Below are 115,343 nucleotides of genomic sequence, written 5' to 3'. Positions count from 1 at the left end.
AATGGAGGCGGCCTTCTGCGTCGAAGCGGTCCAGGAGGCGTTGGCGAAGCACGGCAGGCCCGAGATTTTCAACACGGATCAGGGCAGCCAGTTCACCAGCCTCGAGTTCACCGATGTGCTGCTGGACGCGAAGATCGCCATCAGCATGGACGGCAAGGGCGCCTGGCGCGACAACGTGTTTGTCGAGCGGCTCTGGCGCACGGTCAAATACGAAGAAGTATATCTCCGCGCCTACGACAGCGTGTCCGAGGCGCGAGCGTCAATTGCCAAGTATCTGGCCTTCTACAATCAGGGACGCCCTCACTCGAGCCTTGACGGGCGCACGCCCGACGAGGCTTACTTCGGCACGCAAGCTATGGTGATGGCCGCATGACCGTCGCCGACGGTTTTGTCGTCGCTCTGGTCGGGCTACGCCCTCCCGACGCAACGACAAAACCGTAAAGCCCCGCGTTCAGCATAACCCGGCAGGAATCCACTTAAATCCAGCGGGGCGCTGTCCAAACAACCGGGGCCAGCTCTATAACCCGCATTGAAGTCAGAGATGCTTTTCCGTGGATCGCCAACGAAATCACCGCGTGCAATGATGTTTATCTGGTTAACTGTACCCGCCGTCACCGTACTGATAATTGGGGGTCTCGGCGCATTGAACGTCGTGACATTAGCAATTCCTGGCACCTGTTGAGCAGCATACGCGGCCAGACCTCCTCCAAGGGAATGGCCTGTTACGGATATAGTCGAGTGCGGAAACTTCTGCTTTACGAGGATAGCTAACTGCTTTGCGAACTCGTATTGGTAAGGGGTCTCCCCCTTCGCCGCTGAAAAATTGGCTCCAGTAAAATCAGAAAGCGTATCTGACGAGCGGTACGCAATCGTTATGCCCGGGGCCCTTGTAAATGGCCGCGTAAAAACCGGCCGGGGCCCTCTTATTGATTTCAACCTGCCAATCTTCCGCTCGCTTCCAGCCAGGGATCGTCAACGTCGCCTTGTGATACCAGACATCCTGCGCCATCTGCGCGGCAGGCATAATTCCGGCTGCGGTCGAGGCGCCAATTGGTCCTGCGTCCTCTGCGTAGGCGGGCGCACACGCGATGGAGGCTAGGGCCGCAATTAGTAACGAGCCAATATTCCCAAAACGCGTCCTCATGAGATGGGCCCCAAGAATTGCGGCGCCGATTCCTATTCAGACGAAACATGGTCATTGAAACCGTGGCGATTGTGCGCTTCGGAGGACGTCTCCGCAAGTGCTGCCACTGGTCTCACAGCGCCTCTGAAAGGCGCGGCTTGAGCGTGGTAATATTCTAAGATGATCGAAAATACCTCAATCTACTCAATGCCGGCGTCTATATTGAGAATGCTTTTCGCGACAACCGGTATAGTGTTTGCCACGTTGCTGTTCGCATCACTTTGGATGCTTTCGATTATCGAAGCTGGTGGAGCCGCACATCCGTACGATGTATTGTTTGTACTTGAATGGGGAGCGTTCACAGTTGTCTCCTTCTATCTTACGTTGCGGCTTCCGCAGTTCCAGTCGTTACTAGGCTGGACAATCTTTCTAGCTTTTTACCTCGGCATTCTACACGCAAACCTGCTCCTATTATTTTACCGCGTCTTCTAAGATTCCGTGCGATTGATCATCTTCCTACCGACTGAAAGAACATCCAAGCCAGCGCTGCTGCATCGAACAGGCCCATTCGGCGATCTTCACTCATCCACGGTTTGCGGGGTGGCGGGACGTATTGCTCGAAAGCCGGAATGTGTTTCGCGATTACCTCGGCGAGGCCTTGCTTGTTCGAGCACCCGTAGCACTCGAATGCGCGTCGCACCTGATCGCGCGAGTAGGCAAAAGCGGGAATGGCGCGATCTTTTGCGACGCCAGCGATCGAGCCGTTGAGCTTGCTGATCCATCGCGCTCGTCGCGTACCCTGCTCGGAGGTATCTTGAATGACGAGCGCATCGGGAGCGTAACGATCGATGATTTGGGCGATACGCAGAAGGCATCCCTTGCCCTTTCGAGGTCCGCGCATCTCGCGTATTCCCCAGTCGTACGGTGATAAGCGGCCTTCGAACACGATGAACGCAAAGCCGCGCGTGTTTAGATAGACAGAGAGGACGAGTGCGGACCGGTTGTCATTCGTCATATGGTTGCATCAGCGCGCTTCCCTTGTACTCGCTCCAGCAGCCGTTCGAGGAAATCAAGCTTCAGGCGCGTTGCCTTGGATGGGTCGCCCTGAAGCACTTCATAGAGTTCGCTGGCACGCCGAAGGATAGCCTCCTGTAGCTCTGACATGAGGCCAGGAAACAGCTCCAATGGGGGCGTATTGAAGATCATCTCGCATATGAACACGGCATCGAGACTGGGCCTGCGCTTTGAGCCTTCCATTCGAGAGACTGCGGTCCTGCTCTTTACGCCGATTAAGAATGCCAGCTCCTGCTGGGTAAGCCCCCAGCGTCGTCGATGCGGACGAAGGTATGATTGATGACGGTGACGCATAGGTCGTGCAGCCGGCCAGCAAGATGACAGGCACGCACGCCATGGTCGCCCGGAACACAGTTTCGTTCGAGACGTGAAAAGGTGCCCACGTGGCACTCAAATGACAAACTGCGGCCTTCCATTGTATCTATTGTGCGGTCCGATGATGCCTGGCCGCAGATGAATATCTTGTGGAGATGGGGACTTGGGGATGTGGAAAGCCGACCCGGCAAGCCGAATATTGCCGTTCGGTCACTTATACGTTGAGCATTGAGGTGCCTCTAGCCCGTCCTATTCGTGAGAGTGCGTTTTTCTAGTCCGATTGATGTGGCCGCACATCTGCTCTGACGAGGCGCACAGGATTGCCTTCGGCTTTTCGCCGCCTGACGACCGGTACTTTGCAACGCGCTTGAGGGATGGGTTGGGCGAACGGGGGCGGACGCCCCGCCGGTCAAGGACCGAGCGGCAGCAGCGCGCCGGGCAAGCCGCAGATCAGGTCGGCTTCGGGACATGCCGCGGCAAACGCAAGGCGAATGCGGCTCGTGGTCTCGACGACACGGGCGGCGATTTTCAAGAGCCGAAGACGCAGCGTCGCGAACTCGGCAGCGGCCAATTCCCGGACTTTGGGAATGGCGTCGCGCACGGTCAGCATCAGCCAATAAGCGGCCGTATGGAGCACGAGACGGACCTGGTTGGCGAGCGCCGAACGGCAGCTGGTGCGGTCGGAGGCGAGCTGCGTCTTATGCAGCTTGATCAGATTCTCGGCTTGGCCGCGCGCGCAATACAGGCTGTCGTAGATCCACTCGGCCGAGCCGACATCGAGGCTGGTGACGACGAAGCGGATGTCGAGGCCGAGCATCGTCGCCTCAATACGGGCGACGGTGCGCCGTTCGCGATCCCAGGACTTTGCCTTGTGGCGCGTCTCGGTATAGCCACGCAGAACCGGCAGGTTCTCGATGGCGCGTCGGGTGCGGATGTCGTCGGCGACCTCGTCGACTTTTCTGGCGAGAGGCTTGGTGCCGGACAGACCGAAGATGTAGTCGATGCCGTTGGTCTCGCACCACGCCATTGCCTCCGGCCGGGCATAGTGCCCGTCGCCACGGAACGTAATTTGCGTGTTGTGCCATCGCGTCCGGATATGCCGTACCAGGCGGCGCAGATGGGCACGCACCTCGACGCCGCCCGGCGTCTTGCCGGGCCGCAGCACGACGGCCACGGGCCGGCTCTTCTCCGTGTCGTAGACGTGGATCGGCAGGAAGCAGCGTTCGTCATAATGAGCGTTGAACAGCGAGAGCTGCTGATGGCCGTGGACGACATCGCAGGTATCATCGATGTCGAGCGTGACGGATGCCGGCTCGCGCGGGTAGCTATCCATCCATGCGTCGACCAAAATGTAGGTCAGTCGGATCACGTCGCGCAGGCGCGGAGCATTCTCCAGCCGCGACAGCGTCGGTTGGGAACACAGATCGCGGCCCGTGTCCGGCAGCCGTCCGCAGGCCAGCTTGAATGCGGGATCGGACCGCAGATGATCGAGGTCGTCGGCGTCCTCGTAGCCGCAGCAGATCGCGAACATGCGCGCGCGGAACATATCGACAAGGCTGTGCACGACCCGCGTCGGATCGCGCCGATCCGGGAACACCCGGGCCAGATTGTTGGCCAAACCGAGACGCCGCTCGGCCATCGCCAGAAGCATCACGCCCCCGTTCGAGGTTAGGCGCCCACCATCGAAGGCAGCTGTGACTTTCTTGGCGTGAACGGCTGGAAACGAGAAGGGCGGAATCGTATCGTCGGTCATGGCGGGCGTGGCGTTCGCGGTTGGAGGTGATGGGGTTGGCTTCGCAACCGAATCCTACGCCGCATCAGCGCTTTACCCCTCAGACGCACTCTTACGAATAAGACGGGTTAAGTTGAAGAAAGATTGAGTGACTCCCGATCATTTCTGTGCCGAAACGTGGAGTCGCGGTCGTGCCGCGTCCAAAGAAACCGGCGCGAGCGGCCTATTAGACGCGGTAGGTGATCAGCCTCCGAAACGAGACTATCAAGCATGAAGAGATCGAGCGCGAGGCAGAGGTTTTATTTGTGTTGAATTCTTGCTTCTCGATAGTGGTCTGAAATCGTATCATCGGTCATGGCGGGCGTGGCGTTCGCGGTTGAGGTGATGGGGTTGGCTTCACAACCGAATCCTACGCCGCATCAGCGCTTTACACCACGCTCGCCAGCCTCTCAGGCGCCCTCTCGCGAATAAGACGGGCTAGAACTTCTCGGAAGTCCCCACGTCCCCTTTACGCTCTGCCGGCGGCGGATCGGTGACAATATTCACTCCATATCTCCGGCACAACATCTCGACTTTTCCCCTCTCGGTCATAGGAACGACGTACACCCAGTGAGCTGCTCGTTCGGAGGTTCCGACGCGGGCCAAGAAAGACCGACTCAACGAACGAGTGAATGAGACATACTACTGCTTCCATCAAAGTCCGCCGTGAAGAACGCGGACGAGCGCTGATTTAAGCGATCTTTTGTGGCAGGACGGTTTCAGCCAACGCCCGGATGATGACGCGCAAAAGCTCTGCGAGCCATCGTAGGAGCAGGCCGAAGTTGTAGCCGGCAGCGGCGAGGACGGCGTTGATGCGGTCGCCGAGGCGTCCCTTGAGATAGTTTCGATCCATGCGGTGCTCGGCCTTGATGTGGCCGATGACGGGCTCGACAGCCGCGCGACGCTTCATCTCGCGACGGATGGAAGCCGTGACGCGACGAACCTGACCAGAGATCCAGACCCTGAACCGATGCGGGTGGTTGTGACCGCGGTACCCTTTGTCGACGTGGATGCGACGAGCCCCACGCCGGTCAGCTTCTCCATGTCGGCGATCACGGGGCCGAGCGTGTGGCCGTCGAAGGGATTGCCGTGCAGCGCTTTGGCATGGAGCACGAACTGTCCGCCCTTCGGAGACGTCACGGGGGTGGCGATACTGATCTTGCAGCCGAACTCGTAAGGCGCGCGGGCTTTGCCTTTGCCGATGCACTCGACCTGAGCCGCTGGCGCCAGCGTGTCATCGACGATCGATCGAACGGCAAACGGTGGCAGAAGCTCAACTCGCCACAGAAGTATTGGTAGTAGGGATTCTCAATCCACCGGGCGCACAGCGCCTCATCTGACAGATTGTGCATGTGCTTCAGGATGAACAGGCCGGCGACAAGCCGCGTCGGCAGGCCTGGCTGCCCCGGACCGGCCTGGCACACCGAACCAAAGCGGTCATCCAGAAACTTCCAGTCGATCAGCGCCGCCAACCGCACCAGCGGGTGGCCCATGTCGAGGATTTGATCAAGCGCCGGAAGCAACAGGTCCTTCTGGCGATCGTCCCGCGGTTTGCTCATCGCCGTTCCCAATGCCGATGACCCGCGGTCAGGGAATCACGAATCGCGCGAAAGCAAAATCCCAAAACGCAAGAATGCGCGGCCCGACACCCGGCTTTCCTGCAAAATCGAATACTTTATCGAGACAACTTCTGCCTATCTCTCAGGCCGATCTGCATTCTTCACGAACGACATCAAACTATGCCGCGGCATCATCAATAAATGGGGGCCTGGTGAAGCTAGTAGCTCGTCCCAGTGATTTTGACTCTTTGGGGGTGCCTGGATAGGCGCGGCCAAGTTTGGCGCGTGCTTTGTTTGTTGTGAACATCCAGTTGATCCGGGCGCGAGCTTTGTTTCGCTGCCGCTCCCATGCTGCGATCTCATTTTTAAGGCATTTTGGATCGTCGATCCGGCGGCCGAGACACTGCCCTTGAAGGACGCCGATCTCGATCTCGACCATGTTGAGCCAACTGGCGTGTTTCGGGGTGTAGTGGAACTCGAGGCGGCGCAGGATGCGGCGGACCTCGGTAGGGGCAAAGGCCTGGTAGAGGGCGCCGGGGGCATGGATCGACAGGTTGTCCTGAACAACACGGATGCAGGCGGCCTTGGGGTAATGGACATCGACGAGTTCGCGCATGCAGTGAGCATAGTCCACGGCGGTGCGCCGTTCGGTGACTTTGACCTTGCGCCAGGCCCGATGCGGGTCGAGGGCGACGAAGAGATTGACGGTGCCGTTGCGACGGTACTCGTAATCGTAGCGCTCGCGCTTTCCCGGCTCGGACGGGATCGGCTGGCGCACCTCGCCGATGAGCTGGACGGGGGTTTCGTCGAAGCAGACCAGCGGTCGCTCGGGATCGGGCGCTTCAGCGTAGAGATCGAGCACATCTTCCATGCGGGCGACGTATTCGCCATCGACATGGGGAATGCACCACATGTCCCTGCGCCACGGCTTGAGATCATTATCGGCCAGCCGGCGGCGCACAGTCTCGCCCGACAAGCTGTCATGATCGGTGAGCTTGACCATCGCGTCGGCCAGCAGCGCCAGCGTCCAGCGCCTCCGGCCGGCAGGCGGCTTGGCACATGCAGTCGCCACCAGCAGGGCTTCTTCCTTGCCGGTCAGCTTGCGCTCTGCACCGGGACGCAGCTCCTCACTCAAGGCCCGATCGAGATTGCCCTCCACGAAGCGGCGCTTGGTCCGATAGATGGTGGAGGTGCTTACTCTGACGGTCCGGGCAATCTCCTCGTCGCGGCTGCCGATATCGGCCGCCAGCAAAATCTGGGCCCGCTTGAGTTTGCGAGCGGCATGCTTGCCGCCGCGCAGCATCGCCGTTAGTTCCTCTCGCTCGGCTTGGCTCAATTCGACCCGGTACCGTACATTCATCGTTCGCCTCCCTGTCGGAGGCTCCGGACGAATCGATCCATGAGTCAAAAATCAGGCGCGCGCTTCACCGAGAAGCAGGGCCACTATCTGGCTTTCATCTATACCTACTCGCACATGTTCGGACGGCCCCCCGCCGAAACCGACATGCAGCGCCACTTCGGCGTCAGCCCGCCCTCAGTCCATCAGATGATCGTCACGCTCGAACGTAACGGCCTCATTCGCCGTCAAGCCGGCGCCGCCAGAAGCATCGAAATCCTCGTACCCAGAAAACTTGCCGATCCTAAGCTGGCTCGGTATCAAACCGTCAAAATCACTGTGACGAGCTACTAGGCCGGATGCGCTGATCCGCGTATGCGGGCTCTTTTCCGCAGGGCAGAAACCCCACCAGTTTTAGGAGGTGATCAGCCTCCCAGGTGGGCATACGATAGTGAATGCGCATCTATACGCGCGCCGGTGGCAATGATGCCAAATTACACCAGACAACCAAGGGAATGATGGCTATGGCCGAACCTATCATCAAACTGGGGTCGAAAGGTGAAGCAGTAAAGAACGCGCAAAAGGCGTTGATTGAGCGACGTTATCTTCCCCCCGGAACGGATGACGGCGTCTTCGGACCTGTAACCCAAAACGCGGTCATAAGATATCAAACCGATCGATCTCCAGGGCATTCCTGGGCGTTCTCGTTTCCCCTAAAAGTTGACGGCATCGTGGGGCCGGCGACTTGGTTCAGGCTAACACCAGAGACGGTCAAGAGGGGTTCGAAGGGCGGCGGTGTGAGGCTTCTCCAGGAGATCCTCAAGCACTACGCGGATCCTCAACTTGATCCTGGGGCCATAGACGGCGATTTTGGCCCGCACACTGAGACCGCGGTGAGAGCATTCCAGGCATCCCACGTTGATTTTAATGGTAACCCGTTGAAGGCTGATGGAATTGTCGGCCCCAAGACGTGGGCCGCTCTCTGGAGCTAATCAAGCATGTTTCACACTTCGACACGACGCAAAGGGAGCTCAGCGTCACAACGACCGATGTGCGCGAAACAACTTTAGGATCAAAACTCCCCTTGGGGATGAGGGAAGGTCCTCGGGCCTCGCCCTCGTTCTCGCGCGCCCGCAACGAGCGCTTCCGCGAGAGAAATGTTTTCCGTCACATGCTCGAGCGGATCGTCGAAGCGTGGATTGCGGCTGGCCTGGTTGCGGCGAAGGCTTTGCGGTCGTTGCGAGCTTGATTGCGGCTGACGCCAACAAGCAGCGCTCGATCACGGGGCGGGACTGGCATAGGGATCGCGATCCGAGGAGGTTCAGTCGCGCCGTGAAGGAGTATCTGGCGACTCTCGAAGAGTAAGCGCGATTTTCCCCGCACGTTGACGCCTGCGCTTTTGACGGCGACTTCGTATCGGTACACCCGGGCGACTTCGTCGGAATCCGCAGACGGATGGTCTTCGTATTGGGGCGACGTCTGGCCTGTTCAGGCAGTGGCGGTTTTGGGGAAGTTGAAGGGCAGCAGGTCGGTGATATCGGCGGCGCCCGCGCGCTGAGGCAATTCGGTGAGGACGTGGCGCAACCAGGCTAACGGCTCGACGCGTGAGGCGCGGCAGCTCAGCATCAGGCTGTAGACGACGGCGCTGGCCCTGGCGCCCTCGACGGTGTCGCTGAACAGCCAGCTCTTTCTGCCAGTGGCAAAGATTCTGATATCACACTCCAGAAGATTGTTGTCGATCGGCATCCTGCCGTCCTCGGCGTAGCGCGTCAGATATTCCCATTGGTTTCGGGTGTAGGATATGGCGTCGCCAAGCTTGCTGTCCGGCAAGACCTTCGAGGCGATTTGATCGAGCCATTCCTTGAGGGCGTTCAGGACGGGAATGCTGTGTTGCTGGCGGAAGCGGCGAATGCATTGATCTGACGTTTCGCCTCTGTCTGGTTTTTCGTCCCGCGCCTGCCTTTCAACCCGGTAAAGCTGTTCGAAGAACCGCAGCGCCTGCTCGGGCGGACCGCCGCCTTTCTTCCTCGCCTTGAGGGCATCGACAAAGCGTCGCCTGGAGTGGGCCATGCATCCAATGTGGGTTGCCCCTTGTATGGGGCTTCTTTTGTCAAGAAGTTCGGCAGTGCAACGCATGTCTTGTCCTTCGTCAGTTTCTTTGTTCGATCTGAAAGCCCGTTTCTTCGTCCCGAGCCGCGGCAGCGCCAGGCCGTCGCGCGCAGGGGCTGTCAAGGTTGGCCGGCGGACCAACCTTTCGAGATGCTTCGCTCTTGCGAGGCCATACCTTGACAGCTTCGAGCACGCCGGCACGGTGGGTGCGGTCGGGATGACGATCAGAGGGGAGCCCGCTTTCGGGCGCGGATCAGTCGCGCCACAACCTTGTATCCGGTGGGTCCAGGGACCCGAACCATGATGCAGTCATGCGCATCGGCAGCGAAGCTCCGAGGCGGCGGACCCATTCTTCCTCTCGGCATGACAGCCATGGGGCAACTCGGGACCCCGCCACCTCGAACCGTCATCGGCGGCCCGTCACAAGCGGACGGACTGGGCCGAAACTGTCGGGTGCCTTCAGTGACCTCCGTTCATTGCGCCGGGCGCAGAACGACGCCGTCCGGTACCACGCCCTCGCGCACCAGCCGCCACAGGGCGATCAGAAGCTTGCGCGCCAAGGCCACGATCATGGTCTTGCGAGTGCCGCGGGCGCTCTCAGTGCGGCCTCGAAACCACTGCGCCAAGGTGCTGTCCTTCTGGAACATGAGAAATCGCCACGCCAATTGGATCATGCCGCGTCGAACCCGAGCGTTGCCGGAACGGGCGAGCCCTTTCTCTCGCCGTTTTATGCCACTCTCGTCGGGCGAACCCGTGAGGCCGGCATAACGTGCGACGGCCCGTCGATCGCGCATGTTTCGCGCCAGCACCTCCTGCACCAGCATGGCGGCCGTCTCGATGCCAACCCCGATCACCCGCGCCAGTAGGAGCACCATGGCGTTTGGTCCATCACCGGGCGCTTGCTCGATGCGTTCCAGGCGAGCATCCTCGATTTGGCGGATCTGATCATTGATCAGCTGGCGGCGCTCCATGTCGCGACGCAGCTCAGCCAACATGTTGGGCAGTATTGGCTCTCCCTCAGGAGTGCGCAAATCTTCAAGGCGTCCGGCTGCCTTCTTTAGCTTGGGATTGAAGCCGCGGATGCCGAGCCGAATTAACGCTGCTTTCATTCGGTTGACGATCCGACTCCGCTCTCCAACGAGGCTCTCGTGCTCGCGGTTGGGCCGCTTGGCGTCTTCGTCCTTGATTGTCGGGATCGCCACCATCTTGCAGTGATCACGCTCGCCGCGCAGCCAGCCGAGAAAAGAGCGTTTGAGCAAGCTGGTGTCGAGCCGATCGGTCTTGGCGCGCCGGTGCTCGCGCGATACCGCGACGCTCGATGCGTGAATGACGTGGACCTCAATATCATGTGCGCTGAGCCAGCGCGCCAGCCAGAAGCCGTCACGGCCGGCCTCGAAAGCGACAGCGATGCGTTTGATGTCATGCCCAGCCTTCGCCGCTTCATCTCGCCATCGATGCAGCAATTTCAGCAATGCGCTCTCATCGACCGCGAGCTTCTTCAATGGCTGGCGCTCGACACCAGGCACAATGCCGGCGACGAGCCAGCTCGACAGGCTCAGTTCGATAACGGCGATCAGCGTGCCGTCCGGATCGAGTGGGCTCGGCGATCGGCTCAGATCGTTCAACTTTTGCATGGGGCGCTCCATCGGTTCACATTAGCAACGATAGATGCAATATCCTCGCCACCGCCCCATAGCATCTTCCAGCGTGCGCCAGGCGGTATAGCCGTTCACTCATCACGATGCCACGGTAATCGCCGAGAAAGGCCTGCGGGTGGATTTGGCCGCGGCCTGGCTGATAATCGAGAAGCACGATCGGCTGGTCGCTGTCCTCGCCGCTGCGATAGGCCCACATATACGATGTGCTGGTGGCCTCTCTGTCCTTTTCCTTGAGGACCTGAACCGTCGTCTCGTCGCCATGGATGAGGGGCTGCGATCTGAGCCGCAGCTTCAGGGCGTCATAGATGCGGGAGAGATGCTTCTCGCTTGAGCCGATCACCCAGTGGCCCAGAGCGCCGCGGCTGACAGCAACACCGGCGCGTTCGAATGCCTGCGCCAGGCGGTAGAGCGGCGTGCCATCGACATATTTATGAACCAGCGCGAACGCCAGCGTTGAGGCCGTGGCAACGCTGCCCGGCAAGGGCTGCGTCGGCATCGGCGCCGTCACGAAAGGTGCGTTGATCCCGGTGCGATCGCAATGGCGGCACGCATATTTGAAGCGCACATTCTGTAAAACCTTCGCCTTCACCTCGATATGAAGTTGCTCGGTGACAGCCTCGCCCATGCGATGCATCTGGCCACGGCAGCAAGGACACGCCTTCTGATCGTCGGGCAGGTCATACTCGACGCGCTCACGCGGCAGGTTCGTCGGCAGCGGTCTGCGGCCGCGCTTTTTTCCTGTCGTGCTTTCGACGGGTGGCAAACCTGTGTCGGGAAGTTCGGCGATATTGTTCGTTTCACTGCCGGCGTCATCCTCATCGGCGGCCTGCTCGGCTTCATTGAAGAGACGATCGACGTGCTTTTCGCTGCGTGGCGCAAAACGATGCAGGCGTGCCAGCGCCAGTTCTTCCTCGAGTTTGACGACGCGGTCGGCGAGTTGATGGTTCTCCGCCTGCAGCGCAGCAATGCGCGCCAACAGCACTTCAACACTCGGATCGCCGGTTCGATTCATCGGATTCTTGAATCTGAACCGTACCGACGCGTCAACCGCTCAACTCGAGAGCTCAGCCGGCAACCTGATATTGCCGCACCGGATGGCGGACCATCGCATCGATATCGATGCCGTCAAGGATCCAGTGCAATTGCTCGGTCGTCAGCGTGACGACCGCCTCCTGGCGGCGCGGCCATCGGAACTTGTCCTCGGTCAGCCGCTTCAGGACCAGCACAGCCGGACCGGTCGAAGAACAGCAACTTCATCCGGTCGCAACTGCGATTGCAGAACGCAAAAACCGCCGGAGTGAATGGATCGAGCGCCATCGTCTCCTGGACTAGGACCGCAAGGCTGTTGATGCCAGCCCGGAAGTCGATCGGCTCACGGTGCAGATAGACCTGCAGGTCACCGCCCAGCCTGAACATGGCTCAGTGCTCCGATGATCGCCGTCAATGCATCTACATCGCCGCATTCCAGCCCGAGCTTCACGCCGTTCGGCAGGGACGCGCTCACTTTGGCCGGAGAGCAAAAAACTGCAGTCCTTTTGGATTCCGAATCACGCACTTCATCGCAAGTAGCCGGCAAATCCACCGTCGCCACGCTGCTCTGCCGCGACAGGGCCCGATCGGCAGTCCTCTCAAGCTGAACCGGGATGAACGCCGGTGGTGAAGACGGCGGCAGCGACCTGGTCGCCGTCCACTTCTTGATCCACTTCCGAAGAAGGTTCGCATTGACCCCATGTTCGAGCCCAAGCCTCGATACCGAAACCCCACGTTCAAGGCAGGCCGCGACAAGACGGTCCTTCGATGCGGGGTCGTATCGCCGGCGCCCATTCCGGCCAACAAGCCTGACCCGCAGTTTCTGATCATCGTCTGCCATCACAAGGTGTCCACCTAATTTGGTGGACACCTCATGCATCACAGCACTCAACCGCAAAAGGTGCGGGGAAATTCGCGCTTACACTGAAATTGCTGTCCGCGAATTACCGGAATCCGTGTCCGGTAATTGCCGAAACACGCATTCGACATTGTCGGCGGCAAGGAGGCGGCGGTGAAATTTCTCAATGCGCTGCAAATTCTCAAGCTGGCGGTGAGCCTCGGCGGCACCGAGTCGCTTGCGAGCCTGCCCGCGACCATGACCCATTCCGGCGTTCCCGCCGACATTCGCCAAAAGATCGGCGTGCTCGATTCCACCATCCGGCTGTCGATCGGGATCGAGAACCCGTCGGATCTGATCGCGGACCTCGCGCAGGCGCTGAACGCGGCTTGAGCGAGGGGATCAAAGCGGATTGGACGCGCGGCACGCTGCCATGATCGCCGCGGCGGCCTCGTTGCTCTGCGCGCCCGAGAGCTGCCGCACGACGCAGACGTAATAGCCCTTGCTGGATGCGTTCAGCAGGGAATCGCCGGCAGGCCGTCAATCTCACTCGATTTCGAGCCATTCGGAGACGGCGCGACCGGTGGGCCAACGAACGAAACCAACTCGCAATTGCCGCCCGATCCCGTGCCGGACCGCGATCACGGTGCTCCTGCTTTGTGACGCGGCTCCGAATATTGCCCCTTCGCGACGCTTCTCCTTCAGCTTGAACGACGGCTGGAAGAAGTTGACGTAGAGCCGTGCCGCAGCATAAAGGCGGCCCATCATACGCGCCGTCTCGACGCCATCGAAGCGGCCATAGCCCATGAGGCGGCGGACGACGGCACCATTCTTCTGCTCGACGAACGCCTGATCGTTCTTCTTATAGGCACGCGAGCGCGTCACCTCGAGCTTCTGTTGGCGGCACCATGGCACGACGACATCGTTCATGAAGGCGCTGTCGTTGTCGAAGTCCACGCCGCGCAAGAGCCAGGGGAACAGGCTCTGTGCGCGGTTGATCGCCTCGGCAACCAGCGAGCCATCCCGCGTCAGCAACGGCAGGCACTCCGTCCAGCCCGTGGCGATATCGACCATCGTCAGGGTCTGGATGAACGAGCCAGCCACCGACGTGCCGCCATGGGCGACCATGTCGACCTCGCAGAAGCCCGGCGGCGGGCTGTTCCAGTCATTGAAGGTGCGGATCGGGACCTCGCGCCGGATTGCCGAATGGAACCCGGCACGGCGCCGCCTGCCGCCGCTCGCCGCGATCTTCACATCGACGAGCAGGCGATCGATGGTGGCGGCGCTGATAGCCAGAACACGGTCACGGTCCGACTGGCCAAGCTGCAATCGGCCATGTCGCTCAAGGGCAGGCAGCAAGGTCGGGATCATCACCTTGAGCCGCTTGCCGCACACCCGATCTGACGCCTCCCACAGCGCAGTCAGCGCGTCCTTGATCGTCGCGCCATATCTGCGTCTTCGCTTTCTTGTTGCCTCGACCTCGCCCGGTCCAACCGCCTCGCGTCGCCTGAGCGCGCGCACCGCATGCTTGCGATGCCAGCCAGTCGTCGCGCACAGCTCGTCGAGGATCCGTCCCTTCTCCGCTCGTTTGGCCGATCGGTAACGCTCCGTTACCACCGACACCACCTCGCGCCGCGCGCCCATGCTGATCTTTCCCGCCATAGACGCCACCGAACCAATTCGATGGCACCGACCCAATCATCGGCGAGAAGTTGTCCAGTAACATTCTGGGTGAGGCAATGCGCCCTTTCGGCTCCCAACATTGACCTCGGCTCACTGCTCCAATTCGAAATGCATCCGGGCGCTTACCGCATTTTAGGCGGGGTCAATGTTGGGCCCCGGTCGGGGGTCAAAAAGCCGCGCCGATCCACAGTACTCTGCCGCCATGTTGTCGGGCAAGGCGTCACCGCACGAACGTCGAACCCGTTCGGACCATTTCTGGTCGTTGGTCTACTCGTCATGCTTGCTGTGCAGAGAGATGTTGCAGGTATCCTTTTCTAGACTAGCTCGGCGGCACCTGCGATTGCCGCCGACGGTCTGGTGAATTGGTCAAGGCCATCGAAAGGCATCGAGCCAGAACTCGGCGGTTTTCTGGGATGTCCAACTCCGTCATGTGGGGCGCATACCACCCCCTCGAGAATGCAGTTAGGCCAATCGCCGCCACGCGCAAGATGTTCATGTTGTCGCGTTTATGCGCGTCGGACTTAAGACGTTTGGCGGCAAGCTGCCACAAACGGCCGCGATTTCAGGATCGGGTCACGAAGAAACTAGTTTCGCTCTCGACGCGCGGCTCGCAAAGCGTGGCACGCCAATTGCTCGGCCTACGACACCGCCTCCCCGGGCTTAGTAATGTGGTCCTCCCTGATGGGCACACTGAGTCGGCTGCTCGCAACGACCCGCAAGCTCAACCCTAATCGCAACAAAGCGATGGCTAGGCGCGCCATGCTGCGGCGCAGCTTTGGCACCGGAGACCTCAATGACAAGTTTGTCTGATATCGTGCGGCTTCGAGCTGGTCCGGGCACCGCTTCGCTGCCGAAGTGGGGCTGGGTTTTCGCCCTCGGCGTAGTTTATCTGATCACTGGCTTCGTGGCGCTTGGTAGCGTTGCGCTCGCGACGGTGGCGAGTGTGGTGCTAGTTGGCGTGATGATGATCGTCGCCGGCGTTGCCGAAATGATCAATGCTTTCCAGGTTAAGACCTGGGGCAGGCTCTTGCTATGCGCTCTTTTGGGTGCGCTCTACATCGTCGCGGGGCTTCTGACATTTGATAATCCTACGCTCGCCGCTGTGCTGCTTACGCTGGCGCTCGGCGCATCGCTGGTCGCCGCCGGTATCATGCGCCTGATCCTGGCGTTCAGCATGAAACGCGCAACGCCCCGGTCCTGGCTGGCGATAGCCGGTGTCATTACTCTGCTGATTGGATCGTTGATCTTAGCGCGTTGGCCGATAAACAGTGTTTATATTCTGGGCCTGTTTCTCGGCGTCGATCTAATCGTGGCGGGCGCGAGCTGGATTGGAGTCAGCTTCGGCCTACGCCGCAGTCCCATCGTGAAGGCACGATCGTCGACGTAATTGCCGGGCGCCCTTGGTTTCGAAGGAGAAAGACATGCAGAAAAATAACAGCTTGGAGCGTGCAGCCTCAGCCGCTGAGACTGCATTTGCGAAACATCATCGCACAAGGCATCTTCAACTTAATCGACCGCCGAGCCGAAGGAGGCCATTCTCAAAGGTTCGAGATTCGGCGATAGCGCTTGTCGTGGAGATGTCGCGCCAAGTCGCGAAGGCTCGCTCGCGCGAAGCGCGACGGAAGTCGGCAGTGACGGCTCCGGGATAGGGGATGTGGAAAAGGTTCGCGACCTGATCGTGAACTGACAGAAACCGTTGAGCCTGATCGGACGATTTGAAACGCTTCATGATCCGCTCGCGTCGCCGCGTCGGCTGATGAGAATTCTCGGCCCGATTGTTGAGAGCTTTGTGCTGGCGATGTTCGACGTGAAAGCCCATCTTCGCCCTCGCAGCGCCGTACGAACGGAGCTTGTCCGTGATCATCACGCGCGGCGGCGTGCCGGCGGATTTCAAGAGCTTCTTCATGAGCCGCTGGGCAGCGCGCGAGTCTCTTCGGCGCTGGATCAAGACGTCGAGAACGAAGCCATTCTGGCTGGTCGACAGCGCGCCAGAGCCAATGTTGTTCGCCCGCGATCGAGATAACGACTTCGTCCAGATGCCATTTGTCACCGCGAGCGGGTGCACGCTGGCGGATCCGATCGGAGAACGGCTTGCCGAATTTCCGTCCCCACTGGCGCACGGTTTCATAGGTCACGCCAATGCCACGCGCCGCCAGCATTTCCTCGACCATGCGCAAGCTTAAGGGAAACCGGAAATACAACCAAACGGCATAGCTGATCACTTCCGGCGGGAAGCGATGGCGGCGATAAAGAGGGTCCTTGGCAGTCCGCATGCCGCTCGTCTACCCCCTCCGCCGCTCCAATTCGTTAACTTGACGGTACCGCTGTGACTATTCTCCAGCCATCATGGCCGATACGACCACCACCCCCCGGATGGGCCACTCATCATGCAGGCGCCTGGTGCGAGCATGCCTGTTACATATGGCACACGCGGCAGGCGAGGCGTCGTCCCTGCTTTGCGATGTCATGCAGTGAGTCAAGGACTTTAGCTCACATTGCAATAACCGCCCGTGAGCCGGCAAACCGACAGCCCTGGCAGCAATTTAGGATTGGATGAATTCTTCAAGCTCGTCGATCATCTGTTTACCGGGTTTGATTCCTCCGAAAGGATATCAATGGCCTCGAGCCTTGCGTCATACTCCTCGTATGTGCCGAGCAGGGCTTGGCCAACTGTCAAGTTGTGCACGGGATCGATAATCGAGGGGGAGTCGTAAGTTAGGGAGGTTGGTCCAGTAAATAGAACTTCTTCGCCACGCTCGTCGCGTCGCAACGTTCGGTCCGTACACCATTTGACGAGTTGCGTGACCTCTCCCTTCCCGGACTCAATGATGGGCGGCAGCTGCCGAACCGAGTAGAAATTCGTCCGCGCAGAATACATCTGCCGCGAATCCGAGCTCATGCGCTCGTCTGGTTGAGCGGTAAGGGTCAGCAGGCGCTTGCCTTTCGGACGCTCGAGCGTACCCTGAATTAGACCGCCTTCTCTGATCAGTCTAATGTGCGCCAGCTTTTTTGGAGCACCAAGAACCTCTCGTCCCGAGGCGAGAGCTGCATCATTTACCGTCACGTAAATGTAAGGGATGTAGTAGCCAGTCTCGCCGTCGGGATCACGAACTTGAATTCCTGAATAGCACTCCAAGTATGGCCCGACAGTGCTTGAGCGATAGCTCGCGACCCCCACAATGGCGATTGCAGGGTTTGCTGCAGGTGCTAGTTCCTTCGGCAATAAACAATTCGCCTCGTGCCCCACGCTGAACATAAGGTTTATGGCTTGGCAGCCGAGAAACGCACCGCCACGATTTTTGCCCCCATGGTAAAGCGGCGCATCAAGCGGAATGCCTTTGACGTCGGGCATCGCATCCTCCTCGATCTCAGAACAATTTCGCGCGGTTGGAGATTGAGCTATTCATCTCACCTCGCCTCTCCGGTTGTTGAAGCGCCCCTGAAGCGACTGTACTGCGCTGGCAGCGATGTGGGTTCGGTAGAGAGCTGGCCCCGCAAATTCGGACAGTAGCTTGAGTGGATTTTCTGCCTGACAGCGGCGAGGATTCTTGCTGCGAATCAGGAGCGAAGATGACGAAGAAGAGCCGCCGGACGCATTCTCCGGCATTCAAGGCGAAGGTTGCTTTGGCTGCGGTCAAAGGCGACAAGACACTGGCGGAGCTGGCGCAACTGTTTGATGTTCATCCGAACCAGATCACGATCTGGAAAAACCAGCTCCTGGAAGGCGCCGCCGGCGTGTTTGGGCATGACAAGACATCGGCCGAGACGCCGGTCGATTTGAAGGCGTTACATGCCAAGATCGGCGAGCTGGCGTTGGAAAACGATTTTTTGTCCGGCGCGCTCACCAAGGCGGGCCTGCTGAGCGCAAAGCGATGATCGACCGCGATCATGATCTTTCTATCGTGCGCCAGGCGAAGGTCCTGAAGCTGGCTCGCAGCACGGTCTACTATGAACCTCGGCCAGTTTCGGCCGAGGACCTTGCCTTGATGCGTCGGCTCGATGAGCTGCATCTCGATTATCCCTTCGCGGGAGCGCGTATGCTGCGATCGTTGCTGCGGCGGGAGGGCGTATACGCCGGTCGCCGCCACATCGCGACGCTGATGAAGCGCATGGGGATCGAGGCGGTCTATCGTCGCCCGAACACGAGCAAGCCGGCTCCGGGTCACAAGATCTACCCGTACCTGTTGCGCGGATTGAAGATCGAGCGGCCCGACCATGCGTGGGCAATGGACATCACCTACATTCCGATGCGGCGTGGCTTCGTCTATCTCGCGGCGGTCGTCGATGTGTTCAGCCGACGGGTCCTGGCCCATCGCGTCTCGATCACAATGGAGGCGGCCTTCTGCGTCGAAGCGGTCCGGGAGGCGTTGGCGAAGCACGGCAGGCCCGAGATTTTCAACACGGATCAGGGCAGCCAGTTCACCAGCCTCGAGTTCACCGATGTGCTGCTGGACGCGAAGATCGCCATCAGCATGGACGGCAAGGGCGCCTGGCGCGACAACGTGTTTGTCGAGCGGCTCTGGCGCACGGTCAAATACGAAGAAGTTTATCTCCGCGCCTACGACAGCGTGTCCGAGGCGCGAGCGTCAATTGCCAAGTATCTGGCCTTCTACAATCAGGGACGCCCTCACTCGAGCCTTGACGGGCGCACGCCCGACGAGGCTTACTTCGGCACGCAAGCTATGGTGATGGCCGCATGACCGTCGCCGACGGTTTTGTCGTCGCTCTGGTCGGGCTACGCCCTCCCGACGCAACGACAAAACCGTAAAGCCCCGCGTTCAGCATAACCCGGCAGGAATCCACTTAAATCCAGCGGGGCGCTGTCCCAACAACCGGGGCCAGCTCTGTAGTCCGTACGGCACATCGATCCGGTGATAGCGATCTTCGCTACGCGAGGCCGCAGTGCCGTTTCTGCGCCTTGCACCTCAATCCGCCGGATTAAACGATCCGAAAACATCCAACACGCTTGACCTTTTCCATTCTAGAAGCCGGCAGCTGTCCTGTGCTGCCGAATGCGCCTGATTGTCCATCCATTCCGGCGGAGCGTGCTCACCGATGATGACGTCAAGGCGAGTGGGTGATTCCTATTTGTCTATCAGTCGTTATGCAACGTCGATGCCAGGCACCTCGTGCGGTTATACGGCTCACCGGCTGACGTCAAATTGGGTACGAGTGACCCGACAACTTTCGACTCTTGTTCTGTTGTCTTCCTCGCTTGTCCGATTGACGACGCGATGTCGAAAGCCCGACATGATCAAGTATCCGGACAGAAAGTTGATGAGGCTCTCTCACGAGTTTTCGCAACAGCATGGCTATCGCCATTGTGTCTCGATTAAACCAGATCAGCGTAACATTATCGCTGCGGATGGTAGAAAACGCAGGCCCTGACATCACCGTCTCGGTAGAGAGTCGGAAGACCTCCAGCGCCTGTGCAAGAGTCACGTGAGGCTGACTTCCCATCAGAGTCTCGGCGCGCCGATTGCACGGAATGGATACTCCAATTCGCAAGACTTAGGAGAACCTCATGCGTTCTGCGCCCCACTTTTCGATCCACAAGGAGCTCAGCACCGTTCGGCACCGGTATCGCTCCGCTCGCGGGTACCGATCCTATCTCCGAAACCGGAGGAAATTCGGTCGCAAATTGTCGGCGTCTAGAAGGTGGGGTAGTCGGCAAAGCCAATGCAACAATCCGAAGGATGGCTAACGCCTGAGCGGCGGAAGCACGTTCGCGATGTGAAATCGTTATCGAAGTGCTTTAGCGCCAATTTACACGGGTACTGCGCACAGGCTTTGGGCATCAAAGATGATGCGTAGCAGAGGGCAGATCGGCAAGAGTCCGGGGCGTGGTGCAGACCGCAACTCTTGGCTTGCCCGACTTTCAACGCTCGTTCTCAACCATTTTGATCAACATGCCCGTCATCCTTTTTGATGCTGAAAAACCCTGCACCGCCACTGATCGAGGGAACCAAGAGTTATGGGACGCGTGAGCGAAAAAGTCATTTTGGTAACCGGCGGGGCTCGAGGGATGGGGGCCGCTCATGCGCGCCTGCTGGTAGCCGAGGGCGCGAAAGTCGTGATCACCGATATTCTTGACAATGAAGGAGCGACTTTCGCGGCCGAACTTGGCCCATCCGCGATGTATGTGCATCAAGACGTCGCTCAGCCAGAGGAATGGTGCCAGGCGATCGCGGCTGTTGAGAGCAAGTTCGGCGCGCTGCACGGCCTCGTCAACAATGCAGGCATAGCCAGCATGGCTCCCATCGAGCTGTTTCCGCTCGAGCAGTGGGAGAAGACCCTGGCTGTCAATCTCACTGGTGTGTTCTTGGGAATGCAGACTGCCCTACCTGCCATGCGCCGCGCGGGCGGAGGGTCGATCGTCAACATCTCGTCGGTCGAGGGGCTGAGGGGTAGTGCTGGGCTTCACGCCTATGTTGCTTCCAAGTTCGGCGTGCGTGGCATAACGAAGTCCGCTGCCTTGGAGGCCGCCGCGTCCGGCGTTCGCATAAACTCTATCCATCCGGGCTTCATCAACACTCGGATGACAGAGAACATCGATCTTTCCAGTTTTCCAATTCCGCTCGGGCGGCCGGCCGAGCCGCAGGAAGTTTCACAGGCAGTCTTGTTCCTGCTTAGCGACGAGTCCTCTTATTTTACGGGCTCCGAAATCGTCGTCGATGGCGGTCTGACGATCGGCGTCCCGCAAAAGTGTCAGGCGGTCGAAAACATCTTCTGACTATCAGCGGACGGATTGTCACATCAAACGAGATGGAATGTCGCGATGTATTACACCAGTGGAAATTACGAAGCTTTTGCTCGGCCCCGCAAACCCGCCGGCGTGGATAGCAAGACAGCTTGGTTCGTTGGTTCGGGGTTGGCTGCGCTCTCCGGCGCGGCCTTCTTGATCCGCGACGGGCAGATGCGTGGCGACCGTATCACCATCCTCGAACGACACACGGTTCCGGGGGCGCGTTGGACGGTAGTCAGGATCCGGAAAGGGGATTCGTGATTCGAGGTGGTAGAGAGATGGAGGATCATTTCGAGTGTCTCTGGGGGCATCGTCAACTTAATCGACCGCCGAGCCGAAGGAGGCGATTCTCAAAGGTTCGAGATTCGGCGATAGCGCTTGTCGTGGAGATTTCGCGCCAAGTCGCAAAGGCTCGCTCGCGCGAGGCACGACGGAAGTCGGCGGTGACAGCTCCGGGATAGGGGATGTGGAAAAGGTTCGCGACCTGATCGTGAACTGACAGAAACCGTTGAGCCTGACGGGACGATTTGAAACGCTTCATGATCCGCTCGCGTCGCCGCGTCGGCTGATGAGAGTTCTCGGCCCGATTGTTGAGAGCTTTGTGCTGGCGATGTTCGACGTGAAAGCCCATCTTCGCCCTCGCAGCGCCGTACGAACGCAGCTTATCCGTGATCATCACGCGCCGCGGCGTGCCGGCGGATTTCAAGAGCTTCTTCATGAGCCGCTGCGCAGCGCGCGAGTCTCTTCGGCGCTGGATCAAGACGTCGAGAACGAAGCCATTCTGGTCAACAGCGCGCCAGAGCCAATGTTGTTCGCCCGCGATCGAGATGACGACCTCGTCCAGATGCCATTTGTCACCGCGGGCGGAAGCGCGCTGGCGGATCCGATCGGAGAACGGCTTGCCGAATTTCCGTCCCCACTGGCGCACGGTTTCATAGGTCACGCCAATGCCACGCGCCGCCAGCATTTCCTCGACCATCCGCAAGCTTAAGGGAAACCGGAAATACAACCAAACGGCATAGCTGATCACTTCCGGCGGGAAGCGATGGCGGCGATAAAGAGGGTCCTTGGCAGTCCGCATGCCGCTCGTCTACCCGCTCCGCCGCTCCAATTCGTTAACTTGACGGTACCGTTCCGGGGGCATCATGCAGCGTCGTCACCTAGCACGCGTCACCAATGCTAGGGTCCAGACTCAATTGAGCCGATATGCGACGAGAGCGGCGAGATGAACAGCGGCCAAGAAATTCCGGGCGAGCTTGTCATATCGCGTGGCGATGCGCCGGAAGTCCTTGAGCCTGCAAAAGCAGCGTTCGATGACATTTCGGCCTTTGTAGGCGCGTTTGTTGAAGCGATGGATGACGACACGGTTAGATTTATTGGGGATTACGGGCTTGGCGCCGCGACGAACGATTTCGCTGCGAAAGTTGTCGCCGTCATACCCTTTGTCGGCGAGGAGTGCGCTCATGGGTGGCGCGAGCGCGAGGACATCGGGCGCCGCCGCGATATCTGCATCCTGGCCTGGGGTCAGATGCAGGACGACCGGCCGACAGAGCGGATCGCTCAGCGCATGGATTTTTGTAGTGCGGCCGCCGCGCGAGCGGCCGATTGCTTGATTGTGCTCCCCCCTTTTCCGCCGGAGGCACAACGATGAGCTTTGATCGAGGTCGAATCGAGCGACAGCACAACGCCGTCTTCGCCAGGCTTGGCCAGCGCTTCGAAGATTGCGCACCATCGTCCTCGCTTGGCCCAGCGATTGAAGCGATTGTAGATCGTCGTGTAAGGGCCGTATTCACCCGGACAATCGCGCCATCGTGCACCCGATTGCAGCATGTGAATGATGCCGCTGATGATGCGCCGGTCGTCGTCCCGATCCGGCCCCGTCAGTCCCGTCGGCAGATGCGGTTCGATACGCGCCCATTGCCTGTCATTCAGCCAAAACAAACTAGCGCGCATTCTCTCGCCCCCGAATCAAGAACACGTAGGCAAGAGAATCACGCGGCGCTATTCAGGTACAGACCCTAGAAAGCACTGAAGTTCTTTGCCCGCTTTCTCGCCGATAGCGGCAGGGGTCAGGCGCCGGCCGATTTGACGACCGAATTGTTCGGCCAATACATCTTATGGCTGGACGCCTTGCCTTCCCGAATCGGCAAACCCTGTGCTCAGCTTTCGCGCTTACTGGCGGCAGGCTAACGGCAATCCATCGCTGCGTCCGTTTCTTGACCTGCGTCGTGAACGCTATACCGAGGTGCGAGCTGAGTGGCATTTCGCCGTGCTTTCGCGAAGGCGCGGTCGGTCGCCGTGCGACGCTCGATCATCGGCGCAATCAGTTTAGGCTCGGTCCGCGTCATCAGACCTACGCTATGCGTCAGGATCTCGGCGTAGCTTCTGAGATCCCTAAAGACCGCCGCCGGCAGCTCGATCGTGAGCTTGACTGGCTTGTCGTCTTCAAGCGGCTCAAGCTTGAGCTTCGTCATGGCGTTCCTCCATTGCTGTAGGGCGCCAGCACCAAATCGCGCGTGCCGATCACGCGGACCGGGAAACCTGGCCGGATGGTCAGCGTCGGCTGGATGTTGAGCTGACGCTGCACGACCAATTGGCCGGTCTGGCTGATGCTGTTGGACGCACCGCTACGAATCGCTTGAACGAGGTTGTTCTCATTTGGCTCGTGCCGCCTCCGCTCCGACGCTGAGCATGGTCGAGAGAACGGCGGCCTTGAATAGCATGCCCCAGTGGTTGTCGACATCGTCCTCGAGTCCGGCATAACCACCAGCGTCGGCGCCCGGCTGGCGCTCCAGCACGATCGAGTTGCCGTCCGGTATGATGATGCGAGTCCAGACCAAGAGGATTCGACTCTGGCCGTCCGCACGGCCGCTTTTCAGGCGATGATCTGACTGGCGTGGGCGCGCTCTCGGTGCAGTTTGGGCTTTGCTTGAACTAGAACATGTCTCCGCGCAAAGCGCTCGATGGAGTCGAGCGGGTTCGCTCAAACGGCGCAATTGCCTTTCCCTCGAAGGTTTCGATCGACTAGGAATTGTTTTCAGACTCGAAGACGGCGTTCGATCATACTGGCCAGCCCGGTCAACGCGTAGCAGATCACAAAGAATATGCTCAGCACGCCCAGATAGATCTCGATGGCGTGTGAGTCTCCGGTTCCGACATACGCTAGTCTTTCTATCATTTGACGCGCCGATCCCAAGAGATCCGACACGCCGACAACGGACGTCAGTGCACTCGCCTGGACGAGGACGGTGAGCTGCCCGACGTAGGGCGGCAACGCACGCCGAAATGCTTGTGGCAAAATGACGAACACAAGCGCTTCCGTTGCGCTCAAGCCAAGCGCTCGGGCGCCCTGCTCTTGGCGATGTGGAATTGAATCCAAGGCGCCTCGAAAGACCTCACCGATGTTCGCCCCACCCCAGAGCCCCAATCCGATTATTGCGGCCGTGAGTGGGCCCGTGCGGAGACCAATTTGCGGAAGTGCAAAGAACACGAAGAGGAGTATCATAAGCGACGGCACGCCGCGGAACAACTCGACGTAAAGCCGTCCGACAAAGCGCGCGAACGTGAGCGTGCTTTGCGACAGCGCCGCGATCAGGAGACCAAGCATTGTCGCCAAAATGACGGTGAGCAGCGAGATCCACAAAGTGACCAAAAGGCCCTTACCAAGGTAAAGGGTGACAGGCCAAACCCAGTTGCTCATTTAACTACTCCCAGCCCCGGAATCGCGAGCCTGCGCTCGAACGTACGAGACAAAGCGCTGAGGATGCTGCACACCAGCAGGTACATGAGACAAGCGATACCGAAGGTCTCAAACACTTTAAACGTATCTGACACGATCCGGTTGGCGACATAGGTCAATTCCTGATAGCCGACGACGATCATGAAGGAGGACGATCTGAACTGCGTGATCGCCGTGGTCGTTGTTCCGGTGATCGCCATGCGCAACGCGATCGGGAGTGTGACGTCAAGAAAGGTCTGGAATGCCGGCAAGCCGAGAGCGCGAGCTGCCGTCACTTCGCCTTTCGGCACAGCTTCGAATGCGGCCCTGAAGACCTCCGTTTGATAAGCACCGCCCCACAATGCGAGCGCTAGCCAGGAAGTCTCGAATGGCGTCAGACGGATGCCTATGTCGGGTAGCGCGTAGAACAGAAGGAATATCTGTACGAGGAGCGGCGTGCAGCGGAATGCATTTACGAATCCAACGATTGCAATGTTGGCGATGGGGATCCGTGCATAGCGTATTGCCCCGAGTACGAGCCCGATCCCAATTCCGAGCGCGATGCCGATCGCGCTGATGAGGAGGCTGTTGCCGAGCCCCGCCAGCAGCTCAGTTGCCTCTTTCATGAGATCGTTCTGCACGATCCGCACCTCCGCTCAAGCCGAATTGGGACGCTATCGCGCTGCCGGGACCCTCAAGATTTGCACTCCATGGGATCGACGCCGGCATAGTCGAGCTTGACATTCGGCCCCGGGACGACATTGCGATACTTCGCGACCATCGTCGGATCCTTGACTTCTTCGGCGAAGGCTTTGTAGAAGGCATCTTCTTCGCGCATCTTGGCGATCACTGCGTTGATCCAGGCAAGCATGGCCGCATTGCCCTTCTTGACACCAATACCCTGGATCGCAGGTGAAGCGAGCTCGCCAACGACTTTGAAGTTTTTGTTGTTCTGCACGAAGTTGTAGTCGTAGACGTCGATATAGGCGAAGGCGTCAGCACGCCCCTGGATCAGCATCGTGGAGGAATCGGCCGGGCTTTGGGCCGTGATCAGGTTCGCCTTCGGATGACACTTCTGTAACCAGGTCTGGTAGGTGCTCCCTGTCGGCGTCACGACCGTGCGACCGGCGAGGTCGGCGTAGTTGTTGATGGGAGAATCCTTCTTCACAACAAGCTGGAGATTGCTCAACCAGATCGGATCCGAGAAGTCGATTTGCTCGGCGCGCGCCGGAGTTCTGGCAAGCGAGGCGAGCACGAGGTCGACCTTGCTGGACTGCAAGAACGGGATACGGTTGCTGTCGTTCATACATTGGGTCTGGAGACCCGCTTCGGTGCCGAAGGCAAATTCGGCGATGCGCTTTACGAGCCCATACTCAAAGCCGGCGGGCTTTCCATCGAGCCCGACATAGCCGGCGGGCGGATACTGGCAATTGATGCCGATCGTCAGCACCTTTGGCGTGGCGAGGTCCGTGGGCAGCGGCACGTCCACCTTCGACTGCGCGATGGCCGGCAACGCCACTATCGAAAATGACAGGGCCGCGATCGCGGCTAGGCATTTCAGCATGTTCATATCTCCGCTTTCCTGTTGATCTTGGTATGGCGAAAAAAGTAGGTCAGACGTCAGTGTGTGACAGGAACTGGCGCGTGCGGTCGTGACCAGGTCGATCGAGGACGTCGGCCGGATGTCCTTTCTCAACGACCACACCGTCGGCCATAAATACGAGTGTGTCGCCGACCTCTCGCGCGAAACTCATTTCGTGCGTCACGACGAGCATAGTCATGCCGGAACTCGCGAGATCCTTCATGACGTTCAAGACCTCGCGTACGAGCTGAGGATCGAGCGCCGATGTGACCTCATCGAACAACATCACGTGAGGACGCATCATCAGGGCTCGGGCGATCGCGACACGCTGCTGCTGACCTCCCGAAAGCTGGTCGGGATAACTGCTCTCCTTGTCTGCCAAACCGACCTTCGCGAGCAACTCTCGGGCGCGCGCTTCCGATTCCGCTGTCGGCTCCTTCAAGACGCGCCGCGGAACCAAGGTGAGATTCTTCAAAACGGTAAGATGCGGAAACAGGTTGTAGTGCTGGAACACCATTCCCACGCGCTGGCGGACCTTATTCACGTCCTGCTTGCCGGAGAGCAAGTCCTGGCCTTCCAGCACGATCTCACCGCCGACGACCGGCTGAAGCATGTTAACCGTTCGCAGGAGCGAGCTCTTGCCGCTGCCGCTCGGGCCAATGATGACGACGACCTCGCCTTGACGAACCGAGAGATCGACGCCCTTCAGAACCTCGTTTGATCCGTACGAAACGCGTATGCCACGCAGATCGAGGAAGGGTGCAATCGGTTCGGTTGACACTGGGCGCCTCTCTGTTTTCAGCGCAACGCTGGTCGAACGACCGCGGAGATCAGGTCGGTCATCGCGACATGCGTCTGGAGAGGAATCCCATCGACGTCAGCATCGACGACGTTGCCGACCGAGTTGATCAAGCCGATGTCGACACCGCGACGCAGCAGGTGTTCTTCCATTTTTGGCGCATGGAGGAGGTCGGGCCTCTTCAGACGGGCCGCAAGCGCCCCCAGGATGGCGTAGCAACCCCAGTTCGAGCAGGCTGCGGTGACTAGGACATCGGTGCCAGTCACCGCTCCGATGCCGGCACCGCCTTCCGGCCGCGCGTCGCCGAACTTCACATGGCGCCGCACGGCGTCGGCGACGACCCCCATGCCTATCTCATTGCCCCCGTCGCCCACGCAGACGCTAGGAATCCCGCGGGCGAGCGCCTCGTCGAACAAGTAGTCAATCCGGGCCCGCCCCATGCCGTAGTCGATACCGCGCATCGAGCAATAGATGCCGTCGGCGTTACGGCCAACCCGCTCCGTTGAGAAGACCAAGGCAGGCTTTAATTCATCGAGCAAGGCGGCGGAGGCGGCCTTCGCCTCGGCGTCCGTCACGGGAAAGGAGCGCGTGCTGGCGACCGCGAGGCTTCCGTCGCCGCTCGCAATCCGCGCCTGCTCGTAGGGGAGCACCGACAGGCCGGCGCTGGTGAGGATCTTGGCGGTGCCGTCGAGCAGGGTCTCCTCCGCGACAACGACACAGGTCGCTCGCTTGGATAGGGCAAGCGCTCGCACGACCGCGGCGGCGCCGGCAGGCCCGTCGTTCTCGCCGATAGTGGGCGAAATCCAGGCCCGCGAGACGGAGCCCGTCGTCACCACGACTGTCGCCCCCACCGGGATAGCGGCGAGCGCCTCGGCGGCCGCGCCGCACAGGGCACCGCCTTGCCGCGCGCGAGCCGCCTCGTAAAGATGTTCGACGCCTCGGCCCCCGAGATCGAGATTGACCAGTCGGTCGAGCCGGTCATCCATGCCCGCAAAGGCAGTGTTGGCGTTGCTCATGCCTGCTCTCCGAGAACGAGCTGTGAGATTGCGGAGACATCGTCGATCCGCGAGGCGAGATGATCGAGTGCAGTATCAACGGCGGCGACGACGGCATCCTGGCCGCCAACTCTCCCGATCGCGTCGAGTGTCGGCTTCAGGCGCAGCGACACACGCGCCCCAGGCTGTCCGTGGGTGTTGACCGTGAGGATTCCAGCGTCGCGCAGGAGGACCATGCCGAGCGCAGAGGAGACCTCGCAGGGAACGAGCCCGAGGCCTTCGGCGGAACGGCCGGCGCGCCGCAGGACAACGGCGAGCACATCTTGCTCGTCGACCATTGGTCCGAGATCGCTGACAACCACGAGGTCGCGACCCAGCTTCTCGGCGAGTGCGACAGCGAGCGCCTGTCCGGAGCGAGCCTCCTCCCGCAGGTCTTCAGGCCGAAACGCCTGGAGAGACCGCATGGCGCCAGCGGCGATCGGCGCGCGTGCCTCCATCCCAAATTCAGCGCCCTTCGCTGACGCCGCCGTGACAAGATTGGGGCGGCCGGCAAGGACGCCTGCGCGCGGTCCGGCGAGACCCGCCTTGTCGCAATTGGTAATCGCGAGATCGGCGCCGAGGGCGAGGCCCGGCTTACCGCCGTGGAGCACAGGACGCAGACGGGCGCCATAAGCGTCGTCCACGAACGCAATAGCGCCGACCGCGTGGGAGGCTTTGACGACAGCCGAGGTCACGGTGTCATCCAGAAGCTCGAGGGCGCTCGTTACGGTGGTGACGACGACGAGGTTGGGTTTCGCCTTGGTCAGAGCTGCCTGCCAGTCGCGATCGCCCCCGATTTCGACGAGTTCCACCCGGGCGATGGAACAGCCTCGGATCACCGAAGCGTGCGATCGCCCGCCCGGAGGGACGACCGAAATCACGGGGCTGCCGGCGGCATGAGCGACGATGGTGGCAATGATTCCCGCGCTGGTGCGATTGAATACAGCGACGCCATCCCCGTCCTCGCCACCGAGGTGAGTGATCGCGGCCACTCTGAGGTCTTCGGCGAAGAGGCCCGGGCCGACCCATTCCTCGCACAGTGTCGTAAGATCCTCCGGCTTAAGCGGAAAGTCTCGCTGATTTCCCGTGAACACACCGATGGAATGCGGGCCGAGCTTGCGGACACGATCGGCCGCTACGGCCTGTCCCTGCCGAAGGCGACGCGCTTCGTCGACACTGGATCGGATGATGGTACCACGCGCAAAGCCGACAATGGGATCGATGGGATTGCCGAAGCGATCTGTGGGCTTCGGGGATTGCGTTTTCGACTCCGAGGCGACGGCTGTCATCATCTTCTCCTAGAACCGGTGTGACTTGGCGATGCGGACAACCAGGGAGCCAAGGTGACCGGCGATGCGCGATGAAATGGGCGTTCTTGTCAGGAGCATTCGGCGAAAGCGTCTTGCCGCGCGAATACGCCACGCGAGACATTCCCGATGCTTCAAGCCCGGTACGAGACCGATGAAGTCGGGCCCAACAGCGAAGTCGTAGCTCGGCGTCACGACGTCACCTCACGAGATCGCTGACGCGATGATGAATCCGGACCAGGTTCGCTTGACGAACTTGCAACGATGCTTTGGAGCAGACTGACAAAGCCCCGATGACCGCTCTCAGGGACACCGTCAACGAGGGGTTCGGTGCTTGCCGTAGCGCCATCACGAGCGCCCGCGCTAACGCAGGCTCTGATCAGATCCCCTTCGAGAGTATCGTTATGTAGCAGGTCGGGACTGCCTATTCCGACAGCAAGTCCGGCGCAAACGGCGTACGCGCCCCAGTTCGATATCGCAGCGCTGACGACCACGTCTGTCTCGACTGCCGTGACAACGAAGCTGTTGGGATGGAACGCGGCAAGTGCGGTCCGCACCGCGCCGAAGCCGACCTCGTTACCGCCGTCGCCAATTCCTATCGTCAAGCGCTTCGCCGCGCGTCCGGCCTCCGCGAGCAAATGAAGATGCGCCATCGTGCCTGCAGGGCGACGGTCGCCCCGGACACCGTGGAAAAGACCATCGGGGTTGGGGCCGTCGAGCTCGACGAAGACGATTGCCGATGGCTGGTATCGCGCCATCAGCGCCTCGACGGCCTTGGGCCCATACTTAGAATGAGGCGGGATAGTCTCCACCTTGATTGGCCTTGCGGTAGAGGATCCAACGAGCGCGGCGCAGGCCTCCACCGGCTTAAAATGAGCCTCCTCCGAAACAATTGTGACCTGGGCGCCAAGACCGAGAGCTATGGCCCGTGCAAGGACAGCGGCGCCTGGCGGTCCGTCGGTTTCGCCCTGCGGGAGTTTGGGCGGAACGCCGGCACCTGTCGCCACGATGACGTTGTCACCGTAGACGACGCGCGACATGAGTGCTCTGGCTGCCAACGTGGACAACGGCTCGCCGTGATGACGACGGCAGATCTCGTACATCGGAACGACGAGACCCGGTGGAAGCCCGCCCGAAAGAGGACGGGATTCAATCGTCATCAGACGATCGAACCGCTCGCCCGCCATGGCCAGAAGAGGGTCCGGACCGGTGGAGTCTTCGGTTAAGAGCATAACCATGGAGACCTCTTGGCCTGTCTGTCGGCTCACACCGTGACGGTCACGCTCTTGCGATAGGTGTAGCTCTCGAGGGCTCCTTCGATGGAATATTCGGCGCCGATGCCGCTCTGTTTGGCGCCGCCGTAGGACATGCCCGGGATCTGCCCGCCGGCACGGTTGATCTGGAGCCAGCCAGCATCGATTCGCTCCGCTGCGCGCAGGGCGGTGGTGATGTCGTTCGTGAAGATGTAGGCGGCGAGACCGTAATGGGTGTCGTTCGCCCAGCCGATCATCTCGTCTTCGTTCGTCCAGGGGATCGCAACCAGGACAGGCCCGAAGACCTCCTCGCGCACAACCCGCCAGCTATTGTCGACGCCCGTCAGCACGACGGGGCCCGGCATGAAGCCGTCGGTGTCGTTGGCGGGAGCTGGGACCTGGCCAATCTCCACCTTCGCGCCACGATCGACGGCCTCGCGGATAAAAGCGCAAACCTCTCCGTAGCGTTCGGCGTTGATGATCGCGCCGATGTCAGAGGCCTCGTCGAGCGCGTCGCCGACTTTCATGGCCTTCAGCTTCTCGACAACCTTTGCAACCACCGGCGCGAACACGTCCCGGTGGATGAAGAGCCGCGAGCCCGCCGTGCAGGACTGCCCTTGGCGCGCGAAGCGCATGGCATTGATGACGTTTGTCGCGCAGGTATCGAGTTGCTCGGGCGTCGCCGCATCTGGATAGACGACGCAGGGACTCTTGCCGCCGAGCTCAAGGGTGACCTTCGCAATGCGGTCGGCGGCGGCATGCGCCACGAGCTTTCCCACCTCGACCGAGCCTGTGAACGAGATCTTCGACACGTCGGGATGGTTCGAAAGCGGAGCACCGGCCTCGATGCCCGTTCCGGTGACGACATTGAAGACGCCGGCTGGGAAGATGTCGGCTGCAAGTTCCGCGACCTTGATGACCGCTAGCGGCGCGTCCTCGGCAGGCTTCAGAACCAGCGTGTTACCGGTGCCGAGCGCCATGCCGATCTTCACGGCCGCGAGTACGAGAGGCGAATTCCAGGGGATGATCGCGCCGACGACGCCAAGCGGCTCTCGCGTAGTGTAGCTGAATATCCCCGGGCCGAGCGGCAACGTCTCGCCCTTCTGCTCGGATACCACGCCGCCGTAGTAGCGCAGGACCTCGGCAGTGCTCGCGACCTCAGGTCGGCTTTGCGTGCGCAGCGCGTTACCCGTTTCGGCCGCGAGGATCTTGGCGATCTCTTCGGCATGCGCCGATACGCGATTGCCGAGTTCAGTCAATAACGCACCGCGGGCTCGTGCCGCCATGCGGCGCCAGTTCGGAAAGGCCGCCTTGGCCGCCGCGACTGCGGCATCGACGTCTTGCTTGTCCGCAGCCCCGACCATGGCGATGGTGTCGCGTCGGCAGGGATTCTCGACTGCCATCGTGCGGCCCGAGACCGGCTTGATCCACTTTCCTCCGATGAAGTTGCCAAGCAGCCCGGAGCGCGGCAACGTCAGTTCGGAATCGTAGCTGGTGGTGGCGCGTTGCGCTCTCATTTGTTCGTTCCTGTTCTTCGAAATCATGCTGCGGGGTGACGGAGATTGACCTTGAGCAGTCGCTCGTAGACCTCCGAGACGCTAGTGGAATCCTTTCCGCCCAGACCATCCGCGCGGGCCGTATTGTAGATCTGGCGAACGAGCTGCCCGAGATACATCGGTGAAGCCGTGAACTCGTCGAGTGCGAGCGAGATGTCCTTGTGCATCAGGTCGAGCGCGAAGAAGGCTGGCCGCTCCTGCGTAAAGAGCGTCTTGCCAAGCCAATCCAGCATCTTGCTGCCGGCGAGACCTCCGCCGAGAACCTCGAGCAACACGTCGAGCTTCGCGCCGGACTTCACGCTAGCTGCCAGCACCTCGCCGAGTGCTACCGTGTTGATCGCGGTCAACAGGTTGTGGCTCAACTTCATAAGTTGTCCGGAACCGACCGGGCCGCAATGAATGATCTTGCCAGCCAGCGTCTCAAGCACAGGGCGCGTCGCATCCAGCACGGTCTGGTCGCCCCCGATCATGATCAGGAGCTTGCCATTTTCTGCGCCGGCGACGCCGCCGCTGACGGGCGCATCGAGATAGTTGATCCCAGCTTTGTCGCAGACTGCAGCGACCGCCTTGGTGGTCTCGGGGTCTACCGTACTGAAATCGACCACAGTCGCGCCCTTCTTCGCAGCGGCGAGGATCCCGTCCTCACCGGTTACGGCCGCCGTCAGGGCCACTGGAGAAGGGAGGCTCGCCAGAATAAAATCGGCTCCAGCGGCAGCGGCCTTGGGGCTTGCGGCAGCTTCCACGCCAGCCGGGGCAAGCTTGGCGACGGCCGGCGCGTTGGGATCGAAGGCCCGCACCTTATGTCCGGCTTCGGCAAGCCGACGCGCCATATGTGAACCCATGCGGCCAACACCCAAGAAGGCGATCGTCGGCATCGATAAATCCTCGCGATATTGGCCGATAGGCCGGTCAAAACTCGGCGATCGCAGCCTCATCTTCGCGATGATCGCGATCACAAGGGTGATGCCGGCGGTTTTGGGCCGGTTCGACCGGCCCCGGAAGACCAGTCCAATTGACGCGAGGCGAAAGAAATTCTTACTCTCGGGTTCTTTGGAGATATGCCAGTTTGGCCCTCAGTCTTTCACGACTACGTCTCTTTCATGAGCTTTCCGAGCTCGGCACGATCTCGGCGGTGGCACGAGCGCTCGGCCAGACACGGCCAGCCGTGTCGCAACAGTTGGCGCTGCTCGAACGCGAGGCGGGAGCGGTACTTTTCGAGCGTTCGGCAGGAGGGCTGCGCCTGACAACCAAAGGGCAGCAACTCCTGGATCGCGTCACGCCGCTGCTGCAACTGGCAGAGCGCATCGAAGCCGAGCTCGACGAGAAGGACGGACCTCCTGCGGGCGAACTACGACTTGCCGCATTCGGGAGTGTCGCGACCAGCATCGTTCCAAGAGCCTTGGGCTATCTCCACAAGACACACCCCCTGATCGATGCAATCTTCGTCGAACTCGAGCCGACCGAAGGCCTCAAGGCAACCGTCGCCAAGCAGGTCGATATCGCAATTGTCGACGATTATGCCGATGCAAGTGCGTACCAACAGGCCCTCGAATTCCACCCCCTCTATGTCGACGCCTTGAGTGCGATCCTTTCGTCAGACCACCGCTTCGCGAAGGCCGACTTGACAAGCATAGAGCTCAAGGATCTCTCGAACGAGAAGTGGGCGATCAACCAAACGGCGGTCGCCTATCAGCAGAACTTGACTAACGCGTGCTTGGCTGCCGGATTCGAAATGAAGATTGGCTGCAGCGCTCGTAATATTTCTGCCACCCTTGAGATGGTACGCACCGGACAATTCGTAACAGTCCTGCCCGGTCTTGCGGTGCAGCCCCTCGACAAGGATCCCGACTTTCGCGTTCTTCCCATTGCGCCCGCCTTACACAGACACATATTCAGCGCCGTTCCCAAGGGCACATCCCGGCGCCCTATCGTTGCCGCTGCATTGGCGGCCCTGGAGCGAGCGGCCCTCAATTGCCGCCTCTAAAACGTTGGCAGCGTAACTATTTCTAACGTGCTCCGTCAGGAACCGTGTTCTTTCGCCGCGGCAAGACGAGCGCTAGTCGTTGAGCAAAGGCCACACTTCTATCTTTCCAACAACCAATGGAGCATGGACATGCGAAGCTATGGACTGCGGTTCGTCACCGATCTGGTTGCGGCATTCTGCGGGTTCGCGCTCGCGGCCGGGGCGAGCCACGCTCAGGAGAAGTCCAGGCTGGATGAAATCCTGGCGCGGGGCAAGCTGGTCGTCGGCGTGTCGAGCGAGTCACCTCCTTTCGGCTTCGTCGACGAGAAGGGGGAGCTGGTGGGCTTCGACATCGATGTTGCCCGGCTGATCGCCAAAGCGACTTTCGGTGATCCCAACAAGGTCGAGTTCATTCGCCAGAGCGCAGCCCAGCGCTGGCCCAATGCCCAGAACGGCACGATCGACTTTGGCGCGCAGACGACAACCATCTACGCCGACCGCGCGCAGCGGGTCGCGTTCACCCGCAACTATATCGATGGCGGCATCGTCCTCATCGTCCGCAAAGATGCGCCCTTCAAGACGCTCGACGATTTGAACAAGCCGAACGTCACCATCGCCAATCTGACCACGCCGACCCAGGAGGAGCGCGCCAAGCGCCTCTTCCCGCAGGCCAAGCTCCAGACCTTTGACGGCATCGCCTCGCAATTCAACTCTGTGAAGCTTGGCCGAGCCCAGGCCGCTCAGCTCGATGCTCCCGTAGCCGCATGGTATGTCAAGTCCAACCCGGACATGCGCGTGATGGAAACTCGCCTGACGGATGTCGTCAACACGGGTATCTTCATGAAGCCGGGCGACTTCCGGCTCTGGCAATACCTCGATCTCGTCGTGTCCGAGATGACCGGCGGGTATCTCTTCGCCGAGTACAGCGCGATCTACGAGAAGTGGTTCGGCGAAAAGCCGAAGAATGCGAAGTGGTATCTCAACAATAACTGATCGACTGCGCAGAGAGGGCGGGTGATGGATTGGTCACAGTTTGGCAACTTCGCCGTCCGCTACCTTCCGCAACTCTGGAACGGGATGCTCGTTACCATCGCTGTCGCGGCGCTCGCGGCGCCGACGGCTCTCGCAATCGGCGTGCTTCTCACTGTGCCGCGCGTTGCCGGCTGGCGGCTACCCAGCGCTCTTGTACGAGCCTATGTCGAGGTGATGAGGAATACACCGCTCCTCGTCCAGATGTACCTCCTCTTCTTCGGCCTGCCACTCGTGGGAATCTTCTGGGGTGAGATCACCTGCGGTGTCCTCGCCGTCGCGCTTCAGCACGCAGCCTTTTTGTCTGAGCTCTTGCGCAGCGGCATCGCGGCCGTGGGCGCCAAGCAGTGGGAGGCGGGACAGGCGATCGGCATGCGCCGCTGGGCGATTTTTCGCCAGATCGTTCTTCCACAGGCCGCTATCAAGGTCATGGCACCCGTCTCGAACCAACTGATCGTCCTTGTGAAGGACACGTCTCTCGTATCGGCGATCGGTGTGCTTGACCTGACACTGTCCGGCAAGGTCATCATCGAAAGATCAGGAGCGTCCTTTGAGGTCTTCATCCTCGTTGCGGCGCTCTATCTAATCCTGACTTCCGTCATCGGCGCCGGGTTTCGAGTCAGCGAGATGCGCTTCTCGCGGAGGCTCGGATGAGCATATCCGTCCTTATCGCAAACCTGCCCTACCTGTTGCAGGGTGCGCTTGTCACGCTATGGCTCGCCTTCGTCGTCGTCATAGCCGGCACGCTTCTTGGCGCGGTCGTCGGAACGATCTCGAGCGGAGGTGGACCGATCCTTCGGTCCCTCGTCACGGCTTACGTCTTCGTGTTTCGGGGCATTCCGGTATTGGTCGTGATGTTTCTCGGCTTCTACACTTTCCCGGCATTTGGAATCCGTCTCAGCGCCTACGCCGCAGTCATGATATCGATGGTCTTCTATGTCGGCGCCTTCGTCACCGAGGCAGTGCGCGGCGCCATCGCAGCCGTGCCGACCGGCCAGATCGCAGCAGCTAAGAGCCTTGGCATGCGGCCGCTGACGATGCTCCGTGAGGTCGTCCTCCCTCAGGCAGCCCGTCTCTCGATTGCGCCGATCCTCAACATCTCGCTTATGGCGATCAAGCAGACCTCTTACGCCTCGGTCGTCGGAGCCTGGGAACTCTCCTTTGCTGCTCGCGAGGTCGTGGAGAGAACACTCGCGGCTTTCCAAATCTTCCTGGGTGTCATGCTGATCTACTTTTTGATCTGCTACCCCATTTCGCTGCTCGCGAACTATTGCGAGCGGAAACTCTCCTTCGATCACTGAGGGTGCCCATGACCATCTCCGCCGGATCGCCCATTATCGTATCAGTGAATGGCCTCGTGAAATCCTTCGGGGCGCATCGTGTCCTGAACGGGGTTTCTTTCGATGTCCGGCGCGGTGAAGTCGTTGTCGTTCTGGGCCCGAGCGGATCAGGCAAGTCCACGATGCTGCGCTGCGTCAACTTCCTTGAGACATTCGAGGACGGCACAATCACGGTCAATGGGGCACCGGTCGGCTATCAGAGCGACAGCGCAGGCCGTCGCCGCATGCTCGATGAGAAGGTAGTTGCGAAGAACCGTGAGCATGTCGGAATGGTCTTTCAAAGCTTCAATCTGTTCCCGCATCGGACCGTCCTTCAGAACGTCATGATGGGGCCCGTGTCGGTCCAGCACCGAGACAGGACTGAGGCGAGGAAGCACGCGCTGGAGTTGCTAGAGAAGGTCGGCTTGACCGACAAGGCCGACCAATATCCCGCCCGCCTCTCCGGCGGCCAGCAGCAGCGCGTGGCAATCGCCCGCGCGCTCGCGATGCGACCCGCTGTCATGCTCTTTGACGAAGCGACGTCGGCCCTCGACCCCGAGCTCGTCGGCGAAGTGCTCCGCGTCATGCGGGAACTGGCCAACGAGGGCATGACGATGATCGTCGTCACGCATGAGATGGGCTTCGCCCGGGAGGTTGCCGATCGCGTTATTTTCATGGACGGCGGCGTGATCATGGAGCACGGCGCGCCGCACGACATCATGGCCAATCCTCAAACTGAGAGGTTTCGGTCGTTTCTCGGAATGGATCGATCCGTCAACGAAGTTCAAGACACCTAGCGACCATTCTTTACGGGAGCCACTGGCGCTGGTGCGGAGGACGGAGAGATGAGGAATCACCGCGCCAGTTTCACGCCAGAAACACCCCAACCAGAGCGCAACGAACGCAATCGAATTTCAAACAAGACCGCCCTGCCCCTGATCCCACCGCGTATAGCGAACCGGTTGCGGATACGAGTCTCGTGCGCCGACAAATAGTGCCAAGGTGGCCGTGAAGCGGGGTAGACGAGCGGCATGCGGACTGCCAAGGACCCTCTTTATCGCCGCCATCGCTTCCCGCCGGAAGTGATCAGCTATGCCGTTTGGTTGTATTTCCGGTTTCCCTTAAGCTTGCGCATGGTCGAGGAAATGCTGGCGGCGCGTGGCATTGGCGTGACCTATGAAACCGTGCGCCAGTGGGGACGGAAATTCGGCAAGCCGTTCTCCGATCGGATCCGCCAGCGCGCACCCGCTCGCGGTGACAAATGGCATCTGGACGAAGTCGTTATCTTGATCGCGGGCGAACAACATTGGCTCTGGCGCGCTGTCGACCAGAATGGCTTCGTTCTCGACGTCTTGATCCAGCGCCGAAGAGACTCGCGCGCTGCCCAGCGGCTCATGAAGAAGCTCTTGAAATCCGCCGGCACGCCGCCGCGCGTGATAATCACGGACAAGCTCCGTTCGTACGGCGCTGCGAGGGCGAAGATGGGCTTTCACGTCGAACATCGCCAGCACAAAGCTCTCAACAATCGGGCCGAGAATTCTCATCAGCCGACGCGGCGACGCGAGCGGATCATGAAGCGTTTCAAATCGTCCCGTCAGGCTCAACAGTTTCTGTCAGTTCACGATCAGGTCGCGAACCTTTTCCACATCCCCTATCCCGGAGCTGTCACCGCCGACTTCCGTCGTGCTTCGCGCGAGCGAGCCTTTGCGACTTGGCGCGACATCTCCACGACGAGCGCTATCGCCGAATCTCGAACCTTTGAGAATCGCCTCCTTCGGCTCGGCGGTCGATTAAGTTGACGATGCCGCGCGGAGGGCTTCTCTTGACATAAGTATTTTCGAAACGATACGTGTAATAACTATAAAAGCCTGCTACGGGCCTATTGGGAGGAAAAGGATGGACGGCGAAATCAGCTCGCGACGCGAGCTTTGGCGGGGCCGGAATCTGATTGTGGGTTGCCTGCTCGGCATGATGATGAGCGTCTCATCGATCTAATTCTATACTTCGGGCCTGTTCTTGAAGCCGCTTGCCGCCGAGTACGGCTGGACGCGCGGGATGGCGTCTCTCGGTCCACTGATCGGAATACTGACCATCGGTGTGGCTAGTCCCTTTGCGGGGCGGTTGGTGGACAGGTTCGGTGCATTTCGAATGGCGCTCTTGTCGGGAGGCGCGTTAGCGCTTTCGTTCCTTTTATTGGGTCTGGTAACCGGCGGGCTCGTCAGCTTCCTTCTTCTCACGTTCGTTCTGGCTGTTCTTGGTAGCGCGACGACTCCCGTCTCTTACGGCCGCATGATCGTCGGCAATTTTCCGCGACGCTTGGGGCTTGTCTACGGGATCGTGTATTGCGGGCCTGGCCTCGCTGCTCTGACGTTTCCATCGCTGGTCGGGCGGTTACTCGACGCTTACGGATGGAGGGGAGCCTATATCGGGCTGGCTATACTGACTTTCGGCATGATTCCGATCATCGCGCTGCTGTTGAAGAGCCAGGCTGGGCACGAAAGATCCAAGCCCGGCGCGGCACGGCAGAACTGGGGTCTGTACGCCGATCGACGCTTTCTGCTGCTCGCCATCATCTTCCTGCTGGCATCGACGGGAATCTTCGGCACGATCGTCCATTTCGTCCCGATGCTGACTGACCGCGGTACTCCGGCTGCAGCCGCTGCGGGACTAGCGGGTTTGATAGGCTTTGCTGTTATCGCGGGGCGACTGATTACAGGATTCCTGCTGGATATCATCGAAACCAACCTGCTTGCGGCCGCGATTTTTCTGTTGTCTGCCTGCGGTGTGCTCATGTTGGCGTCGGGCAACTCGGAGCTGATCGTGCCGGGAACGCTGGCCATGGGTTTCACCATTGGCTCGGAGTTTGATCTCGCTCTTTTCCTGGTCGGAAGACGCTTCCCGCCAGCTCACTTCAGCACGCTGTTTGGCGGCATTTATCTCGCGGTGTCGGTCGGTGGCGGCGGTGGGCCGATCCTGGCCGGGATGCTCTATGATCGGGCCGGCAACTACCTGCCATGGTTTGTTGTCGCCGCTACCTGCCTGCTGGTCTCGTCCATTCTTTGCCTGATTGGTCGATCTTCGGTCTTCCGCGACAGTTCGATCGCGCCGAGCGTGGCATGACTCGATAGCGATTTGGAATCAGCAATGAACCTGGATCAAAAGCTTCTGCGTCAATACCAGTCGGGGGAGGGGTTGCCGGTTGCTGTCAAATCGAGCTCCCTTGCCGAATCATTGAAAATCAACCTCGAAAAAATCGACCTCGCGGGGCCACGCATCGAGCTGTCCTTTATTGTCGGTCAGCAATTTTTGCAGGCCGAGGACGTCGTTCACGGGGGCGCGGTCGCGATGATGCTCGACTTCGCCATGGCCTATGCGGCGCTGTTGGCAATTGCTGATGGACTTTCCGTTGCAACGATCAACATGAACGTCTCGTATCTCAGGTCGGCTAAGCCGGGCCAATACAGAGCAGTCGCCGAAGTCGAACGCTGCGGAAAGGCCGTCGTGTTCACGCGTGCACAGCTTCTGGATCGCGAAAGCAAGGCAGTGGTCACCTCTGTGTCCTCGCTGGCCGTCGTGGCGCCGCGCCGCAAGTCGGGCATCGAGCCATTTGCTGGCGCCGAGACCGCGTGAGATTGTGAAGTCCAGCGAGAGTTATGCTTTTGATTTCTGTCGCGACGTCTTGGACTTGACATCCGTGGAAAACATAGAGTCGACGCTCCCGCAAAGGAGCTCGATGAACTCTGCATCCAGCGGCTGGCCGAAGATCAAGCGCCGGTAGATCGGCGAGTACAGCATCTCGACAGCCCAGGCTGCATCGATGCCGGGCCTGAATAGTCCCTCCTGCTGTCCACGCTCAAAGGTTTCCTGAACGAGACGCCGACGGTTCTTCGCGAACCGTTCATTGAACTCTGCCAAAAGCGCATCGTTGTCGTGGCCTTCGCACAGGATTTGAACGACCAGCTTCCCGGCGCGGCCGCTGAAATATTGCGCGAGGGAGGTGAGGTGCCGCTTGATAGCGGTCCGCGGGTCGACCGCCGTTGGCATCGGAGTATTGCTGAAATGGGACTCCATGAACGCGTCGATGACCAGCGCGCCCTTGCTGTCCCACCAGCGATAGATCGTGGCTTTTGAAACCCTGGCGTTGCGCGCCACTGTTTCGATCGCGAGATCGGCGACCGAGACCGTTTGCAGAAGGCCCATTGTGGCCGACAAAATCGACCGCTTGGAGGCGAGATCGCGCGGTCTTCCGATCGGCCTTGAATCCGATGGTTCGGTATCTTGAGAACTCATCGGTCCGCCTGCAGTAGCGCGTTTGGTTGATGCCATAGCCAGTGTCGAGCAATTCAATGGATATCGAGCCAGTGCGTTTCCGTAGCACGGCGTCACGTCCTTCGACAAACGAGTTCCATTAAGGCCGGTCGGAAAGACGGCAGCGGCCCGCTTGACTCCCCGCAGCAGAAAAGATACGAAACGTATCGTATAATAAATAAGGAGGACGACGTGAAGCTCGGACGAATTTCAGTCGGAACGCCGTTCGGATCGGTCGCGCGCCTCGTCGCGGTGGATACCGCGAAGAGCAGGGTCATCGACCTCGCGACCGCGGAGATCCTGCGACGGCAAGCGAAGGGGGCCACGCAGGAGGGCGCCCAGCGGTTGGCGTCGGCGATCTTCCCAGGGAGCATGTCGGCTGCGATCGGTCTTGGCGACATTTTCCTGGAGGCTGCTCATGAGGCCGTACAGGCGCGCGCCGATGATGCCTCTACCGCAATCTCAAGCGTGAACTGGCTGAGCGCGATCGATCCGCCGGTCATCCGGGATGGCCTCACCTTCGTCAAGCACATCAAGCAATTCCACGAGCGCATTGGGGCCGAGCCGACCGAGGCGCTGCTTGAGATTCCGGGCTACTTCAAGGGTACCCCGTTCACCGCCGTCGGGCACGATGCCGAAGTGCCCAAGCCGTTCTATACCGATTATTTCGACTACGAATTGGAGCTTGGCTACATCGTCGGACGCGTCTGCCACAACCTGACGCCCGACGAGGCGCAGCGGGCGATCTTCGGCGTGACGATCTTCAACGATTTCAGCGCGCGCGACATCCAGAAGCTCGAGATGAAGATCGGCATGGGCCCCGGAAAGGGCAAGGATTGTGCCTTCGGTATCGGTCCGTGGATCGTAACGATGGATGAGATCGGCCGTCTCGATGATCTTGAGATGGCGGTTCGCATCAACGGCAAGGAATGCTCGCGCGGAGATAGTGCCGAGACTATTTGGACGCCGGGTGAGTCGCTGGCTTACATGTCGATCTCGGAATACGTGCAGCCGGGAGACCTGTTTGCTTCGGGCACCGTCGGCAACGGATCCGGCCTGGAGATCGGCCGGAAACTTGAAGCCGGTGACGTCCTTGAACTCGAGGTCTCTCGGATCGGTACGCTCCGCACCAAGATCGGCCCTCCGGAAGAAAAGCGCTGGTGGCCCGAGAGGCGCCAGAAGTTCTGGTGATCCGCTTGGGACAGCCCAGTCAGGGCAGGAGCGCCCGAACCCAACCCGCTCAGATCCAATCGAGAATTACATCATCATGGCAAAACCCGTTCGCCGTATCGTGACCGGCCATCGCGCCGATGGCCGGTCAGTCATTGTCTCGGATGGTGCAGCACCCAACGTGCATGTTGTGCCGGGGACACCGGGGTTGGCAGGAACCGTAATCTGGGTTGCCGACAAAACTCCCGCGGACATCGTGCAGCAGGAGGAACCCGCTCCAGGGGATCGCAAGCTCGCCATCGAGCCTCCAGCCGGAGGGAACGTTCTGCGTATCGCCGAATTCCCGCCGGACAGCCTCTACTCTCGCGACGAGCTCGAGAAGTTCAGGGCGGGGATCGGCAGCCCCGAAGCCTTCGACACCAAGGCGCGGCACTTCTTCTTCCACAAGACGCATACGCTCGACTACGCGATCGTGCTGGAAGGAGAGATCTGGGCCTTGCTCGACGAGGGCGAGACGCTGATGCGGCCCGGCGATGTATTGATCCAGCGCGGCACCAACCATGCGTGGTCCAATCGTTCCGACCGGATCTCCAGGGTCGCGTTCGTGCTGATCGATGCCGAGCACCAATAGAAAGCTGGGAGCCGCGCAATTCGATGTCCAATCCGACCATCATTACCTGTGCCCTGACCGGTGCGGGGGACACCGTCGGCAGGAGTCCGGCGGTCCCCGTCACGCCAAAGCAGATCGCCGATCAAGCCATTGACGCGGCGAATGCTGGAGCTGCGGTCGTCCACATTCATGTGCGCGACCCCGCGACGGGCGCACCGTCGGTCGAATTCGAACTTTACGCGGAGGTCGTGGAGCGCATCAGGGGGGCATCGACGGACGTCATCATCAACCTGACCAGCGGACCCGGCTCCCTATATGCCCCAGATGGTTTGCGGCTGCAGCCAGCCCCCGGAGTCAATCCACCCATGACGCCGCAGCAGCGGCTCGACCATATCCTCAAGCTCAAGCCGGAAATCTGCAGCCTCGACGTGGCGACGTTGAACTTCGGACGAATAGCAATGGTCAACCTTGTGAGCGATCTCGAGTTCATGGGGCGAACGATATCCGACGCCGGCATCAAGCCGGAGATTGAGGTCTTCGATCTCGGCCACATACGATTGGCCAAACATCTGCTGGAAATTGGGGTGCTGAAAGCACCCACCTTCTTCCAGTTCTGTCTCGGCGTATCCTGGGGCGCGCCGGCCCAAGCCGATGTGCTGCAGCTGATGCGCAGCATGCTGCCATCCGGAGCGCTCTGGAGTGCCTTCGGCATTTCGCATGACCAGTTCAAGATCGCCGCCGCAGCGTGCGAGCTTGGCGGGCACGTGCGCGTCGGCCTCGAGGACAATCTCTACATCGCCAAAGGTAAGCTCGCCGGGAACAACGCGGAGCTTGTCGAAGAGGCGGCTCGGATTGTGATGCGGCACGGGTCGAGGCCGGCTTCCCCGAGCGAGGCGAGGAAGCTGTTGCTCGGCAGCTAACTCGCTTGCCGGCGAAAACGGTGCGAGAATGAGGTCCAGAGCTGATCGATGGAAACCCGGAAAAGCCTCGAGCAGTTTCGTGAAGCGATCAAACCGGTTCGGGGGGCATCGTCAACTTAATCGACCGCCGAGCCGAAGGAGGCCATTCTCAAAGGTTCGAGATTCGGCGATAGCGCTTGTCGTGGAGATGTCGCGCCAAGTCGCAAAGGCTCGCTCGCGCGAAGCACGACGGAAGTCGGCAGTGACAGCTCCGGGATAGGGGATGTGGAAAAGGTTCGCGACCTGATCGTGAACTGACAGAAACCGTTGAGCCTGATGGGACGATTTGAAACGCTTCATGATCCGCTCGCGTCGCCGCGTCGGCTGATGAGAATTCTCGGCCCGATTGTTGAGAGCTTTGTGCTGGCGATGTTCGACGTGAAAGCCCATCTTCGCCCTCGCAGCGCCGTACGAACGGAGCTTGTCCGTGATCATCACGCGCGGCGGCGTGCCGGCGGATTTCAAGAGCTTCTTCATGAGCCGCTGGGCAGCGCGCGAGTCTCTTCGGCGCTGGATCAAGACGTCGAGAACGAAGCCATTCTGGTCGACAGCGCGCCAGAGCCAATGTTGTACGCCCGCGATCGAGATAACGACTTCGTCCAGATGCCATTTGTCACCGCGAGCGGGTGCGCGCTGGCGGATCCGATCGGAGAACGGCTTGCCGAATTTCCGTCCCCACTGGCGCACGGTTTCATAGGTCACGCCAATGCCACGCGTTGCCAGCATTTCCTCGACCATGCGCAAGCTTAAGGGAACCCGGAAATACAACCAAACGGCATAGCTGATCACTTCCGGTGGGAAGCGATGGCGGCGATAAAGAGGGTCCCGGGCGATCGGCATGCCGCTCGTCTATCCCCTTGGCCGCTCCAATTCGTTAACTTGACGGTACCTCTCGTCGAACACGTTGACCGTGAGATTCCATCCATCCTTCAGGTAGGAGAAGGCCAGGTTGGGTTGAAAGGTCCACCACGGATCCCCCACATTGGAGAGCCCCGCAGGTCCCTGCAAAGTGCCGGTGGGTATATACATGCCCAGAGCGGCTTTGACGAAGAACCCGCTATCGCCGAGTCTCTAGTCATCTGGAACGCAAGTTCGTCACATTAGTTGATAGCTCGAATCTCTAGAGAGGAGAGTGCTAGTGGCGAATGCAGGTGTGCGGGGCCGGCCGATTGCGCCGTTAGTGCTGAGTGCGCAGGAGCGGGCGTACTTGGAGAGGCAAGTTCGTCGTCATCGTGTAGCCCGATCGCTATCTGAGCGGTGCCGCGCGATCCTGCGGTGTGCAGATGGTCTGCCAAGCAAGTCTGTGGCTGCCGAACTTGGCATCCATGAACACACCGTTGGCAAGTGGCGCCGCCGATTCTTGAAGGATCGCTGTGATGGCCTGCTTGACGAAGCCCGCCCTGGCCGCCCTCGAACCATCGACGACGATCAGGTTGCTGAGGTAATCGAGCGGACATTGCGTACGACGCCGCGCGACGCGACGCACTGGTCGATCCGCTCGATGGCTGCGGAAGCTGGCTTTTCTCACACCACGATCCGCCGAATGTGGGCGGCGTTCGGCTTGCAGCCTCACCGCAGCCAGACATTTAAACTGTCGAGCGATCCACTGTTCGTCGACAAGGTCCGCGATATTGTCGGGCTTTGCCTGTCCCCACCGACCCGAGCCGTTGTCCTCAGCGTCGATGAGAAAAGCCAGATCCAGGCACTCGATCGCGAGCAGCCGGTCTTGCCGATGATGCCTGGGGTGCCGGAACGTCGCACGCACAGCTATGTGCGGCATGGTACGACCACGCTGTTTGCCGCGCTCGATGTCGCTTCCGGCTTTGTCATTGGCAAATGCTACAAGCGCCATCGGGCGGTCGAGTTCTTGAAGTTCCTCAAAGAGATCGACGCTCAAATCCCTGAGGGGCTCGCTGTCCATATCGTCATGGACAACTACGCCACCCACAAGACACCCAAGATCAAAGCGTGGCTCGCTCGCCGGCCGCACTATCATGTCCACTTCACGCCGACTTCCACGTCATGGATCAATCAGATCGAGCGCTGGTTCGCTGAACTCACCAGAAAGCAGATCCAGCGAGGTGTTCACACCTCCGTCAGGCAGCTCGAGGCCGACATCCGTACCTTCATCGAACTGCACAACAATAACCCGAAGCCCTTCAAATGGACCAAGTCCGCAGACCAGATCTTGGCTTCCGTCAAACGCTTCTGCCACAGAGCCCAGCAGACTTTATGTAGCGAACTTTAGATTCACGTGACTAGCTCAATTCGTTGGCTAGAAACATGTTGTGCATGCCCGAGGGGTTGGCGTCCATCGGAGGACCAACGCTCGCCGAAATGAATGGCACCACGCCAACAACGTCATAGGTCGCGCCGAGGAAATTCCAGCCGGGCACCCAGAGCAGGCCTTGCGCGAAGACATCGGCTTTCACGCCGGTCGACGCTCCTCCGGGATTAACCGGGGCTCCTGGACCGACAAGGTTCGACTGATAGGTGAACACCTGATCGAATCCGTAGAGGCCAGGCGGCGGCGCCGCGGCGGCAGCTCCAAGCACGATCCCGGGCTTTTGAGCCCAACCGGACGATCCAAACTCATACGCATTGGCCACCGTAGCAACAGCTGACAACGTCAGCGCTCCGACCATCACGGCCACGTTGCGTTTCTTCATCATTCCCCCTCCCGCGTTTCCAAATATCCCGTTTCAACGGACTCTTTGCCAGTATCCGCCAAGCGGATTGCGGGGGTAGAGCAGTACAAAGATCACGCGTCATCAATAGATTCCGCGATGGAATATTCAAATAATCCAGTTAATTACAGTAATCACACTAGTTTGTATTTGAGATACAAGCATTCGGTTCTGCGATACGACATGATATACTTGAAGCGCCGGCTTGTGGCTCTGCGCCCACCTCATTCCGCCAGCTTGTTTACTGACGGCTCGGCAGAAAGCTTCACTCCCGGCCCTGGGCCGTTCAGAAATTCGATTCCTGCTGCTTCGAATGCCCGACTTATCTTCGTGAGCGTCTCGACATGCGCGCCCAACGGCGCATCCTTGAAGCCTTCGAGCCGGCGTATCGTCGAGATCGCCACGCCTGATCGCGCCGCGAGATCGTGCTGCTCCCAACCGAGGAGCGACCGCGCAGCTTTGATTTGGCGCGCGATCACCAACATCGGCTAGGTCACCTTCAAGAACAAGCGCTCTGTGGCGTTCATCACATGCCTTGCTTCGTAGACGTCGTGGGCGATGCGCACGGAATACGCGGACAGTGGCGGGCATGATCGGCTGCCTCCAGTCGCCAATGGCAGTGATCGATCAATGCCCGCGCGCTCATTCACCACGCCCTACTTTGCTTCCGCCAGTTCAAGTCGGATAGTCCCGCCCAGCCGTGTCAGGCCGTAGACCAGAGCGATGATGGCGGCTGCGGCGGCGGTCCATCCCAGTATGCCGATCGCAGCGTCAAGTCCGCCTGCTCCCGCAGCAAGAATACCGGCAACGATCGGGCTGAAGAATTGCCCGACATAGAACGCACCGGAGAATCCGCCAGCACCCAGCCCGCGCTGTTCGAAAGGAAGCCTGGACATGATCCACGTCAGGTGAAGCGGGATGACGAGGCCGCCACCAATGCATGCGATGAACGCACCAACGACCGTGAGCTGAGGAGTTCCGGCAGCGGCAACGATCGCAAATCCAGCCGCGAACAACACGAGACCCGAGGTCAGGAGGCGCATCACCGGCTGCCGCGCGAAGGCCTGGAAAAGATAGGAGCCCAGCGGAACACCGAGGTTGGCGATGGCACTCGCCAAACCAATACTCTCGGGCGTTGCAAGCCCGCGAGAATTAAGCACGAAGCTGAGCTGGACCGGCACAACGTAGAATGCGATGGATGAGAGCATCGTCATCAACCAAAGCGGCGCAATGTGCAGCCAAGGGAACGGCGCTGATTGTTTGGCTTCGTCCGTAAGCCGATCGATCGGCTGAGTTGGCTCCCAGAGGAAGAAAATGAAGAGCGGCAACAGCAGGATCATGAAGCCATAGACAAGAAAGGGGGTGTGCCACCCCCACGCCAGCCCGCCCAAAGCACCACCTAGGCCGAACGCGATCACCGCAATCACCGATGCAGAGCCGAATTGGAATGCCAGCCACCGCTCTCGCGCCCGGCCAGAGAAGTAGTCCACCGTCAAGACAGTGGCCACCGCCGTCAGTACCGCCTCGGTCGCGCCGACGATCATGCGGCTGGCAATGATATGGTAGATATCATTGAGCCAGACCGGCGCCGATCCCGCGATAGCGTAAACGACAATAGCCGCTATCAGGGCATTCTTGCGTCCGACGCGCTTGACCAAAACGCCTACGAAAGGAGACAGCAGCGCGATGATCAACGCAGGGCCGGCAAGTACCGTCGTAACCAATACCTGCGCATTCGGGTGCTGCGCAAACTCTTTCATCATGAACGGCAGGACCGGCGACAACAGAACCACCCCAAAAACCGTCATCCATGGAGCAGACGTCAAGATCCATCCCTGCAACGAGCCCGCTTGCCTTGTCATGCATTCCCCCTCTCGTGATTTATTTGTCGTAGGCCGAAGTTAAGTGACGGAGTTTGCCTTCTGTCCTCGGATGGGCCCTATCACCGTGGAAGCGACGTCCGTTGATTCCGGTTCGACTTCGCCTACCCGCAATCAGACAGGCGCGGCCAGGAACGCGTAGCCTTCGCGAAGAAGGCCCATCGAATAGTCCCGACCATGCTCCGGTTTGCGCTCTTCCCGGCAAATGGCGTATGCGATGTCGTAGACGCGCCTGGCCCTTTCCTCGCGCCGACGGCAATAGCTCACGAGCGCAGTCTCCAGATCGTCGTTCCGATCCAGTTCCTGAGAGAGAACCAGCGCATCCTCAATCGCCATACCGCCGCCAGACGTCATTTGCGGCGTCAGTGAATGGGCCGCATCGCCCAGCAGCACGACCCGGCCGCAGTGCCAGGGAGCCGGCATCATCAAGACATCGAATGAGCGGTAGCTTATGTGCTTGTCCACGCCGACCATTTCAGCAGCCGCGACCAGTTCGGGCGCCGTAAAGGGGGTGAGCAGGTTACGGAGATAATCGCACACCTGATCTTGCGGGACACGAAGCTTTTCATCCGTGCTTTCCAGGAAGAACAGATAGCACAATTCCTTCGACAGCGGCAGCGAGCCCGCCATTCGACCTGTCGGAAGACGGTATAGGACGAAGCCATTCATGGACTGGGTGCGGGAGACCGTGTAACGCCACACCCCCTGGCCGGCATAATGCGGCTTGAACTCTTCGCCGAAGATTTTCTGGCGTATCTTCGAATAAGCGCCATCCGCGGCGATCAGCAGATCGGCGCGATCTGTCTCGCCGTTCGATAGATGAACCGTCACCCCATCATCGTCCTGGTCAATCTGGGTGACCGTTGTATTGAAATCGATCTTCGCGCCGCTCTTCGTCGCAAAGTCCTCCAGGACCTGCCCCAAACGCGGGCGCATGATCCCCAGCGCAGCCGGACGATTGGGGTCCCAAATTCTTGGCGAGGATTGCTCGCTCAGGACCGTTCCGGCACCATCGCGCACCGACACGATGTCCCAACCATGGCCGCCTTCGAGGCAAGCATCCACCAATCCCAGTTCGGCGAGTGCCCGCAAGGCATTCCCAAGCAGCGTAATGCCGGTGCCGATCCGGTCATGCCTGTCGCCCATTTCAATGACTCTGGTGGATACGCCTATCCGCTGAAGCGCATGGGCGACCGTCAAGCCGCCAATCCCGCCGCCCACGACGAAAGCCTTCTTCACCGCGCCCATGTTATCCTCCTTCTCGTGGTATTCTATTTTTTTGGCTCCCGGTCCTACACGGGCCACGCAATGATCAGCAAACGGCTCCTTGTCGCTCGTTACAGCGAGACCGCGATGTACTTGGTTTCGAGATATTCCTTGATGCCTTCGGTCGAACCTTCGCGCCCCAGACCGCTTGCCTTGCTGCCGCCGAAGGGCGCGGCAGGGTCAGTTGCCAGCCCCCTGTTGAGCGCAACCATGCCGCTCTGCATTTGCCCCGACAGGCGCAAACCTCGCTTCAAATCCTCGGTGTACAAATAGGAGATCAGTCCGAATTCGGTGTCGTTGGCAAGTTTCATGGCGTGCGCCTCGTCGTCGAACGGCACGATGGGCGCAACGGGTCCGAAGATTCCGTTCTTCAGGATGGCTGCATCCTCAGGGACGTCGGCGAGTACTGTGGGTGCATAAAAATGGCCTGCGCGATTGAGCCGGTGCCCGCCGGTAACGACGCGCGCGATGGCATCCCGGACGAGCTCGTCGATCTTCAACACCGCCTCGGCATTCACCATTGGGCCGAGCTGCGTATCTTCGTCGACCCCATCACCGATCTTGAGCCCCGACATCCGTCTGGCCAGCCCTTGAGTGAAGTCCTCGTAGAGATTGCGCGCGACATAGAACCTGTTTGCCGCCGTGCATGCTTCTCCGCCGTTGCGCATCTTCGCGACCATGGCGCCGTCGAGCGCGGCGTTGAGGTTCGCGTCATGGCAAACCAGGAACGGGGCGTTGCCACCAAGCTCCATTGACGTGGTGAGAACCTGGTCGGCGGCCTCTCTCAGCAGAATACGACCGACCTCGGTTGAGCCGGTGAACGAGACAGTCCGCACGCGCGGGTCGTGCAACATCGCACCAACCGACTTGCCCGACTGAGAGGTCACGATCACATTGATCGCGCCCTTTGGGACACCCGCCTTCAAGATGATTTCAGCGACCGCGAGTGCGGTCAGCGGCGTTTCCGTCGCAGGCTTGAGCACGCAGGTGCAGCCGGCTGCAAGGGCCGGCGCCATCTTGCGCGTGGCCATGGCCGCGGGGAAATTCCAGGGCGTCACAAGGACGGCAATGCCTACGGGCTCATAGGATACGAGAATATGGTTCTGCCCCGAAGGCGCCAAGCTCATCTCGCCGATGATCCTCGGCGTTTCCTCGCTGTACCAGCGAAAGAACTCGGCAGCGTAGCGTACCTCCCCTAGCGCGTCTGAGTAAGCCTTGCCATTTTCGAGAGCGATCAGGCGCGCCAGCTCCCTCTCCTCTGCGATCATCAGTTCGAAGCATTTGCGCAGGATTTCGGCTCTTTGGCGCGGCGACGTGGCGGCCCACGCCGGCGCGGCGGCCGCGGCGGCATCTACGGCAGCAAGCGCGTCGGCCACGCTGGCGTTGGCGACATGGGCAATCACTTCATCATTCGAGGGATTTCGGACCTCGATCGTCGCGCCGGTTTCGCTATCCCGCCAATCTCCGATCAGGATCGGGTGGCGGCCGGACTGATATTTCCTGGCAATCGTCATGTCCTCGTCCTGATCAGGAGGGACTGCGGCCTATGAAGTACTCGTGGAGCGGATCCTCACTGGGATTAAGACCTGAGGCCCGTTGCGCGTTGCGCAGCGCAAGCATGTGATTTTCGTGCAACCTCGGCGTCGGCCCGCGCAATGGGCCACCATTGTAGCCCTGCAACCAACCCTGAAATTTCCACTGCATGCGGTTCAGCATGAACGCACCCGTCATCGACTGGGTCATCTGGTTCTTCACCTTGCGTGCCGGATGCATACGCCAGTAGATTTCGGTCGCCTCGTCGAACTTGCGCTCGCGTAGCAGCTTCATGACGTGCGGGATCAGCGGGCCCCAGAACTCGTGGTCCGAAGTCGCCGAGAGCTGGATTGGAAATAGCTGTGACAACGGGATGAGATCCCATTCCAGCGGCATCGAGATCACCACTTCTTCGCCGAACAGCCGATGGCATTCGATCACGCTCATGATCGAGGGATGGCCGCCCTCCGCCTTGATGGCGCCGATGTTGGGGCAGGCGTCCAGCATCCGCCGGATCACACTCGATGAGATGTCGGCCGGATGCAGCCGAGAAAATCCCCAGATCGCCATCGGAAACAGCAGGACACCGAGATTCGTCGCATCACAGAACGCCTTGGTGTATTGGAAGATCTCATCTTCGGACTGCGGATAAAAGTTTGCGGGATAGGTCAGGAGCACGTAGTCAGCTCCGGCACGCTCAGCGAGCTGCACGGCCTCGATGTTCTGCTCGAGTGTATTCCAGCTTGCATGATGCATGACGTAGAAGTCCTTGCCGGCCTCCTCCTTCATGATCCGGACGAAATCGACGTATTCGGGAAGCGTGATGTTGACTTCACCGATGGCAAGCGACCCGACGAAGCCGTGCTTCTTGGCGAGCGCGACATCGTGGCGAATCGCCGTTTCGTTGATGCCGTTCATGTCCCCGGTGAAGGAAGGGATGGTGCAGTTCACAGCACCGATCATCCTTTCGCGAGTCCAGCCGCGTGTTTCATTTTTCGAATAAGAGGCCACTTCTATCTCCTCCCGGACTGCCGAACATGCACGGCCAGTCTCAACACTCCACCAAGAGAGACGCAGAGCTCTGCGCTAGATCGTCTTCCTGTAGAACTCGATCGGCAACGGAACGAGACGACGGGCTTTGTCGGCAAGCTCATAAGCAAGCTCGGCGCAGACGATGTCCTGGATACCGGCGCCGACGCTCTTGAACATCGGCATGCTCGCACTTCTGACCCTGTCCGCGACCTTTCCGCACAAGAGATCGTTGAGCGATACGCATTTCTGTTCGAAGCTGACGCCCGCTTTTTTCGCCGCGATCATGTCACCCGTTTCGTGCATGACTTCCTCAAGCACATCGCACACGATCAGATCAGAACGCGCGACCACGCTGGTGTCGATTTCGCGCTGTTCGGGGACCGTGGATCCGACCGAGACCACGGCCCGGCAATTATCCAGCCAGTCACCGTACAGGATTGGTGACTCGTCGCGCGAGCGCGCTGCCGCGACCACGAGGGTCGCCGGCCTTACGGCATCCTCAGGCGTATCTGCCGCGACGCAAGTGACGCCGGTCTCGGCCTGAAATGTTTTTGCAAAGCGTGCCCTGCTTTCCGGCGTGGGGCTAAAGATGCGCAGCTCGCCAATCCTGCGAATGGCGTGAATGGCGCGGGCGTGGGCTACGGCCTCCTGGCCGCTACCAATCATGCCAATGACCAAATCCTCTTTCGGTGCGAGCACGTCGAGGGCTGCCGCGGAGGTAGAGGCGGTGCGGAAGCTGGTGATGAACGCTCCATCGACAAGCGCGCGGAGCTCGCCGGTTTCCTGCTCAAACAGTGGGATCAGATAGTTGATCGCCGGCTTCGGCCCCATGCCGAACAGCTTGCCGCCCATGAAGCGAGCGCCCGGTGGAATCGCCGTCAGGCTTCTGAGCCAAATCCGGCCATTCCGCGCCACCGTCCGAAGCGGACTGACCATCGGCCCGTGCGGCACGGAATAGGCGCGAGACAGGCTTTCGATGACCTGTTTCCAATCCAGGATTTCCAAAACTGCCGAGGCCGGCACGAAGCTCACGGCCGCATTTGATACCGTCAAGGCCCAATCCTTGTATAACCAATTTCCACCCAATTAAGATCAATAATCGACCCAATTGGAAGAGTCAATCAACCAATTTGAGCGTTGGCCCAATCGGAACAGCAATCGGCGGGCACGGGGCCCGATGCCGATACAAGGATACTGCGAGGCTTACGTTTGGGGTCAGATCGGCGCGAACGGGCCCAGCAGGGCCTTGCGCACTTCCTCGAGATGTCGGCGCATGAGAACCGCAGCATCGCGAGCTTCTCGCGACTGGATGGCGTGAAAGATCGCATCATGCTCGTGCGTAATATGGCTGCGCCTAGCAATCGCGGACGGCAAGTCGGAGAGCCGCCCCCAATTTCTCTGGGTCTGGCTTTCCTGAATCATCACCAGAATTTTCAGCAGCAGCTGGTTCTTGGAAGCCTGCGCGATGGCGAGATGAAACGCCTTGTCGAGTTCGCGCCACTCCTCCCAAGCCTCTATTTCCTTCGATGTTTCGAGGATTCCCTTGATCCTTTCGACATCACTGCCAGTCGCGCGCTGCGCCGCAAGGAAGGCGATCTGCGGCTCTAGCGTAAGCCTGGTCTCCAGGATCTCAGCTGGGTTGGTTTCCAGGGTTGGGCCGGCGTCCGTAAACTGAGCCAAGCCCTGCGCCTCCGCCCGCGCGCTCATGAACGTACCCTGCCCGACATGCCTCCAGATCACTCCCTCACGTTCAAGCCTTGCCAGAGACGTGCGCAGGCGACTACGGGTCAGGTTCAGGTCGTCGGCGAGCTGGCGCTCGGGGGGCAATTGTTCGTTGGGGCGGAAGCCGCGCTCCTTCAGATAGCTCCGGAGGATTTCGATGGCGGGTTGACGGGAATCAGAGATTTCATTCATCCGCCCAATATCAACCAATTCCAGCCGAATGACAAGGCCGAGCTTTCTGAGCGAACGTGATCGCGATGAGAGGGGTCAGCCGGTGGCAACCGGTGTGCGGATCGGGCCCTCCTCCGGTTCGAGGAAAAGCCGGATCTCCCCCGCCTGGGAGATCGCGATCTGCACTGAGGTCAGCGATTGGCCCAGGCACGGGCCCAGTGTGCAAGTGCCGGTTTCAATATCGAACGTTGCCCCATGCGCGCTGCAGAAGATGTGCTGCGCGTCTCTGGTCAGATAAGCGTTCTTCTTCCAGGGAAGCGGCGTGCTGCCATAGTGCGGACATACGTCCCGATAGGCATAGACCTTGTCGCTCCTGCGCACGACGAACACGGTGTCGCGCCCTATTTTGAAAGGGTCGAACCCGCGAGCCTCACCGTCCTCCAGATCCGAAAGACAGCATAGCACTTTGGTTAGCGGCTTCGTTTTGTCCGCGCTCAAATCAGGCCCCGCGCAGCGGTAGAGGAAATTTCCGCATCATTGTGTAAGCATGCTGCCTTGCATTTTCACGGAACAAGAATACGGGCGCGGCCCCCTACTCCAGCACCCGTTGGTACCCGCCGCGACCTAGCCGCCCGGAGCCCATTTTTCCCGATGCTCCAGCAGGAAGATCTGAGAATGCTCGGTCCTCATCGGCAAGACGCGCGGCTCCCACTTATCATTGAAGACATCCATATCAGCGTCGAATTCAGCGTGGGTACCCATTGGGCTGTTGAAATACCAGAACCAGTTGGAGCCGAACTTGTGGCGACCCGGTCCCCAGAACGACTGGTATCCCTTCTTCACCATTCGCGATCCGGCAAGCATCAATTCCGTCGGACCTTGCATGTGGAATGCAAAATGCTCGATCCCTTTCATGTATTCCGGGGTTTGGATCAGGAATAGCGTGTGATGATCGGTGTTCGAAGCTGGGCGCAGGAATGGACCGCCCCCGGTGAACCGGTCCATCACGGCAAACCCAAGACGCTGGATGTAGAAGGCCTCCATCTTTGCCGCATCGGGCACGAAATAGACGACGTGCGACAGGGTTCGCGGCAACGCCGCGGCGTCCTCATTAGCGCCGATTTCGTTGAAGCCACGCTGCGGAGCAGCACCGGGCGAATTGATGCGCTCCGGCAGCAGGGTCAGCTTGCGGCGCCGCGTAATGCGGAAGCCGAGCGCGAACCCTAAGTCGTCCACCGCTTCAACCGTACCATCCGGCCGAACCTGGACTTGACGGTCCTTGCTGAGTTCATCCTTGATCTGATCCAGGGTCTGCTGATCCTCGACGCCATAAATCGTCTTTCTGAGCATGTTGCTGGTCGGCAGCGGCGGCGGCAGGCTGGGATCATCCTTGGGATAGATCGACAAGCCCGTTCCATCGAGGGCCTCGTAAAGCCCGGAGCCGTCCTTCTCACCGACATGTTTCAATCCAAAATCGGTGATGAACGCGGCGCACGCCTCCACACTATCAACACCGAACACAAGCTCATCGGGGCCGACGATTTTCAAGGCTGTCCTCCTCCATTATCTTTGTCGGAACCCGCCAATCCAAGGAGCGCATTGCGCGGGTGATCCGAGACATCAGCATATGCCCTGGCAATTCATCAAGAAAATGGATAGTTTAAATCATATCTATTCATCAGATCAATAAATTGGAGGTAAAGTTGCGGTTGAACAATCTCGATCTCAACTTGCTCGTCGCGCTCGACCACCTGATTGTCACAAAGTCCATCAGCCAGACGGCAGAGCGCATGAACCTCAGCCAGTCCGCGATGAGCAACGCCCTTGGCCGGCTTCGGCAATATTTCGACGATCCGCTGCTCGTTCGCGTTGGTCAAAAAATGGAACTGACCGTACGCGCCGAAATACTGCGCCCCGAAATCGCCGACGTGCTCACGCGCATCGAGGCCGCTTTGGCCAAGAAGCCTGATTTCGATCCCAAACAGGCGAGCCGTGAATTCCGCCTGCTCGTCTCCGACTACTCGCTTCACACCATCATTCCGCCGGTACTCGAGCTCACGGCCCCCTTCGGCGATCACATCCGCTTCCATTTCTTGCGGCAGACGGATCGACCCAACGTCTATCTGGAACGGGGTGAGGCGGATCTTCTGCTCGCGCCGCGTATCGTTTGTTCACCGGAACACCCGTCGATCAAGCTGTTCGACGACGATTATTGTTGCGTGGCATGGCGTCGCGGCAAGTACGGCCGAGAACCGCTCACCCGGAAGGCGTTCGCAGCCGCAGGTCACGTGCGATATCTTTCCTCGGCGACGGGGGGCGCGCTCGATTCCGTTCTCCTGGATCAATTGGGGATCACGCGGCGGACGGAGATCTCGACCTTCGCTTTTTCTTCCGTACCGCACCTTGTTGTCGGGACCGACCGCATAGCGGTCGTCCATCGCCGCACCGCGCAACTCTGGGCACGTCACCTCTCCATTTCAGTCCTCGAGCTCCCGTTCCCGATGGAGCGGTTCGAGCAGCAGATGCAGTGGCACCACTATCGCAGCCGCGACCCCGGCATTATTTGGATACGGGACATCTTCAAGAAAGCCGCCGCTAAGATGCAGAAGAAGTAGCCGCGGGGCAGCAAAGCTATTCCGGCGCGTTCTTTACACAACGATACGTTTCGTTTAGCTCTCCTCGGCGGGAGGAGTGACGAGGAATGCAAATCACCGTCAATTGGTTTGTCGAGCCCGCAATCTCGATCCTGGCGCGCGCCAGCACGCGATCGACGCCGGCGCGCCCGCGAATTGACGGCATTGCAACAAAATCCTCCGATGAGCAGTTCGTGGCTCTCGTGAGCGGGGCGGCAGATGCAGTCGTCACTGCCATGGACAATGTGATGGACTGGAGGATGCGCGACTTCGGACGAGATCTCTGTATCATCGCGCAAGTCGAGCAGACGACTCCCCTCTCCCTGATTGCCGGTGCGGACGTTTCCGAAATCGAAGACTTGAGAGGCGGCACGCTTCTCGTCGATTCGACGAAGAACGGTTTCGTGGTGGCCGCCAGAGCGTTGCTGGACGATGCCGGATTGCCGAGCGGATCGTATGCACTCAAAGCTGCCGGCGGCGTGCGTGAACGATACCAGAGTTTATTGGCCGGAGAAGGGGACGCCACCCTGCTCGGGCCCCCCTTCGACGGCACGGCCATCGCACAGGGGGCGCGAGTGCTGTCACGCGTGAACGATCGCTATCCTGCATTTCCCGGCCAAGGGCTGGTCGTGCGGCGCAGCTCAGACGATCGCGTTCGCGCCGGTGTGATCGCTTGGCAAGCGGCACTGGATCACGCGCGGGCGCGGGCGCTGACAAGTAGGAAAATCGCCGTCTCGCATCTCATTGAGGCCGGCATGTCGAGTCCATCTGCTGAAGCGATGATCGAAATTCTACCCAGGTCGCTCGTTCCGGACCGGGACGGTGTCGCCCTCCTCATTGCCCAACGCGAGCGTGCGAGGTTGCGCGGGGCCAATGTTACCTATTCAGATCTGGTCGATTCCAGTCTCTTCGACAGTGCCGGCTATTCACGGGAGCCCAACCGATGACGCTGCATGAATACGCAGTAGCCACTTTCCGCCGTGGTGCCGAGACGCCGCGAGCGGGCTTGGCCATCGGCGAACGTGTTGCGGCGCTCGACGATCTCATTCGCATCTGCCCCGCAACCAGCCGCGAGCGCTTGGCGGGCAAGAGCGTTCTCGAACTTCTTCGAAACTGGGATTCTGCTCTGGAAGCTCTCGGCAATTTGCGGGCGGCAGTTAGAGTCCGTCACCTCTGAGGAGATGGACCATGAAACCAAGTCGGTTCACGGAAGAGATGGGGTATTCGGTCCCGATCGCCTAACCTATTTGCTGCGCGGCACGTTTTGACTGACGATCATGGACCAACTCTATCCGAAGGAGAAACGTCATGATCTACGTCGGCCTCGATGTTTCGCTGAATTCCGTTGCGGTATGTGCGGTGGACGAGACCGGAAAGCTTATCCGGGAGGGAACGACGTTGGCGGACGCGCCATCGATTGTGCAGTACCTCGAACCATGGGCTGGTCAAGTTGAACGGGTGGGCCTTGAGGCAGGACCGACGTCAGAATGGCTGACCGCAAATCTAATCGAACTGGGGCTGCCGGCCGTCAGTATGGAAGCCCGCCAAGTTAAGGCGGCGCTTTCGGCCATGCCGGTGAAGACCGATCGGAATGACGCCCGTGGGATCGCGCAGGTGGTGAGAACGGGATGGTTCAAGCCTGTTCACGTCAAGAGCATCGGCAGCCAAAGGGCGCGGACGCTGGCCGCGGCTCGCAAGCATATCATCCGCTCCATCGCTGCCACAGAGCAAGTCATCCGCGGACTTCTGCGTCCGCTCGGTCTCAAAGTCGGAATCGTCTCGCGGACTCTGTTCGCGGCGCGAGTTCGTGAGTTGGTCGGCGATGACGCCTTGCTGGAGGCGATCATGAATCCACTGCTTGCCGGACGCGAAGCGCTGATGCGGGAGTACGCCCGACTGCATCGTCTGGTTCTGAAGGCCGTGCGCAGTGACCCGGCTTGTCGGCTCTTGATGACGATGCCAGGGATCGGCCCGGTCTCTGCATTGACTTTCCGCTCCACTGTGGACGATCCCAGGCGATTCCTGCATTCCCAATCAGTCGGCGCCTATCTCGGGTTGACGCCCCGGCGATACCAATCTGGCGAGGTTGATCGGGTGGGACGGATCACAAAAGTCGGAGATGGAGAGACGCGCACAGCCCTGTTCGAAGCTGCCAACGTCGTTCTCAGGCCATCAACCCGATGGTCTCCGATGAAGGCCTGGGCGGTGCGTGTTGCCCACCGGCAAGGAAGCAAGCGTGCGAAGGTCGCGCTGGCCAGAAAGATGGCTGTCGTCCTTCACCGAATGTGGGTTGATGGAACCGAATTCCGATGGACGGCGGTGGCGTAAGGACGCCATCGTCATCCCAAGAGACGCCCGTCGCGGGGCGTGGGGATGGTCGAGTTCGTATGATCTGTCGTGGCGTCCGCCCTCCAGGTCGGGTGACTACGCCGAAGAGCTTGAACCGACCATTCAACCGAATCCCATCGTGTGGCGGCTTTGCCGACCACGAACAGAAGCAAGGTACCCGCGGCACGCGCTCTTAAGGGATTGACAAAAGCAGACCGAATACAGAAACAGATCATCGGGATTTTGCGGGAGCAGGAGGCGGGTGCGGCGACGGCTGATGTCTGCCGCAAACACGGGATCTCCAGCGCAAGGTTCTACAAATGGAAGGCCCGGTACGGTGGTCTGGAGGTGTCCGACGCCAAGCGGCTCAAGGCGTTGGAGGACGAGAACGCCAAGCTGAAGAAGCTCTTGGCCGAAGCAATGCTCGACAACGCCATGCTCAAGGACGTCGCCGCAAAAAAATGGTGACGCCCGCCGCGAGGCGACAGGCCGTCGCTCATCTGCGGACCACCTTCGAGGTGAGCGAACGGCGGGCGTGCAAAGTCCTGGAGGCAGACCGCACATCGGTGCGCTACCGCAGCAGGCGACCGGACGGTACCGTCAAGTTAACGAATTGGAGCGGCGGAGGGGGTAGACGAGCGGCCTGCGGACTGCCAAGGACCCTCTTTATCGCCGCCATCGCTTCCCGCCGGAAGTGATCAGCTATGCCGTTTGGTTGTATTTCCGGTTTCCCTTAAGCTTGCGCATGGTCGAGGAAATGCTGGCGGCGCGTGGCATTGGCGTGACCTATGAAACCGTGCGCCAGTGGGGACGGAAATTCGGCAAGCCGTTCTCCGATCGGATCCGCCAGCGCGCACCCGCTCGCGGTGACAAATGGCATCTGGACGAAGTCGTTATCTCGATCGCGGGCGAACAACATTGGCTCTGGCGCGCTGTCGACCAGAATGGCTTCGTTCTCGACGTCTTGATCCAGCGCCGAAGAGACTCGCGCGCTGCCCAGCGGCTCATGAAGAAGCTCTTGAAATCCGCCGGCACGCCGCCGCGCGTGATGATCACGCACAAGCTCCGTTCGTACGGCGCTGCGAGGGCGAAGATGGGCTTTCACGTCGAACATTGTCATTCGGCCTGCAATATTGACGGGGGTCACCATTCGCATAAGGAGAAACAAAAACAATTGGCAGAAGGCGCACCGGGCTTTGAAGGAGTTCCAAAAATGCAGGCATCTGCTCGGTCGCGCATTTGTACGCCTTAGCCTCGATGCTCATTTTCCCGATCGTGACGGAATGTCCCGTGCACAGACGCCGAATTACGCCTGGAGACCCGAGCGATATACGCGGCGGAAGGATCGTGTATTCCGTGGAATTTATGGAGATTAGGTGCTCCACCGCACAAAGTTCGGACAGCCTACCAATGCGGACCTCATTCCGCCATTCAAGACCCGGATCGTCATCGACCGGGTACGCCCACACCAGGCGAGTGACTTCCGCATTTTGCCTAGCAAACGTTTGTCGTTCAATAATGTGACCTACTGGAAGAGCTGGCGCCGGTTCGTCGCCAGTGAGGCTGTAGGTAAACTCAGGCAATCCGCGGCGCTCTCGGTAGTGCCGTTCAAGCCATTGGCCGTATTCGGCGAGGACGTCGGCATAAGCCGCGTTGGTTGCAACATCGAACCTACATGCGTACACTAGGCGTGTCATGAGGGCCCCAAGACCGAACCGCAATATTAATAAACTACCTAAAGTATACACTCGCTGGCTAGATGGTACGATCGGCGGACAACCGAAATGCCCTGGTTACTCGAGGAAAATCTCAGACTTTATCCTTTGGTCTAACTGCGGCGGCTTTCCGCCTCAAACGCTCGTCATTGTAAGCTTTCACGTATTCCCGCGGGATGAAGATGTTGTCCTGGGCCCATTGCCAGAGCTCATCTGAGTCAGCTGCTTGCTGAGCGTCTCCGGAATCGAGAGGCTCCAGAATCCGCCGGACCAGTACGGGATTTGCGGACGAGGTGCCATATCCAAACGGCGGATGCGAATAACCGGCTGGGGCGAACGGCAGATTCCAGTTCAATGCGATTTCTCTCAGAAAAGGACCGCGCTCACCGTCTCTAATCTTCTCAAACGTCGAATGCAGATTCGATGACAAGGGATGATCCTTGTCCAGGCGCTGCCGTATGGATTCGTCTGGAACACCATCGCGCTTCTGCCCGAGGAAATGTACTTCTAGCGGCTGGCACAGCCGCCGAATGGCAAAAATGACCTGGTCAAGCTTGAGCAAGTCCTCACTTCGGCAAACATAGCCGGTCAATTGGTAACGGTTGTGCTCGTTACCCATGTTGTACAGTCGGGTGATAAAATGCTCGGTGGGCTCCTCGTACCAGTATGGTTCGGGGAGAACGTTTGGTCGGACCAGCCTCGTCGGTATGCGTTCGGGTGCCAAGGGGCGAACCTCGGCGAACAGCTCCGCGATATTGTGGTTGAATAATCTGCGCTTGCCGGCGACCGTGAAGTCCTTACCGGAGCGTCCGCTCAACAGTAACGCAGCCTTGAGATACTTCTCCAGGCCATGGACCGCGTTCCAGAAGAAATCAACGTTGAGCTCGTGAGCAAAGCAGAATCGAGCGGTCACGTAGTTCTCATCGGCCGTCTTAATAAACAGCTCCTGCACGATGCTGTGCTTACCTGCGTAGAGGCGCTCGAATTCATCAGCCACCGGAACGTCTCCTTCCGTGCTAGGAGCAGGCAGTCTAAAATTGGGCTGGGGTGCTGATCTCCATTCGCGATTGGTGCGCGTCACCATACTCGCGCCACCAAAAGATCTTGCGGCCAGCAGGTTCACATCGTTGGAATGGTAGAAGCGGCGTCTAGATTTCGCAGGTTATGCTTTGCATTCCCTTGTCGCCGCGTTTGTACCCCTGCCGCGGCGCCTGCGATTGTTCCGTTGTCAACTTCGCTCCGAGGGCTTCGTCGAGCAGAAGCATCTTCCAGCCGACGGGCTCGTTGCTTTCACTTCCACCCCTTACCTGCCAAACCCGCATTCCGGGGTTGCCTTTGGTCGTTATACCTACGCAGTGGACCTCGACCACGCGGCTGAGCCATTGTAGTTCAACTCCAGACACACGCCCGTTCTAAGGGCCTCACAAGCAACATTGGAAAGCATATTCATTTTCTCCTCAATAGTAGTCATCTGGAACGCAAGTTCGTCACATTAGTTGATAGCTCGAATCTTTGTAGAGGAGAGCGCTTGTGGGGAATGCAGGTGTGAGAGGCCGGCCGATCGCGCCGTTAGTGCTCAGTCCGCAGGAGCGCACGTACCTAGAGAGGCAAGTTCGTCGTCATCGTGTTGCGCGGTCGCTATCTGAGCGATGCCGCGCGATCCTGCGATGTGCGGATGGCCTGCCAAGCAAGTCTGTGGCTGCCGAACTCGGCATCCATGAACACACCGTTGGCAAGTGGCGCCGTCGATTTTTGAAGGATCGCTGTGATGGCCTGCTTGACGAAGCCCGCCCTGGCCGCCCTCGCACCATCGACGACGATCAGGTTGCTGAGGTAATCGAGCGGACACTGCGTACGACGCCGGCCGACGCGACGCACTGGTCGATCCGCTCGATGGCTGCGGAAACTGGCTTTTCCCACACCACGATCCGCCGAATGTGGTCGGCGTTCGGTTTGCAGCCGCACCGTAGCCAGACATTCAAGTTGTCGAGCGATCCGCTGTTCGTCGACAAGGTACGCGACATCGTCGGCCTTTACCTGTCCCCGCCGAACCGAGCCCTTGTCCTCAGTATCGATGAGAAAAGCCAGATTCAGGCACTCGATCGCGAGCAGCCGGTCTTGCCGATGATGCCCGGCATACCGGAGCGTCGTACGCACAGCTATGTGCGGCATGGTACGACCACGCTGTTTGCCGCGCTCGATGTCGCCTCGGGGTTCGTCATCGGCAAATGCTACAAGCGCCACCGGGCAGTCGAGTTCTTGAAGTTTTTAAAAGAGATCGATGCTCAAGTTCCTGAAGGCCTCGATGTCCATATCGTCATGGACAACTACGCCACCCACAAGACACCCAGGATCAAAGCGTGGCTCGCCCGTCGGCCGCATTATCATGTCCACTTCACGCCGACTTCCGCGTCATGGATCAATCAGGTCGAACGCTGGTTCGCTGAGCTCACCCGAAAGCAGATCCAGCGAGGTGTTCACACCTCCGTCAGGCAGCTCGAGGCTGACATCCGTACCTTCATCGACCTGCACAACAAAAATCCCAAGCCCTTCAAATGGACCAAGTCCGCAGACCAGATTTTGGCTTCCGTCAAACGCTTCTGCCACAAAGCCCAGCAGACTTTATGTGGCGAACTTTAGATTCACGTGAGTAGGAGAAGATAGCATATCACCACTTAAAGTCGAACCATCTGCTTGTTGCGCCGCGGCATTGCGGTAGCTCACAACCTGCCAATTGAAGACCCGACCCCGGACCGTGGCAGGTGAAAGCTACCTAGGACGCGTTGCGCTCGATCTTTTCGTCGATCTCAAGGAGTGGTTGGTCGAGACTTGGGATTTCCGGCATCGCCTTCCCGGCAATGGCCTGCAAGTCACCCACCATACCAACCGTCGATTCAATCACAGAAACGATTTGCGTGTCTCGTTTCGACCACTGGCGCGCCATGAACTTGCGCTCCTTGTCCAGATCCTCACGCATGTCGTTGAACTTCTCGACCACGGCTTCAACCCGCTGCCGGAACTTGTTGCCGGTCAGGTAGTGATAGACCTGCTCCATCTTGGTCTGTTGGCCTTGTTGAACCATCCGGGAGCTGTTCACCTCAATCAGCGTCTGTCGGAGCGCAACGGCAACGGGCAGGGCACACCGCGGATGGGCAACCCAAACGCCGTCGAGCAGGTCAAACTGCTCAATGTGCTTTGGAAGAGCCTGAGAGATAATGAGTGCCACGTCGGCACCGCAGCGTCGTTGGTCGTCGCGAAGCTTGGCAAGCCATCCGTCGCTCCAGGCCTTGGTACGCTTGGATTCCCAAAGGATGATGCCGGCCGGCTGCCCCACCGAACCGTTGACCTGCTGGACAACATCCGCGCCCAGCTCACCCTTGCCGACCGGCTCGATGAGATCGGTCGGGAAACGTCCACGCAAAAGCTCTTCAAGTTCAAGCTCGAGAACTTCACCCTGTGACTGCTGTGATCCCTGCTCCGCCTTGCGCTTCAGCTCCTCGATGGTTCGGGCCATGGACTCGATGGTCTGATCCTTCTCCGAGACGCGGAGCCTGGCTGCCTCATCCGCTTCCTGCTTGGCTTTCGAGCGGATGTCGTCCACCGAAGCCTGAACCCGCTTTTCAACTGTCAGGTCCAGCTCACGCTTCGCTTCGTCGAGCGCGCGTTCCTTGCGCATCAGCTCGGCTTGGGCCTGCTGCGCCTCCGCCAGCTTGGTGTTGTTGGCCTCCAGAGTCTTGCGCATTTCATCGAGCTCAACGCTCTTCAACTGAACCTCGGCGGCGACGACCTGCCGCGCCTTCTCGGCCTCGGCGGCAACAATCTGGCTGCGCTCGGCGGCGAGCCGCTGCTTCACTTGGTCCTCGACCTGCTCCCGCGCTTTCTCGACCTGCTCGCGCTCCTGCCGGAGAGCTTCCGTCTTGCGCGCGACCTCAGCGTCCTTGCTGGCAAGCTGCTCTTGAAAGCGACGGCGCGTTTCCTCGATCAGAGGCGCGGCTAGCGATTCCGTCAGTTTGATCTCATGGTTGCAGTTGGGGCAGTTGAGGGTGGGCTCATGCGCAGCACCGGCCGCAGTTGCTTTCAAGTTCATGAGCCCCCCTTACTTTGTCGCTACGTTGCCGGAATGAAGGTAATCCGGCCAGCCTCGCCGCGCTTACGATGCGGCTTTACCGTGATTTCCACATCCTGGTCGAACGCCGTGAGCATCCGCAGCAGCTTTTCCACCGAAACCAGCTTCAATTGACCCCGAAGGAGCTTGGATAGGTCAGGCTGCTTCATTTCTACAATCTTGGCGGCAACGACCTGGGACAGTTCCCTCTCTGTGATCAACCGCTTTAACTGCACCACCAGTGCAGCTTTGAGTTGGTGTTCCTCAGCATTTGGCAAGCCGAGATCAGCGAAAATATTGCCCGATCCCTTGGTATGGGCGGGCAGCTTCTTCTTGGTGCTCATCATCGGTCTCCCTTTGTTGCTTTGTGGATCGCCTCGGCATCGCGCAGGCGCTGCCGTATCAGGTCCATATGTCTCTGCGGGGTAGCTATCCCGCTCGTTGATTTTTTTTGAAACGCGTGCAGGACGTATAGGACGCCCTCGAACCGCGTGGTGTAGACGGCCCGGTAGGTATCGCCGTCAAAGTTGTCGCGAATCTCTAGAACCCCGCTAAAGCCTTTCAGAGGCTTCGCATTCCGCGGGTGCTGACCGATTTGCACCTCAAAAAGAGACTGGCCGATCTCGCTTCGAACGGCCGCGGGGAAGGCCCGCAGGTCCTTTTGGCTTGGGCCCACAAAAACGGCGGGCCTGATCGCGCGCAGTAGATCATTCACGAGCTTATAGTAATATGCCTATAGGCCTTCTGTCAATGCTCCTGACATCCTGCTTCAAGACGCGAGATCAAAGCGATACTTCCGACTACGCAGGTCGAAGGCTTCGCGTCCGCCCTCCATTACGGAAGTGATAGCCGCTCCGACCGAGGGCGTCTCAATCGCGCCGTCACAGTCAATCTGTACCCTCGGTGCATTGACACTGGGATTCGAGGTCGGCTCGGGCGATTTGAGCGTAACAATTTTGTCGGCGTCGCCGTTGACGACGATGTTGGCATTGTGTGTCGTGAAAATAAGCTGCCGGTTTGCCTTGGATCTGCGCAGAAGTTCGACGATCCGCATGATGACGCGATTGTCTAGGTCATCCTCGGGCTGGTCGATTATCAACGTACCTGCGGCTTGCTTCAGCAAGAGCTCCAACAAAGCCGACGCCTGCTGTCCGGGCGATGCCATCCTGAAGTCGATGGCTCGGCCCTCGTCAATGTACGACATGTTGATCGTGTCTTTTGGCGTTGCTGAAATAACTCCTGCAACGACCGCGTCGGTTAGATTCGAATAAATCTTCTTTTGTTGCCGATCGGTGAGATTTCGGCTGCCTTTGAAGATGACAGATTGTAACGTGGACAGCAGGCCGTCACTGGCATCAGGCGGCGACCCTGCCATGATCTTTGCTTCATAAAGTCCCAAGAATGATTTTCTTAAAGTAGCCCAGCCTGAATCCTCATTCTCCGCAAGAACCGCTTTGATCCAGTCTTGGCAGCTTTCCTCGACCTGCTGAGTGTGCGAAGCCTCAAAGAGCTTGTAGAGAGATGCTAGGTACTCCTCGGGCATCTGGTCCTTGCGAATCCTTGCCTTAAGCAGGTTGCTAGACTTGCCGGCGACCTTGTCGGCCGCGGCTTTTAGGATCTTGCGGCGATCCTGGACCAATGCGTCAAGTTTGACCAAGGCCTCCTCGTAGGCCTTCTCGGCTCCGGCTTTTCCGGTCTCATCTGCTCTTGCCTTGGTAAGGGAAGTTTCCGCAGTTTGCAGTTCCCTGGTCAGGCGAGTGACCTCGTCGATGAGCGTTTTGTGTTTGCTCTGCTCGGCCAGCGCGGTCGCGTATCTCACGTCAAAGGCGCTGCGCTTTAGGGTGAACGCCTCACTGGCTGTCTTTTGATGATTGAGCAGCGCAGTCCCCGCCAACTTCGCCTTAGCGAGATGCTCCGCAATAGTTGCCTTCGTTTCGACTAGCGCCTTTTGCAGCTCAGCGATTTCTTCGAAGTCGACGACTCCCTCGTAAGCGCTGATATCGATATTAAGAACAGCCGCGTCAAGTTCTCCAATGCCAGTGATGGTTTCTTGGGCCTGCAATGCGACACCCGCGATAAACTCTCCAGCTCTTGCATACTTGGGAGCTTCCTCGATCGTGGTTAGAGCTTCTGCCGAGACTCCTTCTTGCTCCATGCGCGCGGATAAGGCCATTAGGCGCTGCCGCACGTCCTCGACTTTGTTCTTGGCTTGTTGTGAGTCCACTCGAGCCTGCCAAAGCGCAGCCAGATTTGAAAGTGCCGTTCTGGCATCACGTTGGGCGTTCTTGATCGAACGCTCGATATTGCGCTGTTGGTCCAGTTCTTCGGCGGCAGCGATACTGGTGATTTGCTCTGAGGCGGTAACCGGATCATTCATCGTGCTCGACAGACCCTTCTGCCGGAATGCCCGCGCGCGGAAACGTTCTCTCGCGGTACTGGTCGTCACCTCAATGGTGCCTTGCGGGCTCGTTATGGAAATAGCTTCCTGATTAGAGGTGGCCCGCTTCCAGGTTTCGCGCACTCCTTCGCGTTCGAGTACGACCTCCACGTAACCACTTCCAGATAGAGTTTGCTTTATCAAATTCACTTCACGATCGTTCGCGGGATCGGCGACGGTATTGAGATCTTTGTCCGTGCGTCCCAATCCGAAGCGAAGGTACTCAAGAAAAGCGCTCTTGCCGGAGCCACGGCCACCGATTAGGGCATTGAACCCGTCATTGAAAAGGATCGTGACCGGCGTGGGTCCGGTAAGGCTGCTCATCACGCGTAACTCGACGAGGTATTCGGTCGGTGTTACCGGCAGTTCAAAGGCTATTCTCGCTTCGTCGGCAAGGAGGGCCTGCCGCAGGGCTTCGATGGAATGCTCGCCCAACTTGATCCAGCAGTCGTGCTTTCCGAGTCTCTGCCAATCGGCCGACCGATTGTCACCGGTTGCGACAATCGCCCGTCGCCTCTTGCCCCAGTCGCTGATCTTGCCGCGAACCTTATCCAGCGTCGTTGCGTCCAGGCCGCTGTAGGGGCGTTCAATGTAAACACCGTCGATCGGTAAGCTGGCAAAACGAGGATGATGGCCTGGTTCGTTGAGACTCTTGTGATCATCCTCAGTGCTGAAGTGAGGGAGGACGATGCAAGAATCCTTGAGATACTGCTCGTCTTGGATCGCTGCCACAAATTCCGCAACCGTGGCTTTCGTGGGCTGAATGGTGCAGGTCTTTGGCGCTGCCTCTGACGACATCAGAACATTGCCAGCAGCACTTAGGGCGAGTTTCTGGGTCTCAATGCCCGTAGACGGGTCGAAGATCGCTATGCACTGCGCATTGTCGGAGCATGTGATCTCAACGGCGGGGAATATTCGGACCGTCGAACCGAGGCGCTTTGCTGCCTCACTGACGTACGCCGACATGCACACGTCGTGATGGTCGGATATGGCGACCGCGGTGAGCTTTGCCGCTTCAGCCGCCGCGATAAACGACTCCGCCCAGGCGTTGCGTGCGTTTTCCGCTGCTGCGTCTCCGCCCGGCAATTCAGGCGAACCAGACCAAGCGAGGTCTCTGGGCGTATGGCACTGGAAATCGCACTTGTGCCACGTAGTTCCTGGATGCATTCCGATTGAAAAAGTCACGTCGCTCCCCCCATCTTCATACTCTTCTAGGTTGCGAGGAGAGGCAATACCTGCGTCCAACATCCTTTAGTCGCTGTTGAAAGATTTGGTGCGGGCGGTCGGACTCGAACTGGCACAGGCCTTGCGGCCCCACGGATTTTGGTACCACATCGGTTTCGCCGCCGCACATCTGGCGTTCCGTGGCCTGGACTATCCCTTCACCCTGGCGCTTGTCCGCTGTATGTGCTGCCCGTCTAGTCTCTACACCTTCCCCCAGGAGGGGGCATGGTTCGGGATTGCCAGTGAACATCCCCCCGACTTTGAACAGTTCTGCTCCTGGGGTTTCCCCCCGTGGCACTCAATGGCTTGTGCTGCGTGCAGGCGCCTTGCCCGTCCGCGAGGTTTCGATCCGATGCACGCGGTATTCCTGCGCTCTGCCCGGCGTAATCTCGGAAAGGGCCATGTCGCCAAAAAACGGCAACAGGTGAAGTCGGAGGCGATCACGATAGCCTGAGATCCACTTGGGGCTTCGCTGCCCTTCAGTAATGATCTCATACTCCTTCAAGAACTGGTCGGCCGCCTGCTTGAAGGTTTTCTCGTTCTTCAAAATGCCCGCCTTGGACTTGCCGCGTAGCGCCAGGAACCAGTCTTCAGCAGCTTGCTTGGCGAGAACGAGGTCGTCCTCGCCCGTGGTAGCGCGATATTGGCGGCCGTCTATGGACGCGGAGCAGTGCCAAGTACGGCCACTGCGCCTGTAGACCTGAACCATTCCTCCGAGCAGTTCGTGGCGGGACATTTCACACCTCCTCAACTCAGGATAGCGCGAAAAAGGGAACCAGTCGAACTTTGTGCTAGCGTTGTGCTAGGCACTTTTCCAAAAACGAAAGGGTTGGCCCTTCGACCAACCATTTGATTTCATTTATAAATTTGGTTGCCGGGATAGGATCCTATGACCTTCAGGTTATGAGCCTGACAGAGTCTTTGATGGCCTTACGGCTTCCGATAGCTGCAGAGATCATATCTAGAGCATGCTGTTTTTATACGGAAACATCGCCTGAATTTTTGAGATAGCTGGCGCACTCCTGCGCGGAAAAGAGGTCGAGCAGTTCACCGACCTTGCGCCAGGTTGCCTCGACATAACGCGGCTCTGCAGCTCGCATCAGATGTTTGAGCTTGGCGAAGACCTGTTCGATCGGATTGAGGTCGGGACTGTAGGGCGGCAGGAAGAGCAGATGCGCTCCGGTGGCGCGGATGGCATTACGGGCGGACTTGCCCTTGTGACTGCCGAGATTGTCGAGGATGACGACCTCTCCTTTTGCCAGCGTTGGCGCCAGCACCTTCTCGACATAGAGGGTGAAGAGTTCGCCATTGATGGGGCCGTCGATGACCCAAGGTGCGCTGATCTGGTCGTGCCGCAGCGCTGCGATGAAAGTCATGGTCTTCCAATGACCGAAAGGCGCGGATGCTTGGAGCCGCTGTCCACTCGGACCCCAGCCGCGCAGTGGCGCCATGTTGGTCTTGATCCAGGTCTCGTCGATAAAGATCAGGCGTGAAGCGTCAATCTTGCTTTGATGGGCCTTCCAGCGCGTCCGTTTACGGGCGATATCGGAGCGATCTTGTTCGGCCGGCAGGATCTTTTTTTTGAAACTCAGCCCTTCGGCATGCACAAACGTCCACACGGCCCGCACATCTGTCTTGATCCCGCGGGCCGCCAGCTCCTGTGTCAGCTTCCGCAGGGTGAATGGCCCCGAGAGAACGCGCTCGCGCAGCCAGTCGGCATTGGCACCGGATAGAACCGGCTTCTTGTGACCACCAATCTTGCCGGGCGAAACGCCTCCAGTCTCCCGCCTCAGATTCTTCCACTTCGTTACACAGGACGGGCTGATCTCAAGCGCCTCTGCAATCGAACGAACCGTCTCTCCAGCATCAGCCCGCGCCAGAGCCCGTTCACGAAGATCTTCCGAATAGGGTCGCGTCATCCATGCTGGCCTCCGTCCTCCAGCATAGAGTTTGAATCAGAAATCGGCCCCGCTGGGAATCTTGAGGGTTCTGTGAGGTCGCGCTCACGCGAGGGCGCGGCAAGCGCTTATAACGCGACCTCATTGAAGCCGGATTGAACGAAGGCGCGGGAGAATATGCACGGTGGTGCGGCTATGGGGATAGTTTGAGATCGCGGGTTGCTATCGGCAGACTGCGGAGCTGACGCGGCGACGTTTTGGTTGCGCAATGGCGGGTAAGCGGAGCTTTTCTCCCATTTGATTGACTGGTTTCGCTTCGGCTTTCGCTCTGCGATCCTTGGCTTGTCAGAGAGCCGAGAGGAGACTGAAGGCGATGGAACAATCGGGGGAGGAAGCCGAAGCTGATGGCTTTGTGGGGAAGCTTACGCGCCGGACGCGTTCTGGAGGCCGGTTATGGTCTGCGGAGATCAAGGGGCGCGCTGTTTTCGAGAGCATGAAGCCCGACGCCCGGGTATGTGATGTCGCACGGCGTTATGGTGTGAAGGCCCAGCAGTTGACGACGTGGCGCAGATTGGCGCGTGCTGGCCGGCTCGCATTGGTCACGGACGACGCGGCGGATTTCGTGTCGATCGAGCTGAGCGATCCAGTGGCGTCAGGCAAGAGCGAGGGGCCCGTCGAGATTACGATTGGCAAGGTTTCGGTCCGCCTGGATGCGGACGTGTCGGCGGTGCGGATCGCGGAGATCGTGACTGCGATCGAGCGCGGCGCATGATCATTCCGGCGCAGGGACTGCGGATTGTGCTTGCTGTGCGTCCTGTTGACTTCCGGTGCGGGCACGACGCGCTGGCCGGTCTTGTGCAAAACACGCTTGGGCTCGATCCGCATTCGGGCCTGATCGTGGTTTTTCGTTCGAAGCGCGCCGACCGGCTGAAGATTTTGCTATGGGACGGCACGGGCCTCGTTTTGGTCTACAAGCGCCTTGGCCGCGATGGTCGTTTCGAGTGGCCGCAGATCAGCGACGGCGTCATGCATCTGACGCGCGTGCAGTTCGAAGCGCTGTTTGAAGGGCTGAACTGGAAGCGAGTGGGCGAACGGATTGTCGCGACGCCAGCTGCGGCGAACTGACTCAGACCCGACAACCTGTTTCGCGCGGGGCTTTGGGATGATAGCTTGCGGATGTGCCGCCGTCCCCCATTGATCCCGCCCGTCTTGCAGCGCTGCCCGCCGATTTGCGCGCGCTCTTCCGCGCGCAGGAAGCGATGATTGAAGCCGAGCGTCGTCGCGCAGACGATGAATGCTCGGCGCGCCTTCATGTCGAGAGTGAACTGGCTGCGTCCAAAGAGAGCGTCGAACGCCTCGAACTGCTCGTGAAGGAGTACGAGCGCGCACGTTTCGGTAAACGCTCGGAGAAGTTCAATCCCGATCAGATGCAACTGGTTCTCGAGGACATCGAGATTGCCATCGCCGAAGTCCAGGAACGCCAGGACGATCGTGCGCGCCGCGCCGGCACGGCGCCGTCCAGCCGCCGGACCAGGCGCGCTGCCCGTGCCTTTCCCGCGCACCTGCCGCGCATCGAGCAGGTGATCGAACCCGAGAACCTCGAGTGTCCCTGCGGCTGCGGCCGGATGGTCCAGATCGGCGAGGATCGCTCCCGCCGTCTCGATGTCATGGCCGCCCAGTATCGTGTGATCGAGACGGTGCGACCGCGCTACGCCTGCGCAAAGGGCTGCACCGGTGTTGCTCAGGCGCCGGCGCCCGCCCATCTCGTGGAGGGTGGCATCCCCACCGAGGCGCTGCTGGCGCAGGTGGCGGTCGCCAAGTTCAGCGAGCACATGCCACTCTATCGTCAGTCGCAGGTTCTGGCTCGGCATGGCATCTTCATCGATCGCGCCGTTCTGGCAGACTGGATGGGAACGGTCGCCTTCCACCTCGCGCCGCTGGTCGAGCGCATGAGCGTCGTGATGAAGCAATCGGGCCGCTTGTTCATAGACGAGACCAGGGCGCCTGTGCTCGATCCGGGCCGGGGCCGAACGAAGACCGGCTATCTGTGGGCTGTCCTGCGCGACGATCGCGGCCACGGCGGCGCTGATCCACCAATCGTGGTCTACCACTACGCGCCAGGACGCGGTGGTGACCATGCTGAGCGCATCCTCGAGGGCTTCGACGGCATCCTTCAGGTCGACGGATACCAGGGCTATCATCGGCTCGCACGGCCCAAGCGCAAAGGCGGCGTGCCGCTGCGGCTGGCCGCATGCCGAGTAGGCGGGGATGTTGCCATCCCCGCCCCTCACAGACCCGGACGAGCGGATTACCCGCATCCGGTTCTTCACGCGTAAGCTTCGCTCACGGGACGGCATATTGGTGGACGATCTTGGCTGTCGGCAGCGGGTGTCGCGCGAGCATGGCCCGGAAGCGCGACCACGGCAGATTGCTGTGGCGGCCACGCCGCGCGAGCCATTTCTTCCATATCCGCGTGATCTGGTGGTGATACCATCTGATCCGTCGGCCGTTGCCGGAGATGCCGTAGTAGGCGCAGTGCCCCCGGATCACCCGCGACAGGTGCGCGTGCTGCGCCCGGAACGGGCGATGCAGGTTAAGCCGACACCATTCCGTCACGGAAGCCAGCGCGCGGGCGTAACGGTCTTTCGCCGTTATCTGTCGGACGACATTCTTACCCTTCCTCGATTGACCCCACACATGGGTGAAGCCAAGGAAGTTGAATGTGGTCCCCGCCGTCGCGGGGTGACGCCCACCCGGGCGCTTGAACCGGAAGTCTACGAAGCGGGTCTTGGTCGGATGGAGTTGAAGCCCATACCGACCGAGCCGCTTATCCAGCACGTTCAGCAATCGCTTGCCGGACAGGTGGTCCTCGAAGGCAATCACCGCGTCATCAGCGTATCGGGCCAGTTGGCATCGACCTTTGAGCCGCGGTCGCGCCACCTGCTCGAACCATTCATCCAGCACGTAGTGCAGGTAGATGTTTGCAAGCAGTGGCGAGATGGCTCCCTGAACGCAAAAGATAACTTCCGCTTTGAACGCGTCATCGTCGGCTGGCGTGATAGAGCCGTTGTTGATTTGAGACGCAAAAGGTAATACCGTTATGTCATATGATTCGATCGACGCAAGCGCAGAAAGCCGAGCGGCTGAGGGCGGCGCGACGCTTGCTCGCGAAGAAAATCGGCATGGCGGAGGCGGCCTTGGTGCTGTCGCGCGAAAGCGGCTTGTCGCTGCGGCAGGCCTATCGCTATCTCGAAGTGGCCAAAAGCAGGGAGCGGCTCCTTCCCGCGCCGCAGCCATCAGTGACGCTCTCCCTGAAGATGCCGGCCGATCTTGCCCAAAAACTCCAGACGCATGCGACGGCTTCCAGGCTTTCGGCAAGCGAGGTGATGCGCCGAGCGGTGGCCGCTTATCTCGCGTCTGTCCGCGAAGATGGCTGAGCGGCGAAAAAAACGCGACGTTCGACTCGAATTTGCGTTCGATCGCCTCGTCGCCGTCAAACTTGAACAGGTTTACGAAATTCTCGTTCCAGATCAGGTGCGCTTCGCGCGCGCTGGCGCCGATGTGACGGGAGGCGAAGATGAAGACCGCCGCGATTTACGCCAGAGTGTCGTCGGACAAACAGAAGGAGGAGAACACGATCGCCAGTCAGACGAGCGCGCTGATCGCTTTCGCGCGCGAGCAGAACTGCGACGTGCCGGCGGAATGGGTGATCGAAGACGACGGCTATAGCGGCGCGAGCTTGTTGCGCCCCGGACTTGAACGACTGCGCGACCTCGCCGCAGAAGGGCGGATCCAAGCCGTGCTCGTCTACGCTCCCGATCGGCTGAGCCGGCGCTATGCGCATCAAATCCTTCTTATCGAAGAGTTCGCGCGCGCCGGCGTCGAAGTCTTGTTCATTCGCTCGAGACGGGCAGCGACGCCGGAAGACGAGCTGCTGCTGCAGTTTCAGGGCATGATCGCCGAATATGAACGCGCGCAAATCCTGGAACGGTCGCGGCGAGGGAAGCGCCATCGCGCCCTTCAAGGCCAAGTGAGCGTGCTTTCCGGCGCTCCGTTTGGCTATCGCTACAAGCGCAAGACCGATCACTCTGCCGCCTATTATGAGATCGACGAGCGACAGGCCGGTATCGTGCGCTGGGTCTACGAGCTTTACACCGCAAAAAGCCACAGCATCGGCGCCATCACGCGCCTGCTCAATGAGCGCCAGATTCCGACAGCCAAAGAAACAGGCCGCTGGGAGCGCTCGACGGTCTGGGCGATGCTGCGCAATCCCGCGTATAAAGGAACGGCCTGCTTTGGCAAGACGCGGATCGCGCCGCGCATGCGTGTGACGCGGCCGTTGCGATTGCGCGGCGGCGTCGCTCCTCGCAATAGCGCAAATCATGAGCTTCCTCGCACAGAGTGGATCGAAATCCCTGTGCCGACCATCATCAGCGAAGAGACCTTCGCATTGGCGAACGAGCTTTTGGAAGCCAACAAGAAGCATGCCCCGCGACGCACGATCACGCCGAGCGCCCTGCAAGGATTGTTGAGCTGCGCCAAATGCGGCTATGGGCTCTATCGCACCTCGACCAGGTCGAGCGCTCGAACCATCCATTACTACCGCTGCTTGGGCTCGGATGGCTGGCGCCGGCTCGGCGGGCCGGTCTGCGACAGTCGCCCGACGCGCCAGGATTTGCTGGACGAGGTGGTATGGAAAGAGATCGCGCGTTTACTTGAAGACCGACAGCTCATCGAAGACGAACTTGAGCGCCGGCTCAAGGCGGCGCGCAACTCCGATCCCACACAGCGCCGGGAGGAAACGCTTCGCCGCGATCTTGCGCGCTCCCGGAAAAGCATCGAGCGTCTCCTCACGGCCTATCAAGAGAGCCTTCTCTCACTTGAAGAGCTGCGCAGTCGCATGCCCGATTTGCGTAGCCGCGAACAGGCTTGCTTGTCGGCGCTGCAGGCGATCGAAGACCAATCGCAGGAGCAGGAGGTTTGTCTGCGTCTCGCTGAATCCGTGACTAGCTTCCTCGAGCGCCTCCGCTCGTCCGTCGGCGCGCTCGATATAATCGAACGCCAACGCGTGCTGCGCCTTCTCGTGAAGGAAGTCCTCGTTGGCGACGACAAGATCGTCATCCGCCACTCCATCCCCCTCCCACCCACCCCTCCCGGTGGAAAGGCGCCCGGCGCCGCCAATAGCTCCGTGACCGCTCCCCCACCGCAAAGTTATCTTTTGCGTTCAGGGAACCATCACGCCGCCTTGGGGCGTTCCGCCAGTCGTGCGGCGTAGGACGCCCTTTTCGAGCACCCCTGCCTTCAGCCATTTATCAATCATCCTCCGGACGATGCCGTCCGTGACTCGCTGGTCGAGGAATCGGCGCAGGTGCGCGTGGTCGATGGTGTCGAAGTATTTCGAGATGTCGACGTCCACCACCCAGCGCAGCCCTTGCTCCATGAACCCATTACGCAGGGCATGTAGGGCATCATGGGCCGATCGTCCCGGTCGGAAGCCGTACGAGCACGACAAGAAGTCGGTCTCGTAGATCGGCTCCAGCAGCAGGAGAATCGCCCGCTGCGCCACCTTGTCTTCCAATGTCGGGATGCCGAGTGGCCGTTCGGTCCCATCCGCCTTCGGGATGTAGTGCCGTCGCACCGGCGGCGCGATGTAACGTCCGGATTTGATGCGCGCCAGGAGATCACCGAGATTGGCCTCCAGATTCGCTTCATAGTCCGTCGCCATCATGCCGTCGATGCCGGGCGCGCCATCCTTGCGCGTCAGGCGATAGGCCTCGAGCATCCATTCACAGTCGATCAGGTGATGCAGCGAGGTCAGCACCCGCTTGGGATTCTTCCTCGCCAGATCGGCTATCCATTGTCGTTTCGTGGACAGGTTCGTGGGACTCAGCGTTCCCTCCCGTGTTTCTCGTCAATGGGTCTTAACGCGTGACGGCTCCCTTCCCTCGAGCGGGTCCCGGTGAGCCCAGTTCCCCGCCTTCCTCGGTACTACGAAGCCGCTACGACTCCCCGCCGCGCGCGTCCGTCGGCTTATGTCTTCACCTCGGGATTCCACATGCCTTGGTGTTTTCGTGTTCGCGTGCGCGCTCCCGATGCTCGCCAAGTCGGTCATCAGGCCTGGAGCGTTGCTGTGGCCGGTGCTCCGTGCCGGCTTTCCCATGTGGGCACAAACGGGACCTCTCAGGTTTCCTGGTGTCCCATCCCGTACCTTTGCCCTGCTCAGAGACCCCGGCCGAACCGGTCAGCCTGGCCATAGCGGCTTTCCCAGTGCTGCCCCCGGATCCAACACGGCGAAGGCTTCAGCACGACCGTGATTTCGAGGCTGGTCACAGGGCTTCAGTACCCGCTGTCTACGCTTCACGAGTGACGTTGCCGTCACCCATGCAAGACTCGCTTCCGGCTGGCGGGCTCCGCCTTTGCCGGGAGGGCGTCGAACCCTCTGGGTCACGTTGAAAGGTTTCAGACTACATTCTTCCTCCTTTCCAGGACTTATCCTGACGCAAGTTGGTCCCACTCAAGGCGCAAGATCATCGCAGCGACTCCGAAAGCCGGCTCACCCATCGCCGAAGCCGTCCTCGCGCGCATCGCCGCACTCTATGCGATCGAGAAGGAGATCCGTGGCGCCGACGCCCCGGCTCGGCAAACGACCCGTAACGAGCGATCACGGCCGCTCGTCGCTGAACTCGAGAGGTTTCTGCGCGAGCAAGCCGCTCGCCTGTCGCCGGGCAGCGAGATGGGCAAGGCGATCGCCTATCTCCTGAACCATTGGGATGGCCTCACCTTGTTTCTCGACGATGGTTGCGTTGAGATGGACACCAATCCCGTCGAAAATCAAATCAGGCCGCTGACTCTGACGCGTAAAAATAGTTTATTTGCTGGTCACGACGAAGGTGGTCGTTCATGGGCGCGCATAGCTTCGCTCATCGCCACCTGCAAAATCAACAGCGTGGAGCCCTACGTCTGGATGAAAGCGACGCTCAAAGCGATCGCAACCGGTCACCCGCAGTCCCGGATCGACGAGCTCCTGCCCTGGTCGTTCGGCCGCACCTCGTAATTCTCCGTCGTTGCCGCCTCCATACCCCCCGCCAACGATTTGCAAACACGTTGATCAACAGACTGCAATCCCCACGCCAAACCTTTGCGAATGGGACGCGAACGTCGCTTACAATGGCGGCAACTTGAGACAGAGAGCATTTTACCGGCTGTAGCGATCGATGGCCCGCTGCATCGAATAGTTTCCGGCGCGCTGTTTGGCCGCACGGATTCGGCAGCGTCTGCGATGATCGAGACGATGGGATCATAATGACGAATGATGATCTTCGTGCACGGCATGAATTGGCTCACGATGTGTCGCACCGGAACGATTGGGTTGGTGCGCCGGAACGACTGAAGCTGTGTCGAAAGCGCTCGATGATGCGCATGACGCCACCACAATCAGGACAGGCGGAAACCTTGGCCCACGTCAGAGCGTCCGAATCCACAGGCGACGGCTTGCCATCGTTTGGCGGTGTCCGCTCACGATCGAGAAGTTTGCGGCAGAGGGCGAGTTTGGCAGCGCGATGGCCGTTGGCCATGAAGCCGAAGTGGCGGATGCGATGGAAGCCATCGGGCAGCGTGTGAAGAAGGAAGCGGCGGATGAACTCGTCGGCCTCGAGCTTCATGATCTTTGTCGCGCCATTCTGGCGGTAGTCCTTCCAGGTAAAGGCGACGTGATCCTCGTCGAGGGCTACGAGCCGGCTGTTGGCGATTGCAACGCGATGGGTATAGCGGCCGAGATAGGCCAGCACCTGCGCGGGGCCGCCGAACGGCCGTTTGGCGTAGACGACCCAGCTGATGCGCCGCATAGCGACGAGGTGAGCTGCGAAGGCAGCAGGCTCGGCCAGGGATGCGAGATCGCCGAAGAAGTTCAGGGTGCCGGCGTCGAAGGCGGCGGTCAAACGTTCGAGGAACAGGCGTCTGAACAGCCGGGCGAGCGGTTTGACGGCCAGGAAGAAGTTTGGTCGGCTGGCGATCCAGTGCGCGCTATCGGGCGAGAGGCCGCCGCCCGGCACGACGCAGTGGACGTGGGGATGGTGCGTCAGCGCCTGCCCCCAGGTGTGGAGGACGGCGACGACGCCGATCCCGGCGCCGAGCCGGCGTGGATTGGCGGCGAGCGTCGACATTGCCTCGGCGGCGGCTTTGAACAGGATCGCATAAACGATGGCCTTGTTCTGAAAGGCGATCGCGGCGATCGGAGCCGGCAGTGTGAAGACGATGTGGAAATAGGGAACCGGCAGCAGGTCGGCTTCTCGCGCGGCGAGCCACGCGGCTCGGGCTGGCCCCTGACACTTCGGACAGTGCCGGTTGCGGCAAGAATTATAGGCGACGCCGGCCGCCGAGCGCCTCGGTCCGGCACGCCACGATCGCGCTCATCACGCGCCGCTCGACCCGACCGAGATGACCGGCATGTACACGGCGATAGGTGTCGCCATGCCGGCGCAGAATATCGGCAATCTCGATGGCGGGCCTGTTGCAGCGGCTGTCGGGGCGGATCATCACCCGCATCCCGCCGCGGATCATCTAGGTGGCGTCACCTCCAGCGATAGGCGGTCGAGCGGGCTCTGCGTCGCCCGGATCGTATGGGTGGCAACCTGCGTGTAGCGCGCTGTCGACGACAAATTATTGTGCCCGAGCAAGACCTGGATGATCCGGATATCGGTTCCGTTCTCGAGAAGATGCGTCGCGAAGCTGTGGCGCAGCGTGTGGAGCGTGACGCGCTTGGTCAGGCCCGCAGCCTTCACCGCCGACCGACAGGCGGCGTGCAACACGGTCTGATCGATCGGATGATCTTTGTCACGACCAGGGAACAGATAAAGCCGCGGCCGGGCGAGCCGCCAGTACGTGCGCAGGATGCCCAGCAGCTGGGGCGACAGCATCACGTTGCGATCCTTCGCGCCCTTGCCATGGCGCACCTGGATGACGCCGCGGGCGCTGTCGATGTCTTCGATCCGCAGTCCCGCGACTTCGGAGGCCCTGAGTCCGGCCGCATAGGCCGTGGTGAGCGCGGCGCGGCTCTTCAGGCTGGACACGGCCTCGAGGAACTGAACCACTTCGTCGGCGCTGAGCACGACCGGCAGCTTGCGCGGTTCTCGCGCATAGGGAATGCGCTCCGGGATCAGCGCCTCGCAGAGCGTAACGCCGTAGAAAAACCGTAGCGCACAGACGATCTGGTTCAGCGCCGGCCATGAGATGCCGGTCGAGACCAGATGCACCTGGAAGGCGCGGACGTCTTCCAGCTCTAACCGGTCAGGCGATCGGCCAAAATAGCGGCTGAACTTCGAAACCGCGCTGATGTAGGATCGTTGCGTCGCCGGCGACAGATTGCGGACGGTCATGTCTTCGATCATGCGGCGGCGAAGAGGGCTCAAATCGGCCATCTCGATACTCCTGTCTGAGGGGGATGGGCTCCAACACCCACATCCTCTCAGCCAGGAGGCGATCTACGCCACCTTGCCTCTCACGCCGCGGCAGCGGCTTCGTTCAATCCCGATTCCGGTAAAAAACAACGTGCTCTAGCTCGAGAATACCTGACCTAACCTATCTGATCCGCTCATCGCCTCGTGTTTTGTCGCGCCGGTCCTGCTTCTCGTCTCGCCGCCGGCTACTGGCCAGCTCCGAAAGCTCTTTCTTCAGCGCATGCCGGCGAGTTTCGATAGCAGGCATGTCGTCAACGAATTGCCTAACCTGGCGGGCGAGCTCGTGATCTCCTGCAGCTCCGGAGCGCTGTAGCTCGGCGGCATAGTCGAGATAACGCCGCCGGATCGCGTCCTGACGTGACTTAATCTGCTCGTCCCATGGATGTTTGGAATTCCTGCCGCCCCTTACCTCCGAAAGCACTTCCTTACGGGCGAGCCGATCGACATCGGGCGTGATACTTCGCTTGCGCATAGCGAGGACCGCCCCGCGATCTGCCTTTCGGACCCGTCCGCGGGTTCGCCGCGGGGTTGCCTCCGCCGCGACTCCGCGAAGCCGGAGTTCGCCAGCAAATCGTTCCCTCCAGGCCTGAAGATCCGCCTTGCGCGGGTTGAGGCGCTTGCCGTCGTGGCCCAGCGATCGAACGGTCAAGTGCACGTGAGGATGCTTGTCGTCGAGATGCTGGACGAAGACGTAGTCGTGATTATAGCCGAACGTCTCGATGGCAAATGCCCGAGCTGAATCCTTGACCGCGACGGCATCGGTACCAGCCGGCATTGACAGAATGATGTTGACCGAAAGCGACCCGTCGCGGCGGCGCTTGTCATCGAGGCCAGCGTCATCCTCCCAACGTTGCTGCAGATCCTTCAATCCGGAACGACCCGCGAGCGTCGCGCCCTGCTCTGTTTCCGCATCGAGCTCGCCGTTTCGCGTGATATATGCGAGGTGCGACTTGAGATGTGCCACGTCCTTGGTGCGACCGGTGATCTTGACCATCACCTCTGGTGCTCGGCGCACGATGCGTTCGAGCTTTGCACGCATCGCCGGCGTAAGGCTGCTCGGAGCGACCGGATCTGTGATATCCCACTCGGCTCGCCGCGGGCGCCGATTGGGCGTTTCCCAGACATACGAGATCGGCGGAAGGTCGGAGACCAGGTCGGTCGGCCGCGACGAGGAGCGCCGACTCATTGCCGCCCTTCCCAATAATCCGCGTTGCCATTGAGCGCATTGCGCAATTGTGCAAGCTCTGTTTCGATGACCGATCTGGCCTCTTGAATTACCGATAGATCGGGCTCAACCGCCCTGCCCTGCAGCACACTGGTGTTTGCGGCCCGCGCGATCTGGTTGATGTTGCCGCCGATCCGGTTGAGCTCGCGCACGATCGCGCGAAGCACCTCATGCTCGTTTGGGGAATGCTGCACGGGCGACCCCAGCCGTGAGCGCACCAGCGCGACGATCCAACCGGTTCGCGTCATGCCACGCTGATGCGAAACTTCCGCGAGCTGCCGCATCTCGCTCTCGCGAAATCGCACCGTCACCTTTTCCGGCCGTCCGACCGGCAAGGCCAAGATACGCGGCGTTGGTGCACTCAGTGCATCAGCAATGAGACGCCGCAGCAGCGCGGATTTGCCGCCCTGGGTGGCTGCAACAGCTGAGAACGCCGCCGCGACTTCGTCGGAGACGCGAAGCGAGATCAGAGCCATGCACTCCAATCCCAATCGCGATGTAATACATCGCTGGCGCAAAGCCTATCCTGCACTAAAAAGCGCGAAACTTTCCGTCCCCTCCATGTTGGTTCAAACCAACGGGCTCGACATTCAAGGCTCGGGCGTTGCTGCCGATGAGATCTAACCCAGCCGCCGATCGATGAGGAGACCTCCTCTAGCGATGACGCAGCCGTCAACCCTAATGCTTCTTCTCCAGGGACGCCGGGCGTGCAGATCGGCAATAGGAGCACTGAATATGCGGACCGCGGCTTTCCAGCGGCCTCCGGCCTCTCTACAGCGCTGTGGGGGGCGCGTTCGGCCTCCGGCTGCTGCGCCAACGCGCCATCCTTCGGATGGGAAATCCGCTCCGCTGGCGCACCAACCGGAACAGTGTTTCTGAGGAGGCTGTTGAGCAGCTTCATGCCGATTGGATCTCTTCGATTGTGATGGTCGATGCTGGAACCTCTTCCGCCTCCTCTGCGCCATCGATCAGCAGCACGGCATGGCGTGAGCCCTGAGACGCGAGTCGATCGATTAGGAGACAGCCCGTGCGATCTTGGTGACGCACTCTGATCGTCAGCGATGTCCTCATTCGCTCGTTCCGATCGTCCGAAGAGTTGAGGCGCTTTTCCGCGATCGCCGTCACGCGGGCTCTCTCCATGGGTCGCAATTCCACTTGCGGTGCGATCGGGTTTCGTGCGGGTTGAATTCCAGGCGGCCCTTCGCCATCAGCAGGAGAGCCGCGGACTTCGCTGCGAATTTTGCGGGCCAGCTGACGGGCGTGTGCGTCGGTGAAGCTCTCCTGGGCTGCGCATAAGGTCTCGACGGCGTTGGGCTGCTCACGCCAAGCCTGGTAGAGCTCATACACAGCCCGGATTGATGAGCCGGCAAGCTTCGACCGAAGGAACTCCGGCATATTCTGGACCGACGCGTAGCGAGACACCCAGTCCCTAGGCTTCCCGAGCTTGCGCGAGATGTCGGCTTGGTTATCACCCTGTGCCAAGCGGTCCGCGATGAACGCCGCAATTTCGGGGGCATTGAGGTCATCGCGCTGGATATTCTCGATCATCTGAACATAGCGATCCGCAGAACCAGCGGCATGAATGAAAGCCGGCATGTCACGGAGCCCGGCGCGCTTAGCAGCACGATACCGCCTCGCACCCATGACGATCACGTACCGGCCTTCCTCGGTCGCTTGCCGCAGCACGATCGGTTGCAGCACTCCATGCTGAAGGACCGATTGCGCAAGCTCGTCGAGCTTCTGTTCATCGAAGCTGCGACGGGGCTGGTCCGGATCTTCGTCAATGCGGTCGATAGAGATGCAGGTCGGTTGCCCGATTGTGGCGGCACCATCTTCCGCAGCCGCGATGAGCTGCTTGAAGCTGAGATCAAGCGCCATGGGCCGACTCGTCCATCTGCGCGACGATCTTGGCGAGAACATCGCGGATTTCCCGACCAGCCTCCTGCGCAGAGCGGCGCTTCAGCTTCCAGACCGGCAGGCGTTCCGCGACGGCTTCAGCATAGCCGTCCCTTGCAACGATCTGACCTGGGAACACATATTTCCCAGCCTCGCGCAAAAGTTGCTCAAGATGCATCCTTTGACGCGGCGATTTCGTGTTGAAGTTCGAGGGCAGCAGCCCGAGGAACTTCGTATCCTGGCGGCCATAGCGCCTCTGCACGCCGATAACGGTTTGCATCAGACCTTTGACGCCCTTGATCGAATAGTCCTCCAGATAGATGGGGGCCAGCACATGCGACGCCACAACCAAGCAGCCGACACTGCGAAGTCCAAGTGACGGCGGCGTATCGATGACGCAGGCATCGAACTGATCCGACGCGATGGCGAGGTTCCTTTGCAGAGTCGTTATGGCGGCTGCATCGCTGCGATCGAGATCAGTCAGTGAGCTATCGGCCGGCGCAAGTGTTAGGCTTTCGTCGTCTCTGGGTACGACCCGCATTCCCGGCTTGAACAAATCCGCGGCTAACGTTGAACCAGCGTAGTGCCTCAGCGTATCCGACGCATTGCTCTGCGCATCAACGTCGATCACGAGAACGCGGAGATTCGTTTCCGCCATGTACCAAGCTAAATGCACAGCGACGGTCGTCTTGCCGACCCCGCCTTTTTGATTGTTGATGACTATGGTCTTCATATTAAGGTCCGAAATGGGTCTGATGGCGCGAGAGGCATATCCTCGTCCGTCATGACACAGGGGATGTTGGTTTGAACCAACAGCGACTGCGAATCCGATCGTGGGAACGATCCCCAAATTCATCCAGCGAATCCCCTGCCAGAAGAGTCAGGTCGGTCCATAGGCATCGGGACGAGCAAATTCTGGCAAGCGAGACTGGGCTCATGCTCGTTGCTGAGGCACGGTCGCGAGAGGATCGTCACGCGAATGCGCGGAGACCGCTTGTGGGCTCCGGGAGCGTCGCCGCGGCGGCGCGAGTAGAGCCGTCCCCGAAGGGGCTCGCCCAAGCGGACACTGCTGTAAGAGTGGACCCGCTGGATACGAATGCTTTTATGCGACGACTATCTGCATCGATGGGAAATACGTTCTGCCTATCGCGAGAAAGATTCGTGTCGACCGTCCAGTGAGGCGACAAAAGTGCCGACACTGCGCCAAGCACTGCCGCAGGACGCTTTGAATCAACGGCCGATCTCTTATCGCCTGCTGTTGCGATAAAGACCGGCGCAATTGCAACCTAGTCATTGTGACGCACGCGTGCCGATAGCGAAGACTCCGTTGAGGAGAGGTTTAATCCGGCGACGGGTCCCAGCATTTCCGGCGTAATTGACCTATCGATGATCTGCCCGCTCTATTCATAAAACTCATTGGACGGCTCTTGAAGGAAGCAAGAATCCGTCCGTGCCGAAACCCGAACCAGAACCGCTTCATCTGCGCCGCATCGATGCCGCGCGCAATATGCGGCGGTTTCTATGCGCTGTCCCCGCAGCCGACCATGTTCGGAGAAATGTCGCTAATGCGCCGTTGGGGCCGGATCGGCACGAATGGCCAGACCATGGTGCAGACCTTCGATGGCAGTGCAGAGGCAGTCGACGCGTTCCGACGGCTGGAGCGTGCCAAGCGGAGGCGCGGTGGACGAAAAGCGGCCATAGTCTGGGAATTGTTCGGGGACCACGGCTCCGCCTGTGATGTCGGCTCTATCTGTTCCCGTCCCTAGATGTCAGACCGAGCAAAATCGAAACAAGATGGAGCTCATCCCATGACGACCGCCAATGAGATCGCCGAAAAGATTGCAACCGAGAACGACCTGACCAAGGCTCAGGCGAAAGCCATCGTCGATAGCGTGTTCAAGGCCATCGCTGATGCGGCCGTGAGCGGGGCCGAGACGAGCCTTCCCGGGTTCGGCAAGTTCAAGGTTAAGGAAAGCTCCGCCCGCGAGGGCCGCAATCCGTCGACCGGCGCAACGATTGCGATCGCAGCTTCCAAGAAGCTGACCTTTACGCCTGCCAAAGCTATCAAGGACGTTCTCAATGGAGCAGCTGACCCTATCGGCGGAGCATCGTAATACGTAAGACGAGGGAGCTCATTCCCCCTCCTCGGCTGCGAAAGCTTCGTTGCGTGCGCGGCGGCGATCAGGGTGAGACTCCGCATTGCCTCGCCTTAATTGTTACCGGATGCTGAGCCGTTGCCTCACGTAAATTGCTCCCCTGGATCGGGGACGAGCGGGGGCGCAGATGGGGCGGCTGAGCATGGCAACGCGGAAGGAACTGACGGCGGCGGCAGGCGTGCGTTATCGGCATTCGGATCGCGCGAAGAAGGCGCGAATATTAGACGAGTTCGTCGACATCACTGGGTTTCATCGCAAGCATGCGATGCGACTACTTCGAGGCCAGGAAGACGCACGCCCAGGCCGACGGCCGCGACGTCGGATCTATAATGAGGCAGAACACAACGCGCTCGTGCTCCTTTGGGAAGCGTCGGACCGGATCTGCGGGAAGCGGCTGAAGGCGTTAATGCCTGCGCTGATTGAGGCGATGGGACGGCATGGCCACCTCGATCTTGCCCCGAGATCCGCGCCAAGCTTTTGGCGATGAGCGCCGCGACGATCGACCGCGTATTGGTGCCGATCCGAGAAAAGTTGGGTCGCAAACGCCGGCGGCACACAGCGCATTCTCTGCGTCGCAGTGTTCCAATACGGACGTCGGCGGATTGGAACGATCCGGCGCCAGGATTCGTCGAGGCTGACCTTGTAGCGCATAGCGGACCATCTGCGCGCGGCAGCTTTATCCAGACCCTCGTGCTCACGGACATTGCTACCGGCTGGACAGAGTGCGCTCCCCTGATCGTGCGTGAACAGACGCTGTTGAGCACGGTGCTGACGGAATTGCGCAAACATTTGCCTTTTGCGCTGCTCGGCCTCGACACTGACAATGATACGGTGTTCATGAACGAGACGCTGAAAGGCTATTGCGAGGCAGCCAACATTGTCTTCACGCGTTGCCGTCCCTACCGGAAGAATGACCAGGCGTTCGTCGAGCAGAAGAACGGCGCGGTCGTGCGCAGGATGGTCGGCTATCGTCGGTTCGAAGGCCTGGAAGCGGCCGAGCTGCTGGCAGAACTCTATCGAGCAGCGCGGCTGTTCGTAAACTTCTTCCAACCCTCGTTCAAGCTGATAGCCAAGCAGCGCGGTGCTCGTGTGCGCAAGACATACAGCGCGCCGGAAACACCCCACCAGCGCCTGGCCGCCGACGCCCGCACGCCTGACGCAGTCCGCCACCATCTCCAAGAAATCTATGCCGCTCTCGATCCGGTCGCGTTGTTGCGCGACATCCGCGACGCCCAGGAGCGCCTCGCGGCCCTCGCGGATACCCAACCAATCGCCCATCCTGCTGCGGCATGGCAATCGACCGATCGCTTCCTGGCAAGCCTGCGAACGGCCTGGAAGGACGGAGCTATGCGACCGACGGATCGGCCAATCGTGAAGGCGAAAAGAGGCCGGCGTCGTCCCGACCCGCTCATTCGCGCAACGCCAGATTTGCGAAAATGGTTTGAAGCCGAGCCCTGGCGGACTGGCAGCGAACTGCTCTCCCGTCTACAGGTGGAATATCCTGGAGCCTACCCGAACAAGCTTCTTCGAACGCTTCAACGGCGGCTTAAATCCTGGCGCAGCGAGCAAGCGAATGCGCTGCTGTTCGCTCCTACGGAGAAAATGCCGCCAAGGTCAGAGGTCACGACAGCGCAATGATGTACCGGCTGCCAGCGGAGGAGGCCGGGGGCTCCGAAACCCCGGCCATCTCCGCACCCGGCCTCCTCCTCAACCCAAGCCAGGAGCAAAATAAATGAGGCAACCGATCGGGCCCGGGAGCATCGATACGTGAGGCAATACGCGCTCTCATCCTGATTGTCGCGCTATAGTTGCGTTGGCGGATGAGTTCGGCTAGCTCGCGTTCGAGCGCCTTGCGTTCCGCTGGCGTGAATACGCATTCGCGCAGCTCGGCGCGCAATTCTTCAATGGTGTCGATGGTCATGAACGCATCTCCTGTCGAAGGGAAGCAGGCTTCGCCTTGCGGCGGAGCCCGCTAGTTGAGCTCAGTCCCGGTTCGGCCGGGACCAGATCAGTTGGAGGCCTTCCGCACCCTCGACCTCGGTCAGGGTTGCGTAGATCGGTGCGGGGAAGCTCGGATCGTCCAGCTTGACGGAGAGGTAGTCGCGCTCGGTGTCCTTGGCGGTCTTCTGCCAGGCCGCACCCAACTCAACGTTGCCCGAGTAGATGCGGAAGTGCGGTCCCTTGTCGGAAGGATTTTCGACGCGGATCAGTTTGGCCTTGACGTTGAGGTTGAGCGTCTTGATCGCGCCGGAGAAGCCATTGCCCGTGGAGGTGAAGGTGCCGATGGTAGCCATTGTCTCATTCCCTTGGTTTTCTCGGGCCGCGCCTATCGCGACCTCGATGGCGGTCGTGAGACCGGAGGCGATCGACCTGCACCCACAGGGCCGAAATGAAATGGAGGGCGGCCGGCAGCGACTTTCTTGAACCGCGAGGAATGGCGCGCAGCGCCAGGGGAAGAAAGTCGAGGACGGGCGTTGCGGGGGCAAGATCGAGAGCCCGCGAAGCGGGATCGGCCTTCGGTCAGACCAGCCTCTATCGAGGACGCAGATGGGCGCGCCCGTCGCGAAGAAAAATGGAATGAAGACAGGCGGCCCCAATCGGTTCAGTCATTCGGATCTCAATGCAACGGGCGTAGGCGCAAAACGCAGTTCACTTTAAGCAGGCCAACTATCTGATGCTTCCTCTCGTCGATCCGGCTTGCCCCGGTCCGCCAGCATGAGGAGAAGCCGCCGACAGGATCCCGCCCCCGCGTCCAGTCGCTGCCGTCCGCGTCGAATCCGTCTGCAGCCCCGGAAGCGTTCCCTGCCCGCCGGGGGCCAGGCGCCAAGCCCCATGAGCAACACGAGTAACTGTGGATCTACTCGCGGCGGGGTTGACGACAAGCCCTGCCGAGGCCGAATGAGTTCCATCCTAACCACCCCCAAGACAATCGAGGTGAGGAATGAAAGTTTGGCACTCGGTCTGGCGGATCGCGCATTCGTTCATTCTCTTGGTCGTGTTGGCTGGGATGATCGCCATCGGCGTCTTCATCGGCCGCCCGGGGGAAAAGGGCGGCAACCAATCTAGCCTCGCCGGCGTGGATCAGCAGCAGCAGAAGCGCTTGGCGGTCTTTCTCGACGGTACGTGGAATAGCGTCGACACCAACACGAACGTGTGGCGCATGCGCTCTCTGTGCGCGCCGACGGGCAAGGACGGCAAGCCTCAATTGATCTACTATTCCGTCGGTGTGAACGGCTTTCTGGGCGGTGCCTTCGGGCAAGGACTCGATGATAACATCCGCCTGGCTTACGAGTGGCTGATCGAAAACTACCGGGACGGAGACGAGATCTTCATCTTCGGCTTCAGCCGCGGCGCGTACACCGCCAGAGCGCTGGCGGGCCTGATCGCCATCGACGGATTACTTCAGCAGGGTTCGCCGATCGGCGTGAACGAACTCTTCGATCGTTACAAAAGGGGCGATGAGGAGACGATCTGGAAGCTGAAGGAGATCGAGGCGGCCGGCGACATCGCCAAGATATCTGACCAAGAGAAGTGGCTGCTCAAATACGCGCGGCCTGTAAACGTCAAGGTGGTGGGCGTGTGGGATACCGTCGGCTCGATAGGCATCGCGGCGGGCGACTTCACCGGCATCAGCACTTCGCAGTTCGACTATCTGCAGACAGGATTGCGTCTTCCCATCCAGAACGGCTATCACGCGCTCGCCATCGATGAGCATCGCGCCAAGTTCGCGCCCACGATCTGGGATGTCCATCGCAGCACCGCCAAGCCGCGACCACTTTCGAGCGTCGAACAACGTTGGTTCGTGGGCGCGCACGCCAATGTCGGCGGCGGCTACGAAACCGATCTGCTCGCGCAGCCCCCGCTGCGCTGGTTGATGAAGAAGGCGGAGTCGCAGGGGCTGGCTTTCCGGTCGGAAGTCGATCTGGACGGCGACTCCGTCACCGCGAAGATTGCGAACTCCTACAGGGCGTTCATGTACGGCGCCTACCAGATCATCTCTCCGCGGCCATTTTATCGAACTATTGGCGCAGTATAGCGCGACGATCTGGGTCGGAAGAGCGCGGCGATCAGGATGGCGAGTCAGTGTCGCGGCGCGATGATGATCGCCGCGATGATTGTCGCGCGCAAGAGTTTTGTTTGCTTTGATTGTCGCGGAGCGTCAATCAAGCGAGCGTTTTTTGTGTCGCGTGCTCCGGTGGCCGCCCTGGACCACGCTTTCGCTCGAGGGCAGTCCGCCTGCGATAGCTCTCGACGTTCATCTCGACGATGGTGGCGTGGTGAACAAGGCGATCGATCGCCGCGAGGGTCATAGCTGGGTCCGGAAAGACCTTGTTCCATTCTCCAAAGGGCTGATTGGCGGTGATCAGCAAAGAGCGTCGCTCGTAGCGTGCGCTGATGAGCTCGAACAGCACACTGGTCTCGGCCTGGTCCTTGGTGACATAGGCAAGATCGTCAAGGATAACGAGATCGAAGCGATCGAGGCGGTTGATGGCACCCTCGAGGTTGAGTTCGCGGCGCGCCACCTGGAGCTTCTGCACGAGATCGGTGGTGCGGGTGAAGAGGACGCGCCATCCGTTCTCGATGAGAGCCAAGCCGATTGCTGCTGCCAAGTGACTCTTGCCGCCACCGGGCGGACCAAACAGCAGCAGATTGGCGCCCTTGTTCAACCAGCCGTCGCCGGCGGCGAGCGCGGTCATTTGCGCCTTGGAGATCATCGGTACGGCTTCGAAGTCGAAGCTGTCAAAGGTCTTTCCGGTGGGCAGCCGCGCCTCGACGAGATGGCGCTCGATGCGGCGACGGCTGCGTTCAGCGATCTCGTGCTCTGCAATGGTGGCGAGGAAGCGCGCCGCCGGCCAGCCTTCCTTATCGGACTGCTCGGCAAATTGCGGCCACAGCACCTTGATGGCGGGCAGCCGCAGCTCGTTGAGCAACAGATTGAGGCGCGCGGTGTCGACTACGTTGGTTGTGCTCATGCGGCACCTCCGATCTCGGCAGTACCGATGAGGCATTCATAGGTGGCGAGCGGTGCGAGGCGCACCACGACGTTCGGCATCTGGGCGGGATCCGGGGCGAAGTGAGTACGTAGCCGGTTGAGGTCGGGCAGCCGGCCGTCGTTCAGGTCGGCCGTGAGCTGATCGGCGAGTTCGGCCTCGCAACCGCGCTCATGGGCGAGTGCGAGGAGATCGACCATGATCCGGCAGGCCTTCTTGTCCGGTAAGCGTTTGCGCAAGACGTCGAAGGCTCGGCGGTAAGCTTCCCGGGGGAACAGCTGGTCGCGGTAGACCAGGTTGAGGAGCGCCATCGGCTTGCGCCGCAAGGAATGGATCACGTGCCGATAATCGACGACCTGATCGTGCTTGCCATTGGGATGCGGCCGCCCGCGCGGCAAGGTGAGGAGATGCGTGCCGCCGACAAACACGTCGAGGTGATCGTCATACAGGCGCACCCGCAGCCGATGGCCGATCAAGCGCGACGGCACCGTGTAGAACACCTTGCGCAAGGTGAAGCCGCCGGACGATGTCACGTGGACGATCACCTCTTCATAGTCCGACGTGCGGCGGTCCGGCAGATCCTGAAGTGCGGTACGTTCGCTGTCGATCCGCTTGGCGTTGCGGGCATTGCGGCGGCTGACGATCTCATCGATGAAGCCACGATAGGCAGCGAGATCGTCGAAGTCGGCGGTGCCACGCAGCAACAGCGCGTCGCCGACCGCCCGCTTGAGATGGCCATGCGAACTCTCGATCGCCCCGTTCTCGTGGGCGATGCCACGATTGTTGCGGGAGGGGCGCATGCCGTAATGGGCACAGAGGTCTTCGTATCGCCGCGTCAGATCGTCTTTGGCGTCGCGGTCGAGATTGCAAAAGGCGGCCGACAGGCTGTCGGTGCGATGCTCCCGTGGCGCTCCACCGAGTGACCACAAGGCATTCTGCAGGCCTTCGGCCAGAGCGATGAAGCTCTCACCGCCGAGCACGACATGGGCGTGCTCAAACCCGGAATAGGCCAGCCGGAAGTGATAGAGACGATGGTCGAGCGGCACGCCCGCGATCGTGACACCCAATTCGCCCATGTCGGTGAAGTCGGACAGGCCGCGCTGACCGGGTTCGTGGGTCTGCCGGAAGATGACCTCCTGCTCCTCGCCGTGGATCGCCCGCCAGGCCCGGATCCGGCGCTCCAGCGTGCGACGGATGCCGGCGCCGAGCTCAGGATGGCGTCGGAGCAACTCCTCGAAGATCGTGACCGGCCGCACACCGGGGGCGGCCTTCAGCATCGGCACGATCTCTGTCTCAAATACGCGGGCCAAGGGATCTGGCCGGCGACGGCCGCGAGGAGCCTTCTTCTGCGACGGAAGGCGTCGATCCTGCTCGATCCGGTAAGCGGTCGAGGTGCTGAACGACGCCTTGGCGGCGGCCACGGGCGGGCTATCGGTCTGACGGTACTTCATGTAGAGCCTCATTTGGTGATCGGTAATGTGTCGGCCTGGCACGCGAGTGATTCCTCTTGGCGGAAGAACCACTTGCATAACCAGCCGGCCGCGATCACCAGTCGGCGCGGTCCGCTGTGGATCGCGCCGACGCCGGGCTCGTAACTCCGGTCGGGCTACGCCCTCCCTGCGTCACGAGCCCGGCGTAGCCCTCTCATCATGGTCGACGCTCCACTTCCATCCTGTTCGCCGCGCGGCAGGCGCAGCGCCGGACGTGCGCGACGACGGAACTCACACCAACATTAACGAGACCGTCGACGCCAACGTCTTCAAACGATGGCGGGCCGATCCGACCTACCGGCCGCAGAACCTCGTGGAATGGGCTAAGCGCAAAAACGTGGATCCGGGCCAGTTGCAGAGCTCGGTCCGCGCCGACGATCCCAGCGTAGCCGTGCCCGATCCATAGCAGTTCGGGGCGGCAAAGAGATCGCGACGTGCACGAGCGGCTTCCCGGAGTTCCGGGAAGAACCCGCTAGGCCACCAGGCCCACGCCTTCGACGATAGGCGCCGAAATCTGTCCGGTTAGGTCCCGATCGCTTGATGGCGCAGCCAGTCAGGATTGAAATTGAGCCTTCAGTGAAGTTGCGGGGGTGGCGTCGTGGAAGAATTTCTACAGGGGCTTCGCGCAGCGGGCGAGCGATTTGGCCGAGAATGCGGACCCGTTCACCAGGCGGCGGCTACTCGACCTGGCCCAGCGATACGACCTGAAGAGCAGACCAGGATCCGGAGCCGTCGGTCCATCCCGCCGCCGCGTGCGACGCCGCCGACCCTCCTGTTTTCCGGCTCCGGCGAAGCTTGACCAATCCCATCCCGGTAACTTGGTTCGATCGCGGCCGGATCGTCGGTCTTCCGTGTCTTCCATCGACCGAGGCGACGGTTCACTAACTGTCTTAGTCGGTCCAGAGGCCACCTCGCCGCCCACGCTTTGCATTCTGCTGGGAGGCAGATCGTTCGCAGCGTCGGCCTGACGTTTCTTGAGGCGCCACAGCCATCCCCGCGGGTCCCGGTCAGTCGGCAGAGCGGCGTGCTCGGTAAAACAGCTTCGCGATCCGACCCCGCCGCCGGCGCATGACCCGGGGGTGCGCAATCGCCGCACGGACGATCTCGGGGGCGCCAGTCTTCTGCCCGGCGCTTGATGGGGACTGGACGCCGCTGCCAAGGCTCCATTCGACCTTAACCGCAAGCTCAGACCACGACGCGTCAGCCCGAGCCGAGGCGATGGCGCACAGAGACGCTTACCCATCCGTCAGGCCGTCCGTTTTTCATGGAGCCGGGTGTTGATCTGCGACATCAGGATCGGCCCAAGGGAAAATTCTCCAGCCTCCGCTTTCCGCGTCAGCCCGCGCAAGTAGCCGCCAGCCGATCTAATCGCGGTGCCACGCTGCAGGATGCAGGCGACAACGACCGCCGCCTGCATTTCACCCAGGACGGTTTGCGCCTCCTCCCAGGCGCTTGGGCTGATCCCCAGCGACGACCGCACAACAGCCGCCGTGGCGAAGAAATCGCGCCAGTTCGAAATCCCACCTTTCGCATAATCGACGATGTCTGGGCATGCACTCAGGACCATTCCCAACGGATACGAACCCTCGGCGACTCGCGATGGTTGAGGTTTAGGCTCGGCTCTCGCCGCCCTGCCTTTTCGGAGGCGAGGTTCAAGATCAGTAGAGGCATCTGTATTTGAATTCTGTATGTGGCGCTCAGAATGGGACTCATTGGCGCTCGGATTCTTGGATTTGATATGCGTTTCCAGAAGATTGAGCACATCGTCAGCAAGTTGCGACAGCTCGTCGGCGATCGGCTCGAGCTCCTGGCGCGTCGCGGTGCGCGGAATCTGGGCGACCATTGCGCGGAAGGCGGCATGCACCTCCTGCCAGTCGGCAGGCCCCCCCTGCCCTACCCTTCGCGTCGGGACACCTTCCTCGATGCCAGTTGCAATCATCTTCGCGATGTCGCGCCGGCACAGCGTAATCCGCTCACGCACCAGTTTGAGGGCGCGGGCTTCTGCTTCGATATCGGCCGCCAGGTTCTCGAACTCTTCCGAGCGCACGACGAGCGGTGACAGATCGAAGCCGAAGGCAAGCACGATTTCGCCGGCATCGTCCTTCCGCGCATAGCGCTTGCCATTAGGGCTGTCGCGCCGAACGATCAGTCCCGCGTCGACCAGCACAGCCAGGTGACGCCGCAGCGTCGATGCCGGCATGCCGTGCGCCCGCCGACTGAGCTGATGGTTCGACGGGAAGACGATCAGATCATCCTCCCCTGTGAGCGCGGTCTCGGGATGGAAGGTCAGGAGCGCATTTAACACCGAGAGCGAGCGCTCCGACACGCCAAGGCGCGGCCGTGCCGTGCAGATGGCGTGGAAGATCTTCCATTTGTGAACGATCTTTTCGGGAGGGCGTTCGGTTGCGACCATCTGGCTTGCCACATGGGCAAGCGTCAATGATCGCCGCCCAAAGGGCGTCGCTGGAGAGTGTGACTGCATGTCTTTGCCTCAGCTGGGCAAAGGAAACCTGCTCGCCGAAACGACGATAAAATCGCGTAGAAACTCTTGACTGCGATTCGCGAAAGTGATTCTCTGTCAGTCGCCAAACTTGAAGAGAAGGGCTTCCGGAACTCCGTTTCGGGGGCCTTTTTCTTTTGCCTTGTCTGCTCCTGGTTCGTGTTTACGGGACGAGGCCGTCAGGCCTCGGTAGTTTCCTGACCACTGCTCGTCTTGGAAAAGGCCTCGAACAGCGCCGGGAGCTGGTCGACAAGAAATGCCGCGAATGTCGCCGAGACATTCTTGTCAAGGGTAAGCTTCAATTCGCGCTCGGCCTGACGCACGTGCGCAATCTTGTCGCCGGATACGGAAAAGACCGGCTTCTCTTCGGAAGCCTTCGATGTCCCCGCAGAGGATGGACGGCTTGCCGCTGTGAATGCGGCAAGAAACCGGGCGTCGGTTTCTCGCTCTGCAAATTTCGGTTCAGCGATCGCCGTTCTGACACGTTTGAGCGCCGCGGCATCCTTGATCAATTCAGCGAATGACTGCCAGCGACCGCGGCCAACTTTCGGAGCCTTCCCGATTGCTTGAATAACATCGGTTGGAACTGACCGGGCCACGGCAAGGAGTTTCGAGGCCTCCGCACGATCGATCGACAACGCATCTTGCACGATTGACCGGCTATGCCCGGCATCTTCGATATGCATCGCGAAGGTGGCGCGCTCAATGAAACTCAGATCTTCGCGTGGTGCGTTCTCGAGTCCTTGCGCCACGACGAGCGCTTCATCTGACAGCGCTCGCAGGATCGCTTTGACCGAAATGCCTAGTTCGCGAGTGGCGCGGACGCGGCGGTGACCATACGCACTCTGGTAGCGCCCTTTTGCTTCAGGATGCTCCCGAACGAGAACGGGCACCTCTTGACCACGCTGTGCGATCGACTGCTTAAGTGCCTCGAACGAGCTGTCATCCTGGTCGCGAAACCGGTCGGCTAGCGGTGACGGATCGATAAGCGAGGGGTCGATTTCAAGGATCATCGCCCCGGAGGCAATCCTTTCACGCAGCTCCTCGTTCTCTTTCTCAACTCCGGAAAAAGTGTCCTTCAACGAGCGGACTGAGCCGGACGAGACCCGTGGCAAGGCTCCCGGCACGTTGTCAGCTGACAACGCAGGTGACTGCGGGGCCGTGAAAAGGCTCTTGATGGTGTCAGTACGTTTGCTCATCGACCCCACACCTTCTTGAGAAGTTGCGCGATTTCGGCATTGACCGCGTCGACCGATTCCAATGCCCGGTCGTAGGCGCCCCGCCCTACGGCGCCGCGCTCCAGCTCGTAAAGTGATTGCTTGGTGAGACCAGCATTGGCGATCGCGGTCGATTTCCACACTGTGGCCTGAAGCACATCCGATCCAAAAAGAGTCCGGAGGAGAGCCACGATTTGAGCTTCGGGCACGTCATTGGGATCGTGACGCGTGATGACGTACCGGATGAAATCGTGATCGAGTCGCCCGCCAGCTTCCTCGATGACGGACATGAGGTCCGACGTCATGAGGAGAAATTGGCTCATGGACGCAACATCGACCATCTGAGGATGGATGGTCACGAGCATCGCGGTCGCCGCGTTTAGCGCGCCCATGGTCAAGTAACCAAGTTGGGGTGGGCAGTCGACGACCACGACGTCATAGTCGTCGGCGACCTGGTCGATCGCGCTGGCGACGCGACGAAAGAACAGGTCGTGCCCGCGTTCACGCCGCTCGACCATGGCTCGAGGTGTGGTGTGCTCGAACTCCATGAGCTCGAGATTGCCGGGCACGAGACCTATCCCGTCAAAATAGGTCGGCCGAATGACCTCGTGCATTGGCCGCCGGTGCTCGTCATACCGTATGGCGCCGTAGAGGGTTTCGTTCGCTCCGATGTCGAACTCGGGTTGGTACCCGAACATTGCTGACAGCGAAGCCTGCGGATCGAGGTCAATCGCGAGGACCCTAAAGCCGGCAAGGGCGAGGTATTGCGAAAGATACAATGCCGTCGTCGTCTTGGCGGAGCCGCCTTTGAAGTTCGCGACGGTGATGATTTGGAGCTTGTCGCCCGGGCGCCGGCGCGGGAGAAATTCCAGTGCTTCTCGGGGCCGCGCGGTCGCCAGATACCCGCGCAGCTCATGAATTTGGGCCAGAGTGTAAGACCGTCGCCCCCCGATCCCCGTCGCTGGGGTCGGTCCAAGTCCGTCGAGAGAGAGCTGGCGAAGGTATCCATCGGACACGCCGGCAATTCGCGCAACCTCCCCTGAGGTGAACGACCGGAGCGATTTGCTTGCTGAGGGCGGGAACAGTGTCGTCGCGAGCGAGCGAAGCTGGCCGGAAAGAATGCCGGCATGCCGAGAGATCCGCGCAGACGCAGTCTCGCTCATCGTAACCGTATCTTCCGCTAAGGTCGTCATTTGCCTTCTCAAGACGGTTTCTGCGCGTCAGACGCCTAATATCCGTCTTGAGAGATGGCCACGATTCTATGATTTGAGCAAGAAATAAAGGGTTAACGAGTTCTTAACGCTCGATGGCGTGCCCAACTGCGAGCAGCGGCTTTTTGGACGCGTCGCCCTGTTGTCAGCTGACAACAATGGCCCCGGCCAGCCGGGGGAGCCTCTACTATAGCGCGATTCGGCGAGGCCGCCTGGATTCCACAAGCGTCATTCGTACGATGCCAGCCGCTGCTCCGATCAGTGTTGCTATCGTGCGGATGCGCCGGGGCCTCTTTCCATGCGCGGCAAACCCTCGCTTCTGGGGTCGACTCAGCGTGCACCAGCGCTTGAAGAGCGGTCGATCCATGCCGCGTGGGTATCTCTATTCCCCGTGCCAGCAAGCCGTTGCCCCCGGAGGATCGTATCCCTCGTAAGGCAGGGTCGTTCGCACCCGATACCCAGAACCGACGGCTCCCCGAAAAGCGTCCTCCCCGTCAGGTTGAAGCGCCGGAGCCGGTGGTGAGCGTCCGGATCTTGTGGGGCTGGTTCGCCAGGTCCCGCAGCGCGCCGGGCCATCGCAGTGTGGATCGACGCGCCACTGCGGCACTCCGCTGGGCCGCCGCTCGCCAGGTCAACAAGCAAGCCCACACGGTAATAAGTCTCCGCCAATCAGCCGAACGAACAAGCATAGAGTAATCGACGGAGGTGCACTCCGGTCATTGGCGCTCGCTGTTCCCGGATCAACAGCCGCAAGGCCGGCCACCACCCTGCGCTGCGGGGCCCCTCCTCATCGGCCGCTCGTGCGACCTGTTTCGCCGAAGGGGGCCAATGCGCAGTTAGGCCAACACCTTCACCGACGCGGCCGTGCGGCAGATCGACCTCGCGCCGGGCCGGAGCCCAATCTTAACGTCTGGCGTCCAGCTGCCCGCGATAGCATCCCGACCTTCGAGTTCGAGGCAAGCGCGCCGCATCGGATCTCTCCCTAAGCGTAACGTTTCGATCGCAGGGGGAAGTAGTCCCATAGGGGACGCCGCACAGACTGTTGTCAGCTGACAACATCCTCTTAGTCCAGACCTGCGCAACAGGCTGGCGGCTCACGGTCGGGCAGGCGGAGGCGCCGCCGGACCTTGCGTGATCACGGCCGGCATCGGGGTCGAGCCATGGCCGTAGATCGTCGGGAAGAACGAGCCGAAGAGCAGGCTGAGCTCACGCCCCGATTCGGCCTGTCAGGAAGCTGATCCACAGCATCCAGTTCAGGACGGCACTCCATCAGCAGGCCGCAAGGCGGATCTATAATCTAATCTCGCGGGTTCGCGTGACTCCCATGAGGCCGATCGGGAGCTGAGAGTCGCCTCGCGCTGCGGTCTCAGGTCGCAACCGGCCCTGGAGGATTGTTGTCAGCTGACAACAAGAGCCTGGGCCTACCAAGCAAATGGATGTTGTCAGCTGACAACAATCTGTGCCGTCCAGCCGTCGACGCGCGCCTTTCGGGCCCTCGTTGATCCGCGCGCTGATGAATTCAGGAGCCGGGACGAGGTCGTCCTCGGCCCCCCGTCCAGATGATGGCGTGGTCTTGATGGGAAAAAGCGCCCGGAAGGCCCGAGGATGGCATTCACACAATGCTAACCATAGAAGTCTACGGCCTCCGTGCGCTCTTACAACCTTCTCCATCAGATTTCCGAGAGTAACCAGCCTTCACGCGGTGTATCCGGAATGTTATATAGGGATACACGATGCGCGCTAGAGGAGCGCCGGATGGCCTTCCATATCAAGAATCCCGAGACCGACGCGCTGGCCCGCAGGGTCGCGGCGTTAAAGAAAATCGGACTGACCGAGGCCGTACACACCGCGCTCGCCCATGAACTCGAACGCGAGCAGGGCAGGCCGTCCTTGGTCGACCTGGGCGTCCAGTTTTGTCGCGATTTGAGGGCGAAGGGCAACCCGCAGAGCGGCAAAGCCGCCGACAAGGCGTTCCGCGACAGCCTGTACGAGGATTCCTGATGTTCATCGACGCTTCGGCGCTCACCGCGATGCTGACCAACGAAGACGAGGCGCGCGAGTTGCTGGCGCGCGTGCAGCAAAGCACAACGCGGTTGACCTCGCCGCTGGCCGTGTGGGAGGCGGCGATTGCCATCGCCCGCGTGCTCGATCTGCCGATCGCCGCGGCGGCCGAAGCGGTCGAGAGCTATCTCGCGCTGATGGAAATCAAAATGGTGAACGTGGCGCCCGAAACAGCCCGCATCGCGCTCAAAGCATACGACCGCTACGGCAAGGGTCGACACCCGGCACGGCTCAATTTTGGGGACTGTTTCGCCTACGCCTGCGCCCGCCATCTCGGTGAACCGCTGATGTTCAAGGGCGCCGATTTTCCGCAGACCGACATCGAGGCGGCCTGACAAGCGCGACTATCGAAGCGAGCCTGAGCGTGGCAGAAGTAATGAACGTTGATTCGCGCGAAGCCACCGAGCCTGCGCTCGGAAGCCAGCCCGATAGCCACGACGACAGTCGACCTGGCCGACGAGGACTCTAAGCGGACGGCGGTCGACGGGGTCGGAAGAGGGCAGGGGAGCTGACCAGCGGCGCATCTTTCTCGGCGGTTTGGCGCCGACCGGTGCTAGCCTGGCTTGACCTCGCCAGAACAGCTCGTTGAGTTGCAAGCGGACAGTCCGCAACCGACGTCGCTATGACGGAAGCGAAAGCCATGTTAGCTTCCGTTTCGCTGATTCCCAATAAGGTTATCAGGACCTTGCCGTCCACCTACAAAATCCCCGATCCGCTGCCCTGGGTCCAGCTCGCCGGGCCGCTTGCCGCCGCCGAGGATGCTGTGGCCCGCTTCGACGAGCGGCTGGCCAAAAGCCCAATCCGCGACGGCGCAATCAGTCGGACACACTTCACCGATGCCTGCGCCAGTCTGTGGCTGGACGGCGAACTTGTCCACCTCGATGACCTCGTCCTCCACGATGCGGGCATGGACGTTCGCGCTCCCACCCATGAACTGACTCGCGCTCACGCTGTGCTGCGCGCCCGTCGGCGCATCGCCGAGGCGAAGCCCGGTTGGGCGCTGTCGGCTCCGGGGCTCTCCAGCCTCCGCGGGCGGGGCGAGCGAGAAGAGGAGAGGACCAATCGGAAGGAAGGTAAGGGAAGTTTTGAGCTCGCCGAGGACGGCGAGCGGGACGAGGTGGATCTCGAAGAGCCGCTCGGTGCCATCGAGGCTGATCCCCATTTGGCCTCCGCCTTCGCTGCCGTCGACGCCGCAAACGCCAGGGCTGAGCGCAGGCTTGCCGACGAGACTCGGTTTCGGCCGGAGCGGGATTCTCTCATCTACGATCCCGACTGGGATGAGGAGGAACGCCTCGATCACTGGCGCGATGTGATCGACCAGACTCGCGGCTTGCCGCCGACCCTGGCGGGGGCAATTGCCGCCGACGCCTGGGGTGAGATCGAACCGCTCGAGCACACGCCTTGGCTCGGCCGCCTGCTCGCCGCGGCATTGTTGAGAGACCGCGGCAAAACGCGATCGCATCTGCCGTGCCTGCATGCTGGGCTGAAAAGCATTCCGCGTGAGCGCCGGCGGCCGCGCGACGTCGCAGCGCGTTTGGTCGTGCACCTAGAGGCCATGACGGCCGCCGCCGAGTCTGGCCGCAAGGATCACGACCGCTGGCTGATGACCAGAAACCTGCTCGCCCGAAAACTCGCCGGCCGTCGCGCCACTTCAAAACTGCCGGCTCTCCTCGATTACGTGCTGACGAGGCCGATCGTCTCGGCGGGCATGATCGCGGCGGAACTCGGGATCACTCCCCGTGCTGCCCAAAACCTGGTCGCCGAGCTCGGCCTGCGCGAGGCGACCGGGCGGGGACGCTACCGGGCGTGGGGCGTCCTGTAGAGGCGAAAGTCCGTGCTGTGAACGCTCGGCTGAAAGACCGTCTCAATAAGGCACCAACAAAAATGCCGCGCGGTTGAATCCAGCGCAGCGGCCGTTCCCAGCGCCCGAGGGTGACGAAAACTCCGGTCACGCTCGAGACGCTGACCTAGGCCTTTATTCGCCCGGCACGCACGCGAGACGAAGGCTTGAAGATTTAGTTTGATCGTACTTATCGTAGCCAACCTACGATATAAGCGATAAATCGAAACTTGCTCGTCCAGCTGGTCGCACGATACTGTACGGAGCCGCCTCAATCGTCGTTGGTAAGTTCGTCAGGCCACATCTGCGCGCCATGGAGCACGCGCAAGATGCGAACGGTATCGCCGTCGACCAGGTACGCCGCGACATAAGATGTACGCGGAATGACCAACTCGCGCGTCCCAGCGACACGGCCCGGCCGACCGCTATCCGGAAAGTCGAGCAGGCGCCGCGCGGCATTCGCAATCTGTTCGTCGACATGGACCGCGGCACGAGGATTCTCGGCCTCGATGTAGCTGAAGATGCTGTCGCGATCGGACAACGCGAAGCGCGACCAGACGAGTTTCACCGTTCCTGCTCCGGCGCTTTTCGAAGCGCAGCGGCACGGCGTTGTGCGAAATGCGCTTCGACCTCGGAATCATCGATATCAGGCCGCGTGTCGGCCAACGCCTGGCGCACCTTCTCACGAAACCAGGTATCGTAAGCTTGGCTGTTGCTCACGAGCTCCAGCGGAAGCATCCCTTCATTGGCCGTGCGCGTCAGCAGGATCCGCACGGCGTCGGATACCGTGAGACCCATATTTTCCAGAACCGCAGTGGCCTTTTCCTTCACGTCCGCATCGATGCGGGTTTGGACCAAGGCATTCGAAGCCATAGCGACCTCCTTATTCGTAGCTAGATGTAATACATTTGAATGACATGCACCAGGGACTATCACGGCCCCGTGAGCCGAGGCTGTGACAGCGGGCAAATGGCCCCGCCTTTCGGCGGGGCCGTTGCGTGGGCCCTCAATCCCGATTCGGGCGGGACCAGATGAGCTGTAGGCCGTCCTGGCGCTCCACCTCGATCAGGGTGGCATAGATCGGAGCCGGGAAGCTCGGATCGTCCAGCTTGACCGAAAGGTAATCGCGCTCGGTGTCCCTGGCGGTCTTCTGCCAAGCCGCTCCCAGCTCGACATTGCCGGCGAAGATGCGGAAGTGCGGTCCCTTGTCGGAGGGATTCTCGACCCGAACTAGCTTGGCTTTGGCATTGAGAGCGAGGGTGCGAACCGTGCCGGAGAAGCCGTTGCCGGTCGAGGTGAAGGTGCCGATGGTCGCCATTGTCGTGTCCTTTCAGTTTTCCGGGCCGCCCATCGCGGCCTCGATGGCTGGCGACAGACCGGAGGCGATCGACCCGCACCCCGAAGGGGCCGGCACGCAGTAGAGGGCAGCCCGGGCACGACTTTCTTGGCTTGCGCGAGGAATGGGCGCGCAGCGGCCAGGGGAAGAAAGTCGTAACCGGCTGTTGCGGGGATAAGAGCGAGGCGGCGCTCAAGCGACGGCGCCCTTCGGTCAGACATGCCAATCGAGGACGACGTGGGTGTGCCAGAAGAAATGGCCGAGGAAACCGACAATGGCGACCATCGAAACCTTGACCGACGAAACAACCCGATCACCGCTCACCGCACACATCTTTCAATTCCTCAGGCTTGCGGGTCGAAGCCCGAAACGGGTAAGCGCGCTACTCTGCCGTCAAGCGAGCCTCGCGGCCCGAAAGTGAATCCGCAGGCCGCGAGCGAGATTTGCTCGGCACAGCGACGACCTGTGCAAAGTCAGAACGTCGTCTTCCTCGAACGACGGCACGCAAGGCCACAATCAGGTGGCGCAGAACGAGGAATGAACGGACACTGGCCCTCGAGCGGCCAACAAGGCCGGATCTCTGCCCTGAATCACCGGATAGCTAAGCGCCGGCGCCAATCACGTTATGCGCTCATCATGTATCATGCTGCCTCTTCGACTTCAGCGGCGTTCGGCTGCTGGTCGTGCAGATAGGCGACGGCGCGTTGCGCATGCGCGGCAGCCGAGAAGATAAAGCGCTTCTCACTCGATAAAAATTCCAACCACGATGCGAGGTAGCTTGCATGATCAGGTCGCGGTTCGAGTTCGGGAGAGATCCCGAGATCCGCGCAGAGGAAACAGCTCCCGAGTTCGGCAATCAACTCTTCGCGCGCGCGTTCGCTCCGATCCTTGCTGTAACGGCTGAGATCGCGATTAACGCGGTGAGCGGGAGCGGTCCAGTGCACGGTTTCATGGGCTCTGACGGCGACATAGGAGGCGGTGTCGCGAAAACTTTCGATCGTCGGCATCTGAATGTGATCGGACGAGGGCGCGTAAAACGCCATCGAGCCGCCATGCCGAACAAGCGCGCCGGTATTGGCAAAGAAAGCGTCGGCGCTCGCGTTACGCTCGATCGTTGATGCGACAGCGGCCGGCCGACCGTAATAATGCTCGGGCAAGCCATCGATCTGGTCGACGCAAAACACGGTATAGGCCTTCAAGAAGGGGATATCCCTTTCGACTTCGTCGCCGTGAGTGTCGGTCTCTGTCTTGGTGAAGCGGCTCGCATAAACCACAGTGCTGCCGGTCTCGCCCTTACGGACGTGCGCGCCGAGTTCGCTGGCCTGCTTGAACGTCATCCAGATCGAAGAGCGGAAGCCGCGCGCGACGGCTTCTGACCAAAGCAGCACGACGTTGATGCCCGTATAGGGCTGTCCGTTGTGTCGCAGCGGTCGCGTGATGTGGCCTGCCATATTCGCGGTGGCCCAAGGTTGAACCCAGGGGCGCACGCCGCGTTCGAGCTCAGCGACAATGCGGTCCGTGATGCGGGCGTACAGGTCGCCTCGCACCTTTTCTCCATTCCTGTTCATAATAATGACCTCCGTTCGGGAGACCGCGCCCATCGCGGCTCCTCACGGGGTCCGCCACTGCCGAGCCCAAGGTCCGCGCACCCGCAGGGCCGAAGCAACGCGAAGGACGGAGAAGCCGTTGCGCGGGCATAGGGTCCGGCACAGGACCACGGACCGGGAGGAGCCGACGATGGCGCGTAGGGCGGGGAGGCGCCCTTTGTTGCAGCGGCGACACGAAGTTGGGCCGGTCTGGCAGACCGGCCCGCGAGGTGGCTGCAGTGGAAGAGGCGCGGGGCCGAGGCCCCGCGCCGACGGTTAGTCGAACGCCGACATTTGCGCCTTGGCCGCCTTCCGCCCGACGGTGTCGGTCGTGTTGTCGACAGGACGCTCGAAAGGCTTCCAGGTCTCGCCGACGACTTTTTCGTAGGCGGCGACGGCGCCCTCGGCAGCCATGCGAAGCGCGTGAGACTGCACGCCCATGTCGGCGGCGAATTCACGCTTGCGCTGTGCCTGGCTATCGAAGCCGACCGGACCATCGAGGTCCTCATCGCGGCCGTCATTGGCGAGCTTGGCGGTCGCATCTCGCGCTTCGGTGACTGCGCGGGTGTAGAACTGCCCAGCGCCATGCGCGGAGCCGACGTAAGCGCCGACGATCCGTTGAAGGTGAATCTGCATTGCGCGTTCACTCAGGCCGTCCTTGAGCGCGTCAGCGGTTTCGATGATGAGCCTCTCATGCAGATCGCGGATGCCGTCGCTGTCCAGGATCGCAAGGCCGAAGCTTTCGGAGATTCGCTGTGCCTGTGCCGCGTCGGGACAGGCGAGCCGGACCATTTCGAGAGTGGTGCCCTTGCGAAGCGGGATGACACGGGCGCTGGCGCGGGAGGAACGAACAGGTTTGGTCATGGTGAATTCCTTTCCAAGGTTTCGCCGTCAGGTTCGATCCGGCCCCTGCCGGACCTCCCTTCGGGTGCGGTCGCCCAGCGCCGCCGGGATGAGGGCCGCTTCAAGGTCCGGGGACCGCCAGGCGAGCGAGGTCCGGCTGCGGGCCAGCAGGGTCCCAGCTTGCTGGGGCCCTGCGCCGGACGCGGTCGGGCCTTGCCGAGATCGGCGGTTCCTGGTCGCTTGCGACTTGGCCTTGAAGCGGACCGCCGGGGGCGCAGACCGCAGCAAACCCGAGGGGAGGGCCGACAGGGTGCGGGCCGGGTTGGCGAATGCGGAAAGGTTCGAGGAGCCGATCGCAAGCTTCGCGCCGTGCCCAAGACGTTCGCCTGAGCGAGCCGCAAGGTCGGCTTCGGCCCCGCTAGGCTGCAGCGCCTTGCCGATTGCCCGGACGACAATTGGCCGGACTGCGACATTCGTCCTTGCGATGCGCGAGCTCCGGGTCGTCACGAGCGGGTCGAGACTCCGGCGCGGATCGAGCCCGCAGCGTCTCGATCGCGGCATCCTGCCGGGCGAGCTTGCGCGAGAGCGCATCGATCTCCGGCTGGCGCTCTGCGGTGATCGCCGCAAGGTTCGAGCGATAGCGTTCGAGGAAGGCGCTCGGGTCAGGCGGCTTCCCGCGACGGTATCCGGAGCGCTTGCGGCCGAGCTGCGGGATCAGCGTCGTCATGCGGCGGATGATCTGCCGGTCGATCATGTTGAGTTGGCGCTGCGTCTGGCGGCGTGCCTCTTCCATGCGCGAAAGCTGGGCGAGGCGTTCGGATGAAGCCTTCATGGCGACTTCCTTCCCTGCCAACCGATGAAGCTCGATGGTCCGGAATAGACCGGGTGGCGGGTCTCATCGACGACGAAGCCGAAGCGGCCGATCCGGTACTCCTCGGACGGGACGAGGAAACGTCGCTCCTCAGTGCCCGCGCCGCGTCTGCCGCCCGGAGTGGCGACGACTTCAACAAAGCCCGGCTGCTGATCCGACGTGATCGCCGACACGACGATCCAGTTGTCGGCGTGCTCCTTCTCGAAGGCGCGCCGATCCTTCTCACGGGATTCGCCGGGCTGCAGCACGATCCCGAAAATCGCCTCCCACCCATCGGGCCAGCTATCCTTGATCGTGCGCTCGGCGCAGCGCCGCTCGTAGCCGGTGAACAGATGCGGGAAGGTGATCGCCACGATCGCCCAGGCCTCGTCTTCCTTATATGATGATTGGTCAAGCCATCGGCTCTCCATTGTTTTGCTCCATTAGTTTGGCCTCCAGTATCCAGGTGAACCCAGGTCTTTCCTCGACCGGTAAACAGCCGGGACAACCTTATATCCGGTCGCTGCGCCAAGCAGCGGCACCACATTCCCGCATTCGATGGGCTGGGCTCAGGAAGGCGCTACCATCCTCATACTCGGCTGTTTAAGCCAAAGAAGACTTCCGGTTCGCCCGCCTGGATCTGCTGAAGCTGATCAGGCTTCAGTAGATGACGATGTGGAGCAGTTTCTACGCATTCTTCAGCTTCGCCCCGTCAATCACGACGCCAACCGTCACATATTTCCACAAAGCAACGAGTAGTTTGCGGGCGAGTGCGACAACGATTTTCTTGCGCTGGGCAGAACCACTCGATGCTGCTCGCTGCCGGAACCAGCGGGTTAGCGCAGAATCAGGCTGATGGCGCAGCCAGAGCCAGGCCAGCTGTATCATCGTGGTGCGTAACCGCGGGTTGCCAGCTTTCGACACTCCTTGATCACGATCAACGGATCCGCTCTGCCACGGTGTTGGTGCTAATCCCGCGTAAGCCGCGATTTGTCGGCGATTGTCAAAGTGCCTGTAAAAGCCTTCCGTCCAGAGCAGAGATGCGAACTCAGGTCCGATACAACGCACGTTCTCGAGCATGGAAATGGCGCTATTTGCCTCTTTCCGTTCGGACGCCAGAAGCTTATCGCGCTCCGCCTCGATCACTTTGATCTGCTCGATCACCAATTCAAGACGGTCAAGTTCTCGCGATATCTGGGCTTTCAAGAAAGGTGCGAGCGGCCGACCATCGCCAGTGCGAAGCTCTTCGAGGCGAGATCGTCGATCGCGATTCAGTGGTCGGTAGCCCGAAATACCTTGTGCGAACAGAAGTCCCTCAATCCGGTTGACGTGCGTCAGTCGCTCGACAACCAGGGCTTTCCTTTCCCGGACGAGCCGACGCCGGTCTTCCTCGTCATGGGATGGAATCCGAACCATCGCACATGTTCGTGGCTCACCCCGTTTGAACGACATAAGTGCGCGGACGAGTGTTTCTCCGTCGATACGATCGGTTTTAGCTCGGCGTGCTTTTCTGGGCACCGCTATCGATGTCGCATCCACCACATGGCTCTCAACACCTTCGTCGGCCAAGACGCGATGGACCCAGAACCCATCAAGGCCTGCCTCCTGGATAACGATCACGGGGAGCCAAGAATCGGTCTTACGGTGCGCCCTGGCGCGGAGCTCGTTGAGCAAGCTGAGCAGCCGTCCGATCTGGCCGGCTGGGAGACCCTTCCGCGCCATCTTGGTATCGATGGCCGGCACGAATGAAGTCACCAGCCAAGTTGACTGGCTCAACTCCACCGAGACGTAAATTGCCTTGGCTACATCCATCCGGGTTTCCGCTGCTTGCTGAGACATCACTTTCATCTGTACTCGCTCCCCATGATTACGACTTGCCCAGCCTTTCGCCGGCCGGCGCCGACGTCAATCATGGGACTCGTACCAGCCGTCCGGCGCGCGCAGTACAGGATTGACCTTGCGGTTGCGCTCGGCCGAGAGATGGAAGCCGACGTGGCCCGCCGTCGAATGGCAGATGACGCCTTCCGCATAGATGGTTGCACCCTGCGACGGACCCCATGGCGTGTTCGCATTGGAGCCGGTGTCGCGACGGCCGAGCGCACGCTTCTCGCGCTGATGCTCGGCGTTCTCCACGACCTTTGTCCGGAAGGCCGCCTCGTCGGCGAGCCCACCGGAATGACCGTAGAAGTCAGAGCGCTTCCATTCGGCAATCGGCCGGTTGATACGCCAGCCGGTCGCAAGATAATGGCGGGCGTCGCGTCCCGGCAACATGGCGAAGGCCGTCTCGCCGACGCGAGCGACGAGATAGCCGTCGCCGCTGCGGCCGAACTCGACCTCGGGAAATCCAGAATTCGAATCCGGCTCGGTGGTGAGCGGTGAGGGCGTCGTCATGCGGCCGTCCTCCCCTCTATGACGTCGGCTGCCGGCACATCGGCTGTCACCTCGTCGAGAACCGCATCCGGATAGCCGTGGCTCTGCAGCCAGGTTTCGGCGTCGGCGCGGCTGCTGGCGAGATAGACGAGTTCAGCGTCCTCGCCGGGTCGGCTGAGCACGCGGACCGAACCGACCCTTGGGCGTTCGGTCGCGACGAACCTCAGGTCGTCGCTGTCCACCGAGAAGGTCCGGTGGACGCGAAGCACCACGACACCGCCGCCGCCATAGTTGCCGGCGTGCAGTGTGATGCTGGCGCCGATGACGGTGTTGCCGACGCGGCGTTCTGCCTGCTTGCGGATCAGCCGGCCGCCGCTGTTGCGGTGTTCCCAAGCCGCAAGCTTCTTACGGTGCCGCTCCGGTGGCCGCGGCGTGCCGTCGGAAAACCGTATAATCGCTCCGAGCGGGACGAGATCGTAGATCAACTGCGCGGACATGGACGTCCTCCTGTTCATGGGTGTTGGAAGCGAAGCCGCCGCCGGCTGGGCCGGCGGCGGGGCGTCATTCGGATTGTCGATGGCGGGCGGGCTATTCAGCTGCCTCACGGAACGCCTCGTCACCTAAGGCTTCGCCGCTGTCCTCGTCGCCAGCGTCCGGCTCTTCGACCTGGTCGTCGACGTCGTCGGGGGCGGTGACGACGTTCTTCGTCAGCCAGGCCAGCAGGTTGACCTTGTCCGGAGCGAACAGCGCTGCCGGATAGACGAAGCGGCCTTCCTTGAAGTGCTCGACCAAAGCGGCGCGGGTGTCCTTCACCTTTTGGCGCGGGAAAACAGAGGCGTCCTTGCACGAGCCTTCGAGCGCGGCGCGCGACAGGCACGACAGGAAGTCGTCGGTTCCCATGTTCGGCAGGAAGCTGTCCGCACCGACAACCTCGCCGGCGACGCGCGCAACGATGCCGCTGTCGGTACGGTTTTCCCGGCACGAGAGAACCTCAACGAGGATCGAGCGCGCCGCGACGCGCAGCGTGTCCATGTCGAGGACGAGCTTGCCATCCTGATCGAACAGCGTTGCGGTATAGCGCGCGATGCGCCGGTTGCCATAATAAGTGCCGCCGCTACCGGAATCGACCGAGACATTCTGGCCCGCGAACGCGAGGATCAGCAGCGCCATCAGCGCATCGTCCTCGACGGGCGCGCGTGCCAGCGCCTCATGGAGGGCGTCGGTTCGGAAGTCGCCGATGATCTCGATGCCCTTGCGCGTCACGTCGGGACGCGGCTTCGAGACCGCTGTGCTCTCGTCGGCAGCGCCAGTGCCGGGCGCCGTGCCCTTGTCCTTCGACTTCTTCGCCGCAGGCATGCGGTAATGCACGCTCTGCACACGGCCGTCACGGTCGAGATACATCGCCGCGCAATCCGACTTCGACGGCTTGCCGTAGACGCGCTCCGCCTTCGGCGGCAGCTTGACCTCGCCCCAGTTCGTCGTCTCGGCGATGATGCCGCGCTTCGGCAAGTTGTTGGTCATCCACTCCTGCTGCGCGCCAAGGAACGCTTCGACATCCGCGGTGTAGCGGCTATCCTCGTCCGCCGGCGCGAACAGGTCCTCGACCCACTGGATGCCGTAGGCCTGGGCGAGGTCGTCACCGAAGCTGGCGTGACGTGCGTACATGCGGGCCTTGGTCAGGGCCTGCGCCACGCTCCCCCACGACACCTGCGGATCCGCCTTGGAGGGCTTGTGCTTCTTCCAAACCTCCTTCTGCTCGTCGAGCGACGCCGAGGCGATGGTACGAAGCTGCCGTTCGTCTGGCACGTCGCCCTTGGCCATGTGATCGAGCATGATCGGCAGCACGTTGGCGAGCAAGCGGAGCTTCCTGATCTGCCGGACGGGCAGGGTCAATGCGACGCCGATTGCCTCTTCGGTCCAGCCGAGCGCGACGAGGCGTTCGATCGCGCGCCACTGGTCGACGGGATTGAGCGCTTCGCGCGCGATATTCTCGATCATCGAGCGCATGGCACCGTTGTCGTTCGCCGCCTCGTCGACGAGGACATCGATCTCCTCGAGGCCCGCGGCGATCGCCTGCTTCACGCGGCGATTACCGGCATTGATCACATAGCCGTTGCGGCCACCGGTCTCGGGCGTGATGACGGGTGGCTGGACGATGCCGACGGCCTTGATCGTCGCGAGCAGCAGGGCGTCGGCCTGCGGCGTCGACTTCGTCTGGCGCATGCGGTCGGGATTTTCGTTCAGCGCACGCGGATCAATTTTGATGAGCTGCATGAGATTCTCCTGTTCGGGTTCGCGGACCGCGCCTTGCGGGCCCTTCCTCGTCTTCTTCCCGAAGACACCCCCGGGCCCCGCGGCGCGGTCGGGCCGGCACAACTGCGGCCGAGCATCCCTGCCAGGCCGGACAAGCAGGGCTAACAGCCCTGCGAAGGACGACGGGCTGGGATCGCGCAGGCGGCGGTTGAGCGTCAGCGTTGCCGGCCTGGCCGATCTGCGAGCAGGCCTTCTCTTCCTCCTTCATCACGCTGCAATTGCGCTCTCGCCCGCGCCCTCCACATCCGTCGCAAGGGCTTTCTCTACCTCCGCCCACTGCCTGCGCTTCTCGGCGAGATCGGCTGCGAATACGAATTCGCCGTCCTCGCGCGACCGGTACGAGGCGAGCCGGCGATGTGCGTCGGCGAGACGCTGGCGATAGCGCTCCCGCTCGCCCTCGAAATCGTCGAGCGCGTGCTCGAGACGGGAGATTGCGCCGAGCGGCGTCACTGTGAGGGGCAGCTCGATCTCATGCGCTTCCCCGGTGCGGATCAGCATGGTGCCGTAGCGATAGCCGTCACGGCCGTAACGCTCGCCGGTGTACGCGAGGTCGAACCCGCCGATCGTGGTGATGATGGTCTCGCCCTCCTGCTGGAGCTGGACGAGGGTCAGAATTTCTTTCATCAGGGCGCGGCCGGCCTCCTTGCGCTCGACATAGCGCTTGCCGGCCACAGTCGCGGCGAAGGCGTCGCCAACGGTCGGAACAAGGCGCTCGATATCCTTGCCGACCTCCGCGATCCGCCGCGTGCAGAACTCAATGTCGCGTCCCGCGTCTCGGATCTGCCGACGGACGGCGTGCTGATCGTCGATATGCGCCGCGCTCAGACGCTCGAGCCGGGCGATGTCGGCTTCGAGCCCAGCCTTTCGCATCAGCCGCTGGTCGCCGCTCGCGATCGCCTTGGCCATCGCGAACTGGTTGGCTTGGCCTTCACCGAGATCCTCGAGCCGACGGATCGACGTATCGCCGGAGAGTGCCGCGGCGATGAAGCGAGCCTTGCGCTCGTTGTTCTGCCACATGCTCGCGTCGAGCGAGCCCTCGGTAGCATAGGCGAAGATGTCGATGACGTCGTGCTGGTTGCCCTGGCGCTCTATCCGCCCCTCGCGCTGCGCGATCTGCGACGGCAGCCACGGCACGTCGAGATGATGGAGAGCCTTCAGGCGAAGTTGCGCGTTGACGCCCGTCCCCATTGTATCTGAGGAGCCGATCAGGAACCGGACCTTGCCGGCACGTACGTCACCGAACAGACGCTGCTTGGCCTCGGACTTCTTGAAGTCCTGCATGAAGGCGATCTCGGACGGGGGCACGCCCATGCGGACGAGCTCGTCCCTGATCCAGCGATAGGCCGAGAAGCCTCGCGTCTTCTCGACGCTGACCGTTCCAAGATCAGAGAAGATCATCTGCGCGGCGCCCGGCAGCTCGTACGGCTTGCCGTCGGCGCGCACGTAACTGTTGTCTGACGTCTCCTTCCAGATGCGGAAGGCGTTGCCGACGAGAAGATTCAGCTTGTTGTTCGGCTCATTATCGTTGTCCGGATCGACCAGACGCAGGTCAATCGCCGCATGCCGCCCATCGGTGATGACAGAAAGCAAAATATCGTCACCCGGCGCCGGCGGCCGGTCGCGCGTCTCGATCGCCTTGATCCGCGCGTCGAGCAGGGCTTGATAGCGCTTGAACGCCGGCGTAGGCTTTGCCGTCAGGATCTGGCGCTTGCCCGTCGAGATCGCCGGGACCTTCACGTACTGCCGCAGGTCCTCCGGCATCACCACGTCGGCGAAGGACCGGAACATGGCGATCAGCTCGGGGACGTTCACGAAGGTCGCGAAGCGAGTGACCGGCTTGTACCTGCCGGACGGCTGGAGCTCGAGCTCCGTCGAGACGTCGCCGAAAGTCGAGGCCCAGGCGTCGAACTCATGCAGGCCCCGATCCAGGAGCGCTGCGTAGCCGAGGTAGCGCTGCACCGAGAACATCTCACCGAGCGTATTGGTGATCGGCGTGCCGGAGGCGAGCACCAGCGCCCGCCCAGGATTCTTGGTCTCGATGAAGCGCGTCTTTACATAGAGGTCCCAGGCGCGCTGCGAGCCGTTCGGATCGACGCCCTTCAATGTCGACATATTGGTAGCGAAGGATAGCTTGCGGAACTCCTGCCCCTCGTCGACAATGATCTGGTCGACGCCGATCTCGGAGATGGTCAGGAGATCGTCCTTGCGCGTGGCCAGCGCTTCGAGCCGTTCCTTCAATCCCTCCTTCAGGCGCTCGAGCCTCTTGCGCGAGACGCGGTCGTCGCTCTCGACCTTGGTGAGCAACGTCTCATAGAGCTCGAGCTCGTCCTGGATCATCTGCTGCTCGAAGGCGGACGGCACGCCGATGAAGCGGAAGGCCGAATGGGTGATGATGATCGCGTCCCACGTTGCAGTCGCGGCGCGCGACAGGAAGCGGTGCCGCTTGTCCTTGGTGAAGTTGGTCTCGTCGGCGACGAGGATGCGGGCACCGGGATAGCGCGCCAGGAACTCGCGCGCCGCCTGCGCCAGGCAATGGCCGGGAACGACAAGCATGGCCTTAGCGATCAGGCCGAGACGCCGCTGTTCCATGATCGCGGCCGCCATCGTCATCGTCTTGCCGGCGCCGACGGCGTGGGCGAGATAGGTCGCGCCTGAGGCGATGATGCGCCAGATGCCGCGCTTCTGATGTTCGTAGAGAACGAAGGCGCCCGATGCGCCCGGGAGCTTCAGATGCGAGCCGTCGAAGGCGCGCGGCACGATGTTGTTGAAGCGGTCATTGTAGACCCGCGCCAGCCGGTCGGTCCGATCCGGGTCGGACCAGATCCAATTCTGAAAGGCGGTCTTGATCTTCGAGAGCTTCTCCTTCGCCGCCTCTGTGTCGACGACGTTGAGGACCCGACGTTCGCTGTCGCCGTCTTTGATCGTGTCGAAGATCTGCGGGACGGAGGAGTTGAGCGCATCAGAGAGAAGCTGCCCGGCGTGCCGCCGCTCCGTGCCCCATTCCGAGGTGCCGGCGGCCATCCAGCCGAGCTGCCGGGCCTCCACCGTCCACGACGCCAGTTCCGGCATGTGGTGAATCCTGATTTCCGCGCCCATCGTTTCCTTGACGAACGCGACGATGTCGGCGGCGGGAATCCACGGCGCGCCAAGGCGTGCGGTGATGTCCGAGGGCCGGAGGTCGGCAGGCTGCATCTCCCGCAGGGCGGTCACGTTCCGCGCATAGGCGGGGTCGAGCGCAGCCGCCGCTTCCGCAACCTTCAGCTTGTCGCGCACAGCACCCGACAGATAGGCGTCGGCGGTCTGCCACGAGCCGCCGCTGGGATCGCGGAAGATGGCGCTGCCGAGCTCGGCGATGACGCCGTCCGCGTCGCGGTGCACGAGCTCCGCGATATGGTCGGGGTCGACATGGCCGCGCTCGTTGAGAACGACGGCCAGCGCGTCGGCGGCGCTGGTGATGACGGGCGGCGCCGGCGGCGCTATCACCCGCTCGGTGAAGATCGGGCCCGGCTTCGCCGTGTCGGACGCGAGATCGTAGTCCTCGATTGAGGCCACCAGCCAGCAGTCCGGATCGTCCAGGAATGGCTGGAGGTTCGGCCTGCGGTGCGTTTCGCGGACCTCCCCGGTCTCGTCATCCTCGACCGTCGACACGACGGTCGTGTTGATCGGACCGAAGGCGCGCACGAAGTTCGACCACACGATGCGCAGCCTGACCTGCGCGTCCTTCCACGGCCGATCGAGCTCCTGACACTTCAGCACCTCGCGGACCGCGTCGCGGATGGGGATCAGCTTCTGGATGATCCGAGCGTGCTTCTCCGGAACACCGTCCGCGCTGCGGCCCTTGCGCAACCTGACGGCGACTGACCGTCCATCAAGGATCTGCATCAAGCCATGCCGGCTATCGAGGAGATAGCTGCCCTCGCGCGCCGTGAGGCTCGCCGAGCTCTCCGACTTCGCCGGCACGGCTTCGTGCTCGCCATCAGAGACGATCGCCTCCGGTTCGCCGTCATAGATTGCGACAGGAAGGTTGGTGATCGCATTGTCCAGCGCGGTCGCGAGGTCCTCGCCGTCACTTGGCAGACAGGTGTAGGTCTCGCCGAACGGGCCGGAGGTCAGCGCGTGCGCGCCGAGCACAAGGCGGCCATGGAACGCGAACCAGCGATTGACCCGGATTGCGCCCTCGTCGTCGGTCGCCGGACATACTTCCTCCAGGTCGAGCCATGACAGGTCGCCTTCGGGCTCGCCGTGCTTGCGCCGCCGGAAGAACAGGATGTCGACCACAACGTTGGTGCCGGCATCGGCGCGGAAGCTACCTTCCGGCAGACGGATGGCACCGAGGAGATCGGCGTGCTTCGCGATCAGCGCGCGCGCCGAGCCATCCGCCTTGTCCATCGTGCCGTGCGATGTGACGAAGGCGGCGAGCCCGCCCGGCTTCAGCAGCTTGATCGCCTTGATGATGAAATAGTCGTGGAGCCGCAGACCGAGCGAGCGCAGCGCGCGGTCCGAGCGAACGGTGCGATCGGAGAAGGGCGGATTGCCGATCACGAGGTCGAACCGCGCCGGCAGCTCGGTGCGCGCGAAATCGCCGGTGACGATCCGCGCCCGTGGCTGCAATAGCCGCGCGATGCGCGCCGTGACGGGATCGAGCTCGACGCCGGTGACGTGGGAGACCTCGCGCAGAACCTGCGGCATCAGCGCCGGAAACATGCCGGTGCCGATGCCGGGCTCGAGCACGCGGCCGCCGCGCCAGCCGAGGCGCAGCAAACCCGCCCACATCGCTTGGACAATGAACCCCGGCGTGAAATGGGCATACTGCGTACAGCGTGCCAGCGAAGCGTAGTCAGCCTCATCGACCACATCCTGCAGGTCGGTCCCGATCTCGTCCCAGCCCTTCGCGAATTCGGCTTCGCCCGGTCGGCGGAAAACGCCATTGGCGAGCTCTGAGGCGCCAAAGCCCGTAAAGCGGATCAGTTGCCGCTGTTCCTCGACCGTCGCGGACCGCTGCGCGGCCTCGATCTGTGCCGCAAGCCGAACTGCGGCGATGCTGTCGCGGGCGCGCTGCTTCCAGCCCTTTGCGAGGCCGCGCTCGCCGGAAAGATAGAAATTGTCGCCGCGCCTGCTGTGATCGGCCTCGGAGCGCTGCGCCGATTCGATCGCCGGTCCTACCGAGGCCGGCGTCGACGGGGGCGGATCATCCTCATGGTCGTCAGCGCTGCCGAAATCGGTAGCTAAGCCCGTGACGCCAAGGCCAAGGCTGGATGAACGGGCGGTATTGCCGAAGAGGTCGAGGGTGAAAGGATCGTCATGCGCCATGGGAAATGTTCTCCAGTTGGGGCGCGCGCGGCCGTCCGCCGGCGCGGGCTGAGACGGACGGCACGGCGTTGCGGGAATTGATGAGTGGGCCGGCGCCTGGCCGGTTGCTGAAATGCGACGCCCGGGGGGCCGGGCTGCCGCGGGGCGGGGGGAGGTCGGCTAGGCCGCGGCCGTGTCCGGCAGATGACGGAACTGCACCGGCAGCTTGGCCACGA

At 60.8% G+C, this 115,343-nt stretch carries 97 protein-coding genes and 21 pseudogenes (2 of these 118 running past the window's edge); 43 read left to right on the top strand and 75 right to left on the bottom strand.

What is annotated here, in order from left to right:
• The gene (locus JEY66_RS44460) for an IS3-like element ISRj2 family transposase (RefSeq protein WP_129557670.1) occupies positions 1-373 on the top strand; it begins 757 nt to the left of the window's first position. Within the gene, positions 1-373 belong to an annotated coding region that runs on past the window's edge; the region does not span the whole gene.
• A gap of 35 nt (positions 374-408) precedes the next feature.
• On the opposite strand, the gene JEY66_RS45675 is transcribed toward JEY66_RS44460, so the two are convergent.
• The 6 genes and pseudogenes from JEY66_RS45675 to JEY66_RS44435 all read right to left on the bottom strand — a co-directional run bounded on the left by JEY66_RS45675 (position 409) and on the right by JEY66_RS44435 (position 7,202).
• A complete protein-coding gene (locus tag JEY66_RS45675; protein WP_157183506.1) occupies positions 409-936 on the bottom strand; it encodes a lipase family protein in 528 nt (175 codons plus the stop codon).
• A gap of 695 nt (positions 937-1,631) precedes the next feature.
• Positions 1,632-2,138, bottom strand: coding sequence for a hypothetical protein (locus tag JEY66_RS44455; protein WP_018273942.1), 507 nt, complete (start codon positions 2,136-2,138; stop codon positions 1,632-1,634).
• Complete coding sequence (locus JEY66_RS44450; RefSeq protein WP_080650487.1) at positions 2,135-2,491, bottom strand: helix-turn-helix transcriptional regulator; 357 nt, start codon at positions 2,489-2,491, stop codon at positions 2,135-2,137. Before JEY66_RS44450 ends, JEY66_RS44455 begins: the two co-directional genes overlap by 4 nt.
• Before the next feature lie 430 nt (positions 2,492-2,921).
• Positions 2,922-4,265, bottom strand: a complete 1,344-nt coding sequence (locus tag JEY66_RS44445) for an IS1380-like element ISBdi2 family transposase (protein WP_018272321.1) — start codon at positions 4,263-4,265, stop codon at positions 2,922-2,924.
• Between the two features lie 709 nt (positions 4,266-4,974).
• A pseudogene (locus JEY66_RS44440) lies at positions 4,975-5,842 on the bottom strand (transposase).
• 178 nt (positions 5,843-6,020) lie between these two features.
• The gene (locus tag JEY66_RS44435; RefSeq protein ID WP_051110224.1) at positions 6,021-7,202 is read right to left on the bottom strand and encodes an IS630 family transposase; all 1,182 of its coding nucleotides are present in this window, start codon (positions 7,200-7,202) and stop codon (positions 6,021-6,023) included.
• Between the two features lie 39 nt (positions 7,203-7,241).
• Here JEY66_RS44435 and JEY66_RS44430 point away from each other — a divergent pair, with 39 nt between their 5' ends.
• From JEY66_RS44430 to JEY66_RS45670, 3 genes and pseudogenes are all read left to right on the top strand, one after another.
• Positions 7,242-7,532: a LexA family protein gene (locus JEY66_RS44430; RefSeq protein ID WP_018273704.1), complete on the top strand. Its 291-nt coding sequence runs from the start codon at positions 7,242-7,244 to the stop codon at positions 7,530-7,532.
• 101 nt (positions 7,533-7,633) lie between these two features.
• Complete coding sequence (locus JEY66_RS45255) at positions 7,634-8,170, top strand: peptidoglycan-binding domain-containing protein (RefSeq protein WP_018273703.1); 537 nt, start codon at positions 7,634-7,636, stop codon at positions 8,168-8,170.
• Positions 8,171-8,295: 125 nt separating this feature from the next.
• Positions 8,296-8,540: pseudogene (locus JEY66_RS45670) on the top strand (IS5/IS1182 family transposase); the annotation flags it as partial.
• Positions 8,541-8,666: 126 nt separating this feature from the next.
• On the opposite strand, the pseudogene JEY66_RS44415 reads toward JEY66_RS45670, so the two are convergent.
• The 5 genes and pseudogenes from JEY66_RS44415 to tnpA all read right to left on the bottom strand — a co-directional run.
• Positions 8,667-9,275 (bottom strand): annotated as a pseudogene (locus tag JEY66_RS44415) (IS66 family transposase); the annotation flags it as partial.
• Between the two features lie 485 nt (positions 9,276-9,760).
• Complete coding sequence (locus tag JEY66_RS44410; RefSeq protein WP_018273699.1) at positions 9,761-10,921, bottom strand: IS110 family RNA-guided transposase; 1,161 nt, start codon at positions 10,919-10,921, stop codon at positions 9,761-9,763.
• Between the two features lie 60 nt (positions 10,922-10,981).
• Positions 10,982-11,957, bottom strand: a pseudogene (gene tnpC, locus JEY66_RS44405) (IS66 family transposase); the annotation flags it as partial.
• Between the two features lie 52 nt (positions 11,958-12,009).
• Positions 12,010-12,361: pseudogene (gene tnpB / locus JEY66_RS44400) on the bottom strand (IS66 family insertion sequence element accessory protein TnpB).
• The gene (gene tnpA, locus JEY66_RS44395) at positions 12,342-12,815 is read right to left on the bottom strand and encodes an IS66-like element accessory protein TnpA (protein WP_198390669.1); all 474 of its coding nucleotides are present in this window, start codon (positions 12,813-12,815) and stop codon (positions 12,342-12,344) included. The pseudogene tnpB (JEY66_RS44400) and the gene tnpA overlap by 20 nt, the downstream one beginning before the upstream one ends.
• A gap of 138 nt (positions 12,816-12,953) precedes the next feature.
• Between tnpA and JEY66_RS44390 the strand changes: the two are divergent.
• Positions 12,954-13,205, top strand: a pseudogene (locus JEY66_RS44390) (PLP-dependent transferase); the annotation flags it as partial.
• A 153-nt stretch (positions 13,206-13,358) separates the two neighbouring features.
• Here the strand turns inward: JEY66_RS44390 and JEY66_RS44385 are convergent.
• On the bottom strand, positions 13,359-14,474 hold the full coding sequence (locus JEY66_RS44385; RefSeq protein WP_209911816.1) for an integrase catalytic domain-containing protein: 1,116 nt from the start codon (positions 14,472-14,474) through the stop codon (positions 13,359-13,361).
• A gap of 814 nt (positions 14,475-15,288) precedes the next feature.
• Between JEY66_RS44385 and JEY66_RS44380 the strand changes: the two genes are divergently transcribed.
• A complete protein-coding gene (locus tag JEY66_RS44380) occupies positions 15,289-15,882 on the top strand; it encodes an HdeD family acid-resistance protein (RefSeq protein ID WP_018273727.1) in 594 nt (197 codons plus the stop codon).
• A gap of 119 nt (positions 15,883-16,001) precedes the next feature.
• On the opposite strand, the pseudogene JEY66_RS44375 reads toward JEY66_RS44380, so the two are convergent.
• Positions 16,002-16,768, bottom strand: a pseudogene (locus JEY66_RS44375) (IS6 family transposase).
• A gap of 302 nt (positions 16,769-17,070) precedes the next feature.
• Complete coding sequence (locus JEY66_RS44370) at positions 17,071-17,847, bottom strand: acetoacetate decarboxylase family protein (RefSeq protein ID WP_018273680.1); 777 nt, start codon at positions 17,845-17,847, stop codon at positions 17,071-17,073.
• A 218-nt stretch (positions 17,848-18,065) separates the two neighbouring features.
• Here JEY66_RS44370 and JEY66_RS44365 point away from each other — a divergent pair.
• The 3 genes and pseudogenes from JEY66_RS44365 to JEY66_RS44355 all read left to right on the top strand — a co-directional run.
• Positions 18,066-19,195, top strand: a protein-coding gene (locus tag JEY66_RS44365) for an IS3-like element ISRj2 family transposase (RefSeq protein WP_166353121.1) whose coding sequence is annotated in 2 segments (ribosomal slippage) — positions 18,066-18,318 and positions 18,318-19,195 — 1,131 coding nt in all. Because the reading frame shifts where the segments join, the coding sequence is not laid out codon by codon here.
• Positions 19,196-20,469: 1,274 nt separating this feature from the next.
• Complete coding sequence (locus tag JEY66_RS44360; protein ID WP_026193380.1) at positions 20,470-21,228, top strand: glucose 1-dehydrogenase; 759 nt, start codon at positions 20,470-20,472, stop codon at positions 21,226-21,228.
• A 45-nt stretch (positions 21,229-21,273) separates the two neighbouring features.
• Positions 21,274-21,614: pseudogene (locus tag JEY66_RS44355) on the top strand (oleate hydratase); the annotation flags it as partial.
• Here JEY66_RS44355 and JEY66_RS44350 read toward each other — a convergent pair.
• The 13 genes and pseudogenes from JEY66_RS44350 to JEY66_RS44290 all read right to left on the bottom strand — a co-directional run bounded on the left by JEY66_RS44350 (position 21,554) and on the right by JEY66_RS44290 (position 33,445).
• Positions 21,554-22,321 carry an IS6 family transposase gene (locus JEY66_RS44350; protein WP_051110228.1) on the bottom strand — a complete coding sequence of 256 codons (768 nt, stop codon included), beginning with the start codon at positions 22,319-22,321 and terminating at the stop codon, positions 21,554-21,556. The pseudogene JEY66_RS44355 and the gene JEY66_RS44350 sit on opposite strands and share 61 nt — an antisense overlap.
• A gap of 111 nt (positions 22,322-22,432) precedes the next feature.
• Positions 22,433-23,193 (bottom strand): annotated as a pseudogene (locus JEY66_RS44345) (IS5 family transposase).
• Between the two features lie 233 nt (positions 23,194-23,426).
• Complete coding sequence (locus JEY66_RS44340; RefSeq protein WP_018273711.1) at positions 23,427-23,714, bottom strand: DUF2274 domain-containing protein; 288 nt, start codon at positions 23,712-23,714, stop codon at positions 23,427-23,429.
• Positions 23,711-24,113, bottom strand: a pseudogene (locus tag JEY66_RS44335) (TraB/TrbI/VirB10 family type IV secretion system protein); the annotation flags it as partial. The gene JEY66_RS44340 and the pseudogene JEY66_RS44335, both read right to left, overlap by 4 nt.
• Positions 24,114-24,277: 164 nt before the next feature.
• Positions 24,278-24,940 (bottom strand): amino acid ABC transporter permease, encoded by a 663-nt coding sequence (locus JEY66_RS44330; RefSeq protein ID WP_018273712.1) that lies wholly within the window; start codon positions 24,938-24,940, stop codon positions 24,278-24,280.
• Complete coding sequence (locus JEY66_RS44325) at positions 24,937-25,599, bottom strand: amino acid ABC transporter permease (RefSeq protein WP_174771050.1); 663 nt, start codon at positions 25,597-25,599, stop codon at positions 24,937-24,939. The genes JEY66_RS44330 and JEY66_RS44325 overlap by 4 nt, the downstream gene beginning before the upstream one ends.
• A gap of 53 nt (positions 25,600-25,652) precedes the next feature.
• Entirely contained in the window at positions 25,653-26,528 is an 876-nt protein-coding gene (locus JEY66_RS44320; protein WP_018273714.1) for a transporter substrate-binding domain-containing protein, read from the bottom strand.
• 43 nt (positions 26,529-26,571) lie between these two features.
• A complete protein-coding gene (locus tag JEY66_RS44315; RefSeq protein WP_018273715.1) occupies positions 26,572-27,321 on the bottom strand; it encodes an amino acid ABC transporter ATP-binding protein in 750 nt (249 codons plus the stop codon).
• Positions 27,322-27,338: 17 nt separating this feature from the next.
• Positions 27,339-28,355, bottom strand: coding sequence for a glutamate cyclase domain-containing protein (locus JEY66_RS44310; protein WP_018273716.1), 1,017 nt, complete (start codon positions 28,353-28,355; stop codon positions 27,339-27,341).
• A complete protein-coding gene (locus JEY66_RS44305; RefSeq protein WP_026193384.1) occupies positions 28,352-29,662 on the bottom strand; it encodes a PLP-dependent aminotransferase family protein in 1,311 nt (436 codons plus the stop codon). The genes JEY66_RS44310 and JEY66_RS44305 overlap by 4 nt, the downstream gene beginning before the upstream one ends.
• Positions 29,663-29,871: 209 nt before the next feature.
• Positions 29,872-30,918, bottom strand: coding sequence for a glutamate cyclase domain-containing protein (locus tag JEY66_RS44300; RefSeq protein ID WP_141382149.1), 1,047 nt, complete (start codon positions 30,916-30,918; stop codon positions 29,872-29,874).
• Positions 30,919-30,944: 26 nt separating this feature from the next.
• Positions 30,945-32,450 carry an aldehyde dehydrogenase family protein gene (locus JEY66_RS44295; RefSeq protein ID WP_141382147.1) on the bottom strand — a complete coding sequence of 502 codons (1,506 nt, stop codon included), beginning with the start codon at positions 32,448-32,450 and terminating at the stop codon, positions 30,945-30,947.
• A 23-nt stretch (positions 32,451-32,473) separates the two neighbouring features.
• Positions 32,474-33,445, bottom strand: coding sequence for an NAD(P)-dependent oxidoreductase (locus JEY66_RS44290; RefSeq protein ID WP_018273720.1), 972 nt, complete (start codon positions 33,443-33,445; stop codon positions 32,474-32,476).
• A 110-nt stretch (positions 33,446-33,555) separates the two neighbouring features.
• On the opposite strand from JEY66_RS44290, the gene JEY66_RS44285 reads away from it, so the two are divergent.
• The 8 genes and pseudogenes from JEY66_RS44285 to JEY66_RS44250 all read left to right on the top strand — a co-directional run bounded on the left by JEY66_RS44285 (position 33,556) and on the right by JEY66_RS44250 (position 40,430).
• Entirely contained in the window at positions 33,556-34,473 is a 918-nt protein-coding gene (locus tag JEY66_RS44285) for a LysR family transcriptional regulator (RefSeq protein ID WP_018273721.1), read from the top strand.
• 129 nt (positions 34,474-34,602) lie between these two features.
• A complete protein-coding gene (locus tag JEY66_RS44280; protein ID WP_100213547.1) occupies positions 34,603-35,445 on the top strand; it encodes a transporter substrate-binding domain-containing protein in 843 nt (280 codons plus the stop codon).
• Between the two features lie 24 nt (positions 35,446-35,469).
• The gene (locus tag JEY66_RS44275) at positions 35,470-36,135 is read left to right on the top strand and encodes an amino acid ABC transporter permease (RefSeq protein ID WP_018273723.1); all 666 of its coding nucleotides are present in this window, start codon (positions 35,470-35,472) and stop codon (positions 36,133-36,135) included.
• Positions 36,132-36,782, top strand: coding sequence for an amino acid ABC transporter permease (locus tag JEY66_RS44270; protein ID WP_018273724.1), 651 nt, complete (start codon positions 36,132-36,134; stop codon positions 36,780-36,782). Before JEY66_RS44275 ends, JEY66_RS44270 begins: the two co-directional genes overlap by 4 nt.
• An 8-nt stretch (positions 36,783-36,790) precedes the next feature.
• Positions 36,791-37,597: an amino acid ABC transporter ATP-binding protein gene (locus tag JEY66_RS44265; protein WP_018273725.1), complete on the top strand. Its 807-nt coding sequence runs from the start codon at positions 36,791-36,793 to the stop codon at positions 37,595-37,597.
• Positions 37,598-37,831: 234 nt separating this feature from the next.
• Positions 37,832-38,594: pseudogene (locus JEY66_RS44260) on the top strand (IS6 family transposase).
• Positions 38,595-38,816: 222 nt separating this feature from the next.
• On the top strand, positions 38,817-39,920 hold the full coding sequence (locus JEY66_RS44255) for an MFS transporter (RefSeq protein WP_018273752.1): 1,104 nt from the start codon (positions 38,817-38,819) through the stop codon (positions 39,918-39,920).
• A 24-nt stretch (positions 39,921-39,944) separates the two neighbouring features.
• Positions 39,945-40,430: a PaaI family thioesterase gene (locus JEY66_RS44250; protein WP_018273753.1), complete on the top strand. Its 486-nt coding sequence runs from the start codon at positions 39,945-39,947 to the stop codon at positions 40,428-40,430.
• A 21-nt stretch (positions 40,431-40,451) separates the two neighbouring features.
• Here the strand turns inward: JEY66_RS44250 and JEY66_RS44245 are convergent, their stop codons facing one another.
• Complete coding sequence (locus JEY66_RS44245) at positions 40,452-41,090, bottom strand: TetR/AcrR family transcriptional regulator (RefSeq protein WP_041482966.1); 639 nt, start codon at positions 41,088-41,090, stop codon at positions 40,452-40,454.
• A gap of 210 nt (positions 41,091-41,300) precedes the next feature.
• On the opposite strand from JEY66_RS44245, the gene JEY66_RS44240 reads away from it, so the two are divergent.
• The 3 genes from JEY66_RS44240 (at position 41,301) to JEY66_RS44230 (ending at position 43,808) form a co-directional block, all read left to right on the top strand.
• On the top strand, positions 41,301-42,299 hold the full coding sequence (locus tag JEY66_RS44240; RefSeq protein ID WP_018273755.1) for a fumarylacetoacetate hydrolase family protein: 999 nt from the start codon (positions 41,301-41,303) through the stop codon (positions 42,297-42,299).
• A gap of 76 nt (positions 42,300-42,375) precedes the next feature.
• Entirely contained in the window at positions 42,376-42,909 is a 534-nt protein-coding gene (locus JEY66_RS44235) for a cupin domain-containing protein (RefSeq protein ID WP_028182026.1), read from the top strand.
• A 23-nt stretch (positions 42,910-42,932) separates the two neighbouring features.
• Positions 42,933-43,808, top strand: a complete 876-nt coding sequence (locus JEY66_RS44230; RefSeq protein ID WP_018273757.1) for a beta-keto acid cleavage family enzyme — start codon at positions 42,933-42,935, stop codon at positions 43,806-43,808.
• Positions 43,809-43,924: 116 nt separating this feature from the next.
• On the opposite strand, the pseudogene JEY66_RS44225 reads toward JEY66_RS44230, so the two are convergent.
• Both JEY66_RS44225 and JEY66_RS45665 read right to left on the bottom strand, forming a co-directional pair.
• Positions 43,925-44,687, bottom strand: a pseudogene (locus JEY66_RS44225) (IS6 family transposase).
• A 9-nt stretch (positions 44,688-44,696) separates the two neighbouring features.
• Positions 44,697-44,894: pseudogene (locus tag JEY66_RS45665) on the bottom strand (transporter); the annotation flags it as partial.
• A gap of 91 nt (positions 44,895-44,985) precedes the next feature.
• On the opposite strand from JEY66_RS45665, the gene JEY66_RS44220 reads away from it, so the two are divergent.
• Positions 44,986-46,095: an IS630 family transposase gene (locus JEY66_RS44220; RefSeq protein WP_026193393.1), complete on the top strand. Its 1,110-nt coding sequence runs from the start codon at positions 44,986-44,988 to the stop codon at positions 46,093-46,095.
• A gap of 10 nt (positions 46,096-46,105) precedes the next feature.
• On the opposite strand, the gene JEY66_RS44215 is transcribed toward JEY66_RS44220, so the two are convergent.
• The 10 genes from JEY66_RS44215 to JEY66_RS44170 all read right to left on the bottom strand — a co-directional run bounded on the left by JEY66_RS44215 (position 46,106) and on the right by JEY66_RS44170 (position 55,686).
• Positions 46,106-46,516, bottom strand: a complete 411-nt coding sequence (locus JEY66_RS44215) for a transporter family protein (protein WP_141382165.1) — start codon at positions 46,514-46,516, stop codon at positions 46,106-46,108.
• A gap of 242 nt (positions 46,517-46,758) precedes the next feature.
• A complete protein-coding gene (locus JEY66_RS44210) occupies positions 46,759-47,019 on the bottom strand; it encodes a helix-turn-helix domain-containing protein (RefSeq protein ID WP_018273761.1) in 261 nt (86 codons plus the stop codon).
• Positions 47,020-47,190: 171 nt separating this feature from the next.
• The gene (locus JEY66_RS44205; RefSeq protein WP_051393982.1) at positions 47,191-48,396 is read right to left on the bottom strand and encodes an MFS transporter; all 1,206 of its coding nucleotides are present in this window, start codon (positions 48,394-48,396) and stop codon (positions 47,191-47,193) included.
• A gap of 132 nt (positions 48,397-48,528) precedes the next feature.
• Positions 48,529-49,662, bottom strand: a complete 1,134-nt coding sequence (locus JEY66_RS44200; protein ID WP_026193394.1) for an FAD-dependent oxidoreductase — start codon at positions 49,660-49,662, stop codon at positions 48,529-48,531.
• A gap of 89 nt (positions 49,663-49,751) precedes the next feature.
• A complete protein-coding gene (locus tag JEY66_RS44195) occupies positions 49,752-51,194 on the bottom strand; it encodes an NAD-dependent succinate-semialdehyde dehydrogenase (RefSeq protein ID WP_018273764.1) in 1,443 nt (480 codons plus the stop codon).
• Positions 51,195-51,207: 13 nt separating this feature from the next.
• Entirely contained in the window at positions 51,208-52,224 is a 1,017-nt protein-coding gene (locus JEY66_RS44190) for a dihydrodipicolinate synthase family protein (protein WP_026193395.1), read from the bottom strand.
• A gap of 75 nt (positions 52,225-52,299) precedes the next feature.
• A complete protein-coding gene (locus JEY66_RS44185) occupies positions 52,300-53,298 on the bottom strand; it encodes an ornithine cyclodeaminase family protein (RefSeq protein ID WP_026193396.1) in 999 nt (332 codons plus the stop codon).
• A gap of 162 nt (positions 53,299-53,460) precedes the next feature.
• The gene (locus tag JEY66_RS44180) at positions 53,461-54,159 is read right to left on the bottom strand and encodes a FadR/GntR family transcriptional regulator (RefSeq protein ID WP_018273767.1); all 699 of its coding nucleotides are present in this window, start codon (positions 54,157-54,159) and stop codon (positions 53,461-53,463) included.
• 75 nt (positions 54,160-54,234) lie between these two features.
• On the bottom strand, positions 54,235-54,636 hold the full coding sequence (locus tag JEY66_RS44175) for a Rieske (2Fe-2S) protein (RefSeq protein WP_018273768.1): 402 nt from the start codon (positions 54,634-54,636) through the stop codon (positions 54,235-54,237).
• 126 nt (positions 54,637-54,762) lie between these two features.
• A complete protein-coding gene (locus JEY66_RS44170; protein ID WP_018273769.1) occupies positions 54,763-55,686 on the bottom strand; it encodes a VOC family protein in 924 nt (307 codons plus the stop codon).
• A 161-nt stretch (positions 55,687-55,847) separates the two neighbouring features.
• Here JEY66_RS44170 and JEY66_RS44165 point away from each other — a divergent pair, with 161 nt between their 5' ends.
• The 6 genes and pseudogenes from JEY66_RS44165 to JEY66_RS44140 form a co-directional block, all read left to right on the top strand.
• On the top strand, positions 55,848-56,753 hold the full coding sequence (locus tag JEY66_RS44165) for a LysR family transcriptional regulator (protein WP_198390673.1): 906 nt from the start codon (positions 55,848-55,850) through the stop codon (positions 56,751-56,753).
• Between the two features lie 86 nt (positions 56,754-56,839).
• Positions 56,840-57,718, top strand: coding sequence for an ABC transporter substrate-binding protein (locus JEY66_RS44160; protein ID WP_018273771.1), 879 nt, complete (start codon positions 56,840-56,842; stop codon positions 57,716-57,718).
• The gene (locus JEY66_RS44155; protein ID WP_141382167.1) at positions 57,715-57,948 is read left to right on the top strand and encodes a hypothetical protein; all 234 of its coding nucleotides are present in this window, start codon (positions 57,715-57,717) and stop codon (positions 57,946-57,948) included. The genes JEY66_RS44160 and JEY66_RS44155 overlap by 4 nt, the downstream gene beginning before the upstream one ends.
• Before the next feature lie 131 nt (positions 57,949-58,079).
• A complete protein-coding gene (locus tag JEY66_RS44150) occupies positions 58,080-59,099 on the top strand; it encodes an IS110 family RNA-guided transposase (RefSeq protein ID WP_018273734.1) in 1,020 nt (339 codons plus the stop codon).
• Positions 59,100-59,300: 201 nt separating this feature from the next.
• A pseudogene (locus JEY66_RS44145) lies at positions 59,301-59,692 on the top strand (transposase); the annotation flags it as partial.
• 50 nt (positions 59,693-59,742) lie between these two features.
• A pseudogene (locus JEY66_RS44140) lies at positions 59,743-60,273 on the top strand (IS6 family transposase); the annotation flags it as partial.
• Between the two features lie 635 nt (positions 60,274-60,908).
• Here JEY66_RS44140 and JEY66_RS44135 read toward each other — a convergent pair.
• Positions 60,909-61,811 carry a hypothetical protein gene (locus JEY66_RS44135; protein WP_018273774.1) on the bottom strand — a complete coding sequence of 301 codons (903 nt, stop codon included), beginning with the start codon at positions 61,809-61,811 and terminating at the stop codon, positions 60,909-60,911.
• 533 nt (positions 61,812-62,344) lie between these two features.
• Between JEY66_RS44135 and JEY66_RS44130 the strand changes: the two genes are divergently transcribed.
• Positions 62,345-63,454 carry an IS630 family transposase gene (locus JEY66_RS44130; RefSeq protein WP_051110235.1) on the top strand — a complete coding sequence of 370 codons (1,110 nt, stop codon included), beginning with the start codon at positions 62,345-62,347 and terminating at the stop codon, positions 63,452-63,454.
• Between the two features lie 133 nt (positions 63,455-63,587).
• Here the strand turns inward: JEY66_RS44130 and JEY66_RS44125 are convergent, their stop codons facing one another.
• The 6 genes from JEY66_RS44125 to JEY66_RS44100 all read right to left on the bottom strand — a co-directional run bounded on the left by JEY66_RS44125 (position 63,588) and on the right by JEY66_RS44100 (position 70,499).
• Positions 63,588-64,901 carry a DUF2130 domain-containing protein gene (locus JEY66_RS44125; protein ID WP_018273778.1) on the bottom strand — a complete coding sequence of 438 codons (1,314 nt, stop codon included), beginning with the start codon at positions 64,899-64,901 and terminating at the stop codon, positions 63,588-63,590.
• Between the two features lie 20 nt (positions 64,902-64,921).
• Positions 64,922-65,266, bottom strand: coding sequence for a helix-turn-helix domain-containing protein (locus JEY66_RS44120; protein ID WP_018273779.1), 345 nt, complete (start codon positions 65,264-65,266; stop codon positions 64,922-64,924).
• Positions 65,263-65,634: a type II toxin-antitoxin system RelE/ParE family toxin gene (locus JEY66_RS44115; protein WP_018273780.1), complete on the bottom strand. Its 372-nt coding sequence runs from the start codon at positions 65,632-65,634 to the stop codon at positions 65,263-65,265. The genes JEY66_RS44120 and JEY66_RS44115 overlap by 4 nt, the downstream gene beginning before the upstream one ends.
• Before the next feature lie 54 nt (positions 65,635-65,688).
• On the bottom strand, positions 65,689-68,541 hold the full coding sequence (locus JEY66_RS44110; protein ID WP_157183495.1) for a TrlF family AAA-like ATPase: 2,853 nt from the start codon (positions 68,539-68,541) through the stop codon (positions 65,689-65,691).
• 337 nt (positions 68,542-68,878) lie between these two features.
• A complete protein-coding gene (locus tag JEY66_RS44105; protein ID WP_018273782.1) occupies positions 68,879-69,316 on the bottom strand; it encodes a tyrosine-type recombinase/integrase in 438 nt (145 codons plus the stop codon).
• Positions 69,317-69,557: 241 nt separating this feature from the next.
• Positions 69,558-70,499, bottom strand: a complete 942-nt coding sequence (locus JEY66_RS44100; RefSeq protein WP_026193401.1) for an IS630 family transposase — start codon at positions 70,497-70,499, stop codon at positions 69,558-69,560.
• A gap of 352 nt (positions 70,500-70,851) precedes the next feature.
• Between JEY66_RS44100 and JEY66_RS44095 the strand changes: the two genes are divergently transcribed.
• The 3 genes from JEY66_RS44095 to tnpC (JEY66_RS44085) are packed head-to-tail and all read left to right on the top strand — an operon-like array spanning position 70,852 to position 72,814.
• Positions 70,852-71,250: a transposase gene (locus tag JEY66_RS44095; RefSeq protein ID WP_026192391.1), complete on the top strand. Its 399-nt coding sequence runs from the start codon at positions 70,852-70,854 to the stop codon at positions 71,248-71,250.
• A complete protein-coding gene (tnpB, locus tag JEY66_RS44090; protein WP_011090953.1) occupies positions 71,247-71,603 on the top strand; it encodes an IS66 family insertion sequence element accessory protein TnpB in 357 nt (118 codons plus the stop codon). Before JEY66_RS44095 ends, tnpB (JEY66_RS44090) begins: the two co-directional genes overlap by 4 nt.
• A gap of 53 nt (positions 71,604-71,656) precedes the next feature.
• Complete coding sequence (gene tnpC / locus JEY66_RS44085) at positions 71,657-72,814, top strand: IS66 family transposase (RefSeq protein ID WP_224518145.1); 1,158 nt, start codon at positions 71,657-71,659, stop codon at positions 72,812-72,814.
• 7 nt (positions 72,815-72,821) lie between these two features.
• Here tnpC (JEY66_RS44085) and JEY66_RS44080 read toward each other — a convergent pair whose 3' ends face one another.
• Entirely contained in the window at positions 72,822-73,775 is a 954-nt protein-coding gene (locus JEY66_RS44080; RefSeq protein WP_248887632.1) for a reverse transcriptase domain-containing protein, read from the bottom strand.
• Between JEY66_RS44080 and JEY66_RS44075 the strand changes: the two genes are divergently transcribed.
• Both JEY66_RS44075 and JEY66_RS44070 read left to right on the top strand, forming a co-directional pair.
• Positions 73,661-73,915 (top strand): ribbon-helix-helix protein, CopG family, encoded by a 255-nt coding sequence (locus JEY66_RS44075; RefSeq protein WP_223153759.1) that lies wholly within the window; start codon positions 73,661-73,663, stop codon positions 73,913-73,915. The two genes, JEY66_RS44080 and JEY66_RS44075, sit on opposite strands and share 115 nt — an antisense overlap.
• Positions 73,916-74,055: 140 nt before the next feature.
• Positions 74,056-75,753: a recombinase family protein gene (locus JEY66_RS44070; RefSeq protein WP_018273786.1), complete on the top strand. Its 1,698-nt coding sequence runs from the start codon at positions 74,056-74,058 to the stop codon at positions 75,751-75,753.
• On the opposite strand, the gene JEY66_RS44065 is transcribed toward JEY66_RS44070, so the two are convergent.
• Positions 75,703-76,299 (bottom strand): reverse transcriptase domain-containing protein, encoded by a 597-nt coding sequence (locus JEY66_RS44065; protein WP_018273787.1) that lies wholly within the window; start codon positions 76,297-76,299, stop codon positions 75,703-75,705. The genes JEY66_RS44070 and JEY66_RS44065 overlap by 51 nt on opposite strands.
• Positions 76,300-76,878: 579 nt before the next feature.
• Here JEY66_RS44065 and tnpC (JEY66_RS44060) point away from each other — a divergent pair.
• On the top strand, positions 76,879-77,532 hold the full coding sequence (tnpC, locus tag JEY66_RS44060) for an IS66 family transposase (RefSeq protein ID WP_309249068.1): 654 nt from the start codon (positions 76,879-76,881) through the stop codon (positions 77,530-77,532).
• A 286-nt stretch (positions 77,533-77,818) separates the two neighbouring features.
• On the opposite strand, the pseudogene JEY66_RS44055 reads toward tnpC (JEY66_RS44060), so the two are convergent.
• The 6 genes and pseudogenes from JEY66_RS44055 to JEY66_RS44030 all read right to left on the bottom strand — a co-directional run bounded on the left by JEY66_RS44055 (position 77,819) and on the right by JEY66_RS44030 (position 83,787).
• Positions 77,819-79,013, bottom strand: a pseudogene (locus tag JEY66_RS44055) (IS91 family transposase).
• A gap of 20 nt (positions 79,014-79,033) precedes the next feature.
• Positions 79,034-79,894: a tyrosine-type recombinase/integrase gene (locus JEY66_RS44050; protein WP_026193402.1), complete on the bottom strand. Its 861-nt coding sequence runs from the start codon at positions 79,892-79,894 to the stop codon at positions 79,034-79,036.
• A 160-nt stretch (positions 79,895-80,054) separates the two neighbouring features.
• Positions 80,055-81,119: a relaxase/mobilization nuclease domain-containing protein gene (locus tag JEY66_RS44045; RefSeq protein WP_051110237.1), complete on the bottom strand. Its 1,065-nt coding sequence runs from the start codon at positions 81,117-81,119 to the stop codon at positions 80,055-80,057.
• Positions 81,116-81,634 (bottom strand): plasmid mobilization protein, encoded by a 519-nt coding sequence (locus JEY66_RS45660; protein ID WP_018273791.1) that lies wholly within the window; start codon positions 81,632-81,634, stop codon positions 81,116-81,118. The genes JEY66_RS44045 and JEY66_RS45660 overlap by 4 nt, the downstream gene beginning before the upstream one ends.
• A 421-nt stretch (positions 81,635-82,055) precedes the next feature.
• Positions 82,056-83,036 (bottom strand): ParB/RepB/Spo0J family partition protein, encoded by a 981-nt coding sequence (locus JEY66_RS44035; protein WP_018273792.1) that lies wholly within the window; start codon positions 83,034-83,036, stop codon positions 82,056-82,058.
• Positions 83,026-83,787: a ParA family protein gene (locus JEY66_RS44030; protein ID WP_018273793.1), complete on the bottom strand. Its 762-nt coding sequence runs from the start codon at positions 83,785-83,787 to the stop codon at positions 83,026-83,028. The genes JEY66_RS44035 and JEY66_RS44030 overlap by 11 nt, the downstream gene beginning before the upstream one ends.
• Before the next feature lie 774 nt (positions 83,788-84,561).
• Between JEY66_RS44030 and JEY66_RS44025 the strand changes: the two are divergent.
• From JEY66_RS44025 to JEY66_RS44015, 3 genes and pseudogenes are all read left to right on the top strand, one after another.
• A pseudogene (locus JEY66_RS44025) lies at positions 84,562-84,820 on the top strand (WGR domain-containing protein).
• A 42-nt stretch (positions 84,821-84,862) separates the two neighbouring features.
• A complete protein-coding gene (locus JEY66_RS44020; RefSeq protein ID WP_018273794.1) occupies positions 84,863-85,168 on the top strand; it encodes an HU family DNA-binding protein in 306 nt (101 codons plus the stop codon).
• A gap of 169 nt (positions 85,169-85,337) precedes the next feature.
• Positions 85,338-86,848, top strand: a pseudogene (locus JEY66_RS44015) (ISNCY family transposase).
• Here the strand turns inward: JEY66_RS44015 and JEY66_RS44010 are convergent.
• Both JEY66_RS44010 and JEY66_RS44005 read right to left on the bottom strand, forming a co-directional pair.
• A complete protein-coding gene (locus JEY66_RS44010) occupies positions 86,832-87,131 on the bottom strand; it encodes a hypothetical protein (RefSeq protein WP_041482968.1) in 300 nt (99 codons plus the stop codon). The pseudogene JEY66_RS44015 and the gene JEY66_RS44010 sit on opposite strands and share 17 nt — an antisense overlap.
• Positions 87,132-87,192: 61 nt before the next feature.
• Positions 87,193-87,504, bottom strand: a complete 312-nt coding sequence (locus tag JEY66_RS44005; protein WP_018273795.1) for a DUF736 domain-containing protein — start codon at positions 87,502-87,504, stop codon at positions 87,193-87,195.
• Positions 87,505-88,151: 647 nt separating this feature from the next.
• On the opposite strand from JEY66_RS44005, the gene JEY66_RS44000 reads away from it, so the two are divergent.
• Positions 88,152-89,246 carry a DUF2235 domain-containing protein gene (locus JEY66_RS44000; RefSeq protein WP_018273796.1) on the top strand — a complete coding sequence of 365 codons (1,095 nt, stop codon included), beginning with the start codon at positions 88,152-88,154 and terminating at the stop codon, positions 89,244-89,246.
• A gap of 127 nt (positions 89,247-89,373) precedes the next feature.
• On the opposite strand, the gene istB is transcribed toward JEY66_RS44000, so the two are convergent.
• Together istB and istA are read right to left on the bottom strand one after the other, a co-directional pair.
• Positions 89,374-90,183: an IS21-like element ISBj11 family helper ATPase IstB gene (gene istB, locus JEY66_RS43995; RefSeq protein ID WP_016842034.1), complete on the bottom strand. Its 810-nt coding sequence runs from the start codon at positions 90,181-90,183 to the stop codon at positions 89,374-89,376.
• Positions 90,180-91,694 (bottom strand): IS21-like element ISBj11 family transposase, encoded by a 1,515-nt coding sequence (gene istA, locus JEY66_RS43990; RefSeq protein WP_026191872.1) that lies wholly within the window; start codon positions 91,692-91,694, stop codon positions 90,180-90,182. The genes istB and istA overlap by 4 nt, the downstream gene beginning before the upstream one ends.
• Positions 91,695-91,905: 211 nt before the next feature.
• Between istA and JEY66_RS43985 the strand changes: the two genes are divergently transcribed.
• Positions 91,906-92,097, top strand: coding sequence for a hypothetical protein (locus JEY66_RS43985; protein ID WP_018273799.1), 192 nt, complete (start codon positions 91,906-91,908; stop codon positions 92,095-92,097).
• A 184-nt stretch (positions 92,098-92,281) separates the two neighbouring features.
• Positions 92,282-92,490, top strand: a pseudogene (locus JEY66_RS43980) (hypothetical protein).
• Between the two features lie 447 nt (positions 92,491-92,937).
• Here JEY66_RS43980 and repC read toward each other — a convergent pair.
• From repC to repA, 3 genes are all read right to left on the bottom strand, one after another.
• On the bottom strand, positions 92,938-94,173 hold the full coding sequence (repC, locus tag JEY66_RS43975; RefSeq protein WP_026193405.1) for a plasmid replication protein RepC: 1,236 nt from the start codon (positions 94,171-94,173) through the stop codon (positions 92,938-92,940).
• A gap of 197 nt (positions 94,174-94,370) precedes the next feature.
• Positions 94,371-95,390 (bottom strand): plasmid partitioning protein RepB, encoded by a 1,020-nt coding sequence (gene repB, locus JEY66_RS43970; RefSeq protein ID WP_018273801.1) that lies wholly within the window; start codon positions 95,388-95,390, stop codon positions 94,371-94,373.
• On the bottom strand, positions 95,387-96,601 hold the full coding sequence (repA, locus tag JEY66_RS43965) for a plasmid partitioning protein RepA (protein ID WP_018273802.1): 1,215 nt from the start codon (positions 96,599-96,601) through the stop codon (positions 95,387-95,389). Before repA ends, repB begins: the two co-directional genes overlap by 4 nt.
• Positions 96,602-98,374: 1,773 nt before the next feature.
• Here repA and JEY66_RS43960 point away from each other — a divergent pair.
• The 3 genes from JEY66_RS43960 to JEY66_RS43950 all read left to right on the top strand — a co-directional run bounded on the left by JEY66_RS43960 (position 98,375) and on the right by JEY66_RS43950 (position 100,502).
• Positions 98,375-98,620, top strand: coding sequence for a type II toxin-antitoxin system VapB family antitoxin (locus JEY66_RS43960; protein WP_018273804.1), 246 nt, complete (start codon positions 98,375-98,377; stop codon positions 98,618-98,620).
• Positions 98,620-99,015 carry a type II toxin-antitoxin system VapC family toxin gene (locus JEY66_RS43955; protein WP_018273805.1) on the top strand — a complete coding sequence of 132 codons (396 nt, stop codon included), beginning with the start codon at positions 98,620-98,622 and terminating at the stop codon, positions 99,013-99,015. The genes JEY66_RS43960 and JEY66_RS43955 overlap by 1 nt, the downstream gene beginning before the upstream one ends.
• A 287-nt stretch (positions 99,016-99,302) precedes the next feature.
• Positions 99,303-100,502 (top strand): RHE_PE00001 family protein, encoded by a 1,200-nt coding sequence (locus JEY66_RS43950; protein ID WP_018273806.1) that lies wholly within the window; start codon positions 99,303-99,305, stop codon positions 100,500-100,502.
• A gap of 289 nt (positions 100,503-100,791) precedes the next feature.
• Here JEY66_RS43950 and JEY66_RS43945 read toward each other — a convergent pair whose 3' ends face one another.
• From JEY66_RS43945 to JEY66_RS43885, 13 genes and pseudogenes are all read right to left on the bottom strand, one after another.
• Positions 100,792-101,088, bottom strand: coding sequence for a type II toxin-antitoxin system RelE/ParE family toxin (locus JEY66_RS43945; protein WP_018273807.1), 297 nt, complete (start codon positions 101,086-101,088; stop codon positions 100,792-100,794).
• The gene (locus JEY66_RS43940; protein WP_018273808.1) at positions 101,085-101,393 is read right to left on the bottom strand and encodes a type II toxin-antitoxin system RelB/DinJ family antitoxin; all 309 of its coding nucleotides are present in this window, start codon (positions 101,391-101,393) and stop codon (positions 101,085-101,087) included. Before JEY66_RS43940 ends, JEY66_RS43945 begins: the two co-directional genes overlap by 4 nt.
• A gap of 133 nt (positions 101,394-101,526) precedes the next feature.
• Positions 101,527-101,838 (bottom strand): DUF736 domain-containing protein, encoded by a 312-nt coding sequence (locus tag JEY66_RS43935; RefSeq protein ID WP_018273809.1) that lies wholly within the window; start codon positions 101,836-101,838, stop codon positions 101,527-101,529.
• 659 nt (positions 101,839-102,497) lie between these two features.
• Positions 102,498-103,424: an ArdC family protein gene (locus tag JEY66_RS43930; protein ID WP_018273812.1), complete on the bottom strand. Its 927-nt coding sequence runs from the start codon at positions 103,422-103,424 to the stop codon at positions 102,498-102,500.
• Between the two features lie 294 nt (positions 103,425-103,718).
• Positions 103,719-104,306, bottom strand: a complete 588-nt coding sequence (locus JEY66_RS43925; protein WP_026193407.1) for a hypothetical protein — start codon at positions 104,304-104,306, stop codon at positions 103,719-103,721.
• Between the two features lie 397 nt (positions 104,307-104,703).
• Positions 104,704-105,117, bottom strand: a complete 414-nt coding sequence (locus JEY66_RS43920; protein ID WP_018273814.1) for a hypothetical protein — start codon at positions 105,115-105,117, stop codon at positions 104,704-104,706.
• Positions 105,114-105,536 (bottom strand): annotated as a pseudogene (locus tag JEY66_RS43915) (DUF7007 domain-containing protein); the annotation flags it as partial. The pseudogene JEY66_RS43915 and the gene JEY66_RS43920, both read right to left, overlap by 4 nt.
• Positions 105,537-105,822: 286 nt before the next feature.
• Complete coding sequence (locus JEY66_RS43910; protein WP_018273816.1) at positions 105,823-106,983, bottom strand: IS110 family RNA-guided transposase; 1,161 nt, start codon at positions 106,981-106,983, stop codon at positions 105,823-105,825.
• Positions 106,984-107,040: 57 nt separating this feature from the next.
• The gene (locus tag JEY66_RS43905) at positions 107,041-107,526 is read right to left on the bottom strand and encodes a DUF7007 domain-containing protein (RefSeq protein ID WP_018273817.1); all 486 of its coding nucleotides are present in this window, start codon (positions 107,524-107,526) and stop codon (positions 107,041-107,043) included.
• Positions 107,523-108,002 (bottom strand): hypothetical protein, encoded by a 480-nt coding sequence (locus JEY66_RS43900; protein WP_018273818.1) that lies wholly within the window; start codon positions 108,000-108,002, stop codon positions 107,523-107,525. The genes JEY66_RS43905 and JEY66_RS43900 overlap by 4 nt, the downstream gene beginning before the upstream one ends.
• Positions 108,003-108,093: 91 nt before the next feature.
• The gene (locus JEY66_RS43895) at positions 108,094-109,779 is read right to left on the bottom strand and encodes a ParB/RepB/Spo0J family partition protein (RefSeq protein ID WP_018273819.1); all 1,686 of its coding nucleotides are present in this window, start codon (positions 109,777-109,779) and stop codon (positions 108,094-108,096) included.
• Positions 109,780-110,025: 246 nt separating this feature from the next.
• A complete protein-coding gene (locus JEY66_RS43890; RefSeq protein ID WP_018273820.1) occupies positions 110,026-115,128 on the bottom strand; it encodes an N-6 DNA methylase in 5,103 nt (1,700 codons plus the stop codon).
• A 159-nt stretch (positions 115,129-115,287) separates the two neighbouring features.
• A pseudogene (locus tag JEY66_RS43885) lies at positions 115,288-115,343 on the bottom strand (DUF1419 domain-containing protein); it runs 544 nt beyond the window's last position.

It is taken from the genome of Bradyrhizobium elkanii USDA 76 (assembly GCF_023278185.1).
GTDB classification, from domain to species: Bacteria; Pseudomonadota; Alphaproteobacteria; order Rhizobiales; family Xanthobacteraceae; genus Bradyrhizobium; species Bradyrhizobium elkanii.
The sequence above is the reverse complement of the archived record's forward strand: the minus strand, read 5'-3'. Positions and strand labels throughout refer to the sequence as shown.

Bases quoted from the DNA above. Each gene is read 5' to 3' on its own strand.
- JEY66_RS44455 (WP_018273942.1), bottom strand. From the start codon at position 2,138: ATGACGAATGACAACCGGTCCGCACTCGTCCTCTCTGTCTATCTAAAC.
- JEY66_RS44450 (WP_080650487.1), bottom strand. From the start codon at position 2,491: ATGCGTCACCGTCATCAATCATACCTTCGTCCGCATCGACGACGCTGG.
- JEY66_RS44445 (WP_018272321.1), bottom strand. From the start codon at position 4,265: ATGACCGACGATACGATTCCGCCCTTCTCGTTTCCAGCCGTTCACGCC.
- JEY66_RS44435 (WP_051110224.1), bottom strand. From the start codon at position 7,202: ATGAATGTACGGTACCGGGTCGAATTGAGCCAAGCCGAGCGAGAGGAA.
- JEY66_RS44430 (WP_018273704.1), top strand. From the start codon at position 7,242: ATGAGTCAAAAATCAGGCGCGCGCTTCACCGAGAAGCAGGGCCACTAT.
- JEY66_RS45255 (WP_018273703.1), top strand. From the start codon at position 7,634: ATGCGCATCTATACGCGCGCCGGTGGCAATGATGCCAAATTACACCAG.
- JEY66_RS44410 (WP_018273699.1), bottom strand. From the start codon at position 10,921: ATGCAAAAGTTGAACGATCTGAGCCGATCGCCGAGCCCACTCGATCCG.
- tnpA (WP_198390669.1), bottom strand. From the start codon at position 12,815: ATGGCAGACGATGATCAGAAACTGCGGGTCAGGCTTGTTGGCCGGAAT.
- JEY66_RS44385 (WP_209911816.1), bottom strand. From the start codon at position 14,474: ATGGCGGGAAAGATCAGCATGGGCGCGCGGCGCGAGGTGGTGTCGGTG.
- JEY66_RS44380 (WP_018273727.1), top strand. From the start codon at position 15,289: ATGACAAGTTTGTCTGATATCGTGCGGCTTCGAGCTGGTCCGGGCACC.
- JEY66_RS44370 (WP_018273680.1), bottom strand. From the start codon at position 17,847: ATGCCCGACGTCAAAGGCATTCCGCTTGATGCGCCGCTTTACCATGGG.
- JEY66_RS44360 (WP_026193380.1), top strand. From the start codon at position 20,470: ATGGGACGCGTGAGCGAAAAAGTCATTTTGGTAACCGGCGGGGCTCGA.
- JEY66_RS44350 (WP_051110228.1), bottom strand. From the start codon at position 22,321: ATGCGGACTGCCAAGGACCCTCTTTATCGCCGCCATCGCTTCCCGCCG.
- JEY66_RS44340 (WP_018273711.1), bottom strand. From the start codon at position 23,714: ATGACGAAGCTCAAGCTTGAGCCGCTTGAAGACGACAAGCCAGTCAAG.
- JEY66_RS44330 (WP_018273712.1), bottom strand. From the start codon at position 24,940: ATGAGCAACTGGGTTTGGCCTGTCACCCTTTACCTTGGTAAGGGCCTT.
- JEY66_RS44320 (WP_018273714.1), bottom strand. From the start codon at position 26,528: ATGAACATGCTGAAATGCCTAGCCGCGATCGCGGCCCTGTCATTTTCG.
- JEY66_RS44310 (WP_018273716.1), bottom strand. From the start codon at position 28,355: ATGAGCAACGCCAACACTGCCTTTGCGGGCATGGATGACCGGCTCGAC.
- JEY66_RS44305 (WP_026193384.1), bottom strand. From the start codon at position 29,662: ATGACAGCCGTCGCCTCGGAGTCGAAAACGCAATCCCCGAAGCCCACA.
- JEY66_RS44300 (WP_141382149.1), bottom strand. From the start codon at position 30,918: ATGGTTATGCTCTTAACCGAAGACTCCACCGGTCCGGACCCTCTTCTG.
- JEY66_RS44295 (WP_141382147.1), bottom strand. From the start codon at position 32,450: ATGAGAGCGCAACGCGCCACCACCAGCTACGATTCCGAACTGACGTTG.
- JEY66_RS44280 (WP_100213547.1), top strand. From the start codon at position 34,603: ATGCGAAGCTATGGACTGCGGTTCGTCACCGATCTGGTTGCGGCATTC.
- JEY66_RS44275 (WP_018273723.1), top strand. From the start codon at position 35,470: ATGGATTGGTCACAGTTTGGCAACTTCGCCGTCCGCTACCTTCCGCAA.
- JEY66_RS44270 (WP_018273724.1), top strand. From the start codon at position 36,132: ATGAGCATATCCGTCCTTATCGCAAACCTGCCCTACCTGTTGCAGGGT.
- JEY66_RS44265 (WP_018273725.1), top strand. From the start codon at position 36,791: ATGACCATCTCCGCCGGATCGCCCATTATCGTATCAGTGAATGGCCTC.
- JEY66_RS44250 (WP_018273753.1), top strand. From the start codon at position 39,945: ATGAACCTGGATCAAAAGCTTCTGCGTCAATACCAGTCGGGGGAGGGG.
- JEY66_RS44245 (WP_041482966.1), bottom strand. From the start codon at position 41,090: ATGAGTTCTCAAGATACCGAACCATCGGATTCAAGGCCGATCGGAAGA.
- JEY66_RS44235 (WP_028182026.1), top strand. From the start codon at position 42,376: ATGGCAAAACCCGTTCGCCGTATCGTGACCGGCCATCGCGCCGATGGC.
- JEY66_RS44230 (WP_018273757.1), top strand. From the start codon at position 42,933: ATGTCCAATCCGACCATCATTACCTGTGCCCTGACCGGTGCGGGGGAC.
- JEY66_RS44215 (WP_141382165.1), bottom strand. From the start codon at position 46,516: ATGAAGAAACGCAACGTGGCCGTGATGGTCGGAGCGCTGACGTTGTCA.
- JEY66_RS44210 (WP_018273761.1), bottom strand. From the start codon at position 47,019: ATGTTGGTGATCGCGCGCCAAATCAAAGCTGCGCGGTCGCTCCTCGGT.
- JEY66_RS44205 (WP_051393982.1), bottom strand. From the start codon at position 48,396: ATGACAAGGCAAGCGGGCTCGTTGCAGGGATGGATCTTGACGTCTGCT.
- JEY66_RS44200 (WP_026193394.1), bottom strand. From the start codon at position 49,662: ATGGGCGCGGTGAAGAAGGCTTTCGTCGTGGGCGGCGGGATTGGCGGC.
- JEY66_RS44195 (WP_018273764.1), bottom strand. From the start codon at position 51,194: ATGACGATTGCCAGGAAATATCAGTCCGGCCGCCACCCGATCCTGATC.
- JEY66_RS44180 (WP_018273767.1), bottom strand. From the start codon at position 54,159: ATGAATGAAATCTCTGATTCCCGTCAACCCGCCATCGAAATCCTCCGG.
- JEY66_RS44160 (WP_018273771.1), top strand. From the start codon at position 56,840: ATGCAAATCACCGTCAATTGGTTTGTCGAGCCCGCAATCTCGATCCTG.
- JEY66_RS44155 (WP_141382167.1), top strand. From the start codon at position 57,715: ATGACGCTGCATGAATACGCAGTAGCCACTTTCCGCCGTGGTGCCGAG.
- JEY66_RS44150 (WP_018273734.1), top strand. From the start codon at position 58,080: ATGATCTACGTCGGCCTCGATGTTTCGCTGAATTCCGTTGCGGTATGT.
- JEY66_RS44125 (WP_018273778.1), bottom strand. From the start codon at position 64,901: ATGAACTTGAAAGCAACTGCGGCCGGTGCTGCGCATGAGCCCACCCTC.
- JEY66_RS44120 (WP_018273779.1), bottom strand. From the start codon at position 65,266: ATGATGAGCACCAAGAAGAAGCTGCCCGCCCATACCAAGGGATCGGGC.
- JEY66_RS44105 (WP_018273782.1), bottom strand. From the start codon at position 69,316: ATGTCCCGCCACGAACTGCTCGGAGGAATGGTTCAGGTCTACAGGCGC.
- JEY66_RS44100 (WP_026193401.1), bottom strand. From the start codon at position 70,499: ATGACGCGACCCTATTCGGAAGATCTTCGTGAACGGGCTCTGGCGCGG.
- JEY66_RS44095 (WP_026192391.1), top strand. From the start codon at position 70,852: ATGGAACAATCGGGGGAGGAAGCCGAAGCTGATGGCTTTGTGGGGAAG.
- tnpB (WP_011090953.1), top strand. From the start codon at position 71,247: ATGATCATTCCGGCGCAGGGACTGCGGATTGTGCTTGCTGTGCGTCCT.
- JEY66_RS44075 (WP_223153759.1), top strand. From the start codon at position 73,661: ATGGCGGAGGCGGCCTTGGTGCTGTCGCGCGAAAGCGGCTTGTCGCTG.
- JEY66_RS44080 (WP_248887632.1), bottom strand. From the start codon at position 73,775: ATGGCTGCGGCGCGGGAAGGAGCCGCTCCCTGCTTTTGGCCACTTCGA.
- JEY66_RS44070 (WP_018273786.1), top strand. From the start codon at position 74,056: ATGAAGACCGCCGCGATTTACGCCAGAGTGTCGTCGGACAAACAGAAG.
- JEY66_RS44050 (WP_026193402.1), bottom strand. From the start codon at position 79,894: ATGGCCGATTTGAGCCCTCTTCGCCGCCGCATGATCGAAGACATGACC.
- JEY66_RS44045 (WP_051110237.1), bottom strand. From the start codon at position 81,119: ATGAGTCGGCGCTCCTCGTCGCGGCCGACCGACCTGGTCTCCGACCTT.
- JEY66_RS45660 (WP_018273791.1), bottom strand. From the start codon at position 81,634: ATGGCTCTGATCTCGCTTCGCGTCTCCGACGAAGTCGCGGCGGCGTTC.
- JEY66_RS44035 (WP_018273792.1), bottom strand. From the start codon at position 83,036: ATGGCGCTTGATCTCAGCTTCAAGCAGCTCATCGCGGCTGCGGAAGAT.
- JEY66_RS44030 (WP_018273793.1), bottom strand. From the start codon at position 83,787: ATGAAGACCATAGTCATCAACAATCAAAAAGGCGGGGTCGGCAAGACG.
- JEY66_RS44020 (WP_018273794.1), top strand. From the start codon at position 84,863: ATGACGACCGCCAATGAGATCGCCGAAAAGATTGCAACCGAGAACGAC.
- JEY66_RS44010 (WP_041482968.1), bottom strand. From the start codon at position 87,131: ATGACCATCGACACCATTGAAGAATTGCGCGCCGAGCTGCGCGAATGC.
- JEY66_RS44005 (WP_018273795.1), bottom strand. From the start codon at position 87,504: ATGGCTACCATCGGCACCTTCACCTCCACGGGCAATGGCTTCTCCGGC.
- JEY66_RS44000 (WP_018273796.1), top strand. From the start codon at position 88,152: ATGAAAGTTTGGCACTCGGTCTGGCGGATCGCGCATTCGTTCATTCTC.
- istB (WP_016842034.1), bottom strand. From the start codon at position 90,183: ATGAGCACAACCAACGTAGTCGACACCGCGCGCCTCAATCTGTTGCTC.
- repC (WP_026193405.1), bottom strand. From the start codon at position 94,173: ATGCAGTCACACTCTCCAGCGACGCCCTTTGGGCGGCGATCATTGACG.
- repB (WP_018273801.1), bottom strand. From the start codon at position 95,390: ATGAGCAAACGTACTGACACCATCAAGAGCCTTTTCACGGCCCCGCAG.
- repA (WP_018273802.1), bottom strand. From the start codon at position 96,601: ATGACGACCTTAGCGGAAGATACGGTTACGATGAGCGAGACTGCGTCT.
- JEY66_RS43960 (WP_018273804.1), top strand. From the start codon at position 98,375: ATGGCCTTCCATATCAAGAATCCCGAGACCGACGCGCTGGCCCGCAGG.
- JEY66_RS43955 (WP_018273805.1), top strand. From the start codon at position 98,620: ATGTTCATCGACGCTTCGGCGCTCACCGCGATGCTGACCAACGAAGAC.
- JEY66_RS43950 (WP_018273806.1), top strand. From the start codon at position 99,303: ATGACGGAAGCGAAAGCCATGTTAGCTTCCGTTTCGCTGATTCCCAAT.
- JEY66_RS43940 (WP_018273808.1), bottom strand. From the start codon at position 101,393: ATGGCTTCGAATGCCTTGGTCCAAACCCGCATCGATGCGGACGTGAAG.
- JEY66_RS43935 (WP_018273809.1), bottom strand. From the start codon at position 101,838: ATGGCGACCATCGGCACCTTCACCTCGACCGGCAACGGCTTCTCCGGC.
- JEY66_RS43930 (WP_018273812.1), bottom strand. From the start codon at position 103,424: ATGAACAGGAATGGAGAAAAGGTGCGAGGCGACCTGTACGCCCGCATC.
- JEY66_RS43925 (WP_026193407.1), bottom strand. From the start codon at position 104,306: ATGACCAAACCTGTTCGTTCCTCCCGCGCCAGCGCCCGTGTCATCCCG.
- JEY66_RS43920 (WP_018273814.1), bottom strand. From the start codon at position 105,117: ATGAAGGCTTCATCCGAACGCCTCGCCCAGCTTTCGCGCATGGAAGAG.
- JEY66_RS43910 (WP_018273816.1), bottom strand. From the start codon at position 106,983: ATGAAAGTGATGTCTCAGCAAGCAGCGGAAACCCGGATGGATGTAGCC.
- JEY66_RS43905 (WP_018273817.1), bottom strand. From the start codon at position 107,526: ATGACGACGCCCTCACCGCTCACCACCGAGCCGGATTCGAATTCTGGA.
- JEY66_RS43900 (WP_018273818.1), bottom strand. From the start codon at position 108,002: ATGTCCGCGCAGTTGATCTACGATCTCGTCCCGCTCGGAGCGATTATA.
- JEY66_RS43895 (WP_018273819.1), bottom strand. From the start codon at position 109,779: ATGCAGCTCATCAAAATTGATCCGCGTGCGCTGAACGAAAATCCCGAC.
- JEY66_RS43890 (WP_018273820.1), bottom strand. From the start codon at position 115,128: ATGGCGCATGACGATCCTTTCACCCTCGACCTCTTCGGCAATACCGCC.